General features: G+C 46.5%; 105 protein-coding genes and 1 pseudogene. 49 read left to right on the top strand and 57 right to left on the bottom strand.

Annotated features, from left to right (window positions below; genetic code table 11):
• Window positions 1–36: 36 nt before the first annotated feature.
• From Q1A08_RS04240 to Q1A08_RS04210, 7 genes are all read left to right on the top strand, one after another.
• A complete protein-coding gene (locus Q1A08_RS04240) occupies window positions 37–435 on the top strand; it encodes a BlaI/MecI/CopY family transcriptional regulator (RefSeq protein ID WP_299770153.1) in 399 nt (132 codons plus the stop codon).
• Window positions 435–1,787, top strand: coding sequence for a M56 family metallopeptidase (locus Q1A08_RS04235; RefSeq protein WP_299770151.1), 1,353 nt, complete (start codon window positions 435–437; stop codon window positions 1,785–1,787). Before Q1A08_RS04240 ends, Q1A08_RS04235 begins: the two co-directional genes overlap by 1 nt.
• Before the next feature lie 73 nt (window positions 1,788–1,860).
• Window positions 1,861–2,526: an energy transducer TonB gene (locus tag Q1A08_RS04230; protein ID WP_299770149.1), complete on the top strand. Its 666-nt coding sequence runs from the start codon at window positions 1,861–1,863 to the stop codon at window positions 2,524–2,526.
• A 154-nt stretch (window positions 2,527–2,680) separates the two neighbouring features.
• A complete protein-coding gene (locus Q1A08_RS04225) occupies window positions 2,681–4,423 on the top strand; it encodes a VWA domain-containing protein (protein WP_299770148.1) in 1,743 nt (580 codons plus the stop codon).
• A gap of 78 nt (window positions 4,424–4,501) precedes the next feature.
• On the top strand, window positions 4,502–5,056 hold the full coding sequence (locus tag Q1A08_RS04220) for a sigma-70 family RNA polymerase sigma factor (protein ID WP_363323495.1): 555 nt from the start codon (window positions 4,502–4,504) through the stop codon (window positions 5,054–5,056).
• Window positions 5,053–5,859 carry a hypothetical protein gene (locus Q1A08_RS04215; RefSeq protein ID WP_299770146.1) on the top strand — a complete coding sequence of 269 codons (807 nt, stop codon included), beginning with the start codon at window positions 5,053–5,055 and terminating at the stop codon, window positions 5,857–5,859. Before Q1A08_RS04220 ends, Q1A08_RS04215 begins: the two co-directional genes overlap by 4 nt.
• A 27-nt stretch (window positions 5,860–5,886) precedes the next feature.
• Entirely contained in the window at window positions 5,887–6,318 is a 432-nt protein-coding gene (locus Q1A08_RS04210) for a hypothetical protein (protein ID WP_299770144.1), read from the top strand.
• A 296-nt stretch (window positions 6,319–6,614) separates the two neighbouring features.
• Here the strand turns inward: Q1A08_RS04210 and Q1A08_RS04205 are convergent, their stop codons facing one another.
• From Q1A08_RS04205 to Q1A08_RS04175, 7 genes are all read right to left on the bottom strand, one after another.
• Window positions 6,615–9,764 carry an efflux RND transporter permease subunit gene (locus Q1A08_RS04205; protein WP_299770143.1) on the bottom strand — a complete coding sequence of 1,050 codons (3,150 nt, stop codon included), beginning with the start codon at window positions 9,762–9,764 and terminating at the stop codon, window positions 6,615–6,617.
• Window positions 9,764–11,287, bottom strand: a complete 1,524-nt coding sequence (locus Q1A08_RS04200) for an efflux RND transporter periplasmic adaptor subunit (protein ID WP_299770141.1) — start codon at window positions 11,285–11,287, stop codon at window positions 9,764–9,766. The genes Q1A08_RS04205 and Q1A08_RS04200 overlap by 1 nt, the downstream gene beginning before the upstream one ends.
• Window positions 11,288–11,404: 117 nt before the next feature.
• Window positions 11,405–11,773 (bottom strand): hypothetical protein, encoded by a 369-nt coding sequence (locus Q1A08_RS04195; protein ID WP_299770139.1) that lies wholly within the window; start codon window positions 11,771–11,773, stop codon window positions 11,405–11,407.
• Window positions 11,774–11,820: 47 nt separating this feature from the next.
• The gene (locus tag Q1A08_RS04190; RefSeq protein ID WP_299770137.1) at window positions 11,821–12,240 is read right to left on the bottom strand and encodes a Rieske 2Fe-2S domain-containing protein; all 420 of its coding nucleotides are present in this window, start codon (window positions 12,238–12,240) and stop codon (window positions 11,821–11,823) included.
• A 23-nt stretch (window positions 12,241–12,263) separates the two neighbouring features.
• Window positions 12,264–12,644: a cupin domain-containing protein gene (locus tag Q1A08_RS04185; RefSeq protein ID WP_299770135.1), complete on the bottom strand. Its 381-nt coding sequence runs from the start codon at window positions 12,642–12,644 to the stop codon at window positions 12,264–12,266.
• A 32-nt stretch (window positions 12,645–12,676) separates the two neighbouring features.
• Window positions 12,677–12,970, bottom strand: coding sequence for a hypothetical protein (locus tag Q1A08_RS04180; RefSeq protein ID WP_299770133.1), 294 nt, complete (start codon window positions 12,968–12,970; stop codon window positions 12,677–12,679).
• Window positions 12,971–12,995: 25 nt separating this feature from the next.
• Window positions 12,996–14,084, bottom strand: a complete 1,089-nt coding sequence (locus tag Q1A08_RS04175; RefSeq protein WP_299770130.1) for a serine hydrolase domain-containing protein — start codon at window positions 14,082–14,084, stop codon at window positions 12,996–12,998.
• A gap of 329 nt (window positions 14,085–14,413) precedes the next feature.
• On the opposite strand from Q1A08_RS04175, the gene Q1A08_RS04170 reads away from it, so the two are divergent.
• Complete coding sequence (locus Q1A08_RS04170; protein ID WP_299770128.1) at window positions 14,414–15,781, top strand: pitrilysin family protein; 1,368 nt, start codon at window positions 14,414–14,416, stop codon at window positions 15,779–15,781.
• Window positions 15,781–17,160 (top strand): pitrilysin family protein, encoded by a 1,380-nt coding sequence (locus Q1A08_RS04165; protein WP_299770127.1) that lies wholly within the window; start codon window positions 15,781–15,783, stop codon window positions 17,158–17,160. Before Q1A08_RS04170 ends, Q1A08_RS04165 begins: the two co-directional genes overlap by 1 nt.
• Before the next feature lie 47 nt (window positions 17,161–17,207).
• On the opposite strand, the gene Q1A08_RS04160 is transcribed toward Q1A08_RS04165, so the two are convergent.
• The 6 genes from Q1A08_RS04160 to Q1A08_RS04135 form a co-directional block, all read right to left on the bottom strand.
• Window positions 17,208–19,376, bottom strand: coding sequence for a hypothetical protein (locus tag Q1A08_RS04160; RefSeq protein WP_299770125.1), 2,169 nt, complete (start codon window positions 19,374–19,376; stop codon window positions 17,208–17,210).
• Between the two features lie 237 nt (window positions 19,377–19,613).
• On the bottom strand, window positions 19,614–21,782 hold the full coding sequence (locus Q1A08_RS04155; protein ID WP_299770123.1) for a hypothetical protein: 2,169 nt from the start codon (window positions 21,780–21,782) through the stop codon (window positions 19,614–19,616).
• Between the two features lie 30 nt (window positions 21,783–21,812).
• Window positions 21,813–22,277, bottom strand: a complete 465-nt coding sequence (locus Q1A08_RS04150) for a hypothetical protein (RefSeq protein WP_299770121.1) — start codon at window positions 22,275–22,277, stop codon at window positions 21,813–21,815.
• A gap of 7 nt (window positions 22,278–22,284) precedes the next feature.
• Entirely contained in the window at window positions 22,285–23,184 is a 900-nt protein-coding gene (locus Q1A08_RS04145; RefSeq protein WP_299770119.1) for a CsgG/HfaB family protein, read from the bottom strand.
• On the bottom strand, window positions 23,181–23,591 hold the full coding sequence (locus Q1A08_RS04140) for a curli assembly protein CsgF (RefSeq protein ID WP_299770117.1): 411 nt from the start codon (window positions 23,589–23,591) through the stop codon (window positions 23,181–23,183). The genes Q1A08_RS04145 and Q1A08_RS04140 overlap by 4 nt, the downstream gene beginning before the upstream one ends.
• A 2-nt stretch (window positions 23,592–23,593) precedes the next feature.
• A complete protein-coding gene (locus Q1A08_RS04135; protein WP_299770116.1) occupies window positions 23,594–24,031 on the bottom strand; it encodes a CsgE family curli-type amyloid fiber assembly protein in 438 nt (145 codons plus the stop codon).
• Between the two features lie 821 nt (window positions 24,032–24,852).
• Between Q1A08_RS04135 and tkt the strand changes: the two genes are divergently transcribed.
• From tkt to fba, 4 genes are all read left to right on the top strand, one after another.
• Window positions 24,853–26,856 carry a transketolase gene (gene tkt / locus Q1A08_RS04130; protein WP_299770114.1) on the top strand — a complete coding sequence of 668 codons (2,004 nt, stop codon included), beginning with the start codon at window positions 24,853–24,855 and terminating at the stop codon, window positions 26,854–26,856.
• Between the two features lie 63 nt (window positions 26,857–26,919).
• Window positions 26,920–27,942, top strand: a complete 1,023-nt coding sequence (gap, locus tag Q1A08_RS04125; RefSeq protein ID WP_299770112.1) for a type I glyceraldehyde-3-phosphate dehydrogenase — start codon at window positions 26,920–26,922, stop codon at window positions 27,940–27,942.
• Window positions 27,943–28,016: 74 nt separating this feature from the next.
• Complete coding sequence (locus tag Q1A08_RS04120) at window positions 28,017–29,180, top strand: phosphoglycerate kinase (RefSeq protein ID WP_299770110.1); 1,164 nt, start codon at window positions 28,017–28,019, stop codon at window positions 29,178–29,180.
• Window positions 29,181–29,263: 83 nt separating this feature from the next.
• Window positions 29,264–30,313, top strand: a complete 1,050-nt coding sequence (fba, locus tag Q1A08_RS04115; RefSeq protein WP_299770109.1) for a class II fructose-bisphosphate aldolase — start codon at window positions 29,264–29,266, stop codon at window positions 30,311–30,313.
• A 98-nt stretch (window positions 30,314–30,411) separates the two neighbouring features.
• Here fba and Q1A08_RS04110 read toward each other — a convergent pair whose 3' ends face one another.
• Both Q1A08_RS04110 and Q1A08_RS04105 read right to left on the bottom strand, forming a co-directional pair.
• Window positions 30,412–31,293 (bottom strand): M23 family metallopeptidase, encoded by an 882-nt coding sequence (locus tag Q1A08_RS04110; RefSeq protein ID WP_299770107.1) that lies wholly within the window; start codon window positions 31,291–31,293, stop codon window positions 30,412–30,414.
• A gap of 17 nt (window positions 31,294–31,310) precedes the next feature.
• Window positions 31,311–32,210 carry a LysR substrate-binding domain-containing protein gene (locus tag Q1A08_RS04105; protein ID WP_299770104.1) on the bottom strand — a complete coding sequence of 300 codons (900 nt, stop codon included), beginning with the start codon at window positions 32,208–32,210 and terminating at the stop codon, window positions 31,311–31,313.
• A 146-nt stretch (window positions 32,211–32,356) separates the two neighbouring features.
• On the opposite strand from Q1A08_RS04105, the gene Q1A08_RS04100 reads away from it, so the two are divergent.
• The 3 genes from Q1A08_RS04100 to Q1A08_RS04090 all read left to right on the top strand — a co-directional run bounded on the left by Q1A08_RS04100 (window position 32,357) and on the right by Q1A08_RS04090 (window position 35,399).
• Complete coding sequence (locus Q1A08_RS04100) at window positions 32,357–33,130, top strand: ferredoxin--NADP reductase (RefSeq protein ID WP_299770102.1); 774 nt, start codon at window positions 32,357–32,359, stop codon at window positions 33,128–33,130.
• A 727-nt stretch (window positions 33,131–33,857) separates the two neighbouring features.
• A complete protein-coding gene (locus tag Q1A08_RS04095; RefSeq protein ID WP_299770100.1) occupies window positions 33,858–34,979 on the top strand; it encodes a hypothetical protein in 1,122 nt (373 codons plus the stop codon).
• A 75-nt stretch (window positions 34,980–35,054) separates the two neighbouring features.
• Window positions 35,055–35,399 (top strand): hypothetical protein, encoded by a 345-nt coding sequence (locus tag Q1A08_RS04090; protein WP_299770098.1) that lies wholly within the window; start codon window positions 35,055–35,057, stop codon window positions 35,397–35,399.
• A 53-nt stretch (window positions 35,400–35,452) separates the two neighbouring features.
• On the opposite strand, the gene Q1A08_RS04085 is transcribed toward Q1A08_RS04090, so the two are convergent.
• The 6 genes from Q1A08_RS04085 to Q1A08_RS04060 form a co-directional block, all read right to left on the bottom strand.
• A complete protein-coding gene (locus tag Q1A08_RS04085; RefSeq protein WP_299770096.1) occupies window positions 35,453–35,749 on the bottom strand; it encodes a hypothetical protein in 297 nt (98 codons plus the stop codon).
• A 182-nt stretch (window positions 35,750–35,931) separates the two neighbouring features.
• Window positions 35,932–36,234 (bottom strand): hypothetical protein, encoded by a 303-nt coding sequence (locus Q1A08_RS04080; RefSeq protein WP_299770094.1) that lies wholly within the window; start codon window positions 36,232–36,234, stop codon window positions 35,932–35,934.
• Between the two features lie 27 nt (window positions 36,235–36,261).
• Window positions 36,262–36,615, bottom strand: a complete 354-nt coding sequence (locus Q1A08_RS04075) for a hypothetical protein (RefSeq protein ID WP_299770092.1) — start codon at window positions 36,613–36,615, stop codon at window positions 36,262–36,264.
• Window positions 36,616–36,653: 38 nt separating this feature from the next.
• Window positions 36,654–37,004: a hypothetical protein gene (locus Q1A08_RS04070; RefSeq protein ID WP_299770090.1), complete on the bottom strand. Its 351-nt coding sequence runs from the start codon at window positions 37,002–37,004 to the stop codon at window positions 36,654–36,656.
• A 271-nt stretch (window positions 37,005–37,275) separates the two neighbouring features.
• Window positions 37,276–37,791: a DUF4870 domain-containing protein gene (locus Q1A08_RS04065; protein ID WP_299770088.1), complete on the bottom strand. Its 516-nt coding sequence runs from the start codon at window positions 37,789–37,791 to the stop codon at window positions 37,276–37,278.
• A gap of 266 nt (window positions 37,792–38,057) precedes the next feature.
• Window positions 38,058–40,421 (bottom strand): Tex family protein, encoded by a 2,364-nt coding sequence (locus tag Q1A08_RS04060; protein ID WP_299770087.1) that lies wholly within the window; start codon window positions 40,419–40,421, stop codon window positions 38,058–38,060.
• A gap of 317 nt (window positions 40,422–40,738) precedes the next feature.
• Here Q1A08_RS04060 and Q1A08_RS04055 point away from each other — a divergent pair, with 317 nt between their 5' ends.
• From Q1A08_RS04055 to Q1A08_RS04040, 4 genes are all read left to right on the top strand, one after another.
• Window positions 40,739–41,965 carry an efflux RND transporter periplasmic adaptor subunit gene (locus Q1A08_RS04055; protein ID WP_299770085.1) on the top strand — a complete coding sequence of 409 codons (1,227 nt, stop codon included), beginning with the start codon at window positions 40,739–40,741 and terminating at the stop codon, window positions 41,963–41,965.
• Entirely contained in the window at window positions 41,965–45,081 is a 3,117-nt protein-coding gene (locus tag Q1A08_RS04050; protein WP_299770083.1) for an efflux RND transporter permease subunit, read from the top strand. Before Q1A08_RS04055 ends, Q1A08_RS04050 begins: the two co-directional genes overlap by 1 nt.
• 78 nt (window positions 45,082–45,159) lie before the next feature.
• The gene (locus Q1A08_RS04045; protein ID WP_299770080.1) at window positions 45,160–45,933 is read left to right on the top strand and encodes a ferric reductase-like transmembrane domain-containing protein; all 774 of its coding nucleotides are present in this window, start codon (window positions 45,160–45,162) and stop codon (window positions 45,931–45,933) included.
• Window positions 45,917–46,276 (top strand): cytochrome c3 family protein, encoded by a 360-nt coding sequence (locus Q1A08_RS04040; RefSeq protein ID WP_299770078.1) that lies wholly within the window; start codon window positions 45,917–45,919, stop codon window positions 46,274–46,276. Before Q1A08_RS04045 ends, Q1A08_RS04040 begins: the two co-directional genes overlap by 17 nt.
• 23 nt (window positions 46,277–46,299) lie before the next feature.
• On the opposite strand, the gene Q1A08_RS04035 is transcribed toward Q1A08_RS04040, so the two are convergent.
• Genes Q1A08_RS04035 through Q1A08_RS04020 form a run of 4 tightly spaced genes read right to left on the bottom strand, consistent with a single transcriptional unit; the run spans window position 46,300 to window position 48,604 of the window.
• Complete coding sequence (locus Q1A08_RS04035; RefSeq protein ID WP_299770076.1) at window positions 46,300–46,704, bottom strand: CBS domain-containing protein; 405 nt, start codon at window positions 46,702–46,704, stop codon at window positions 46,300–46,302.
• The gene (locus tag Q1A08_RS04030; RefSeq protein WP_299770075.1) at window positions 46,704–47,054 is read right to left on the bottom strand and encodes a P-II family nitrogen regulator; all 351 of its coding nucleotides are present in this window, start codon (window positions 47,052–47,054) and stop codon (window positions 46,704–46,706) included. The genes Q1A08_RS04035 and Q1A08_RS04030 overlap by 1 nt, the downstream gene beginning before the upstream one ends.
• Window positions 47,055–47,063: 9 nt before the next feature.
• Window positions 47,064–47,870, bottom strand: a complete 807-nt coding sequence (locus Q1A08_RS04025; RefSeq protein WP_299770072.1) for a DUF1538 domain-containing protein — start codon at window positions 47,868–47,870, stop codon at window positions 47,064–47,066.
• Entirely contained in the window at window positions 47,870–48,604 is a 735-nt protein-coding gene (locus tag Q1A08_RS04020) for a DUF1538 domain-containing protein (protein WP_299770070.1), read from the bottom strand. Before Q1A08_RS04020 ends, Q1A08_RS04025 begins: the two co-directional genes overlap by 1 nt.
• A gap of 332 nt (window positions 48,605–48,936) precedes the next feature.
• On the opposite strand from Q1A08_RS04020, the gene Q1A08_RS04015 reads away from it, so the two are divergent.
• The 3 genes from Q1A08_RS04015 (at window position 48,937) to Q1A08_RS04005 (ending at window position 52,803) form a co-directional block, all read left to right on the top strand.
• Window positions 48,937–49,191: a GlsB/YeaQ/YmgE family stress response membrane protein gene (locus tag Q1A08_RS04015; protein WP_299770068.1), complete on the top strand. Its 255-nt coding sequence runs from the start codon at window positions 48,937–48,939 to the stop codon at window positions 49,189–49,191.
• Window positions 49,192–49,328: 137 nt separating this feature from the next.
• Window positions 49,329–51,500 carry a PQQ-dependent dehydrogenase, methanol/ethanol family gene (locus Q1A08_RS04010; protein ID WP_299770065.1) on the top strand — a complete coding sequence of 724 codons (2,172 nt, stop codon included), beginning with the start codon at window positions 49,329–49,331 and terminating at the stop codon, window positions 51,498–51,500.
• A 193-nt stretch (window positions 51,501–51,693) separates the two neighbouring features.
• Entirely contained in the window at window positions 51,694–52,803 is a 1,110-nt protein-coding gene (locus Q1A08_RS04005) for a ferritin-like domain-containing protein (RefSeq protein WP_299770062.1), read from the top strand.
• 726 nt (window positions 52,804–53,529) lie between these two features.
• Here the strand turns inward: Q1A08_RS04005 and Q1A08_RS04000 are convergent.
• The 4 genes from Q1A08_RS04000 to Q1A08_RS03985 all read right to left on the bottom strand — a co-directional run bounded on the left by Q1A08_RS04000 (window position 53,530) and on the right by Q1A08_RS03985 (window position 57,281).
• On the bottom strand, window positions 53,530–53,961 hold the full coding sequence (locus Q1A08_RS04000; RefSeq protein WP_299770059.1) for a hypothetical protein: 432 nt from the start codon (window positions 53,959–53,961) through the stop codon (window positions 53,530–53,532).
• Between the two features lie 597 nt (window positions 53,962–54,558).
• The gene (locus Q1A08_RS03995; protein WP_299770056.1) at window positions 54,559–54,927 is read right to left on the bottom strand and encodes a hypothetical protein; all 369 of its coding nucleotides are present in this window, start codon (window positions 54,925–54,927) and stop codon (window positions 54,559–54,561) included.
• A 64-nt stretch (window positions 54,928–54,991) separates the two neighbouring features.
• Complete coding sequence (locus Q1A08_RS03990; protein WP_299770054.1) at window positions 54,992–56,659, bottom strand: class I adenylate-forming enzyme family protein; 1,668 nt, start codon at window positions 56,657–56,659, stop codon at window positions 54,992–54,994.
• Window positions 56,660–56,828: 169 nt separating this feature from the next.
• A complete protein-coding gene (locus Q1A08_RS03985) occupies window positions 56,829–57,281 on the bottom strand; it encodes an Lrp/AsnC family transcriptional regulator (RefSeq protein ID WP_299770051.1) in 453 nt (150 codons plus the stop codon).
• Between the two features lie 158 nt (window positions 57,282–57,439).
• Between Q1A08_RS03985 and Q1A08_RS03980 the strand changes: the two genes are divergently transcribed.
• Together Q1A08_RS03980 and Q1A08_RS03975 are read left to right on the top strand one after the other, a co-directional pair.
• Window positions 57,440–58,705 (top strand): cystathionine gamma-synthase family protein, encoded by a 1,266-nt coding sequence (locus Q1A08_RS03980; protein WP_299770048.1) that lies wholly within the window; start codon window positions 57,440–57,442, stop codon window positions 58,703–58,705.
• Window positions 58,706–58,824: 119 nt separating this feature from the next.
• Entirely contained in the window at window positions 58,825–60,444 is a 1,620-nt protein-coding gene (locus Q1A08_RS03975) for a methyl-accepting chemotaxis protein (protein ID WP_299770046.1), read from the top strand.
• Between the two features lie 18 nt (window positions 60,445–60,462).
• On the opposite strand, the gene Q1A08_RS03970 is transcribed toward Q1A08_RS03975, so the two are convergent.
• The 8 genes from Q1A08_RS03970 to Q1A08_RS03935 form a co-directional block, all read right to left on the bottom strand.
• Window positions 60,463–61,236, bottom strand: coding sequence for a transporter substrate-binding domain-containing protein (locus Q1A08_RS03970; RefSeq protein WP_299770044.1), 774 nt, complete (start codon window positions 61,234–61,236; stop codon window positions 60,463–60,465).
• Window positions 61,237–61,526: 290 nt separating this feature from the next.
• Window positions 61,527–62,732 (bottom strand): acetyl-CoA C-acyltransferase, encoded by a 1,206-nt coding sequence (locus tag Q1A08_RS03965; protein ID WP_299770041.1) that lies wholly within the window; start codon window positions 62,730–62,732, stop codon window positions 61,527–61,529.
• A gap of 1 nt (window position 62,733) precedes the next feature.
• The gene (locus tag Q1A08_RS03960) at window positions 62,734–63,645 is read right to left on the bottom strand and encodes a nitronate monooxygenase (RefSeq protein ID WP_299770040.1); all 912 of its coding nucleotides are present in this window, start codon (window positions 63,643–63,645) and stop codon (window positions 62,734–62,736) included.
• 37 nt (window positions 63,646–63,682) lie between these two features.
• Window positions 63,683–64,132, bottom strand: a complete 450-nt coding sequence (locus tag Q1A08_RS03955; protein WP_299770038.1) for a PaaI family thioesterase — start codon at window positions 64,130–64,132, stop codon at window positions 63,683–63,685.
• A gap of 13 nt (window positions 64,133–64,145) precedes the next feature.
• The gene (locus tag Q1A08_RS03950; RefSeq protein ID WP_299770036.1) at window positions 64,146–65,681 is read right to left on the bottom strand and encodes an AMP-binding protein; all 1,536 of its coding nucleotides are present in this window, start codon (window positions 65,679–65,681) and stop codon (window positions 64,146–64,148) included.
• Window positions 65,678–66,937, bottom strand: a complete 1,260-nt coding sequence (locus Q1A08_RS03945) for a thiolase family protein (protein WP_299770033.1) — start codon at window positions 66,935–66,937, stop codon at window positions 65,678–65,680. The genes Q1A08_RS03950 and Q1A08_RS03945 overlap by 4 nt, the downstream gene beginning before the upstream one ends.
• 67 nt (window positions 66,938–67,004) lie before the next feature.
• Complete coding sequence (gene paaN, locus Q1A08_RS03940) at window positions 67,005–68,681, bottom strand: phenylacetic acid degradation protein PaaN (protein WP_299770030.1); 1,677 nt, start codon at window positions 68,679–68,681, stop codon at window positions 67,005–67,007.
• Between the two features lie 162 nt (window positions 68,682–68,843).
• Window positions 68,844–69,245 carry a rhodanese-like domain-containing protein gene (locus Q1A08_RS03935; RefSeq protein ID WP_299770028.1) on the bottom strand — a complete coding sequence of 134 codons (402 nt, stop codon included), beginning with the start codon at window positions 69,243–69,245 and terminating at the stop codon, window positions 68,844–68,846.
• A gap of 111 nt (window positions 69,246–69,356) precedes the next feature.
• Between Q1A08_RS03935 and Q1A08_RS03930 the strand changes: the two genes are divergently transcribed.
• Both Q1A08_RS03930 and Q1A08_RS03925 read left to right on the top strand, forming a co-directional pair.
• Window positions 69,357–70,313: a helix-turn-helix domain-containing protein gene (locus tag Q1A08_RS03930; protein ID WP_299770025.1), complete on the top strand. Its 957-nt coding sequence runs from the start codon at window positions 69,357–69,359 to the stop codon at window positions 70,311–70,313.
• Between the two features lie 128 nt (window positions 70,314–70,441).
• On the top strand, window positions 70,442–71,374 hold the full coding sequence (locus tag Q1A08_RS03925; protein WP_299770022.1) for a helix-turn-helix domain-containing protein: 933 nt from the start codon (window positions 70,442–70,444) through the stop codon (window positions 71,372–71,374).
• 63 nt (window positions 71,375–71,437) lie between these two features.
• Here the strand turns inward: Q1A08_RS03925 and Q1A08_RS03920 are convergent, their stop codons facing one another.
• The 3 genes from Q1A08_RS03920 to Q1A08_RS03910 all read right to left on the bottom strand — a co-directional run bounded on the left by Q1A08_RS03920 (window position 71,438) and on the right by Q1A08_RS03910 (window position 76,723).
• Entirely contained in the window at window positions 71,438–72,556 is a 1,119-nt protein-coding gene (locus Q1A08_RS03920; protein WP_299770019.1) for a PepSY-associated TM helix domain-containing protein, read from the bottom strand.
• A 57-nt stretch (window positions 72,557–72,613) separates the two neighbouring features.
• Window positions 72,614–74,680 (bottom strand): TonB-dependent siderophore receptor, encoded by a 2,067-nt coding sequence (locus Q1A08_RS03915; protein ID WP_299770016.1) that lies wholly within the window; start codon window positions 74,678–74,680, stop codon window positions 72,614–72,616.
• 453 nt (window positions 74,681–75,133) lie between these two features.
• On the bottom strand, window positions 75,134–76,723 hold the full coding sequence (locus tag Q1A08_RS03910) for a cation:proton antiporter family protein (RefSeq protein ID WP_299770012.1): 1,590 nt from the start codon (window positions 76,721–76,723) through the stop codon (window positions 75,134–75,136).
• A gap of 289 nt (window positions 76,724–77,012) precedes the next feature.
• Here Q1A08_RS03910 and Q1A08_RS21480 point away from each other — a divergent pair, with 289 nt between their 5' ends.
• Both Q1A08_RS21480 and Q1A08_RS03895 read left to right on the top strand, forming a co-directional pair.
• A complete protein-coding gene (locus tag Q1A08_RS21480) occupies window positions 77,013–77,753 on the top strand; it encodes a glutathione peroxidase (RefSeq protein WP_363323483.1) in 741 nt (246 codons plus the stop codon).
• Window positions 77,754–77,913: 160 nt separating this feature from the next.
• Window positions 77,914–78,966 (top strand): DUF3137 domain-containing protein, encoded by a 1,053-nt coding sequence (locus Q1A08_RS03895; RefSeq protein ID WP_299770009.1) that lies wholly within the window; start codon window positions 77,914–77,916, stop codon window positions 78,964–78,966.
• Window positions 78,967–79,156: 190 nt separating this feature from the next.
• On the opposite strand, the gene Q1A08_RS03890 is transcribed toward Q1A08_RS03895, so the two are convergent.
• Window positions 79,157–81,043: a DUF885 domain-containing protein gene (locus Q1A08_RS03890; RefSeq protein ID WP_299770006.1), complete on the bottom strand. Its 1,887-nt coding sequence runs from the start codon at window positions 81,041–81,043 to the stop codon at window positions 79,157–79,159.
• A gap of 106 nt (window positions 81,044–81,149) precedes the next feature.
• Window positions 81,150–82,016, bottom strand: coding sequence for a 3'(2'),5'-bisphosphate nucleotidase CysQ (cysQ, locus tag Q1A08_RS03885; RefSeq protein WP_299770003.1), 867 nt, complete (start codon window positions 82,014–82,016; stop codon window positions 81,150–81,152).
• A 97-nt stretch (window positions 82,017–82,113) separates the two neighbouring features.
• On the opposite strand from cysQ, the gene yrfG reads away from it, so the two are divergent.
• The 14 genes from yrfG (at window position 82,114) to Q1A08_RS03815 (ending at window position 93,836) form a co-directional block, all read left to right on the top strand.
• Window positions 82,114–82,791 (top strand): GMP/IMP nucleotidase, encoded by a 678-nt coding sequence (yrfG, locus tag Q1A08_RS03880; protein ID WP_299770000.1) that lies wholly within the window; start codon window positions 82,114–82,116, stop codon window positions 82,789–82,791.
• A gap of 8 nt (window positions 82,792–82,799) precedes the next feature.
• The gene (locus Q1A08_RS03875; RefSeq protein ID WP_299769998.1) at window positions 82,800–83,186 is read left to right on the top strand and encodes a S4 domain-containing protein; all 387 of its coding nucleotides are present in this window, start codon (window positions 82,800–82,802) and stop codon (window positions 83,184–83,186) included.
• Between the two features lie 43 nt (window positions 83,187–83,229).
• Window positions 83,230–84,741 carry a serine protease gene (locus Q1A08_RS03870; protein WP_299769996.1) on the top strand — a complete coding sequence of 504 codons (1,512 nt, stop codon included), beginning with the start codon at window positions 83,230–83,232 and terminating at the stop codon, window positions 84,739–84,741.
• Between the two features lie 33 nt (window positions 84,742–84,774).
• Complete coding sequence (locus Q1A08_RS03865; RefSeq protein WP_299769993.1) at window positions 84,775–85,197, top strand: DUF4124 domain-containing protein; 423 nt, start codon at window positions 84,775–84,777, stop codon at window positions 85,195–85,197.
• A 74-nt stretch (window positions 85,198–85,271) separates the two neighbouring features.
• A complete protein-coding gene (gene hslO / locus Q1A08_RS03860) occupies window positions 85,272–86,171 on the top strand; it encodes an Hsp33 family molecular chaperone HslO (protein ID WP_299769991.1) in 900 nt (299 codons plus the stop codon).
• Window positions 86,172–86,484: 313 nt separating this feature from the next.
• The gene (locus tag Q1A08_RS03855) at window positions 86,485–88,044 is read left to right on the top strand and encodes a phosphoenolpyruvate carboxykinase (protein ID WP_299769988.1); all 1,560 of its coding nucleotides are present in this window, start codon (window positions 86,485–86,487) and stop codon (window positions 88,042–88,044) included.
• A 460-nt stretch (window positions 88,045–88,504) separates the two neighbouring features.
• Window positions 88,505–89,269, top strand: coding sequence for a hypothetical protein (locus tag Q1A08_RS03850; RefSeq protein ID WP_299769985.1), 765 nt, complete (start codon window positions 88,505–88,507; stop codon window positions 89,267–89,269).
• Window positions 89,270–89,272: 3 nt separating this feature from the next.
• Window positions 89,273–90,544, top strand: coding sequence for a hypothetical protein (locus Q1A08_RS03845; RefSeq protein WP_299769982.1), 1,272 nt, complete (start codon window positions 89,273–89,275; stop codon window positions 90,542–90,544).
• A 6-nt stretch (window positions 90,545–90,550) separates the two neighbouring features.
• Window positions 90,551–91,114, top strand: coding sequence for an ATP/GTP-binding protein (locus tag Q1A08_RS03840; protein ID WP_299769980.1), 564 nt, complete (start codon window positions 90,551–90,553; stop codon window positions 91,112–91,114).
• Window positions 91,107–91,739: a hypothetical protein gene (locus tag Q1A08_RS03835; RefSeq protein WP_299769978.1), complete on the top strand. Its 633-nt coding sequence runs from the start codon at window positions 91,107–91,109 to the stop codon at window positions 91,737–91,739. Before Q1A08_RS03840 ends, Q1A08_RS03835 begins: the two co-directional genes overlap by 8 nt.
• Before the next feature lie 28 nt (window positions 91,740–91,767).
• Window positions 91,768–92,130 carry a roadblock/LC7 domain-containing protein gene (locus Q1A08_RS03830; protein ID WP_299769975.1) on the top strand — a complete coding sequence of 121 codons (363 nt, stop codon included), beginning with the start codon at window positions 91,768–91,770 and terminating at the stop codon, window positions 92,128–92,130.
• 15 nt (window positions 92,131–92,145) lie between these two features.
• Window positions 92,146–92,637, top strand: a complete 492-nt coding sequence (locus tag Q1A08_RS03825; RefSeq protein WP_299769973.1) for a PAS domain-containing protein — start codon at window positions 92,146–92,148, stop codon at window positions 92,635–92,637.
• Window positions 92,634–93,383, top strand: coding sequence for a PhnD/SsuA/transferrin family substrate-binding protein (locus Q1A08_RS03820; RefSeq protein ID WP_299769970.1), 750 nt, complete (start codon window positions 92,634–92,636; stop codon window positions 93,381–93,383). Before Q1A08_RS03825 ends, Q1A08_RS03820 begins: the two co-directional genes overlap by 4 nt.
• 138 nt (window positions 93,384–93,521) lie before the next feature.
• Entirely contained in the window at window positions 93,522–93,836 is a 315-nt protein-coding gene (locus Q1A08_RS03815; protein ID WP_299769967.1) for a DUF2007 domain-containing protein, read from the top strand.
• A 7-nt stretch (window positions 93,837–93,843) separates the two neighbouring features.
• Here Q1A08_RS03815 and Q1A08_RS03810 read toward each other — a convergent pair whose 3' ends face one another.
• Window positions 93,844–94,620 carry a hypothetical protein gene (locus Q1A08_RS03810; protein ID WP_299769965.1) on the bottom strand — a complete coding sequence of 259 codons (777 nt, stop codon included), beginning with the start codon at window positions 94,618–94,620 and terminating at the stop codon, window positions 93,844–93,846.
• Window positions 94,621–94,921: 301 nt separating this feature from the next.
• Here Q1A08_RS03810 and Q1A08_RS03805 point away from each other — a divergent pair, with 301 nt between their 5' ends.
• Genes Q1A08_RS03805 through Q1A08_RS03795 form a run of 3 tightly spaced genes read left to right on the top strand, consistent with a single transcriptional unit; the run spans window position 94,922 to window position 99,019 of the window.
• Window positions 94,922–96,691: a DUF1800 family protein gene (locus Q1A08_RS03805; RefSeq protein ID WP_299769963.1), complete on the top strand. Its 1,770-nt coding sequence runs from the start codon at window positions 94,922–94,924 to the stop codon at window positions 96,689–96,691.
• Between the two features lies 1 nt (window position 96,692).
• Window positions 96,693–98,102 carry a DUF1501 domain-containing protein gene (locus Q1A08_RS03800; protein WP_299769961.1) on the top strand — a complete coding sequence of 470 codons (1,410 nt, stop codon included), beginning with the start codon at window positions 96,693–96,695 and terminating at the stop codon, window positions 98,100–98,102.
• Entirely contained in the window at window positions 98,099–99,019 is a 921-nt protein-coding gene (locus Q1A08_RS03795; protein ID WP_299769959.1) for an AraC family transcriptional regulator, read from the top strand. Before Q1A08_RS03800 ends, Q1A08_RS03795 begins: the two co-directional genes overlap by 4 nt.
• Before the next feature lie 120 nt (window positions 99,020–99,139).
• On the opposite strand, the gene Q1A08_RS03790 is transcribed toward Q1A08_RS03795, so the two are convergent.
• The gene (locus Q1A08_RS03790; RefSeq protein ID WP_299769957.1) at window positions 99,140–100,798 is read right to left on the bottom strand and encodes an acetolactate synthase large subunit; all 1,659 of its coding nucleotides are present in this window, start codon (window positions 100,796–100,798) and stop codon (window positions 99,140–99,142) included.
• A gap of 374 nt (window positions 100,799–101,172) precedes the next feature.
• Between Q1A08_RS03790 and Q1A08_RS03785 the strand changes: the two genes are divergently transcribed.
• The 3 genes from Q1A08_RS03785 to parC all read left to right on the top strand — a co-directional run bounded on the left by Q1A08_RS03785 (window position 101,173) and on the right by parC (window position 106,902).
• Window positions 101,173–103,833: a CehA/McbA family metallohydrolase gene (locus tag Q1A08_RS03785; RefSeq protein WP_299769955.1), complete on the top strand. Its 2,661-nt coding sequence runs from the start codon at window positions 101,173–101,175 to the stop codon at window positions 103,831–103,833.
• Window positions 103,834–103,837: 4 nt separating this feature from the next.
• Complete coding sequence (locus tag Q1A08_RS03780) at window positions 103,838–104,551, top strand: DUF3592 domain-containing protein (protein ID WP_299769953.1); 714 nt, start codon at window positions 103,838–103,840, stop codon at window positions 104,549–104,551.
• Window positions 104,552–104,649: 98 nt separating this feature from the next.
• Complete coding sequence (parC, locus tag Q1A08_RS03775) at window positions 104,650–106,902, top strand: DNA topoisomerase IV subunit A (RefSeq protein ID WP_299769951.1); 2,253 nt, start codon at window positions 104,650–104,652, stop codon at window positions 106,900–106,902.
• Window positions 106,903–107,049: 147 nt separating this feature from the next.
• On the opposite strand, the gene Q1A08_RS03770 is transcribed toward parC, so the two are convergent.
• The 13 genes and pseudogenes from Q1A08_RS03770 to Q1A08_RS03705 all read right to left on the bottom strand — a co-directional run bounded on the left by Q1A08_RS03770 (window position 107,050) and on the right by Q1A08_RS03705 (window position 115,200).
• Entirely contained in the window at window positions 107,050–107,526 is a 477-nt protein-coding gene (locus Q1A08_RS03770) for a hypothetical protein (protein WP_299769949.1), read from the bottom strand.
• A gap of 61 nt (window positions 107,527–107,587) precedes the next feature.
• A complete protein-coding gene (locus tag Q1A08_RS03765; RefSeq protein WP_299769947.1) occupies window positions 107,588–108,049 on the bottom strand; it encodes a GNAT family N-acetyltransferase in 462 nt (153 codons plus the stop codon).
• 552 nt (window positions 108,050–108,601) lie between these two features.
• The gene (locus Q1A08_RS03760) at window positions 108,602–108,943 is read right to left on the bottom strand and encodes a ribonuclease E inhibitor RraB (protein ID WP_299769944.1); all 342 of its coding nucleotides are present in this window, start codon (window positions 108,941–108,943) and stop codon (window positions 108,602–108,604) included.
• 38 nt (window positions 108,944–108,981) lie between these two features.
• On the bottom strand, window positions 108,982–109,482 hold the full coding sequence (locus Q1A08_RS03755; RefSeq protein ID WP_299769942.1) for a hypothetical protein: 501 nt from the start codon (window positions 109,480–109,482) through the stop codon (window positions 108,982–108,984).
• A gap of 87 nt (window positions 109,483–109,569) precedes the next feature.
• On the bottom strand, window positions 109,570–109,833 hold the full coding sequence (locus tag Q1A08_RS03750) for a hypothetical protein (RefSeq protein WP_299769939.1): 264 nt from the start codon (window positions 109,831–109,833) through the stop codon (window positions 109,570–109,572).
• 175 nt (window positions 109,834–110,008) lie between these two features.
• Window positions 110,009–110,563: a WG repeat-containing protein gene (locus tag Q1A08_RS03745; RefSeq protein WP_299769936.1), complete on the bottom strand. Its 555-nt coding sequence runs from the start codon at window positions 110,561–110,563 to the stop codon at window positions 110,009–110,011.
• Window positions 110,564–110,642: 79 nt separating this feature from the next.
• Window positions 110,643–111,083 (bottom strand): hypothetical protein, encoded by a 441-nt coding sequence (locus tag Q1A08_RS03740; protein WP_299769933.1) that lies wholly within the window; start codon window positions 111,081–111,083, stop codon window positions 110,643–110,645.
• Between the two features lie 124 nt (window positions 111,084–111,207).
• On the bottom strand, window positions 111,208–111,798 hold the full coding sequence (locus Q1A08_RS03735) for a suppressor of fused domain protein (protein ID WP_299769931.1): 591 nt from the start codon (window positions 111,796–111,798) through the stop codon (window positions 111,208–111,210).
• A gap of 71 nt (window positions 111,799–111,869) precedes the next feature.
• Window positions 111,870–112,664: a TIGR02391 family protein gene (locus Q1A08_RS03730; RefSeq protein WP_299769929.1), complete on the bottom strand. Its 795-nt coding sequence runs from the start codon at window positions 112,662–112,664 to the stop codon at window positions 111,870–111,872.
• 99 nt (window positions 112,665–112,763) lie between these two features.
• Complete coding sequence (locus tag Q1A08_RS03725) at window positions 112,764–113,204, bottom strand: hypothetical protein (protein ID WP_299769927.1); 441 nt, start codon at window positions 113,202–113,204, stop codon at window positions 112,764–112,766.
• A gap of 44 nt (window positions 113,205–113,248) precedes the next feature.
• The gene (locus Q1A08_RS03720; protein ID WP_299769926.1) at window positions 113,249–113,602 is read right to left on the bottom strand and encodes a hypothetical protein; all 354 of its coding nucleotides are present in this window, start codon (window positions 113,600–113,602) and stop codon (window positions 113,249–113,251) included.
• 423 nt (window positions 113,603–114,025) lie between these two features.
• Window positions 114,026–114,874 (bottom strand): annotated as a pseudogene (locus Q1A08_RS21475) (IS3 family transposase).
• A gap of 14 nt (window positions 114,875–114,888) precedes the next feature.
• On the bottom strand, window positions 114,889–115,200 hold the full coding sequence (locus Q1A08_RS03705; protein ID WP_299769923.1) for a transposase: 312 nt from the start codon (window positions 115,198–115,200) through the stop codon (window positions 114,889–114,891).
• Window positions 115,201–115,343 lie beyond the last annotated feature (143 nt).

Here is a 115,343-nt window from a genome sequence, read left to right as displayed (position 1 = left end):
TCGAGTCGTAATAACAGTGATTGGATATTTCTTGTCATGAGCAAAACAAGCCAAAAGCTCAGTCGTCGCGAGCGACAAATTCTAGATGTTTTATATGAGCGACAGCCCGCCTCGGCGAAAGAGGTACAGGCCGGTATTAGCGATGCCCCTAGTTATTCATCAGTCCGTGCTTTATTGGCGAGGATGGTCGAAAAGGGTTTAGTCAGCCATCAGCAAGACGGCGCGAAGTATTTGTATAGCGCAGTTACCGCCAAAGACGATGCAAGCCAGTCGGCGATGGGACGTCTAGTGCGCACCTTTTTTGGAGGCTCAGCTCTCAAGGCCGCCAGCGCATTAATTGGTAACGCCAAAGAAGAGCTAAATGAGCAGGAGTTGGAATCCTTGGAAAAGATGATTCGCCAAGCTCGCGAAAGAAAGCAGCAGGAGCCTAAGTAATGATAGCGGCCGCCCTAATGCTGGCGCTTAAAGCAGGGTTAATCTGCTTATTGTTATTGGGCTGCTATTTGGGCTTAGATAAGCATTCGGCGCGCCTGCGTTATCAGTGGTTAAGTATGGCGGCCGCCTTACTGTTTTTGTTTCCCTTTTTTGATTATGTCTTGAATAGCTTTTCAATTACTGTCGCTGTTCGGCCTAGTCACTTTCTATTGCAGAACCCAATGCATTTTATCCAGCAAGCTTGGGTGCAGTATCTTCTAATGGCGTATTGCTTTGTCGCAAGCTGGTTGCTGTTGTATTCCATTATGGGTTTGTTGCGCCTTGCTCAGATCGAAAAGCAAGCCAAGCAAGCTAACAAAGATCTAAATAGTCGTTTAGAGATGCTTGCTGCAAAGCTCAGTATTAAGAAAACTCCAGCTTTACGCATACATCATAGCGAATCAATTAGTCCGTGTACCTTTGGCTTTCTTCGTCCGATTGTATTACTGCCTGCCAATGCAGAGTCTTGGCCGAAAGCGCAGCTTGATTTGGTTTTGCTTCACGAGCTGGCGCATATCAAACACCGCGACTTTTTAAGGATTAATTCAGCACGTCTTTTATTGGCAATCTATTGGTTTCTACCGCCTCTGTGGTGGTTGCTTGCTGAACTGAAAAGTCTATCTGAGCAACTCGCTGATGACACGGTGCTCAATGCAGGTGCAAACGACGCCGACTATGCCGAAGTGCTTATGGAAGCCGGACGATTGCATAAGCAGGCCAGCGCAATGGCGGTAGCAGTAAACGGTAATGGCGAATACTACCAGCGGGTGATGACGGTACTTGATCGCTATGTCGATCGTGCGCCTCAAAAAAGCAATGCTAGTAGACCCTTGTTTTGGTTTTTGCTTTTGATGGGTTTATCAATGGCAGCGGTTGATCTGGAAATTCATGACAAGGGGTTTTTAAAAATACCAGTTAGCTTGGTAGATGTTCGAACTGTTTCCAAATTAGAAAATGAAAGAGCTAGATTTGATGAATCTTTAAAAGTGGTTGCTATGGCGACAAGTGCAAAGCCAGCATCGCAAATCCAGGTTAGTGGATTTGTCGATGGCGATATTCGAATACCTGCTGTTGAAGCTTTCGAGGGGGTTGATTTATCAATGAATATTAAAGCGGAATTTAATATTGATGAGTTTGGTAATGCTTACGGTGTGGTTGTTAGCCCCGTAGATTTAAGTAACAAGCTCAAACGTGAGATTGAGAAATCAATTCGTGGTAGTCAGTTTTCTGCTTATCAGCAGTCAGGAACTCCAGCCTATATAACCGGAGTCAGTCAAGAATTTAAAGTTTCTATTGATAGTAAAGATGATTAGCGAGCGCTAGCTAAATAGGCACCCTCGTTTTTTAAGTTTACAGCAATGAGCAAATGCTCGAGGAAGGTTTGATATGAATGCAATAATTAAGCAAGGCGCTGCAAATACTCATATAGGGCAGTCTTCTAGAAGTGCTGCCACAAAGTTATTGGCTTTTGCCGTGTCCGTGTTGTTTTCGGTGGCGGTGACCGCAGCGCTGATTTTATTAATGCACAGCTTAATTTATAAGGAGTACATAGAGCCTGAAACGCCGCCACAGACCATGCCGGCTAATATTTGGGCTGAAAAGCAGATTATCGAAACCCAAAAGGAATACGACAAACCTGAAAAGCAAGAAATTCAGGAGACTCCGCCGGTAGATAACCCAGAAATAAAGCTACCGAATGAAAACGATTTTACTGGCCTGCTGCCTGGGAAGTTCAATGTTGACCCAGGAAACGATGGCCCGATTGAGATCGGCCAAAGCGGTATGTTGGTGAAAAGAGTTGCTGCTGCACCTCGGTATCCAAATAGAGCCATTACCCGAGGTATAGAGGGCTTTGTTGATGTGCGCTTTGATGTAACCGCTATTGGCAATACTGAGAATATTCGGGTGCTCCAAGCCCAGCCCCAAGGTGTTTTCGAGAAGGCAGCTACCGCAGCGGTTGCCAAGTATAAATATCAGCCCGCGATACAAGACGGTGAACCCGTCGCTACGCCAAATGTGACCGAGCGCATTCGCTTTAGTATTGAGAAATAGTTGCCAAAGACATTCCCCGGGGAATGTCTGCCTTTTTCAGGGAAATCGTGCCAGGGATGGTATTTCACCATAAGCACTCTTTTTTTACCCCCCTTTAACCCCTTTTTTCTCATTGCTGCGTTATAGCTATAACACAACGTCAAGGAGCTTAGATATGAGCCCAACTATTCGAAAAGCATTGCCTGTCGCAATTCTCTTGGCTGGCCTTGTGGCTTGCCAAAACTCAACAGAGCAGAAGTCACAAAAGGACGCCACGCAATATACAGATCCAGTACCTGTGGTGCTAAGTAGCCCTCAGGAGCTAGAAGAAGTTACTGTATCCGCAGCGCGGGTTATGCCGGCTTATGCGGGAGCTGAGCGGAAAAGGGTGATGTACGATTCAATAATGCTCGCTAAGCCCATGCCAGAAATACCGCCGTCGATTTTTGAGCAGAACAGTGAAAATTATCGAGGGCCTGCTGACAATCCCATTCGCTTGGTATCAGAGCAGCCCTTATCTACATTTTCAGTTGATGTGGATACGGCCTCATACGCCAATATCCGCCGCATGATTCTACAAGATGGCAACTTGCCCCCGCTGGAGGCTGTGCGGGTAGAGGAAATGATCAATTATTTTCACTATGACTACCCAAAACCAAGCTCAGAAGATCAGCCCTTTAATATTGATACGGAGCTGAGCACTTCTCCTTGGAACAACGATAAATACCTAATGCGTATCGGGTTGCAGGCCTATGAGCCAGATATGCAGCAAAGACCTTCGGCCAACTTGGTTTTTTTAGTGGATGTATCTGGCAGTATGCAATCGAAGAATAAACTTCCATTGCTGAAAAAGTCCCTGCTGATGCTGTTAGACAACTTAGCAGCCCAAGATAAAGTATCTTTGGTGGTATATGCGGGAGCGGCTGGCCTGGTATTGCCGGCGACAGCGGCGAGCGAAAAAGCAAAGATTCGATCGGCAATTAACGGGCTGGAAGCCGGTGGCAGTACCCATGGCAGTGCAGGTATCAAATTGGCCTACGAGCAAGCCCAGCAAGCCTTTATTGAAGGTGGTATTAATCGGGTTTTAATTGCCAGCGATGGCGATATGAATGTTGGTGTTACCAATATTGATCAGCTGAAAACTCTAATTGAACGGAAACGGAAATCTGGTATTGCTTTAACGACACTGGGTTTTGGTACCGGTAACTATAACGATGCCTTAATGGAAGAGTTGGCCGATGTTGGAAATGGTAATGCGGCATATATTGATAGCTTAAAAGAAGCTTATAAGGTTCTCATTCATCAGATGAATGCGACGCTTCACACTATCGCGAGCGATGTCAAAATTCAGGTGGAATTTAATCCCGATCAGGTAAGTGAATATCGGTTGGTAGGTTATGAGAACCGCATATTGAATCGCGAAGATTTCAATAATGACAAGGTGGATGCCGGTGATATTGGTATGGGGCACCAGGTGACAGCTATCTACGAGCTAAGCCTTAAAGGAGAGGGTAGCCTACCTGAATTACGTTACGGCCAGGATGGTTATAAAGACGCATCACGAAGAGACTTAAGTAAAAAGCGCCCTAAAGCTGTGAGAAGCGACGAGCTTGCTTATATCAAGCTTCGCTATAAAGCGAAGCAAGGCGACGCTAGCCGCTTAATCGAAAAAATCGTAAACACAGATCAGCTTGCCATCCCCTTCAAGCAGGCCAGTGACGAGCATCGATTTGCCGTATCTGTTGCCGAATTAGGCCAACGTTTAAGAGGTGGAAAAAACCTTAGTGAAGGCAATATGCAGGAGCTGATAATGCAGCTGCGAAATAGCAAAGGTTCAGACAAATTCTCCTATCGTGGTGAGTTGATTAATATAGCCGAAATCGCAGCTAGTATTGATCAGCAAATTGCGCTTCAATAGATTGCTGTATTCTTGTGAATGGTAAGGCGTTTGTTTGAGGGCTAGAAAAACGAGGCCTTCTTTTAAGGAGATAAGACGCTGCTAAATCGCTTCAAATCGGATGAGGCCCTGCTGAAGAAGTTCAGCAAGGGCTCACATCCTTGTTTTGAGATACTTTACGGCCGTTATAAAAATGCCGTCTACCGTTATGTGCTAAAAAGTGTGCAGGATGCTGCTTGTGCCGAAGATATCAGCCACGAAGCATGGTTATCAGTTATTGATAAGGCTGGTACTTTTCGTCCAGATGAGAAAGTGCAGCAGCCCTTTAAGCAATGGCTCTATCGAATAGCACACAATAAGCTGATCGATTCTTGGCGCAAGCAAAAGAATTTTCAAGTATATGATGAAGAGCCGAAGTTAGAAGATGAACAATCAGCTAGTGAAGCACCGTTAGAGCAACAATATCTAATCATAGAAATTGAACGAAAACTGGCAGAGCTGCCGCCACTTCAGCAGCAGAGCTATGCCCTACAGATTGAAGGTTTTAGCCTTGCCGAAATTGCCAAAATCACCGGCAGCCCGGCGGAGACAGTTAAAAGTCGCATACGCTATAGCAAACAAAAAATTAAACAGTTAATAGAGGGTGAGTTATGAGTGACAAAAAACATACTCAGCCTAAGCATGTGCTCAATAAAGAGCAGAACGAACAGAAAGTGCAATCGCCAAAATCACTAGATGATAAAGTTCTGGCCTATGCCAAGCAAAAAGCTGAAGAGCATAAACTTGCAGCCAATAAAAACAAACTCGCTTTTGCCAAACCTTGGTTTGTTGGAGCGGGCAGCCTAGCAGTAATGCTTATTGCCGTATTACTTCTGCCAAACCTAGAAGAGCACGGCATGGATTCCTCGGCTATCGAGCTTGGCGTAGCTGAAGAAACAGCGAGCTTGCCAGTCACCAGAAGAGCCTTTGAGGCCGATATGGTCGCCTCTGAATTGGAAGAAGTTGTTGTTCAAGAGCCGCTTATTCAAGAAACGCTTGTTCAAGAACCTTTCATAGAAGAGGTGGTAGTAGAAGAAGTGATAGCAGATGAGGTGAGTGCTGGGGCTTACGCCGCCATGGACGAGCCGTCGTCAGCATTGAGAAAACCAACAGAAAGCACCATGCGAGCCAAGCGAACACCCAAGCTTATGGCCAAGCCCCAAGAACCACAGCAGGTGGCCGCTGATCATTTTGAGAAAGAAAGCAAACAACAGACTCTGCAGGAAATTGTCGTAACGGCATCAAGAGTTTCCGAGTCAGATAGACAGTTAGTTGAGAAGTATCAGAGTGAGCTGGAGTCCTTAGAAGAACTTTATGGAAAAGATAAGCTCAAAGCTCAAGAGCGGTATAAAAAACTAAGAGTCAAAGAGCCTCTATTACCAGAGCATATTGAGGATGCCTTTGATTTGCTGAGGTGATAATAAACTAGGGCCAAGGATTTAGGCATGGCAAAAAAACTGATCATATGCTTCGTGATTGCGGCACTTGCTTCTGCAAGCGCCTTCGTGGTTCATGTTATCACCGTAGAGTGGCTACCAAATTGGATTGGCTCGCAAATGGCAGACAAACAGGTAAGCCCTTCTTGGAATGTGCGCTATACCGCCATGATAACATCCATCGAATATGGCATAGCCTGCCTGTTTCTATACCATCTACTCAGAGAGAAAATAATAATTAAGGGCAAATGCATTGCCATACTAATCCTATTTGCTTTGCTAACCGCCTTGCATGGTGCTCTTCTACGTCAGCCTTTAATGGACTTTATCATCGGGAATCCGCTGCAGGTTGTACTTGTGCAAAATGGTTTTAAATATCTCGTATGGCTACTGATGTCGTTTGTTACAGTGCTTGCTTACGAGCGATTTCTTAAAGATTAACTACTTTGAAGGCTTTACATGCTACACGAATGTTGACTTGGAATAATGAGAGGCTCATTCAGTTAGGCACATTGTAGATTTTAGTTTATGCGCATGCTTATCTGGAACCGTAGAGCAGCATGACAAATCTCTCTGGAAGAGATTTGGGCTTGGCCGAAGGCTGAGCGCCTGGACGGCGCGAATCCACGCTGCGTAGTCGAGCGCCCTTGGATGGTTTAAGCATGTTCAAGATAAGCATGCGCATAGACTGAAATCGGCCAGATAATCAGCCCTAAAAAATAACTGCCTATATCAAGCTAGCCCCGAACAGCAAGCTGCTCATTAACACGCAGTACTTCCTTTCTATTCAGCAGCCCAAAAAGCACAGGTAAAACAATCAAAGTCAGAATCACCGCACTACTCATCCCACCAACCATCGGCGCCGCAATACGACTCATAATCTCCGAGCCAGTACCACTACCATAGAGAATAGGTAACAAACCGATAATAATCGTAGCCACCGTCATCATAACCGGACGAACCCTTAAACCCGCGCCCTGAATAAGCGCCTGCTGGTACTCATCCATAGTAATAGCCTTTTGGTTTTCGAAAGCCTTACTCATAAGCTCAGACAAAGCCTGCTTAAGATAAACCAACATAATCACCCCAATCTCAACGGCGACACCGGCCAAAGCGATAAAACCAACACCCACAGCCACAGAAAAGTTAAAGCCCTCGAAATACATCAACCACAGGCCACCAATCATTGCCATCGGCAAACTTAGGACAATTACTGCAACCTCACTAAATCGACGAAAACTCAAATAGAGCAACAGCATAATGATTGCCAGCGTTAGTGGTAAAACATAACTCAGTTTTTCCTTTGCGCGCTCCATATACTCATATTGGCCCGCCCAATTAATAGAGTAGCCTGGAGGCAACTCAAGTTGCTGCGCCAATACAGCTTGAGCGTTATCGACATAGCTACCAATATCAACACCATCGATATCGATAAAAGTCCAGCCATTGAGCCGAGCATTTTCACTTTTAATTCCGGGCGGGCCATCTTCAATAAACACACTTGCAACATCGCCCAGAGCAATCCGTTGGCCCGAAGGCGTCAGTACCGGCAAACGCGACAACTGCTCCGGCGAATTGCGATAGTCTTGGGGATAACGAAGATTTACCGGGTAACGCTCTTGCCCCTCTACAGTTTGAGTAACATTCATTCCTCCAATAGCAGTGGCAACTACTTGCTGAATATCAGCAATATTTAAACCGAAACGGCTAGCCTTCTCCCGAGATATGTCCACCTTAATATATCGGCCGCCAGCAACCCTCTCAGAGTAGACCGAAGCAGTTCCCTTCAACGGTGTGAGTATTTTTTCTAGATCTTGCCCAATTTTTTGAATGACCGATAAGTTTGGCCCCGCGACTTTGATGCCGACAGGCGTTTTAATACCAGTGGCTAACATATCAATGCGAGTTTTAATGGGCATTACCCAGGCATTACTCAGCCCTGGAAACTTCACCAACTGATCAAGCTCGGCCCTGAGAGACTCCGTACTGACGCCTGGACGCCACTGTTCCTTTGGTTTCAACTGAATAAACGTTTCAATCATAGTGAGCGGGGCTGGGTCCGTTGCCGATTCCGCTCGCCCAACTTTACCAAAGACACTTTCAACCTCCGGTACAGTACGAATCAGTTTATCGGTTTGTTGAAGTAGCTCACGAGCCTTGCCGATCGATATACCAGGGTAGGTCGTTGGCATATACATCAAATCGCCCTCATCTAAAGGAGGAATAAACTCACTGCCGATTTTGGTGGCGGGATAAAAACCTAAAACCGTGATGATCAACGCTATCAGAAGCGTCAACTTCGGAGCACCCATAACTACTTTCAATACAGGCAGATAGATGGCGGTGAGCAATCGGTTCAATGGGTTCTTACGCTCAGAAACAACTTTCCCTCGAATAAAGTAACCCATTAATACCGGTATCAAAGTAATCGCCAAGCCGGCGGCTGCCGCCATGGCGTAGGTTTTGGTGTAGGCAAGCGGCGCGAACATACGCCCTTCTTGTGCTTCCAAAATAAAAACCGGCATAAAAGACACCGTAATAATCAGCAAGCTGAAAAATAGGGCAGGGCCTACCTCGGTTGCCGCCTGAGCGACCACATGCCAACGGTTTCCATCGTTTAGCTCTTGTCGTTCCATATGCTTGTGCATATTTTCAATCATAACAATCGCACCATCGGTCATGGCGCCTATGGCGATCGCGATCCCTCCAAGAGACATAATGTTGGCATTGATACCTTGATAGTGCATGACGATAAAGGAAATCAAAATACCAAGTGGTAAACTGATAATTGCGACGATAGAGGAGCGCAGATGAAATAGAAATGCTGCACACACTAGAGCGACAATGATGAGTTCTTCACCCAGTTTGCTCCACAGATTATCAACGGCGCTTTGAATCAGTTTTGAGCGGTCGTACACAGGTACAATTTCTACTCCCTTAGGAAGAGAGCCTGCAAGGCTGTTTAACTTTTCTTTGACCGCATCAATGGTTCTTTGTGCATTTTCGCCGTAGCGCATAATGATAATGCCACCCGCTACTTCACCTTCGCCATTCAGCTCTGCAATACCGCGTCGCATTTGCGGACCGATATTAACTTGGGCGATATCACCCACAGTGAGAGGTGTGCCTTGATCATTTATTCCTAAAGGTATTGCTTCGATATCGGCAATTGATTGTATATAGCCGGTTGCCGCAACCATGTACTCAGCTTCGGCCATCTCTACTACCGAGGCCCCGGTTTCTTGATTGCCTCTTCTTAAGGCGGTGTGAATATGGTTGAGCGGAATATTGTAGGCGCGCAATTTATCCGGATCGACTTGCACCTGATATTGCTTAACCATGCCGCCAACAGCCGCGACTTCAGAAACACCGCTCACGGTTTGTAATTCGTACTTTAAGAACCAGTCTTGCAAACTGCGTAACTGGCTTAAATCGTGTTTGCCGGTAGTATCTTTTAACGCATAGATGTATACCCACCCGACACCACTAGCATCAGGACCAAGTTCGGGTACTGCGGTATCGGGCAAGCTGGCGGAAACTTGGCTGAGATATTCCAGTACCCGACTGCGGGCCCAGTATAGGTCAGTGTCATCGTCGAAAATAATGTACACATAGGAGTCGCCATAAAATGAGTAGCCTCTCACCGTTTGCGCTCCTGGTACAGAGAGCATTGCAGTAGTTAAGGGAAAAGTCACTTGATCTTGTACGACTTGGGGTGCTTGGCCGGGGTAGCTGGTTTTTATAATTACCTGTACGTCCGATAGGTCGGGGATGGCATCCACAGCGGTATTTTTCAGCGAATAAACACCCGCAGCGCTAAGCATCAGGCTTGCTAAAACCACAAATAAGCGATTGTGTATCGACCAGCGAATGATAGCTTCTATCATTACATATTCTCCTTCGCTGTATTTTGACTGGCTACTTGATTTGTTTCTTGGAGGGTTTCTTGATTCGATTCTAGATTGTGCTTAAGTTCAGTAATAACCAGATCGTCTCGAACTTCAAAGGTAAAGGTCACGGTTTGATTCGCAGAGAATTCCGATAAGTCGATGTCCTCTGCGGCCAAAAAGTTCATGCGTGCTGCATCTCGCCCCCATTTTTCGATGGCTTCACGACTAATATCTAAACTTCGATTTTTACTATCAATATGATGAATCAGTCCTTTTACGGTTGCTTGTTGGTATTCTGCCTCAGGCATGGGCCGCATTCGGAGAAAGTCCGAGGTCTTGCTGGATTCAGAGTCCAATAGGAAATGCGCCGAGCTGACAATGCTGTCGCCAGCGTTTATGCCGGAGAGGACTTCAATTTTATTTTGAAGCACACGACCCAATTTAACTTCCACGGATTTAAATTGACCACCCCCTAAAGCGAGCACAACTCGATCTTGTTTGCCGCTTCGTATTACCGATTCCTTGGGTACAATAATGGAGCTGTTCGCTTGCTCCGTGTAAATGCTAATTTGGGCAAACATATTGGGCTTTAAGCTTAGGTCTTGATTGTCAAACTTTAATCTAACTCTCAATGTACGGGTTTCGCTGTTTAAACTTGGGTAAACGTAATCGACAATGCCCTGCCACTGCTTGTCAGGTAGATAATCCAGATACATCGATACTTTTAAGCCGGCCTTGATTATCGCAGCATCTCGTTCAAAGACTTCAGCTTCAACCCAAACTTGGTCTAGTTGAGCAATGCTTAATAAGGTGTTCCCAGGGTTGACGTAAAAGCCTTCGCGGATTTTAAGTTCCGAAACCACCCCGTTTTGGGGTGCATAGAAGGTAATGGTTTGTTTTACTTGCCGATCTTTTTCTAACTGCTCAATAAACTCTCTTGATAAGTGCAAGGCCTTCATGCGATTACGTGCGGCTCGAATAAGAGAATTATTGTTACGCTTAAGTGCGAGTAGCAGTTCCTCTTGGGAGTTCACCAGTTCTGGAGAGTATAGGGTGTAAAGTGGCTGGCCTTTTCTTACAGGGTTACCTGCGGCTTTAATATAGAGCTTTTCTACCCAGCCATCTATGCGTGGATGAATATGAATCAAGCGATCTTCATCATATTGCACATAGCCCACAGTCGATATTTCTGAGCTTAGTGTTTCGCTAAGCGCTTGGGTCACTCTAACCCCTAGATTATTGATCACCTGGGGGGCTATCTTTATTGTTCCCGGTCCATGTAGGTCTGTAGCACTGGCCTCCTTATAAACCGGAATGAGGTCCATGCCCATTGGTGATTTGCCGGGCTGATCCCGGCGATAGTTATCATCCATAGGTGCAACCCAGTACAACGGTTTTTCGTCCTGAGTTTCCTGCTTGCCATTGCTCAAAGCAGTGCCGCCTTGAAAGTGCTTTACAGCAAAACCTAAGCCAGCGCCCATAAATAAAATAAACAGTGATCTAAATAAAGTCTTAGTCATAAGTGCCCCCAGATCAAACTGGGCAAGAGCTCTTTCGCTATATTGCTATGCATATAGAAGAGCGATGAATACAAAAGTTAAGAGTGCGGCGTAAACTTCGGGCGCACTAACCCTGTATTAGGCAAAAATAGGTGGGCGAACTAAGGGGGAATAGCTGTTATGGGGTTGATCAGAATTCGTAGCGAAGGCTAGCTTTTGCTTAGAGGCAGGCAGTAGCTGATTTGCCTCCGCAGAAATTTGAGCCATATTCGAACAAGCGCTTACAGGACATGGGCATTCCATTGAGCCTTCTTCACAGCATGGCATTTCTTCGTGGGAGAGCTTATCAGCAGTACTGTCTATGCTGTGCCCCATCATTGCATGATGGCTGCTTAGTTCTTGGTCCACTGGCATCTCACAAGCCATTTTGACATAGGCGAAGGTCTGCCCGGCGATAGCCAGCAGAGCTGCAAATGCAATAATGATATGTGTGAGCGATTTAAACATGACAATATTCTAAAGGCTTCTAGCGAACTTTGTACAGTATTGGCTGCTTAGTTGCTCACTGGCTCATTTAGTTCCACCCAGAGGTGCTCGCCTTTATCCAGTACTTGATAACTAGGTAGGTCTACAGTTGCTGGGCCTTTGTTTACCTTTCCTTGTTTGTCATAACGGGCGCCGTGGCAAGGGCATATATAGCCTTCGTCACTGGCTTGTGTCTCGCACTTTTGATGGCTGCATTGCATTAGATTAGCCCAATAGCGATCTTGGTCGAGTTGCATGATTGATATTGGAAAGCGTTCTGAGGGGTGTGCTATATAAAGCTGGCCATTCTTGAGCTTAGATTTTTCAACGATAAGTGAGGCCCCTCGTTGCACGGCACTTTGGGGTTTAATCGTGCGGCCACCACAGGCGGCAAGAGCGCCGCTGGCGCTGGCTACGCTGCTGGCTTTTAGAAATTCTCTACGTTTCATAGTCTCGTTTTTTGGAGGTTGGCTTAGATCCAGGGTTGATCTTCTGATGCTACGGTTTGTTCTGTGTTGTGCTCCCCGGTGTGAGCAGTTCCCGCGGGCTCGAACAGTAGGATTTCAGTTTCCTCCTCGGCGAGTGGGCAGTGCTCCACTCCTCGAGGGACAACAAATAGCTCGCCTGGGTTTAAAACGATTTCGCGGTCACGAAATTTTAAGGTAAGCCGGCCTTTGTGCACAAAGAATAATTCGTCTTCATTATCGTGTTTGTGCCAAATTAGTTCACCTTTGCCTTTGGCCAGCTTGACGAGCTGGCCATTACACTGAGCGATCACTTTGGGAGACCAATGATCATCGAAGAGCGCAAACTTCTCGTCTAGAGAAACGGATTTATCTGTCTCATTTGACATTAGCTTTACCTTTATATCGCTGAAACTTTAGCTTAGAAGCTGCTCTCATGGAGGCTAGCTTTGACCAGCTCTAATGCCTGTTTATCTGAAAACCCTTCCGCTTTCAAAGCCAAGAAGAGTTTGCGCATATACTTGGCTTTGTCCTTGATAAACTGATCATCATTTAAAATGGCGGCATTCGCTCTCATTTTAATATGCAGTTGTCTTTCTAGCTCGTGGGTTAAGGGGTCTTTCACAAAGGGGTTAGCGTTGGCTGAAGAGGGTACAGCGGCGATAAGCAGGCAGCTCAATAAAGAGGCCTGTTTTAGCTTGCTGATAATATTCATGGCTTCCATCCTTGTGTTTGTGAAATTAGGGTTGCTTGCTGTTCTGCATGGCCTTTAACATCTTGCGGGTGATGTCTACGGCACTGCCTTCGGCTTTCTTTATATTGCCTTCATTGACGGTAATAGCAATAGCGATATTTAACTCAGGGAGTAAAGTTAGTAGGCAATACCACATGGTGTTGCTGCCGTTGTGCCAGATAACCTTGCCCTCGGCTAGTGGATCATGTTCTTTTATAACCCAGCCCTTGGCATAATTGTTTAATTGGCTAGTGTGTAAGGCTTCAAAGCTATCTTTGCTAAGGTAACTTGAGTCTCCGCGCGCTCCTTGTAGGTGTAAATTGGCATAAGCGGCTAAATCTTCGAGGCTCATATGAACATTGCCCGAAGGCCCCATAACCTTGGGGTTGTCGGCGTCGGTGCCCACAGAGAATTTAAACCCAAATATAGACTTGTGGCCACGGGGTTGTTCGATTTCCTCTGCGGCGTCCTTAGGAGGCCCAAAGCCGGCTGAGTCTAGTGCCAGTGGCGTGAACAGTTCTTCTTGGATCAACGTTTCCCAGCTCTTTCCTGTGGCTTGCTCAGCCATCACTGCAGCGATGGTGTAGCCAACATTCGAATACTGAAATTGACTGCCTGCAGGATGTTCTGAGGCTTTACTTAATACTTCCTGCACCGCACTTAAGCGGGCTTTTTTGAGCTTATCACTGCCTTTCGGGTCATCACTGAACATCAACGACAGTGGAAAGTTGGCGGTAGCGCCGGAGCTATGGTGTAGAAGCTGCTCTAAGCTGGCAGCGGTCCAGTCTTGGTGTCGGCCGGAATCGGCGATAGGAATGATGTCCAGTTTTTGCTCCCAGCTTAAACTGCCTTTTTCGACTAGCCTGGCGATTGTGGTGGCTGTCATCGATTTGGTAACCGAACCTAAATGCCACTTGTCCTGTACCGTTAGTTCGCTATCGTCGCCTTTTTTGCGTAAACCTTGAGCGCTAATAGCGACGATATCCCCGTTTTGAATGAGCACGCCCCCCATTCCAATCAACTTCTCATTTTCGAGCGTTTTGTTGATTTCGGCATCGAGTAAAGCCTGTAGTTCGGCTTGGCTATTAGCGCTCATCAGGAATAGACTCCAAAGGCATAGTGTTAGGCCAACTTTTAACTGCTGTCTGAATCTCATACCGAATGCCCTTAATAAAGAGGGATTTAGACCGTCATTCGTCAAAGTTAAGTGTTGGCTTAGACGGTTAAATCATAATGTTTAGATCGCCGTTTTACTGCACAATAGTGTCAAAGCAGCTCATATGGAGTCAATACAGTGTTTATCCACTGTATTTGTCTGGAATATCGCTGTAGTTGCCCAGCACTAATTCAGCAATAAGCTAGTGCCTGAGCATACTGATAATAAATCTGTGTTTACCCGAATTTGAACACTACCGAGGAAGTAAAATGCAAAAACAACAATCATGGTCTCGCAAGCTGCGAATCGGACTATTGAGTGTCGGTATTGGCATGGGGCTGTCGATGAATTTGTCGGCCCAGACGACGGCTGAGGATGTCAAAACCTTTACCCTAAAAAACGGCATGGAATTTATGGTAGTGGAAGACGATTCCATTCCCAATGCCAATATGTATCTATTTTGGAAGGTAGGGTCGAGAAACGAAGTGCCAGGCATCACCGGCTTGTCGCACTTTTTTGAGCATATGATGTTTAACGGCGCTAAAAAATACGGCCCAAAGCAGTTTGATCGGGTTATGGAAGCAAGCGGCGGAGCAAATAATGCTTATACCACCGAAGATGTAACGGTTTACACCGATTGGTTTCCAGCTAGCGCTTTGGAAACTATTTTCGATCTAGAGTCTGACCGAATTGCTCACTTAAAAATTGATGAGAAAATGGTTGAAAGTGAGCGCGGTGTGGTAACTTCAGAGCGTAGCACCGGCCTAGAGAACTCCAATGTTCGTTTGATGATGATGGAGCTAAAGGGTATTGCCTTTAGAGCTCACCCCTATAGCTGGCCGGTTATTGGTCATCAATCCGACATTGATAACTGGAGTATCGAAGATCTGCGAGACTATCATCGACGCTACTATGCTCCCAATAATGGCTTGGTAGTGGTCGCAGGCGATGTTAACGCGAAAGAGGTAGAGCGCCTAGCTAAAAAGTATCTCGGAGATATCCCAGCGCAGCCAGAGCCTCGTAAAATTCACACGGTTGAACCTGAGCAAAAAGGCGAGCGCCGAGCCTATGTTCAAAAGGAATCTGTTTCAAGCCCCAACATCATGATGGGCTTTCATGTTCCCAACACTCGCCATACGGACTACTACGCTCTGGATATGGTCGAGAGTCTGCTCAGTGGTGATGATAGTGCACGCTTAACACGAGCTCTGGTCGATCAGAAACAATTGGCGACCAATGTATGGGCCTACTACCCGCAGAGCATCGACCCCAATATATTTTACATCTTTGCAACCGCAGCAGAGGGTGTGACGGTAGAAAAGCTGGAGCAGGGAATTATTGAAGAGATCAATAAGCTTCGTAATGAATTGGTTAGTGATAGAGAGCTGCAAAAGGTAAAAAACCAAGCACAAGTTGGTTTGTATCATACTTTAGCCACTATTAACGGTAAGGCCGATACGCTAGGTACCTATCAGATTTATTTCGGTGACTATAAAAAGATGTTCGATGCCTCAAAAGATATGGCAAAAGTGACGGCTGAGGATGTGAAAAAGGTAATGAATAACTATTTTCGAAAAGCTAACCGAAGCGTAGTGGTGCTAGATAAGCATGCTGACAGCACAGAAGGAGACAAATAATGAAGGCTATTATTCAATTCTCTTTATTGAGCTGTTTCTTGCTATGTTCCCAACTTTCATTAGCCGCTTTTACCTTACCGGCTTATGAAAAGTACACGATGGACAATGGCTTAGATGTCTACCTGATGCCACAGGACGAAGTGCCTTTAGTGGATGTGGTGCTTGCTGTAAAAGTGGGCTCGGTTTCAGATGGCGAGCAATACGGTTTGGCTGAATTTACTACCGAAGCTCTTAAGTTTGGTGCCGCTGGTAAAAGCAAAATTGAGCTAGAAGACGAGCTATCTTTCTACGGCGCCGACTTCGGTGGCAGTGCTGGCAAGGAAGTCACAATGTTAGGCATGTCTTATGCTAAAAAAGATGGTGATATTATATTGCCACTGATGGCAGATATGATCTTGCGCCCTGATTTTAATCAGCAAGAAATTGCAAAATACCAGAAGCGCTTGTCAGCACTTCTAAAGCAAAACCGAGAAAGCCCTAGGGCAATGATAGGTGATATCTTTAATCATCTTTATTATGGCGATCACCCCTATGCGAACCCTGCGTCAGGAAATGAAAGAACGATTGCAACAATCGATCGTAAGACCATAAAAAGCTTTTACGATAGTTATTTTCAACCTGATAACGCCGCTTTAATTGTAGTAGGTGATATCGATTCAAAGGCGATGAAGGCTAAGCTAGAAAAGCTATTTACAAACTGGCGTGGCACTGCTAAGTCTCAGGCTGAATTAGCGAAAGCCAAAGTTCCAACAAAAGCTCGAGTTTTGCTGGTTAACAAAGCAGATGCAAAAGAAACAACCTTCGCCATTGGTGGGCCTGGTATTGCTTTGGGTGATAGCGACGAGGTACCAGTCTCTGTTATTAATACGATTCTAGGGGCGCGTTTTACATCTTGGCTAAATGATGAATTGCGTGTTAACTCGGGCCTAACCTATGGTGCAAGAAGTCGCTTTGATAAAGAGTCAGAAACTGGAACCTTTAAGATTAGTACTTTCACCAAAACAGAGACGACCTTTGAGGCGGTGGATTTGGCTTTAAAAACCTACCAGCGTTTATGGGATAAAGGCATTGATAGCAAAACTTTGGCGTCTGCGAAAGCTTATGTTAAGGGCTTGTTTCCACCGCGCTTTGAAACGTCTTCGCAGTTGGCTGGCTTACTGGCTCGCATGTGGGCATTCGATTTGGGTGATGAGGTGATTAATGACTTTGAAGCGAAGGTTGCTGCTTTAGATGTTAAGTCAGCCAATAGATTGGCTAAATCGAAATTTCCAGAGTCGAATTTGCAGTTTGTTTTTATCGGTAAGGCTGATGAGATTCGTGAAAAAGCCAAGGCTTATGGAGAGCTAACTGAGGTGGAGATTAAGGATTTTTATCACTAAGCAAATCAAAAATACCGCCAAGATCCGTCTTGGCGGTGGGACAATGGTTATAAACCCTGTGTTACCGTGGCAGTATTTGCAAAACCTGCCTGGCTAATGTTAGCCGTATTAGCCGCATTGGCTTGGCTTAGGGTGGCAGTATGACTGCTACCTGTTTGTGTTAATGTAGCAATCCCATCGACACCAGTTTGGGTGGTTCTCACAAAGTGGTTATCACCGCTTACATCTAGCTCTAAATCATTGTTCTCGCCCGATTGCTGAAGCTCATAATCACCGAAGTTTAGTTCTGAAGAGGCGAGTTCAATGCTATTGCCGGTATCAAACTGGATGGCTAGAACAGTGTTACCGTTACCATTCACAGAACCGTTTAAGCTATGGTCAATTCCTCGTTGGCCTGAGCCAAACCCGTTGCTGTCACCGTTAATGGCCATAGTGGCTTGCAAGCCGCTGCCAGCTTGGAATGAAACCATGGTATTTGCATCGCCAGTTGTGCTGGTGGATGAATTGCTATTGCTGGTGCTGTCTTGTTCAGTTAAGGCAAAGTTCCCATTCCCATTGATAGCTATGCTTGAGGTGGTTGCAAATGTGCTGTTCTGCAGGCTGTTGGCTGTATTGCTATCACCATTGATGTCAACTGAAGCTGCAGCGCCTAAACCAACAAAAGTTTGTGTTACTAAAGCCTGATTGCTGTTGCCGACGATGCCTACGTTTGCGTCCGCTCCAAATAGTGCAAGTGTCTGGCTAGCGCCAACTGTATTGTCATTCCCTGTTGTATTTACGGTAATCGAGGCGTCAACAATACTGGAGTTCTGTGAAGCTGTAATTACATTGCCATCACCCGTAGTGCTATTGGCGATGCTCATATTCACGCCTGCATTTTCTTGTCGCGCGGTAACGGTATTCCCGTCGCCAGTAATTCCATTGACAATATTTGCATCGCTACCGGCGTTCTCTTGACTTAAGTTCACAGTGTTAGTGTTGCCAGTAACGCTATTCGCTAGGCCAGCTCCATTACCGACTAAGTTTTGACGACCGGTAAAACTGTTGCCATCGCCAACCATATTGTTACTCACTGAGAAGCCATCGGCGTTAGTTACAGCAATATCGGTGGTGTTGTCGTTTCCTGTAACGTTGTCAGAGATGGTACCGTTATCTGCAATGTTCGCATTTAATGTTGCGCTATTTCTGCGTCCGCGTTGACTTACATTGGAGGTAAGGGATATGTTGTTATCCAAGGTTACGGTCGCACTATTATCCCGCCCGCGCTGACGTACATTGTTTACCAAATCAATATTTTGGGTTTCCGTAACGTTGGCTGTATTTCGGCGACCGCGTTGGTTAATGCTCGATTGCGTAAACACAGCGTCAGTGCTTGAATAATTTGATTCATTCCTTCGGCCGCGTTGAGCAATGTTGACGGAAGAGTCGGCGGCATTGTCCATTTGCGCATCACTGGTGTTGGAGAAACCGCGCTGGGCCACATTCATGTTGGAACGGTCGCCGTTAGACTGACGGGTATCGGCAAACTGAGAGTTGCCTCGCTGTGAAACATTCACCTCGCTAAACTCCCCGCCAGACTGATTTACTGAGGCAAAGTGGTTGCGTCCGGTTTGGTTTGCATTGACATCATTCTCAAAGCCGCCAGTTTGGGTAACTTGCATATCACCATTGCTTAGGTTGTCCGAGCCCACGTTAACTCTGCTGTTCTGGTTGAGTATTTGATTAACAGTGATGTTGCTAGAATTGGTATTGCTTTGTGTGGAAGTAACGCTACTATCGGTATTGCTATCTTGAGTAACGAAAACATCAGTTCCGTTACTACTATTTTGAGTCATCCGGCTAGTCTGGTCGCTTCCCCCTAATTGCACACTTATGGCTCTAGAGGAGAAAGAAGAGTTCTGAGTGATCTCACTTATCGCGTTATTTGTTAATGCAGTTTGAAGGGCTCCGGCGGCAGATAGCACACTGTTTTCCTGAGTGACTGTTGCTTCCCCTGAAGATGAGCCATCTTGGCGTACTTGTGCAGCGTTTAAAACGGAGCCTACGCCCAGTTGTTGTATTGTTGCGTTGTTATCTGTTGAGCTAGCAGTCTGAACAATAACGGCCGTGTCCCCGATACCTTCTTGAGTGACATTGGCAGTGTTGCTTTGAGCATGAACAGTTTGGCCGATGCCGAGAGCAAGACCTATTGCGAGAGCTAAGTGACGCTTTTTCATGATGTGTTTCCTTACGATTGAAAAGGCATTGGTGATCTGAAATTACGTAACTTAGATCGCTTATGCCCAGTTTTGTTAACTTTATCGGCCAATACTTAAGTCATTTCTTTAACTCACTTTAAACTCGACACCTAGTGTGTAGCTGGCAGGTGCCTTCTTTCGATTAATAATCGAAATTCAAATGGCTGAAGTAATACAGTGTGCAGCCTTTAGATTCTGTTTATTGCTATATTTGTTCTATAGTCCCTGTGTTATTGTCGCTGAGTTACCAATACCAGACTGGTGAATATTGGCAGCGTTGGCTGCGCCGGACTGGTTAAGATTTATTTGGTTGGCGCTGCCAGATTGTGTGATTGTCGCTGTGCCATCCAATCCGGATTGTGTGGCGCGAATAAAATGATTGTCTCCGGCTACTGATAAACTTAGTTCATTTCCTCGGCCGGATTGGATAAACTCATAGTCGGCAGATAGGAGTTCTGAAGAAGCAAGTTCGATATTGTTTTCGGAGCCACTTTGTTGGTGCAAGATGTCATTCTCATCACCATTGATCGACCCGTTGATAGAATTGCTAAGCCCCGCTTGGTCAACATTCAATTCGTTGAGAGCGCCGTTAACAGTTAGTGTAGAGTTCAACTGCCGGCCGTTTTGAGTGGCATCAATTTGATTGTCGTCACCAATTACGTCAAAAGCCATATTTGAGCTGAAGCTGTTACTTTGGTTTATCTGGGCATTATTCCGATCACCGTTTACAGAAAGAAGCGCTGATACTTCAGAGCTATCGTTTTGCATAGTACCCAAAACATTACTGCTGCCAGAAATGTCTACGGAAGAAGAAACAGAGTTGTTGACGTTTTCTTGGATGACTCTGGCATTATTTAAGTTTCCAGTTAGGCTGATGCTGGCAGTAATGTTATCTCTGTTGCTGGTTTGCTTGGTGTATGCGACGTTGCCCATACCGTTGGTGCTTGTACTACTGCTTACGTTTCTGCGATTATCCCGCTGTAATGAAGTCGCTCGGTTAAAATTTCCGGTGCTTACATTTGAGATGCTTATGTTTCTGCGGTTATCACTTTGAAGGTTAGTGAAAAAGTTATCATCACCACTAATTATGCTACTAACTTCAGTGTTACGACCCGAGTTGTTCTGGTTGATAAACACATCATTTCGTCGGCCTTCAATGCGACTCGCTGTGGTGGCGTTATTAAAGACAGCTCTTTGAGTGCTGCTATGGCTATTGCCGTTGCCTATGATTTGACTGGAGGCTGAAAAATTTTGACTGTCGCTAACAATGAATACCGAGCCGTTACGTCTGCCCTGGGTATTCCCTTCAATTGAGCCATTATCAGACTCGAGAACACTGATGAAATCTCGATTTCGATTTCCATTCTGAGTTAGTGATGAGCTAACCTGGCCATTCTCTGTGAAGTTGGTAAGGCTGTCATTTGAGTTGCCTTGCTGATTAACTCTATTATCTAAGTTGTTATTATTGATTTCGTTAATATCTGATCGATTGTTGCTACCATTTTGTATAACTGTATTTTGACTTAGGTTGCTGGCTAAGGAGTCATACTCAGAGTAGTTTTCTTGTCCGCTTTGTGTGAGATTCAACTTCACTGAAGTTCCACTGACAAGCTCTGCACTGTTTCTTTGTGCAAATCCACTTTGATTTACAGCTATGGATGTTAACGAGCTGTCAGTTTGTACGCTTCTAGAAAAATGTGAGTCGCCCCTTTGAAGGATGTTGACCTTGCCTTCCCGGCTATTGTTTTGATTCACACTTGCGTTGTGATTTTGGCCAGTTTGAAACCCCTCTACTAGGGCGTTTTGGGACCCCAGCTGAACAACCGAAAATAAGCCGCTTTCCAGATTGTCAGAGTTCAGGTTTACCTCACTTTCGGAACTGAAGCTCTGTTCAATACTCATGCTGCTGTTGTTGCTATTGTTTTGGGTGATTGTCGCGCCGCCGCCAATATTATCGCTTTGCAAAATATTAGAAGTGCTCAGGCGTGAGCCATCTTGTTTGATTATATTGAAATGATTGCTAACCCTAGACTGCTTGGCAGTAGCTCTCGATTGGCTAGAGCTCTCTTGCATGATCGTGCTACTAGCCTGAATAGAGTCGAGAAGTTGTTGGCTGTCGGCACTAGAATTTTGACTGTTGAGCTGAGTAACTCCAGTACTGCTATCACGAGTGTTGTTCTGCCTTACTAGCGCGTTATTTGAATCGGCTAATTCTCCTTTTTGACTAATGCCAGCTCTATTTAGTCGTGAATTTACGATCTGATCTACCGCAGCCGAATTATTGAGGCCTTCTTGAAAAACTTTGGCGTTATTCTGCTGAGCGTTCGATGTGCTGCTTAGTCCTACAGCAATACCAATGGCGAGAGCTAAACTTTGTCTTTTCATTTGAGTGACCCTATTTTTAAGCGGTATTCCTTACCGTTGTGTAACTGTGACTGACATGTAATGACCAATTTGATTGATCTTTAAGTTCTTGTAATATCCATATTGCTTCAATTCCGCTTTATTTGAACTTCCGTTCTGGACCATACTCAACTTGTTTCGAGCACCTTGCTGCAGCAGGTTGATAGAGTTGTTGTCACCGTTCTGGATAACGGACGCTTCGTTACTGAAGCCAATCTGTACCAGCAAAATCTCGTTTTCCAAGCCGTCTTGGCTAATATCACTTTGGTTGGAGTCGCCTCGTTGACTCAGCCTGATGTTGCCTTGCGATCCTTTTTGTAAAATGTTGGCTCTTAGGTTTTGCCCAAGCTGGCTTCCGGTAACCTGAGAGAATTCCGATTCTTGGTCTAGATCGAAACTATTTTCAGCTAGCGTGTTTATCGGAATACAGATGGCTAGCACTAATAAGGCCTTGCATATCGCGTTGAGTGTTTTCATGGCTGACTCATTCCTGGCTGGCGATCACAAATGGGTTTAGGCTTTCTTCAGGGGTTTCCTGTAAGTAGCGACTTAGCACTGGGTGATCGCGTCCTTCATGGGTGGCGAGTTGCCAATGGTTATCTTCAATGCCTTGGGTAATCAGGTGGATAACGGCCGATTCCATCGCAGACATCAGGCATAACTGAGCTGGCTCGTTGCGGCTATAACCAGCTTCCATTTCCAATAGACGTTTGAACTCTACAAAGCGAAAAACATCGGCTGACACTTGCTTGGAGAAAATGGTTTTGCTGGTGGATACCGTATTTAGTATTTGGCCTGTTCTTATGTCCACGGCCCTTAAATGAACGGTAACCTGATCGCTGCGATATAGTTCCGAAGCACCGATGCCAAAATATCTTGCCCCTGAGCCTCCAGTTTTTAGATTAGTTTCATACGCAGTAATGGCACCCTCGATCAAAATATTTGCAGACAATAGGGACGGTAAATCCTGGTCGTTATTGCTGTGGGCTTGATTTTTCTTCAATGCAGCGCGAATAATTTTTCGTTCGGTCAGTAGGTTCTGTAAGCCCTCTCTCTCTAAAGTAAGGAACCAGCCGCTCTCATTAAGGATTTGCGTGAGCATAGAGGTGGCGCCCTGGCTGACGGCGGTTGAGAAAGTACTCGCTGGCGCAGCTCGATATTGGCCTGTCTGATCTTTTACGTTGTAGACAGCGGCAACAATTTTGCCTTTTGGCTGTGGTAGGTTGGTAAGGTCGTCGTAGCTAGCTGATCTAGGGGTCAGTTGGGGCGGCATAATACCTTCGCCGTGCAACTTATCAATGGTCGAGCTTGGGGTGCAAGCTGCTAGCAAGCCGCTTGCTAGCAATGCTGCTGAATAATGTTTAATTTTTTTTGATGTGATCACGAGTCTATCTCCAGTCCGTCCACAACAATTTCAGTTGTTTGATTGGTATTCTTATCCGTTATTTTTACGCTGATTTCACCTTCGCCGTTATCCACAATCAAGATCGAGAAATCATCAGTATCTAGGGTGCCGGTTTTTCCTGCTCCGATATCCGATAGTAGTTGGCTTAATAGGCGAGAGCGCAATGAATCGGTAAAGCGATCTAGCTCACTGCGGGTTTCGATTTCGATTTCCGGATCGGTTTTCTTGTTTTGCGCTTGGGCATTGTTCAATAAGATGCTGCCATTTAGTGGGTTGCCACCAAAAGAAGGGTTTTTGGGGACATAAATTAGCTCAGTAGCTAAGCTAAGCTTGCTGATAGATATCGCAGTCGCAAACAGGATAGTTTTTAAGACACACTTATTCATAGTTATATTTCATCCTTGTCAATATCAAAGTGGTCGCCTAACAGTTGTTGGAGCTCAAACTGCTCGGTGTATTGGCCCATGGTTAGATAGGCATGTTCAGCGACTGCTTTGAAGTCACGTTGTGCTGGTGATAGAAGTTGTCGGTAGACTTCTTTTTGTCCATTGTTTATCCAGATTAGGCTGCCCCAGCGAGCTGAGCTTCTTTCGTGCACCACAAAGTTCAGGTGTTTAATTTGTGGGTTTGACAAATGTTCTTCACTTAATGCTCTGAAAAACTTTTGACCAATATTGGTTTTTGTTTGATTTATTAATGTCCCGCCGATTTCTTCCTCAATTAGGAAGGAATCGTTTTGATCAGCTTTCTCTGCACTAACAAGATTGCTTGCCAAGGAAAGTGATGCTGCAGCAAACAATAAAACTAAAAATCGAAAAATCTTCATCGGCTTTCCTGCGCTCGACACTCTGATTTTGACGAAGCCATATATCCCGGAGGAGACGCCTGTGCCGACATTACGGCTTTGGCTATTGCTGAGGTGATATTGGCATTGTCCTTTGCTCTAGCTGTCTACGTTTTTCTTCTCGTAGTTGAAGTGTTCCCTTAGCGAAAAAGGTAATCGATATTGGTGCGCTGCACACCATGAAAATGTTTAAATTATTTTTTCAGCATTGGGATTTTAGAACTACTTTTTGGAAGCCATGGCGAAGTTATGGCGCTTGTTATCTAATGTTCTTGACAGTTATTTTTGCAGTAGTTTGTCACCAAAATTAGTAACAAAGCTCTTGCTTGCTACTATGAAGTGGTGCTTTTGGGGCTGTGTTTCTTCGGTATTGGTTTATGTTTTCATCGCTTCGATAAACGAAAACAATTTTTAGCAAGTGGTAAATTAGGCTTAAGTCTCCCTGGTTATTCAGCCTTTATTTATTTTAGAGTTCGCGACGTTTTTTGAACCACTTCACAAATAGTGGCGCCTCGATTACCTTCACACTGATACTTTCGGGTGGCGCCGACAAATTCGGGTTTTTAGGGCGCTTTGCAATAGTTCTTTGAGTGCTTAATAAAAGACAGTAGAAGAGTCCGGCATTGGCCGGTCTCTAAAAAGGCCCTAGTCGCGGCTTGTGGAGCCTTGGCCGCCCTTGAACAAGCTGAAATAAATCTTACCTAATGGCCTTTACCTACCCCCCAAGAAAAGGGAAAATAGCGCCCATTTTCCAGCCTATGGCTGATTACTTTTTGATCTATTAGCCCCCTCAGGAGCTCTTTATGCCTTCCCGCAACCAGCTAGCCAATGCGATTCGTGCTTTGAGTATGGATGCCGTTCAACAAGCCAATTCCGGCCACCCAGGTGCCCCTATGGGCATGGCGGATATCGCCGAAGTTCTGTGGAACGACTATTTAGTGCATAACCCAGCCGATCCTGAGTGGGCCAACCGCGACCGCTTTGTGCTGTCTAATGGTCATGGCTCCATGCTGATCTACTCTTTATTGCACCTTTCTGGCTATGAACTGCCCATCGAGGAGATAAAGAACTTCCGCCAATTGCATTCTAAAACTCCAGGCCACCCAGAATATGGCTATGCCCCAGGCATTGAAACCACTACCGGGCCACTGGGCCAGGGCATTACCAATGCTGTAGGTATGGCGGTTGCTGAGAAGATCTTGGCCGCGCAATTCAACCGTGATAGCCACAATATCGTCGATCACTACACCTATTGTTTCTTGGGTGATGGCTGTTTAATGGAAGGCATCTCCCATGAGGCTTGTTCTTTAGCGGGCACCTTGGGCCTAGGTAAGCTGATTGCCTTCTATGATGACAATGGTATTTCGATTGATGGTGAGGTTGAAGGTTGGTTTACCGACGATACCCCACAGCGCTTTGAGTCTTATGGCTGGCAGGTTATTCCAGCTGTAGATGGCCATGACAGCGCCGCTATTAAAGAAGCGATCGAGCAGGCCCGTGCTGAAGACGGCAAACCTACCTTGATCTGCTGTAAAACTGTGATCGGATTTGGCTCTCCTAATAAGCAGGGCAAAGAAGATTGTCACGGTGCCCCGCTAGGTGCAGAAGAGATTGCCTTGGTTCGTGAAACCCTAGGTTGGGAGCACGATGCCTTTGAAATTCCAGCGGATATCTATGCCCAGTGGGATGCGAACAAAGCTGGCGCCGAAGCACAAGGTGCTTGGGAAGCCCAGATGGCTGCCTATAAAGACGCGCACCCTGAGTTGGCCGCCGAATTTGAGCGTCGCGTAATCCGTGGTGATCTTCCAGAAGACTTCAGCGAAAAAGCTGATGCTTATATTAAAGAGTGCCAAGAAGCCGGTGAAAAAATTGCTTCACGTAAGGCTTCACAAAATAGCTTGAACGCCTTTGGCCCATTGTTGCCAGAATTGCTAGGCGGCTCCGCCGATTTGGCTGGCTCTAACTTGACCCTATGGGGCGGCTCTAAAGGCATTAGCGCCGATGATGCCAGCGGCAACTACCTGTTTTACGGTGTGCGCGAGTTCGGTATGAGCGCCATTATGAACGGTATTGCTCTGCACGGTGGCTTCGTAAATTACGGTGCTACCTTCTTGATGTTTATGGAGTACGCTCGCAATGCTGTGCGTATGTCGGCCTTGATGGGCCAGCAGAGCATCTTTGTATATACCCACGATTCTATTGGTTTGGGTGAAGATGGCCCTACTCACCAGCCGGTTGAGCAGATAGCTAGCTTGCGTTTAACCCCGAATCTACACACTTGGCGTCCAGCCGACTCTGTAGAGTCAGCTGTATCTTGGAAGAGCGCCATCGAGCGTCGCGATGGCCCAAGTGCATTGATCTTCTCTCGTCAGGGCTTGGCACCTCAGCCGCGCACTGAGCAGCAGTTGGCTGACGTTAGCCGCGGTGCTTATGTCTTAAAAGACAGCGGTGGTGAGCCAGAAGCGATTTTGATTGCTACCGGCTCTGAAGTTGAGTTGGCCGTTCAAGCGGCGGATAAGTTAACTGCTGCTGGCCGTAAAGTACGTGTGGTTTCCATGCCTTGTGCGGAAATCTTCAGTAAGCAAGATGCTGCCTATAAGCAATCAGTATTGCCAATCGAAGTGGCGGCGCGCGTTGCGGTAGAAGCGGCGCATGAAGATTACTGGTACAAGTTTGTAGGCCTTGAAGGCCGCGTTATTGGTATGAATACCTTTGGTGAATCTGCCCCGGGTAATGTCTTACTAGAGCATTTTGGTTTCACCGTTGATAATGTGGTGGCCAATGTTGAAGAGTTGCTAGAAGACTAAACCTTGCAAACTGGGCCTTAAAAACTAGGCCTATTAAACCAAGCTTGGACGAAGAGTGTGAGCGTGACCAATATTGCTATAAATGGCTACGGCCGAATCGGTCGCTGTGTGCTACGGGCTTTGCATGAGGCCCAGCAGCAGGGTCGATTTAGTAATTTACGTGTGTTGGCGATCAATGAATTAGCTGATTGCAACACTATCGCGCATCTCACTCAGTATGACTCGACTCACGGCCGCTTCCCAGCGGCTGTGTCCGTTAGTGAAGACCTGCTACAGATTAATGAGCAGAGTATTCGCGTTTTACATCAGCCTGATATTCGCCAATTGCCATGGAGCGATCTAGGTATAGATCTAGTCTTAGAGTGCACCGGTGCCTTTAATGATCGAGCTACCGCCGAGCAGCATATTGCCGCGGGCGCTGGCCATGTGCTGTTTTCTCAGCCGGCAACCGCTGAAGTCGACGCCACCATTGTTTACGGGGTGAATCATCAGCAGTTAACGGGCCGAGAGACCATTGTTTCTAACGCTTCCTGTACCACCAACTGTATTGTGCCGGTGATCCACACCTTGGATAAGGCCTTTGGTATCGATAGTGGTGTGATTACCACTATTCACTCTGCGATGAACGATCAGCCGGTGATTGATGCCTATCACCATACCGACCTTCGCAAGACTCGCAGTGCTATTCAATCTATGATTCCGGTTGATACTGGCTTAGCTAAAGGCATCGATCGCCTTTTACCTGCGCTGGCTGGGCGCTTTGAGGCCCAGGCCATGCGCGTACCTACAGTCAATGTCTCGGCGATGGATTTATCGGTGGTGATGAAAAGCGATGTCAGTACCGAAATGGTGAACCAAGCGTTGGCTGCAGCCGCACAAAGTGATTATCTCGGCGTATTGGGTTACACCGAAGAGTTATTAGCCTCCTGTGATTTTAACCATGACCCACGCTCCAGTATCGTCGATGCGACTCAAACGCGAGTGGCCGGTGAGCGTATGGTAAAGGTCTTAACTTGGTTTGATAATGAATGGGGCTATGCCAACCGCATGATAGATACTGCGGATTTTTGGGCTAAAAAGTTTTAGATAAATTACAGGGGGCAAGCTAAGTCATTGGCCCCACAGCAGAATTTCAAAATCTACAATGAGGACAACACACCATGGCCGTTAAACTGATGACCGAGATGGATCTCGCAGGTAAGCGCGTACTTATTCGTGAAGACCTAAATGTGCCAGTAAAAGATGGCAAGGTAACTTCCGATGCGCGTATTCGTGCTGCATTGCCGACGATTGAGCAGGCACTTAATGCTGGCGCTAAAGTCATTGTCATGAGCCACTTGGGCCGCCCAACTGAGGGTGAATTCGCCGAAGAGTTTTCTATGGCCCCTGTTGCTGATCATTTGGGTGGTCTGTTGGGCCGCCAAGTCAATGTTGTTAAGGATTGGCAGCAGGGCGTTGAAGTGGCCGGGGGCGAGTTGGTTCTTTTGGAAAATGTGCGCTTTAACAAAGGCGAGAAAAAAGACGAAGATGAGCTGGCTAAGGCCTACGCCTCTTTATGCGATGTGTTCGTCATGGATGCCTTCGGCACCGCACACCGCGCCCAAGCGTCTACTCATGGTGTGGCTAAATTCGCCCCAGAAGCCTGTGCTGGCCCATTATTAGCCGGCGAGTTAGATGCTCTAGGTAAAGCCTTGGATAAGCCAGCGCGCCCTATGGTGGCGATTGTGGGTGGTTCTAAAGTGAGCACCAAACTTACGGTATTGGAATCGCTATCTGATAAAGTAGATCAGTTGATTGTTGGTGGCGGTATCGCCAATACCTTCTTGGCCGCAAGTGGCAACAATGTGGGTAAGTCTTTGTGTGAAGACGATTTAATTCCTAATGCTAAGGCGTTGATGGAGAAATGCGATATTCCAGTGCCAACAGACGTTGTGGTAGGCCAGGAGTTTTCTGAAACAGCCGCGGCAGAGCTAAAAGCCTCCGGTGATGTGACCGATAGTGATATGATTTTCGATATCGGTCCGGACTCTTCGGCCCAATTGGCGAAGATCCTTGCTGACGCCAAAACCATTATTTGGAATGGCCCGGTTGGTGTGTTTGAATTTGATCAGTTTGGAGAAGGCACCAAAGCGTTATCAAAAGCGATCGCGCAAAGCGATGCCTTCTCGATTGCCGGTGGTGGCGATACTTTGGCGGCGGTTGATAAGTATGAGATTGCCGAGCAGGTATCTTACATTTCCACAGGCGGTGGCGCTTTCTTAGAATATGTAGAGGGCAAAACCTTACCGGCCGTTGCTATTTTAGAGCAGCGTGCTGCGCAGTAAGTTTTAAGTTTTTGAGTTTAAAGGTTTTAACATTACAAGGCCCCTAGGGATAGCGTGGGCCCAAATATTATAGGAAGAAGATTATGGCTTTAATAAGCATGCGCCAAATGTTGGATCACGCCGCCGAGTATGGTTATGGCGTTCCCGCTTTTAACGTGAACAACCTGGAACAAATGCGTGCCATCATGGAAGCGGCTGATCAAACTGATTCGCCGGTGATTGTGCAGGCCTCAGCCGGTGCACGTAAATACGCCGGTGCGCCTTTCTTGCGCCACTTAATTTTGGCCGCTATCGAAGAGTTTCCACATATTCCTGTGTGTATGCACCAGGATCACGGTACTTCTCCTGCGGTATGTCAGCGTTCTATCCAATTGGGCTTTAGCTCAGTAATGATGGATGGCTCCTTGGGCGAGGACGGCAAGACCCCAACCGATTATGAATACAATGTTGATGTAACTCGTCGCACTGTTGATATGGCTCACGCTTGTGGTGTCTCAGTAGAGGGCGAGCTGGGCTGTTTAGGTTCTTTAGAAACCGGTGAAGCCGGTGAAGAAGATGGCATTGGTGCGGTAGGTAAATTAAGCCACGATCAAATGCTAACCGACCCAGAAGAAGCTGCTGATTTTGTTGCTAAAACTAAGGTAGATGCTCTGGCGATTGCATGCGGTACTTCTCATGGTGCTTATAAGTTCACTCGTCCACCAACAGGTGATATTTTGGCGATCGACCGCATTAAGGCGATTCACCAAAGCATTCCAAATACTCATTTGGTAATGCACGGTTCTTCTTCTGTTCCTCAGGAGTGGCTGAAAGTAATCAATGAGTTTGGTGGTGAAATTCCAGAAACTTATGGTGTGCCTGTTGAGCAAATCTGCGAAGGTATTAAGCACGGTGTTCGTAAAGTAAATATCGACACTGATTTACGTTTGGCATCAACCGGTGCGGTACGACGCTTCTTGGCGCAAAATACCAGCGAATTTGATCCACGTAAATTCTTGGCGAAAACTGTAGATGCGATGAAAGACATTTGTATCGCACGTTACGAAGCTTTCGAAACAGCTGGTAATGCTAGCAAGATTAAGCCAATCAGCTTGGATGATATGTTTCAGCGCTATGAAAACGGTGAGATCTAATTGGACTAGGTTTTGCTACGCAAAGCCTAGGACGTAAAAAGCCGGAGCTAAAAGCTCCGGTTTTTTTTGCTTGCAGCGAGGCTCGGGCTTGTTCTGTGTTAGATTTTTTGACCAGCTCTAGGGTGGAGTACTTTTCCATCTCTATTCTTTAAGCGAAAGGGAAAAGATCGGACTCGATTGTTTTCCAGTCCACGAATTACAAAATGCAAATGTGGCCCAGTAGAATAACCGGATGAGCCTGAGCGTGCGATAATTTGTCCGGCTGTTACTTTATCGCCGGGTTTAACCTTGGCGCTACTTTGTAAGATGTGAGCATAAACTGCTGAGCTGCCATCTTTGTGATAGATGGTAATGTGATTGGCTTTATCTAGAAAATACCGTTTAGCGCCCCCCATATGATAATCATCCTTGGCAATAGCGACGATGCCGGAGCGAGCGGCAACAATATTGGTGCCAACCTCCATTGCGATGTCTAAGGCGAATCTATTTCCTCGGCCGGTATGGGAAAAGCGGCCATTAAAACCTTGGGATATCAATAGGCGCTTTTTGCTGTCAAAAGGCAGTTGATAGATATCCTGACTGTGCCGTATGTTGCCTTTTCCAATAGCCCAGCCTGTTTTAAGGTCTCCAAAAGAACGCTGCCCTTCTCTTAATAAATACTGCCCGGCTCCTTCGGCGCTGAATTGAATTGTTTTTTCACCTAGTTCTGAACTTCTATAGAAAAACTGCAATGGTGCATGGACAGGGTTATGTAGAAAAAGCTGGCGTTTACCATCTTTTCTAACTTCTTCTAGCCAGGGGTGGTGGCGTGACTGTCGAGGTGATTTTTTTAGAGTTATCAGCTCTGCACTATGTTTAGGCTTTTTATCGGTAAAAACCCAATTTCCATGCTTATCTTTATATTTATAAACACCATGAGCTGACACTAGAGTGCTCAGTATTAATCCAAAGCTAAAGAAAGTAATCGTGCGAAAACTCATAGGGTGCAAAATTCTATTTAGTTAGAAGTCTCAGCTTGGCATAGATTTAGCCAGTGTTCCAGTGAGTGACTAATGGCTTTATCGCGATGAAACACAAAATAAAATCGCCGGCGCCAATCACGATGAGGGGCGTGTAGTTGTATAAGGCTACCGCGGTTTAGCGCTTCATGCACGGCTAAGCGGGAGAGGCAGGCGACGCCCAAGTCCGCCTCGATAGCGCGCTTAATGGCTTCGGTATGTTCAAGCTCCATGGTGATATCAAGCTGTGGAAGCAAGCCATGAAGAGCATGTTCAAAAGCTTGGCGGGTGCCTGAGCCATGTTCTCTACTTATCCAGCGAAGTGATAAAAGCTGTTCATCATCTAATGCCTGTTCCTTCGCGAAAGGGTGTTTAGGATTGGCTACAATGAGTAACTCATCTTCTCGCCAAAATTGGCTGCGTAGCAATGGATGATTAAACTCTCCCTCGATCAAGCCAATATCCATCTCATAATTAAGCACCTGTTTGGCAATGTTGTCCGTGTTGGCAACATGTAGGTCTATTTTCGCTTCCTGGCCTCGCTGCTTTGCATCATTCATATATTGAGCCACCAGGGGTACGGCTAAGTAGTTACCGATGGTCAAGGTTGCCCCAATTCGCAGATCTCCGAGACCCGCTTGGCCTTTAAAACTACTTTCAAGCCGCTCGGCACTGCTGATCAGTTCCTGAGCTTGTGGCCGCAAGGCGATGCCGTTCTCGTTGAGCCGTAATCTCTTGCCGACACGATCAAACAGCTGAAGGCCAAATTGTTGCTCTAGTTCGCGCAGAGCGGAGCTGGCAGCAGACTGAGAAAGGTTCAGCTGTTTTGCGGCCAGGCTGATGTTTTGCAGCTGAGCGGTGCACAAGAAAACCTCTACCTGTCGCAAACTGAAGCGCATTTGGTGTATCTCTGTTGTTGGTTAGATGTGGCCAGACGGCCCTATATTTAAAAAATCGATAAGCAATAGAAAAATAACCCATTTTACGGTTAATGGATAGGTCTCTAGACTGTAGTCCATGAAATTAATGTCTTGGAGAATCCATTATGGCCAGTTTGATTCGTGAACGAGTCACCCGAGTGCACCACTGGAATGATAGCTTGTTTAGCTTCAATACCAGCCGCAGCCAAAGCTTGCGCTTCGAAAATGGCCATTTTGTGATGATGGGTATGGAAGTTGAGGGTAAGCCTTTGATGCGTGCCTATAGTATTGCCAGTGCAAACTACGATGAAGAATTAGAGTTTTTCAGCATTAAAGTGCCAGATGGCCCTCTGACTTCTCGTTTGCAGAATATTGAGGTCGGTGATGAGATTCTGCTTTCTACTAAGCCAACCGGCACTCTGGTTGCTGATCATTTGTTAGAAGGCAAGCACCTATACTTAATCAGTACCGGTACGGGCTTAGCGCCTTTTATGAGCATCATTAAAGATCCGGATGTTTATCAGCGCTTTGATAAAATTATTCTGACTCATGGTGTGCGCCATGTATCCGAGCTAGCGTATCAAGATGTGATAGAAAACGAGTTGCCTAATAATGAATTTTTCGGCGAGGAAGTGCGTGAAAAATTACTCTATTATCCAACCGTAACTCGCGAATCCTTCCGCAATAATGGTCGCCTTACAGATTTGATGCGTATGGGTAAATTATTTCATGATTTAGGTTTGCCTAAGCCTAATTTAGAAGATGATCGTTTTATGATTTGTGGCAGTCCTAGTATGTTAAAGGAAACCTGCGAAATTTTAGATGGCCATGGTTTTAAGGAGTCTCGTCATGGCCAGAAAGCGCATTATGTTATTGAGCGGGCATTTGTGGAGCAATAAGCTCCCAGTCAGAGTTTTGTAAATACTACTGCGAATTTTTCGAAAACAGTTTCACGCTAAAGCCCTGCAGGTTTCGATCTGTGGGGCTTTTTTTACCTACTGTTGCTAACAAAATTCCTATTTTTGTTAGAAACGTCGTCCGCTCTAGGCTGGCGCAGTTGTGTGAAACTGCTTGCCTAAAGCGGGCTCGCACAAGTGTTGACGCTAGGCGCCATCACTTGTGGCGCACTCCTGTGCGCTTTTTTACTTACTGTTGTTAACAAATTCCTATTTTGTTAGCAACGTCGCCCGCTCTAGGCTGGCGCAGTTGTGTGAAACTGCTTGCCTAAAGCGGGCTCGCACAAGTGTTGACGCTTAGGCGTCATCACTTGTGGACGCACTCCTGTGCGTTTTTTACCTACTGTTGCTTGGGGTGACTACTGACCAGAATCTAGCTTGGGGCAGTGCTTTTCCTCTCCAATGCTGCATCCATGCAGCCACCCGTTCCATGGATTCGCGCCGTCCAGGCGCTCAGCCTTCGGCCAAGCCCAAAACCTTTCCAAAAGGTTTTGTCAGGAGCCTAGTCGCTCCAAATCACTGCCCCAAGCTAGATTCTTGCCTTTGTGGTTTTCACGAGTAGAGACATCTAAGCTGAAGAGTGAGGTTATTTAGTTACGGATACTTTGTTATACCAATAGAAGTGTCATACACTGCAAAGCCTAAGGATTAGGCAATAACGAGAATAATAATGGTAATACAGCAAGCTTCTATCTTTCGTCTTTCTCTTTTACTAACAGTATTAGCTTTGGCGGCATGTTCTGAAACTCAGCCCTATATAACAGATTGTAACTCCGTTGGGGATCGCAAGGTGTTCTGTGGTTTTCAAAACCCAGAAGATTTGGAAGCCTTGGGGGATGGTCGAACCTTAGTAGTTAGTCAGATGGGAGCGGTGGGGGAGCATACGCCGGGCTCTTTGGCATTTTTTGATGTTAAAGCGAAACATTTAAAAATCTTTCCTGATTTCACCGAGGCTGATTCGGAGCATTGGGGGCAGCCAGACTGTAAACCACCGGGAGAGTTATTATCACCTCATGGTATCCACCTAAGTCAAGTAGACGAAAACACTCAGCGATTATTAGTGGTCAATCATGGTGGTCGAGAAGCTGTTGAATCTTTTTTAATTCGCCGTGCCAATGAAAATTATCAGATTAGTTGGCAGGGTTGTGTGGAGATGCCGGATAACAGCTATATTAATGATGTTGTCGCGGGCCCCGACGGTAGCTTTTTTAGTACCCATATGTTTGCCCGCGAAGGTTTCTCTTTGGGGGTGATTAATTGGCCGCAGTTGCAGGGCCTATTGGGTTTTAAAACAGGTTGGGTGTGGCATTGGAAGCCTGATAATGGTGGAAGTTTTACCAAGGTGGGTAATTTTCGTGGTGCCTATTTAAATGGCATTCAAGTAGATCCTGCATTCAACTATCTGTTTGTTAGTGGTTGGGCAGATAATCAAGTACATAAAGTGGATTGGCGCAGTGGTGAAGTATTGGCCAGTGTCGATGCCTCACATCCAGATAATATCCAGTGGTCGGGAGATGGCCGATTATTGGTAGCTTCACAAACCTTTGATTTGGCAGGTGCTCAGCAGTGCATGGAAACTCGTGTGGGTTCCTGCCCCGGCCCCTTTGAAATCCTTGCCCTTGATCCTGAAACGATGCAGACACAAGTTTTATTACAGCAAGCAGGTTCGCCAATGGGGGCAGGTACGGTTGCTCAGGTGATGGGAGACTTTATGTACATTGGTAGTTTTGCTGGCGATCGATTGTTGCGCACTCCATGGCCGCCGGCGGGGGAATCCCAGCAGAGCAATTAGCGTTTAGTCTAATAGCCCTCAATTGCAGCTGGCCACATAATATCCAAGTGAAGCTTAAAAATGAGCGGGTGATGTATGAAGAATCAATGGGTGGCTTACCTGGCTGGCGCAATATTGCTGTTTGGTGCGGGTTTCTGGGCCTCTATTTTGCCCTTGGACTATAAGGGTGTGGTACTACTAATGGGAGTGCCTAGTCTATTTGCAGGCTATTATTTTGCGCGCTTCCCAATGCCCTATATATGGGGTGCGCTACTTGGTATCGCTTTGTATATGGGCTTGGAATATGTAATTTACGGGCCGATTTATAAGGTGTCTGGGCCGATATATGGTGCAGCTTATATTTTGGCGATCGCCTGTTGTTTAACGGGGGTGTGGATACATAATTGGAAGCTAAGCCGCTCTAGCCAAGGTTTGGCATAAGCGGCCTATGTTTTGCTCGGCAGGCCCTCTTTAATTAAAAGAGGGCTTCGATCTTACTGGACCTTTGCAAGCTGACGCTTTTGTTCTTGAAGGTTATTGGCCTTTTTCGGGTAGTATTTGTTGCCACCTGCTTCGGCTAACTGTAGTTGGCGTTTCTTTTGTTTTTCCGCTTTTGCTGTCCAAACCTTCCACTCAGATTCCGTCATGCATTTGCGAGAAGGCTTCTGATGAATAGAGCTACTTGCCTTTTTGCAGATGGTTTCTTCACTTCCTTTTACTTCACCAGCAAAGCTTGTGGCACTCAGGCCTAGGGCTAAAATGGCAGTCGTCACTAAAGTCGTATTTTTCATAGTAGATCCTTTCTATTTATCGCTTTTGACATCTCAAAAATGGAAATGCTTATATCCGCAATCAATTCCTACAATTATTTATTTTGCTTAATGCGAAGAATTAAACCGTGATGGCCTAAGCATCTTTAGCAAAAAAGATTAGCAGAGACCCAGCTCGACATAGCTGGGACTTTATTTCGGTTTTACTTTTCTTTGCTGGCACCTAGGTAAACTTTGCCGAAAGTGGCATTTCCATTGAGGCCGCGAGTCGCTCCGGTGTTGGCAAGCTGCTTCTCAATTTTAGGGCCGTACTGAGCAATAAAGCTCAACCATTCTTGAGTATTTTTGCATTTCTTGCGGTATTTTCCGTAGATAGATTTACGTACAACTAGGCAGATTTTCTCTTCCTGAGATTCGCTTGCAGACGGCTTTGCTTCATTGGGAATCATGGCAAAGCTTGAGCCACCAATTGCCATTAAAAATACTGCTGTTAAAAAATGTTTCATAGGGAATTCCTTTTTCAGCTTTGATATTTATCGATTGAACGGCTCGGGAATAATCGGAGTTGCTCGGTCAAGATCAGTACCACCTTTTCGTGGGTTAGTTGCGCCGGCAAGCTGCCACTGCCTTTCTATCTTAGGGGCTACGACGGCAATCCAGGCATTCCATTCGGCAACTGTGCGGCACTTCTTACGAAATTTGCCATATAGGGAGTTGCGTACCTTGCGGCAGTATTTTTGACTAGAGTTGCTTTCAGGAAGTTGTAGGCTGTTTTTTGCGTTCGAAATAGCTTTGTCGGTTTCATTATCAGACAAGGCTGCAAGGGCACTTGCGCTGCCAATTGAAAGAATGACGGTAGAAGCTACAACTTTAATGTAATTATTCATAAACAGCCCCTAATAAATACATAGATGGTGAAATTGGATTAGCGTACGTTATCTGTCACATGCCAAGCTGATTGGGAATGCTGCCTGCCACCTTTTCGGGGGCTTGTTGCACCAGCTACCTGCCATTGCTTTTCAACTTTAGGGGCGACGACGGCTATCCAGGCGTCCCATTCGGCAACTGTGCGGCACTTCTTTCGAAACTTGCCATATAGAGAGTTGCGTACTTTACGGCAGTATTTTTCTGCGCTGTTGTTGGTTGGAAGTTGTAAGCTGTTTTTGGCATCGGAAATAGCTTTCTCGGATTCGCTGCCGGATAAGGCTGCAAGGGCGCTTGCGCTGGAAAATGAAAGAATGCTGGTGATAATTGCGACTTTTAGCTTAGTTTGCATAAACTGCTCCTTGTTTGCTTTGGGGTTTGAAAACTGTTTGTATTAGAGTCCATTCCAATTCCTTAAGTTATGTTTAGCCTATGCAATGATCATAATCCTGTCAAATAGTAAATGCTTCTAAGGTTAACAACTTTTAAAAGCTGGCGCTTAAATCTAGATTTAGAATCTCCCGAGGTTCTTGATGTTATTGTCCTGGGTGCTCATGAATAACGGGCACAAAAAAGGCGAGCTTATATGGCTCGCCTTTTTTTGGGGTGCAGCTAAGGGATTCTTAGCTGATTAAGCGCAGTGTAAACGGATACTCAAAGTATTCGCCGCTGCTGGCTTTAACGCCGCCGACTATGGACATTACAAACCAAAAGATACCCACAATAAAGGCGGTGACAATACCGATAAATATCACCATCAAAATAATGCTGACAAACATTGCGATGGCAATTGTGATTTGAAAGTTCAGCACTTCTTTGCCGTGGTAGTTTACGTACTCAGATTCGTCACGTTTGATCAGCCAAACAATCAAAGGGCCGATAACGCTGAAAAATGGAATGATAAAACCACTCATCGTTGCCAGGTGGCAGAACATTGCCCAGTTACGTTCTTCTTGGCTTGGAGCAGCAGGCTCATAGCTTTGTTTTGGCGCTTCTTGCTGTTGTTCGCTTTGGCTCTGGTTTTGGCTGCTTTGCTCATTAGTGCTTGATTCAGCCTTAGTGTTCTCAGCACTTTCGCTGCTTGCGGTGCTCTCGGTGGTTTCAATAACCTCACCCTGAACTTCTTTCTCTTCGGTCATGGTTTGCTCCAAGTCTCAATAGTATTGCATTTAGCCGTTCTGGATTCGCTATCGGTTGCCCCTGTTTAGCTTACCTTTTTGGCTTCTTGCTGGTTTAGACGAGGAAAGTAGCAAGCGTTCCTCGCTTATTGTTATATACGGCTTCCAGTGCGGTGAATTTATACCTTGTTTTGTGGCTTACGGCTAGTCGCCAGCCCTTGTTAATACTGGGCTGGCGAGCATGAAGGGGCGCTGAACTTAAGTTTTGTAAAGGCTTGGTTTAAGGCCTACTTTTTGCTCTTCATCGCCTGCTGTAGCAATGCGCCCATGGAGCCCATGCCGCCGCCTTGCTTCTGCTGGCCTCCACCTTTGCCGCCCCCAAAAGAGCGTTGCTGCTGGCTGCGGTCTGGGCGGCCGCCACCCTTGCCTCGACGCGGCTGTCCAGTTGGGCCAGACTCTTTCTCTCCTGGGGTGTCATCAAGACGCATTGATAGGCCAATACGCTTGCGAGGTACATCTACCTCCATCACCTTCACTTTTACGATGTCTCCGGCTTTAACCACCTCGCGAGGGTCTTTAACAAAGGTGTTGGATAGGGCGGAGATATGCACCAAACCATCCTGGTGGACGCCAACATCTACGAAGGCGCCAAAGTTGGTGACGTTGGTGACTGTGCCTTCCAGAATCATGCCGGGAACCAAGTCTTTGATCGCTTCTACGCCATCTTGGAACTGAGCTGTTTTAAACTCAGGGCGGGGGTCGCGGCCGGGTTTATCCAATTCGCTAATAATGTCGGTTACTGTGGGCAAACCAAATGCTTCGGAGGTGTAGTCGGCGGCTTTTAGGGCTCTTAGGAAGCCTGAGTCGCCCATTAGATTATGAATAGGGCGGTTGTTCTTCTCGGCAATCGCTTCGACCACTGAGTAGGATTCAGGGTGTACAGCGGAAGCGTCCAGTGGGTTATCACCACCAGCGACCCGCAAGAAGCCTGCAGCTTGCTCAAAGGTTTTGGCGCCAAAGCGACTAACTTTTTTCAGGTCTTCACGGCTCTGAAAGGCACCGTTCTGGTCGCGAAAATCGACGATATTGGTAGCAATGCTACTGTTAAGGCCAGAAACTGCGGCTAAAAGCTTGGCAGATGCAGTGTTCACTTCAACGCCGACGGCGTTTACACAGTCTTCCACAGCTGCATCTAGTGAGCGAGCCAATTGCGCTTGGGAAACATCATGCTGGTACTGGCCAACACCAATGGATTTGGGTTCGATCTTAACCAGCTCGGCCAAGGGGTCTTGCAGGCGACGAGCAATAGAGATCGCGCCACGAATGGTTACATCCAAATCTGGGAATTCTTTGGCGGCTACTTCCGATGCGGAATATACCGAGGCGCCAGCTTCGTTAACCATGACTTTTTGTGCTTTGATATCTTTGTGGGCTTTCAGTACATCACCAACAAACTTATCGGTCTCACGCGAAGCCGTGCCGTTACCGATCGCAATCAAGCCAACATCGTGCTTTTTACAAAGCGCTACAATTACCGCTTCTGCTTCACGGATTTTGTTCTGTGGTGGGGTTGGGAAGATAGCGCCATGGTCAACAACCTTACCGGTGGCATCGACTACCGCTACTTTTACTCCGGTACGCAGGCCAGGGTCCAAACCAATAGTTGCTTTTTGGCCAGCAGGGGCAGCCAGCAGTAGATCTTTAAGGTTGCTGGCGAATACTTTGATGGCCTCTTCTTCGGCGGCTTCGCGTATTTCACCTAGCAGATCGGTTTCTAGGTGAGTAAGTAACTTAACGCGCCAAGTCCAGCGTACAACTTCTGATAGCCATTTATCGGCCGCGCGGTCTTGGGGTTTTACTTCCCAGTGATCGGCAATCATGGCCTCACAAGGGTGCGCCGCTAAACGATCATCCGGGTCGCCTACGGTAATTGCTAGGCTTAAGATGCCTTCGTTGCGACCACGAAGCATAGCTAGTGCACGGTGTGAAGGTACACTGCCTAATGGCTCATCATGCTCAAAGTAGTCGGCAAACTTGGCACCTTCAGACTCTTTGCCATCCATGATGCGGGCACTAAGGTTGGCTTCATCTTTTAAGAATTGGCGCAGCTTGCCTAGTAGCTCGGCGTTTTCACTAAAGCGCTCCATCAGGATGTACTTGGCGCCATCCAAAGCAGCTTTGATATCAGTAATCTTTTGCCCTTCCTCGCTGTCACCATTAAGGTATTTTTGCGCTTCTTCTTCGGGGGCGAGGTTGGGGTTTTCCAGTAGGCTATCAGCTAATGGCTCAAGACCGGCTTCTTTGGCGATTTGGCCTTTGGTGCGGCGCTTAGGCTTATAGGGTAAGTACAAATCTTCCAGGCGATTCTTAGTGTCGGCGGCGTTGATCTCGGCTTCCAGCTCTGGAGTGAGCTTTTCTTGCTCATTAATGCTTTTTAGAATCGCCGAGCGCCGGTCTTCCAGCTCTCTTAGGTAGCGCAAGCGCTCTTCTAAGGTACGCAACTGACCATCATCTAGGCCACCTGTGACTTCCTTACGGTACCGGGAGATAAAGGGAACAGTGGCGCCCTCATCTAATAAATCTACAGCAGCCTCTACCTGGCGAGCGTTTACCGATAATTCCTCGGCAATACGGGCATTAATATTGATCATCGAATCTATGGTCTCTCTTATGTCTTCCTTCGCTTTGCGACAGCGTTTGCTTGCTGGTCGCAGCCCCTTGGGGACGGCGCATTATGCGGCATTCTGGGGGTGGGCAACAGCCTTGTTTTTAACGCGGGAATATGGCTGTTTATCGCATTTAGCTTGGCATTTACTGTGAAGCGTTATGGTAGCTATGTGAAGAAGGGTAAAATCCCGCCGCTAACGTTGGGGTGGGGTTACACTTTAACGTTAGCCCTATACTCGGTGTGGTTTCCGAGTGAGAATGACGATATAACGACAATATAAAGAGATGAGGACGACTTCTAGTGGCCGATACAGCTGTTCGCTCGCGCATGAGCAAATTCCTGCCCCTACTTATTTTGCTGATCGGAGGCGCTGTGGTGTTCGCCGTGGCAACCATGAAGCCCAAATCAAAGCCCCAGCCAAAAGAAGAGCCCAAACCTACTGAAGTAAGCGTTGTTGCCGCTCAGCCTGGTGAGCACCGCCTAAGTGTCCATAGCCAAGGTACAGTGGCTCCACGCCGTGAGATTAGCTTGGTCGCTGAGGTTTCAGGGCGTATCGTGAAAGTGAATCCTGCCTTTGTGGCGGGTGGTCAAATTTCTGCTGGTGAAACCTTAGTAGAAATTGATCCTCGCGATTATCGATTTGCGGTTGTACAAGCTAAGTCTCAAGTTGCAGAGGCCGAACAGCGCTTGGCTACAGAGCGCGGTCAAGCACGTCAAAAGAAGCGTGAGTGGCGTAACCTCGGCAACGATGAAGCAAACGATCTATTTTTACGTAAACCACAAATTGCCGCCGCCAAGGCTAGCCTTGATGCCGCCAAAGCCAATCTTGAGAAGGCTGAGCTGAATCTGCGTCGTACCAAAATTAGTGTGCCTTTTTCGGGCTTGGTGCGCAGCACCAGTGTGGACCTTGGCCAGTATGTTGGCCCGGGTACACAACTTGGTAAAGCTTTTGATACTTCGGTAGTTGAGGTTCGTTTGCCATTAACGGATGCGGAAGCAGGCTTGGTTGAATTGCCACTTGGCGTGGCCAGAGGTGAGCTTAGTGAGGGCGCCAAAGTAGAATTGTTCGGCACGGTTGCGGGTATTCCTCGTACTTGGCAGGCTCGTATCGCTCGTACCGATGCCAGTTTAGATACTCGTACGCGTTTATATTATGCAGTAGCCGAAGTAGAAGCGCCTTATTCGGCCGAGCAAGAAGCGCCATTAATGGTTGGTTTGTTTGTGGAAGCTCAAATTGCCGGCAAGTTACTGCAAAACGTTATCGAAATTCCTCGCAAGGCCTTATACAAACGTAACCTGATCTACACCGTTAATGATAAAGGTGAAGTTGTTAGTAAAACCATTAAGGTGCTCAAGGTTAGAAATGATAAAGCTTGGGTTACTGGTGAGGTAGATGTTGGCGATAACATTATTGCTGCGAATCAGCAGTACTTGGTGCCAGGCAAAAAAGTAGAAATTAAGAACGCCGATAGCAGTGAGGTGGCTAAAGAAAAGCCCGCAGAGAATAACGCGGAGGCCGATAGCTAATGAATCGACTCGTCCAGTGGTTTGTTGAAAACCCCATCGCTGCCAACCTGTTGATGGTGGCGATTATTATTGGTGGTATCTATAACTATAACCGCCTTGATCGTGAAGTCTTTCCTAATGCCTCACCAGAATCTCTCAGTGTCTCTGTGCCGTACCCTGGCGCGGGCCCTAAGGAAGTTGAAGAGCAGATTGTTAAGCGTATCGAGCAGGCAATCTTCGACTTGGAAGGCATCAAAAAAATTGAATCCAGTGCGCGCAATGGTCGCGGCTCGGTCACCATCGAAGTGCAAAATGAATACGATACTCAGGTTTTATTAAATGATGTTAAAACCCGTGTTGATTCTATTACTACCTTTCCTGCCGATGTCGAGCGCCCAGAAGTTCGCGAGAATAAAAGAAAGATTGAAGTTTTAAGTATCGGTATTTATGGCGAAGTTGACGATACGGCCTTAAAAGCGACAGGCGAATGGTTGCGAGATGAAATTTCTTTACTGCCAGCGGTGACCTTGGTTGACCTTGAGGCTGTGCGCCCAGAACAGATGGCGATTGAAATCTCTGAGCAGAAACTACGTCGTTATGGTCTGCGTTTTGAAGATGTGGTGAATGCGGTAAGGCGCTCTTCATTAAACTTAGGTGCAGGTTCAATTCGTTCAAAAAATGGTGACCTACAGGTTCAGACTCGAGCACAAGCTTACACAGTGGATGATTTTGAAAGCATTGTGATTCGCAGTAAAGAAGATGGCTCTGAGTTAACGATTGGTGAAGTGGCCGATGTTAAAGAAACTTTAGAAGAGTGGAATTTAATTGCCCGCTTGAATGGCCGCAAAGCTGTTTACCTTGAAGTTTATGCAACCGATAATCCAAATGTTGTTGAAACAGCTGAAGAAGTGCGTGAGTTTGTAGAAAATGTTCAGTCGCAACTTCCGCCTGGTGTGCACGCGGTTGTTTGGCGTGACTGGTCGACTCTTTTTGAAGGCCGGCTCAATCTGCTAATGAACAACTCCTTGTCGGGTTTAGTTTTGGTATTTGTTGTGCTGATGCTATTCCTGCGCCCTGCTTTAGCGGCTTGGGTTACTTTAGGAATTGCCGTAGCGTTTTTAGGTGCGCTTTGGTTCTTGCCAATGACGGGCGTGAGCCTGAATATGCTGTCCTTATTTGCTTTCCTATTAGTGCTGGGTATCGTGGTGGATGATGCCATTATTGTGGGGGAGAGCGTCTATTCTAGGCAGCAGGCCGGCATGATCGGAAATGCCTCGGCGGCTAGCGGCGCCAAAATGGTGAGTAAGCCGGTAATTTTGGCAGTGGTATCTACGATTATTTTCTTTGCACCGATGTTGTTTATTCCCGGTGCAATGGGCGAAATTTCTTTTGGTATTCCTGCTGTTGTTACCCTGTGCTTATTGTTTTCATTGGTTGAATCACTGCTGATTTTGCCATCGCATTTGGCCCATATGAAGCCAGAGAAAGAAAGTCGGATTGGCTTTATGCGCCGCTTTCAAGTTTGGCGTCAGGGAGTTGCCAAAGGATTGGAGCATGTAGCCGATCGCTACTATAAAACGAGCCTGCAAAAAATGTTGCAGCATAACGGAGCCACTGTTGCAGTCTTTATCGTTGCTTTCTTTTTATCGGTATCGGTATTTGTCGGTGGTTGGGTAGGCAAATCCTTTATGCCGGTAGTGGCCTCGGATTTTGTTCGCTTGCGGATGAAGATTCCAGAGGGTGCACCGTTTCGCACGATGGATTCCATTATTGAGCGTGTCGAGGGCGCGGTTCCAGAGCTTAAAAAAGATACCGAGTTGTTTGGTGAAGCTGGTGGCGATGCGGTTATCAAAGACATGCAAACCTGGGGATGGCGAAATAATATCGTTGTCTCGCTTTCCCTCGCAGATCACGGTGGTAATGTTTCAGCCGATGCGGTTGTAAAGCGCTGGCGTGAATTGGTCGGGCCGTTACCCGAGCTTGAAGAAATCACCTTAGATGCGACTATTAATGACGTCGGCGCCGATATTAGCTTATTGCTAACAGCGCCTAGTGATGATGAAGAAGTTCTTAATGATGTTACCGCAAAATTGGAAGAGGCATTGCTGTCTTATTCCGGTGTGTACGATGTGCGTAATAGCATTGAATCGGCCCGCAGCGATATTCAGCTAAGTTTAAAACCCTATGCCGAAACTCTCGGTCTTAGCTTAAGTGATGTTGCTCGCCAAGTACGACAAGGCTTCTATGGCGCTGAAGCCCAGCGTATCCCTAAAGGTAACGAAGATGTTCGAGTTATGGTGCGTTACCCCAAAGAAGAGCGTAATAATGTCGACCATTTAAGCGATGTCCGCATTCGTACTAGCGATCAACGCGAGATTCCACTCGAGGCGGTAGCCTTTGTGGACTATGTGCCGGGCTATTCTCATATTAAACGTGAAGATCGTAAACGCTCGGTTAAGGTTCGTGCCTATGTGAAAAAAGGTGTGGGTGTTCCTAGCGAGATCGTACAGGCGATTATGAAGGAGCATTATCCAGAGTGGCGCCAGCAATATCCTGGCTTGCGACTCGATCTTTCTGAGGGTATGAAGGAAGAGCAAGAATTTATGGTTTCAATATTGCTTAATTTCTTTATTGCTTCGCTGATTGTATTGGCCATTATGGCGGTCGCTTTTAAATCTTACTGGCAGCCGTTCTTAATTTTCACCGCCGTACCTTTTGGTTTTATGGGGGCCATCGTTGGGCATATGATTTTAGGGCGTGAAATCAGCATGATGTCCTTCCTCGGTTTCTTTGCCTGCTCGGGTGTTGTGGTCAATGATAACTTGGTACTGCTGGATAGAATTAATCAGTTAAGAGCTCAAGGTGAAAGCGTTTATGATTCGGTGGTACAGGCTGGGCGAGATCGCTTCCGAGCGATTATTCTCACCTCTGTGACGACCTTTGTTGGTTTAGTGCCGATTCTGTTTGAAACCAGCACCCAGGCACAGTTCTTAGTACCGATGGTGATTTCTTTGGCCTTTGGTGTATTGCTGGCCACAACGGTAACGTTGATATTGGTGCCAAGCTTGTTTATGTTAGCTGAAAGGGCCAAAGCGCGCTTTAGAAGCGAAGAGTCGCCACTGCCGCGTGCTACTTAAGTCAGCACTGACTTCATAGTGAGTTAGAAAAGACCCTCTGCTTGACAGGGGGTTTTATTTACAATAAAAATAGGTCGAATGACATATAAAAATAAAAAGCCTGAATCGGTAAAACATAAAACGCTGCCTCTATTGCTGTTTTTCTTGGGCGGCTTGTGCGTCTATTTGTTTATGCCGTACTTGTCTCTATTGTTTTTCAGGCCAATGCTTGCGGGTAGCTATTGGGATCTACTCAATGGAGTTGGATTTGTCGCCTTTGGGCTTTGTATTTATCTGTTTATTGAAAGGGCCAGGCCAAGAAGTTGGCCAAAACTAAAAGGCGATTTGTTTTATTGGTGGCATCGCTTGTTGGCCTTCGCGTTGCTGCTACTCAGCAGTATCCATGGCTTTGGCTTTTTAATATTGGAGCCTGTGACTTGGGAATATCTAAGCTTGCGCTCGCCCTGGTATATGCTTTGTGCATGGTTAGCTTGGTTGTTCTTTGTATATCTGTGTTTGGCATCTATACGCCCGCTAAAGCAGCGTTTACATGGTGGTTTCTTATCGTTTCGTTTTAGTCATGCCTTATTGTCGATCTTGGCTTTAGTCGCCTGCTTATATCATGTAGTGGCCGCAGGCTTTTATTTTGATCGCTACGCTGCCTGGGCCCTCTTTTCCTTGCTGTTTGTATTGGTTGTTTCCTACTACGCCTTAAATCGACTAGGGCCTAAGTTATCTTTCAGCAAGATCCTATTTGATAGTGATTCTAAAGCTCATAGCCAAGTGGGCACATCGGTAAAACCTACTTTATTTATCGGTTTAGTACTGCTTTGTGTGTTGTTTAGCGGGGGCTTGTATGTGGCGGCAAATTAGTTGGGCAGCTGGCTTGTTGTTAATTTTTGCAGCTCTGGCGAGTGCTTTTTTATCGGCCAGAAAAGAGTCTTTGCGTGAGGCGCCTCTGTTGGAGGTTTACTTTGCCCACAAAGATCACAATAAAGTTGGTTGTGCCAATTGCCATCATAATTATGTAGATGGTACAGGTAGGCAATACGGTTGCTATCAATGCCACAAGGAAGACGAAACCGTTAATCTGTTAGTAGAAGAACAATTTCACGGTTTATGCCGTGATTGCCATCGAGATTTGAAACATATGGGAAAAGAATCAGGGCCGGTACGTCAATGCGGGGCTTGTCATAAGCCCGATACTCAGCCCTGATGATTACGGCAGGCAATTGATTGCTAATCCAGTAATTCACATAAGCCGTTAAAAATGAGCTCATTGTAGCTAACGACACCAACGACTTCGCCCTTATCAACGACGGGCGCATTAGAGATGCCAAATCGATCAAACATTCTGGCAACATAGCGAACATCAAGATCGGCTTCTACAGGTATTACTGGTTTAGACATAATTTCGTAAACATTTACACGCTCAGGTGCTTTGTCCTTGGCAAGAACTTTCTTTACGACATCTGATAATAGAACAATACCTAGGGCATCATGCTCATCACGTTTCTGTACAATCAAAACATCACTTTGGTTGGCGCGCATTAAGGCGATGGCCTCTTTAACTGTCGCCTTGCCATCGATCTCCAGGTGATTACTGTGCATTACCTGACGAGCGTTAATTACTTTCTTTTCCATTACAACAGCTCCTCCACTTCTGAGGTCAGTTTTTCCACTTGGTGGGCAACGCCAACGGCATCTTCCACATCAATTTGAAAGGCAATTCCAGTTCCAGGGGCTGAATCGAATTCACCTATACGGTTAATTTCTTCCAAAATATGTCGGCTTAAATGCTCTTCGACTAAGAACAAAATAACATCGCGCTGGCTATTGATTGATAAGCCCAAAAAGGTTTTGCTTTGCTTTAAGCCTTCCCCGCGGGCATTGTTAATAACCGTAGCTCCGGTGGCGCCCGCTTGGCGTGCGGCATCCATTACATCATCGGTTTTATCGTCTTCTACGAAGACTACAATCATTTTAAAGTGCATAGTGAGCTCCTAGGTCGACGACTCGGCCGACTCTTCATCGGTCGATTTTGCGCGAGCACGATACTCGCTGATTTGCGCGTATGCCATGACCGAAATCATGGGAAACAGGCTGGCAAAAGCAATTAAACCAAAACCATCAATTAATGGGTTACGACCCGGCACCGTTTCGGATAAACCAAGGCCTAATGCTGCCACTAAAGGAACGGTAACGGTAGAGGTGGTAACACCTCCGGAATCATAAGCTAGAGGTACAATCATTTTGGGGGCAAAGCTGGTTTGAATGACCACCACAATATAGCCACTGATGATATACCAGTGAATGGGGTCGCCCACCACAATACGATAACAGCCGAGTGAAATACCAATCGCCACGCCCAGGGCAACGGCAAGGCGTAAACCCCAAATACCGATAGCGCCACCAGAAACTTCATTCGCTTTAATAGCAACGGCAATGAGTGAGGGTTCGGCAATGGTGGTACTAAAGCCAATCAAAAAGGCGAAGAGGTACACCCAGTAGTAATCGGTCCAATCTATTTGGCTGGCGGCATCTACTACAGCTTTACCGGCATGTATAAAATTCGGGTCGGTAAGCTGTTCGGCCATTAAGCGGCCCAGCGGGAATAAGCACCACTCTAAACCTAAGAGGAAGAGTGATAAGCCAACAAGAACCCATACAAAGCCAAAAAGTATTTGACCGAGATTGGCAGGCTTTTTACGAATAACTGCAAACTGAAAACCAAAGATAATTGCGGCAATGGGCAATACATCGGTAACGGTGCCCAGGGTGACATCCCAAATCTGCTGTAAAATTTCCATTAGATAAGCATCCCGTAGGCCATAACAAAAATCATAGGTGTTAAAGAGGCGAAGGCAATTAAACCAAAGCCATCGATCATTGGGTTACGCCCTTTAATAGAGGATGCTAGACCAACGCCGAGTGCAGTAACTAAAGGCACGGTAATGGTGGAGGTGGTAACGCCGCCAGAATCGTAAGCAATGCCGATGATTTCACGGGGGGCAAACATGGTCATAATAACCACGATGATATAGCCGCCAATGATAATCCACTGAATTGGCCAGCCTTTTAAAATACGCACCACACCAATCACAATCGCTAAGCCAACTGAAAAGGCGACGGTATAACGCAAGCCATTGGCGTATTCGCTTTTGGCTGCCAAGCTGTTTTCGATCATTTGACCGGTAGCGGCAACTTCAGCAGCTTCAGCCGCAACGGCAATGAGTGCAGGCTCGGCTACGGTAGTGCCAAAGCCCAAAGAAAAGGCGAACACTATTAACCAAAACAAGCTGCCTTTGCGAGCGAAGGCGTGCGCCATGGATTCCCCAATAGGGAAGAGGCCCTGCTCTAAGCCGTGAATAAAAAAGGTTAAACCCAGCACCACAAAAACGACCCCCATCATCAGTTGGCCGACATTGGGCAGGGGTTGCTGGAGTACAAAAAACTGGAAGAACAGAATGACTGCCACAATGGGCATCAAGTCTCGCAAACTGCCAACCATGGAGCGGCCAAGTTGTTGAAGAGTTCTTAGCACGAATGTTCCTTTAAATGCTATGGGCTAATAATTTATAGGTAAAATGATCATAGAAGTGGGGGGTATACCCGTAAAGGCAAAAAGACGCTTTTACCGTTCTAGATCAATTACTTAGCAAATAAATTTTCTTTTGCAATAACCCTAATCATTGTATGGTGTTTTTATTGCAGATTTGTTGCCTTTAATCCCCATGTTTTGTCATCTCAATCATTGTCTCTCCCTATTAAGTATGGGTTCAGCCTCTGAAGCTCATATTGAAGGCTCAGGCAGCGAGAGGTTTTGGGCGCAGCCTCAGTTTTAAAAACAATATTCGGTTTTAAAGGGGAACGACTATGGGTTGGATTGCTTGGATTGTTTTAGGCTTGGTGGCTGGTGCATTGGCGCGTTGGTTGATGCCTGGCGAAGATAAAATGGGTTGGATTCTTACCATTGTGTTGGGTATCGGTGGCGCTTTCGTAGGTGGCTTTATCGGTTCATTGGTAGGCTTAGGCTCAGTATCGGGCTTTAACATCGCGACTATCATCACCGCCACTATCGGTGCGTTTATTCTGCTATTTGCTTACAACAAGCTTATTCTTAAGAAGTAATATCAGATATGGGGCTAGAGTAATGACTCTAGCTCATTCTCAGTTTTTGTCGCGGATTGTCAAAAACTAGCCTACCTTTCCATCTCGCGCTGTTTGATACTCAATACAAACTAACAATAATATGTTTGGAGCGCGTGGTGAAATTAGCCCATATATCCTTGCGGCCGTTATCGGCAGCCGTCCTGTCTTTTGCATTAGTTGCCTGTAGCGGTGATAAGAATGCTCAAGAAAGCAATCAAACCGCCAAAGATGATTCCCCTGCAAAGGTAACAGTAGAGGCCGCTGAGCCCAGCACCGCCAATATCACGGCCGAGCGTATAATTGCTGCTGACTCAGAGCCAGGCAACTGGATGTCCCATGGTCGTACCTATGGTGAGCAGCGCTATAGCCCGCTAAATCAAGTCAGCAAGGATAATGTGAAGGATCTAGGCTTGGCTTGGTCCTTTGATGTTGAGCATCAGCAAGGTTTAGAGGCCAGCCCCATTGTGGTTGATGGTGTGATGTACACCAGTACAGCGTGGAGTGCGGTCTATGCGCTTGATGCTAAAACCGGTAAGCAATTGTGGCACTACGACCCTAAGGTGCCAAAAGAATATAATCGCTATCTATGTTGCTCGCCGGCGAACAGAGGTGTAGCCGTTTGGAAGGGCAAGGTTTATATCGGCACCATCGATGGCCATTTAACCGCACTTGATGCGGCTACAGGTAAAGTGGCCTGGAATGTGAAAACCGTCGATGGCGCACCCTATTCAATTACCGGTGCCCCGCGAATCGTAAAAGACAAAGTTATTATCGGTAACGGTGGCGCCGAAATGGGCGTGCGTGGCTACATCACCGCCTACGATACCGAGACCGGTGAGCAGCAGTGGCGCTTCTATACTGTGCCAGGCAATCCAGAAAAAGGCTTTGAAAGTGAAGCTATGGAAATGGCTGCAAAAACCTGGACAGGTGAATGGTGGAAGCTTGGTGGTGGTGGTACCGCCTGGGATTCTATGGCTTATGATCCAGAGCTAAACCTACTTTATGTAGGCGTTGGTAACGGTTCGCCATGGAACCGAAATATCCGCAGCCCTGAAGGCGGCGATAATCTATTTCTATCTTCCATCGTAGCGGTACGCCCAGAAACCGGTGAATATGTTTGGCACTACCAAACTACTCCAGCTGACAATTTCGATTACACCGCAACTCAGCATATGATTTTGGCCGATATTCAAATGGATGGTGTCACACGTAAAGTGATTATGCAGGCACCTAAAAACGGCTTCTTCTATATGTTAGATAGAACCAGTGGTGAATTTTTATCGGCCAAGCCTTATGTGCAAGTAACTTGGGCTAGCCATGTCGATCAGGAGACCGGTCGTCCTGTTGAAGATAAAAGTGTCACTGAGTTTACTGAGCGCACACAAATGGTGTGGCCAGCCCCTTACGGTGGTCACAATTGGCACCCGATGGCCTTTAACCCCAATACCGGTTTGGTTTACATCCCAGCAATTGAAATGCCGCACTTTTACAATGGCCGCGAGAAGCTGGATAAAGAGCGCATTTGGAACCTGGGCATGAACTGGGTTAAGCCGCCAGCGGAAGATAATGAAACCATCTTAATGAACAAAAAGCTTACCAGCGGTAAATTAATTGCTTGGGATCCCGCCAAGCAAAAACCGGCTTGGGAAGTGGTTTACCCAACCCCGGGTGTTGGTGGCATGTTAACTACAGCGGGCGATTTGGTTTTCCATGGTGTGCCTCAAGGCAAGCTAATGGCTTACAGTGCAAGTGAAGGTAAACAGCTTTGGGAAGCATATACCCAAACCGGTGTGGTAGCGCCGCCGATTACTTATGAAGTAGATGGCGAGCAGTATGTTGCGGTAATGGCCGGTTGGGGGGGGATGTTCAGCCTTACTGGCGGCACTGTCTTTGGTAAAGATGAAGGCCCGGGGCCGAATCGTGTTTTGGTTTATAAAATTGGCGGCACTGCAACATTGCCAGAGCAACCTAAGCTCGTGAAGCAAGCGCCGAAACCACCGGCACAAACTGGTACGCCTGAACAGATTGCCAATGGCGGTGCTTTATATGATGAGTTCTGCCAATTTTGTCATGGTTTGCACGCAGTAAGTGGCGGTGTAATTCCAGACTTACGTCACATGACCGACGCTAGCCACCAATCCTTTATGGGCATTGTTTATGGCGGTATGTTGAAAGATAAAGGCATGGCTGCCTTTAACGATCACCTAACAGTGCAAGAGGTGCAAGATATTCATCACTACCTCATTCAGCGCGCCATCGACAGTTACGGTGACGAACGCGTTTTCTAGTGCCTGCCAAAAAGCGGAGTCAGAACCCAATGGGTTCTGGCCCCAACCACCATTTATTTCACGCTAATAGACCGAAAGTCTCAATTTTCTCCTCCTGTCATTATTACCGCTAAAAATGTCCGGCTTTATCGACAGCTTAGGGCTAAACTGAGTATCAGAACTCCCTGTAATAATAATGAATAAGGAGACCGCGATGCCCGCTAAATTTGTTGATGAAACTCCCAGAAGCGTAGCTTTTTACAGTCGTGCTGCTGCTATCACTGTGGATGATGATATTCCCCTAACTGAGCAAGATGTTGATGATGTGGCGGAGATATTCCAGACGCCATTAACTGGCAGCTACAATTGGGATTACAAGCTCCAAGAAGGCCGCATTAAGCAGCTTTATGAGCTGGGCAAAAAACTAAATTGGAATGTTGAAACCGATTTAGATTGGAGCAAGCCGGTTACGTTATTGCCGGATGAAGTACGTGCCAAAGTGGGCGGCTTTGATGGTTTTAAGCCTTTTGATGATTTAAGCGCAGAAAAGAAAAAAGAATTTCTCGATCACTGTGATGCCTGGCGTTTGGCTCAGTTTCTTCACGGTGAGCAGGGTGCTTTGCTGGTTGCCTCCCAATTGGTGAGCTGTGCACCGACCTTTAATGCCAAATTATACGCTGGCTCACAAACCTTTGATGAAGCTCGCCACGTTGAAGTGTTCAACAAATTTATCCAAGAGAAGCTTGGGGTAATGTACCCCATCAACTACGCCCTAAAAGGTATCTTAGATAAAATTTTGACCGACGCTCGTTGGGATTTAAAATTTATTGGTATGCAGGTTGTTATCGAGGGGCTAGCTTTAGCGGCATTTACCTCAATGCACGATCGCCTGCCACAGGGTGGCTTGCTAAAAGATATTTTAAATTACGTTATTCGCGATGAAGCACGTCATGTTGCTTTTGGTATTCACTATCTCGAAGAGTTCGTAAAATCGCTTAGTGAAGAAGAAAGAGAAGAGCGCGCGCAATTTGCCTATGAAGCCTGTGTGGTATCGCGTGAGCGTTTAATCCCTACCGATGTCTTCGAGTACTATGGTTGGGATGTGGAAGAAGCTCGCCAAGTATTTTTAGCGGGCGAAGGCAATACCAACTTCCGCAACCATCTCTTCCAGCGCGTAATACCCAATCTTCGCCGTATAGGTCTACTTACCGATTCCGTACGCCCGAAGTTTGAAGCGCTGGGTGTGCTGGAATATGAAAATATGATCGACGACGGCGACATAGATTGGGCCGAAATGAGCCGTCCCCTAGATAAGCTTAACTAAAAGCAAATCCCGCATACACCGGGGTCAGAACCCAAGGGTTCTGACCCCACTCGAAGCCACTTACTAAAATACCTCGACAAACCCAAAAACAAACCCTTGCCCAAGCACAATCTAAAACCTAACCCTTTTGCCCCAAATCCCCCAAACCAAACCCAACAAAAACTCCCAATCTAAAACCAAAAACGATCAAAGGTTATCGATCGCAGTAGAAGCTAAGTTAATCTTCTAGAAAATACAGAATCATTCTTAGTCACAATGCCAACGATCAAAAGGCAATCGCCATGCAATCAAGAGTGCACTCGCTAACAAGCGCAACGATCACCGCTGTACTAGCCGCAACATGCTACCTAATCTGCCCATACTTGAACTTCGGTGGAGATCCAGAAATAAAAAGCCTGACGATATTTCTAGTAACGTTTACCACGGTGGGATACTTGGTAAATAGAGCATTCGAAAAAATATCGAGCATAAGAAAAGAACACTAATAAGTAATTCCGCCAAGCCGGGGTCAGAACCAATAGGTTCTGACCCCAATTCGAGGTCGAGATGTCAGTCTAAGTCACCGCTAGTAGTTGCAACTTGCCAGTGATGGTTTGGAGAGACTCAAAGTAAAATCAATGAAGGTCTACTCTCGATAATAACATCTGCTTTTGCACCTACCTGTCTTTGAAAAATATTTCTTTGCAAAGCTGTGATAGTATAGTTTTGTGTTTTTCTAGGCTTCTTTTATTCTTCAGATGTGAAGTCGATGTTGTTCTTAATGATATCGATGACAGATTTTGAGTCGTTTTCGAACAGAATTTTCGCCTCGGTTGTCATGGTTGGACAAGAATCAATATACTGCTGTACTTGTACGGCAACCATCTCTCCAGATTTCAAGTAGCGTAAATCTAGGCAAACGGAGCTCGTTCCAACTTCGTTATTTTCGTCATAAGCATACGGTAGGCTAGCAATGCCTTCGAAATTTAAGTCTTGCACGTGGCTTATTAATTCAGCTGCATCGCACTGGAAGTAACGATAGCTGTAAATCACCTTTTCTTGAGTGGTTTTCTTCACGATAGAGCCAAATAAGCCAAAGAGAAATCGTTTGTCTTCAAATTTGTCTGCGTGATCCTCGAGAAGTACATCTTCTATTTTTTTATAGGTAACGTCCTGCATATATCCTCCTGAATTATTAGTAAATTAAAACTAGAAGAGTGATTCAGGAATTGCAGTAACTGACGCGTTTATTGATTTTGAATATGTAAAGAACATTTTGAAATATCAATATATGCGTAGATATTATTTCCTATCCCTAATAGCGAGTTAAAACTATCGTGCAGAAGCGTATCGATAATGAAACGGCATAACAAGACGCTCGAATCGCTTCGGTATATATGTCTGAAAAGGAAACTATTGCCGGAAATATGTGTTGGGGGAATTGGCTCAGCCATATCATATTTGGTGGCTGTGTCAGTAGTTTAGAGAAAGTAAATTCCTTGCGCTTGTCCGAAACGTGAGAAGCACTAGCTTAGAGCTTGGCTTTCATTCGCGCTTTGTCATTTATCGATTGTTAGGGAAACGCTAATGAGCAATTTTTGATGGCGAGCCTAGATAAGCCGCTAGTCACTTCTTATTGTGGAGTGTAAAAAATTCGGAGAAAAACTTAGACCTTATTTGGTCTATGTAAGTGGAGCAAATGGCAGGCGTCACAAGGTGAAAGTTATACTGGGGTCAGAACCAACAGGTTCTGCCCCCACATCGAGGCTGAGAAAGTTACGCCTTCTTATAAGCCGCAAACAAAATCGCAATCAAAACAACTTCTGCACCCAGCGGGATAATTGCCGCTTCGCTATAACCTTCCACAACCAAGCCCGTAACACGACCAATAGCTGCACCTAACATGACAGTGGCCGCAGCGGCGAACCAGTGATTGCCTTTGTTAATTAGGCCTAGGCTGGTAAGCACCATGGTGATAAAAAATACACCGCCCATATCGGCGCGAATAGAGGCTAGGCCTAGATTGCCTTCGCCTTGTAGGCCGAGTTGTTGGGCCATCTCTACGGGGGAGATTAGGGTTTTTACCCAGATAAGGGCGCAAGTTAATACGATCAGTACAGAAAGTGTGCGTACTAGAATTTTCATGGTAATCCTTAGCTTTGTTAATTAGGCCCAGGCTTGCAGCCCTGGGCCTGATGAATCATGGCCGCTAGGATACCATTTCTGATAGCTTAAAGCGTAGTGCTTTACCCAATGGGTTGCGTGGAATGGCGTCTATCTGGATAAGCTTTTCAGGTAGCTTATACATGGCGATTTGGCGCTCTTTTAGGTATTCGCAGAGCGACTCTAGGCTTAGCTCTTCACCTTCTTTCAACACCACAAAGGCAGCTACTCGCTCACCCATGGTATCACAAGGGTAGCCAGCAGCGGCTGCCTCTTCTACCGCAGGGTGGGCGCCCAATAAGTTATCTAATTCAGCTGGAGCGATATTTACGCCGCCGCGAATAATCAAATCTTTGCAGCGGCCCACAAAGCGGTAAAACTCGGCATCGGCAATTTCAAACAAGTCGCCAGTTTTGTAGTAACCGTCTTCACTAAAGGCCTGTTGGGTTTTGTGGGGCTCTTTATAGTAGCCATCGAATACGCTAGGGCCTTTAATTTGCAGCTCGCCGCTGATGCCGGGCTCGCTGATAATTTCACCGGTTTCTGGGTTGGCCAGGCGAGTATCGATCAATTTATTGGCAATGGGAAAGAGCCGCGCGCGTTGTTCGGCTTGATTGGTTTCGTCTGGCCCGCAGACCATGCTGACGCCTTCATTGGAGCCAAAATGATTTACGATCTCGATATTGTGTTGTTCTTTAAAGCCTTCCACCATCCAGGCATCTAAAGGCGCTGAACCAGAGCCAATCGTGTGTACCTTAGCTAAGGTATTGGGCGGCAACATCTCAGGGTGCTTAATAATATTATTAAGCAACGGTGGTGGCGCTAGGGTGTAAGTAATATCTTCCTCGATCAATTGGCGCACAAAGACCGGCAAGTCCATCGGGTGGTGCAATACCATTTTGCCTGCGCTGTACAACCAGCTCATCATCAAGCCGCCGATAGAGGCCATATTAATAAACGGGAAGGGGTTTAACAGTGCCTCACCATCTTGCAGTTTATTGCCTTCGTAGGTAGCTAGGCCAATAGTGAGCCATTGATTGTGCGAGCGCGGAATTCCCTTGGGTTTTCCTTCTGTGCCAGAGGTCCAGCAAATGGTGACGATATCATCGGCACTTACTGGGTTGTTTTCTAGGTAACCCTGCCACATCGCCTCATCAAGTGCTTCTGCATAAAGAGTATCGAAACTTTGGCCGTGTTCAGCGCTGCCTTCCCCTACGGTTAAGTGCAGTGGCTTTTCATCCAGTTGTAAGTGGCAGTGTTCTACCGCTTGCCACATCGGCGTGCTTTGATCTTTGCCTTTAAAAGTATTTAAGCTGATGACGATTTTGGGCTGTAAGATCGGCAAGATGTCGGCCAGTTCATGCTTTTGATACTGCATGGGTACTGGGCTCACAATCGCACCTAAGCGTGAACAGGCCATATATAAGATGACCAGCTCGACAATATTGGGCAGCTGCACAAAAACGATATCGTCTTTTTTAAGGCCTGCATGCATTAGGCCATAGCTGGTGTGCTCGATTAGCTCTTGCAGTTCTTGATAGCTCAGAGAGCGAGCAGCTTGGCCGGTAAGATCATCTCGATTTAGCGGATCAACCAAGGCGATGGTGTCGGGCTTTTTGCTGGCGGTGGCGTAAAGCAGATCGTGCAGTTTGCGCTCACCAAAAAAACCTTGCTCGCGATACTGCTGACGCAAGGGCTGTGGGGTAGTAATCATCACTGGGCTCCTGGGCCTGCGCGCGGTTTATTGTTATGGCGGCAAGGCTCGTTTTCGCTACGTTTTAAGTATAGCGTTTATAGTTGGTTGCTTTATAAGACTTACATTATAATCCGATCACGCTAGTGCCTGTCTAGTGGTTTTATACCTTATTTTTAATAACCGTTTGCTAAAGCGGTAATCCAGCTTGCTGCTTAACATGACCGAAAGCAAAGCTAGATTCAATCGAGTCGATGCCGGGTACTTTAGAAAAGCGCTCGCGAATAAAACGCTCATAGTCTTTCAGATCGGCTGCCACAACACGCAGCAAATAATCCCGATTACCCGCGATGAGATAGCACTCCACAATTTCATCCAGATTGGCTACGGCGTCTTCAAAATGCTTGATGATGTGCTCTTCGGGCTTTTCCAGACGCACACTGACAAATACATTCATCGCTAGGCCGCAGGCCTCTTGGTTGACCTTGGCGCTATAGCCTTCAATAAAGCCATTGGTTTCTAATTTCCTTACTCGGCGTAGGCAAGGTGAAGGCGATAAATTCACCTTTTCTGAGAGCTCTTCATTGCTAATTCGGGCATTTCGCTGCAGTTCGCGTAATATCTGTCGATCTATGGCATCCATTGTTATCTGTCTCTAAGTGTTTCTTGTGCGCAATATTCTGCCATTATGATCGTCCTATGTGGCAAAAATCACAAGTTAATTGCGGGCGGGCTTTGCCATACTGGGCGTGATGATGAATTCAGTGCTAATACGACAGCCACTATAAAAAGAGATAGCCCATGAACGATTGCAAAGCTCGCCACCTAGGGACGAAGAAGCTAGCTCCTGAAACCCAAATGATGCACTACGGCTACCAGCCCAGCCTCTCGGAAGGCGCGGTAAAATGCCCGCAGTTTCAAACCTCTACCTTCGTATTTGATTCGGCCCAACACGGCAAAGATTTCTTTAACTACGCCTCAGGTCGTGAGCCATTGCCACCGGGTGAAGAGCCTGGTTTGATTTACACGCGCTTTAACAACCCGGTATTGGAGATTCTCGAAGGGCGGATTGCACTTTGGGATGAAGCTGAAGATTGCTTAGTAACGGCCAGTGGTATGGCGGCGATCTCTACCAGCTTGCTGGCCTTATCTAAGCCGGGTGATGTGGTGATTTATTCAGAGCCAGTTTACGGCGGCACCGATGCTTTGTTGGGCAGCATTTTGTCACAATATCAGGTGCGTGGTATTGGCTTTTGCTCCAGTGAAGGAGCTGCCGGCCTAGCTAAAGCCATGGAAGAGGCCCGTGCAATTGGCCCGGTTTCGGTAGTGTTTGTAGAGACTCCAGATAACCCGACGAATCAGATTATCGATATTCGCGCTTGCGCTGATTTGATCGCAGCCTATGGCCAAGCTGAGAAGCCTATTTTGATTGTCGATAACACAATGTACGGGCCGATCTTTCAGCAGCCCTTGCAGCATGGCGCCGATGTAAGTCTTTACTCACTTACTAAGTATATTGGCGGCCATTCCGATGTGGTTGGTGGTGCTTGTGCGGGTAATAGCGAGGTGATTTCTCGTATTCGCGGCTTTCGCAATATTATGGGTACAACCATGGACCCAAATACGGCCTGGCTGATTATGCGTTCCTTGGAGACCCTCAAAGTACGTATGCAGGCCTCTTCAGCTTCGGCTCGCCAAGTGGCTGAATATCTGCAGCAACATGAGCAGGTAGAGAGTGTTTTATACCCAGGCTTCTTAAAAGAAGGTGATCCGCAACATGAGATCTTCCAGCGCCAGTGTGAAGGCTGTGGCTCCACCTTTGCCTTTGCCATCAAAGGTGGAGAAAAAGAGGCCTTTACGGTACTGGATAAAATGCAAATTGCCATGCTAGCGGTGAGTTTGGGCGGTACCGAAACGTTGATCCAGCACCCGGCATCAATGACCCATTCTTGTGTGCCCCCAGAGCGTCGCGCGGAAATTGGCATTGGCGAAAACCTAATCCGTATTTCGGTAGGTTTGGAGAATCCAGAAGACATTATTGCTGACTTAGAGCAGGCTCTATCCTAATGACTAGACACCCATTCTAAAACCACAATTTAGAGTGGGTTTTCTTATAACATTAAGCTAATTATTTAGTATCAAAAGCCGATAGCACTATACGTATTCGAATCGACGTTGAGTGCATTATGTCAACCAAATCCCTATCTATCGCCAACAAGATCTACTGGGCCTTGGGCCTGATTGCGGCGGTACTGCTCACTGCCAATATTGTGGTTTTCTATTATGACGAGCGTGCCCTTGCTGAGGGCCTTGTTAAAGACAATATGGAATCCCTGGCCAGTAACTATTTTGACTCGGTCAATGCCATGATGCTGACGGGGACAATCGCCAACCGCAAAATCATCCAGGATAAGCTACTGCAGCAACAAGACATCGTAGAGGCCAGGGTGATCCGTAGTGATAAAACCCGCCAGCTTTATGGTGATGGCTTCTCTGATCAGCAGGCTGTGGATGACTATGAGCGTGCCGCCCTTAGAGGCATTGCGGGTTTTCGTATGATCGAAAGCGAAGATAAGCATGTGCTCGAATACATTATGCCGGTGAAGGCCGAGGAAAATTATCGGGGTACCAACTGCTTGGGTTGTCACCAGGCAAAAGAAGGCGATATTTTGGGTGCGGTAAAAATCAGCTACGACCTAAATCGTGTTGATGGTGAGATTCGTAAATCGGTGATGATTGGTGCGGGTGCTCAGTTGTTTCTGATTATTGTTTGTTTCGCCCTATTGAGTTTAACCCTCCACCGCTTGGTATTACGCCGCCTTAATCGATTGCAGGGCACCATTCGCAAGGTAGAAAGCGAGATGGATTTAAGCCAAGAGATTACCGTGCATCATAATGATGAGCTAGGTGCGGTCAGTAAAGCTTTGAATTCAATGATGGCCAAGTTTAAAGGCAGCTTTTTGGAAGTTTCCGAGGCCAGCGATCGTCTCGTTGATTCAGCCACTAGTCTAGATAAAATCTCTTCTTTAACCAAAGAGGCAGTGCTCAGTCAAAAACGCGGGACTGATTCTGTGGCCTCTGCCATCAATGAGTTGGATGCTTCGGCACACGCTGTACGCAGTAATACGCGAGATGCAGCCGAAAAATCCGAAGTGGCCAATAGCAGTGCTAGTGAAGGTTTGCAGCTGGCTGAAAAAACCCGCCAAGGAATTTTCCAGCTACGTGATGAGGTTGAAAGCAATGCCTCCAAAATTGAAGAGCTGGGCACTAAAACCCAAGAAGTTGGTGGCGTGTTGGATGTGATTACCGGCATTGCTGAGCAAACAAACCTGCTAGCTTTAAACGCCGCAATTGAGGCTGCCCGTGCTGGCCACCAAGGTCGTGGCTTTGCCGTGGTAGCTGATGAGGTTCGTCAACTTGCAACTCGTACTCGTGAGTCTATCGATCAAATTCAAGGCACCATCGAAGCTTTGCAGGGCGAAGCAAAATTAGCCGTAGAGTCCATGCATGATGTAAGGCAGCAAGCCAACGAAAAAGCCGATGATGTAGAGGCCGTTGCCAATTTGCTAAGTAGCATTACCGAGCAAATCAAAGTGCTAGATGGATTGAATGTTCAAATTGCTACAGCGGCGGAGCAGCAAAACCAAGCCGCTGATGAAATTAATAGCAATGTAGTAAATATTGCCGAAGTGGCAGAGCAATCTAGCGAAGATGCCGTGCGCGGAAAACAAATCAGCGAAAGCTTGCTAGAGTTGGCTTATAACTTAAACCAATTACTGCATCAGTTTAATTTAGGTAAGAAGTAAGCCATTCGAACGACTTTGTTAACTACCTTGATGATGGCGGTCTGCAAGAACACTTTCTTGTAATCCATAGGCCGCCTTCAAATCATCAATCAATGCTTTATTTTCCTTAAGAAAGATATTGAACCTTTCCAATAAGCCCTTGTGCTGAATGCTGGACAAGCGAAAGCCAACCACCGTCAGTGGCAGGGCTTCGTCCATTTGTAATTCTCCGGGATGGCCAATTTTATCCAAAATATGCTGTGTTACGCTGTATTCAATATCAGCGCCGTCTGCTCTGCCACGCAATACCATTTTAATGGCAATTTCGGCTGTGCTTGTTTCTATCAGTTGTAACTTTTTCTGTTGATGCAGCTTTTGCCATTTAGTGGGAACAAAACCTTGAGGAAAAGCAACCGAGCGAAAATTATCTAAGCCAACTTCTTGTCGTTGGCGGTGCACCATGGTGCCATAGACCGCCATAGTCAGCGCCCGACTAAAATTCATTCCATGCAGATGGCGCTCTTCGTTTTTGTGCCAGCGGGCGTTGTCGGGATAAACAAAGTCGACATTACCTTTACGCAGCTCTGACTGTAGACGTTTTAATGGCAGGGGGACATATTCAAGGCTTATATTGTTTTGCTCAGCGAAGGTTTCGAAAACAGCCCAGGCATAGCCCTTGTCTTTTCTACCTGTAAAATTGTACTGCGGAGAATAATCAAAATCTTGGGTGCCAATGCGATAGTGCTCTTTTGCACTTGTTGTTGCAGCTGCACTGAGAGTGAGAATACAAACAGCTAGGGTTCTAATCCGCATCGCTTTGGCCATTTACGGGTGATAAATGATTATTGCGCCACCACGGAAAAATCGCAAGCTAGTGGAGGGGCTGAAGTTCATCCGGAAATAATAATGATAAAGACTGAACCCAAGCCGAACAAATTTCAGACAGATTTGTCTATTTTAAAATTTTGCTTTTGTGTCACAAAAATCAAATGATTGAGACGAAAATAAGTGAACGCTACGCCAAAACAATTTAGTTGATTTTGTAAAATAAATTTATGGTCGTAGCGTTTTAATTTTAAACGTTAATCTTACTGTTTAGGTTTCTAGACGCGCTCAACTAGCATTGCCGTGCCAATGCCGATTGCACCACTTACGGCAACCAAGGCCAGCGTTTTATCCTGGCGTTCTAGCTCGTCTAAAGCCATGCCAACTAACATGGCGCCGGTTGCACCCATAGGATGACCAAGAGATAAGGCACCCCCATTCACATTGTATTGATCATCTTGTAAATCAAAGTGACGCTGACAATGAATGCTGGTTGCGGCAAATGATTCATTAAACTCCATTAGATCAATATCTTTTGCGGTCATATTGTGACTGGCTAGGAGCTTTTCAGCGGCGTCGATGCCGCCAGTTAACACTAAGCGAGGATCGCCACTGGCATTGGCGAAGCCTAAAACCCTACCGCGTGGTTCCAAGCCTAATGCATCGGCACTTTCTTTATTGCCGAGTAAGTTCAAGGAAGCACCATCAACCATGCCAGGTGAGTTACCTGCGTGGTGAATATGGTTGATCTCATCAAGTTCTTTGTACTGTGCAAGTAAGGCCTTATCAATTCCCATAGCACCCATTTTTGCAAATGAAGGCTGCAACTCGGCTAGTTTTTCTAGTGTGCCGCCAGCCCGCGGGGCATTATCGCTATCGATGGTGCCGTGTTCGGTTTCAATGGCAACAATAGAGCGCTTAAAGCGGCCTTCAGCAATAGCTGTGCAGGCGCGCTCTTGGCTTCGCAATGCAAAGCTGTCCGCTTCTTCACGACTAATTCCTTGCAGGCTAGCAATTAAATCAGCGCCAATGCCTAGGGGGAGATTATGAGCGGCTGTGGCGATTTGCGGGTCCATAAAGCCGGGGGCTTTATCGCTCATCATGGGCGTGCGTGACATCATTTCCACGCCGCCAGCCAATACCGCTTGGTCGACACCCATACTAATTTTACCCGCCGCAATCGCCATGGCATCAAGTGCCGAGGTGCAGTAGCGGTTTATAGTCATGGCGGGCAAATGAATCCAGCCTGCAGTGTTAGCAGCGAGCTTTGCCACATTGGCACCTTGTTCACCTGTTTGGGTGGCGCTACCTAAAATCATATCGCCAGAAGCTTTCTTGGCACCGGGTGCACGATTGCTAAGCTCGTTTAGCAGGGGCAGCATAATTTCAATCGAAGAAAGTCCCGATAAACCTGTACCTGCTTTGGCTTTCGTTCTTGGGCTGCGCAAGGTTTCATAAATATATACATTATCTAAGGCGTTCATTTTATTTTCCTCGAGCTTGTTGGTATTCGCTGATGAGTTTGGCGCTGAGTTCGGCGATACTCTGTACTGATTGGCTGGCACCAACCCCTTGGCCAGCTGCCCAAATATCTTTCCACTTTTTCGCATCAGCGCCGGCTTCAGCAAAATTAATACCGGCAGCGCTTGGCATATTGCGTGGGTCGTAGCCGGCTTGAATCAATGAAGGAATCATCCAATTGGCTTTTACGCCGGTAATCGCATCAGAAATCATAATGTCATCCGCACCGCAATCGACCACCATTTGTTTGTAGCCATCTTGCGCCATGCTTTCATCCGTTGGAATAAAACGCGTTCCTAGGTTAGCCATATCGGCGCCCATGATTTCCACAGCATGAATGTCGGCGCCACTAGAAAGGCCGCCACCGAGAATCAATAAGCCGTCCCAAAACTCTCGTACTTCACGCACAAACACAAAGGGAGAAAGATATCCGGTGTGGCCGCCAGCTCCTGCTGCAACTAGTACTAGGCCATCAACACCTGCGGCGACGGCTTTTTTAGCAAAGCTTGGCGATATAACATCGGCAACCACAATGCCGCCGTAAGCATGCACTTCTTCAATGACATGTGCCGGGCTACCTAAGGCAGTTACCACGATAGGTGGTTGATGCTTCTTAATCATTTCCAAGTCAGCATCGCGACGAGGGTAAGACGGGTGAACAACAATATTGACTGCCCAGGGGGTATCACCGAGTTCAGTTTTAATTTGTGTCATCCACTCATCAAGTATCTCTGTACTTCTGGCATTGGGGGTGGGGAAGCAGCCCAATAGGCCAGCTTTAGAAGCGGCAATAACCATTTCTGGCCCACTGATTAAAAACATCGGCGCACACATGGCGGGAAGTTTTAGTTTGTTTAGTAGCTCTTCACGATTCATAGTGTTTCTCTTAAAGCGTAGCTTTCGTTAATTGGTCTTAAATTTTCATGGCTGAGCCAATAGCTCGCGCGACCAGTTTTCCGGCTTGGTTGTGGATGGTACCGGCGGTCGCCAAGGTGCGGCGGCCGGCATTTTCAACTTCGGCTCTAACGGTGAGTACATCTTCAGCGCTCGTTACCGGGCGAATAAATTTGGTGGTGATATCTGTCATAGTGTGACGCTCGCCAACATCCAACAAAGTCATCACTGCGGCTCCCATCGCTGTATCCAATAAAGTGGCCATAATGCCGCCGTGTAAGGTGCCAATCAGATTTACATGGCGATCTTTCAAGGTGTACTCGTAAATGACGTAGCCTTCGCCGTATTCTTTGACGGTATAGCCTAGGTTTTCCGCCATGCCACCGCGGCTGGCCATGGCTTCAAACTTCTCGATCTTTTCTTTACCGCTTAAGTTTTCTAGCTGATTAAAATTAATTAAATCGCTCATATTTGGAACCTGCTTAAGTATCTGAACAAGTATCTGGATAGATCAGTGCTTTTACTTCACGCTTCACAACTTTACCAACCGGGTTGCGAGGTAGCTGCGCTAGGCGGTGGAAGCTTTTTGGCGTTTTAACGGCTCCAAGTTCCGCTTTGAGCTGCTGGCTCAGGTCGTCGTCACTTAGGGCGAAATTGTCGTCTACACAGATGGCGGCCTCTACGCGTTCGCCCCAGTAGTCATCAGCAACAGAAATAACGGCGGCTTCATTAATGCCTGGGATTTCACTCAGTATATTTTCTACTTCCGCCGGATAAACATTAAAGCCGCCACTGATAATAAGTTCTTTGGCGCGGCCCTGTAGAAACAGATAGCCTTTGTCGTCGATGTAACCAAGATCGCCAGTGTAAAGCCAGCTATCTTTGATAGTCTCTGCGGTTTTTTCGGCTTCTTCAAAATACCCGGCCATAACAATATCGCCGCGGCTGATAATCTCGCCCGTTTCCCCTGACGTTAAATGCTTTCCATCCTGATCGACCGTGGCGATTTCGCTGTATAAACAGGCTTTACCAACTGAGCTTTGCAGTTGTGCTTGGTTCATATCGCTGGCCGTCATCGCCGTGATGGTCATTGGTGCCTCGGTCTGGCCGTAAACGGTAGAAAGCTTGGGTCCAAAAAAATCGATTGCCTGGCCGATTCTTTCTGGCGGCATGGGCGCGGCACTATAGGTTAAATGGCGTAAGTTTGCGAAATCGCTTTTAGCCTCTTCGCCACAGTCCATAATTTTGTAAATCAATGTCGGCGGCATAAAACTGACTGTGGCGCCGCGTTCACGAAATGCCTGGCGAATCAAATCTGTATCTGGCTGTGGTAATAACACTTGCCCACCGCCAACCGCTAGCAAAGGCAAAATATAGTGAGAGCCGCCGTGAGTTAAAGGCGCTACAGCAAGATTGCCATCGCCATTGTTAAATTCAAACAGCGCTTGCATATTTTCAACCACCGCCGCCACATTGCGATGACTTTGCATAACGCCTTTGGGCTCGCCCGTGGTACCGCCAGTGAATTTAATACCAAAGATATCATCTTGCTTTGCGAGGGCAGGGCTGAATGCTTTACCGCGATAAGGCGCGCTGAGTTCTTGGCTACTGCCGGCACCCGATTGGCGCAAATATAATCGCTGTGCAGGGTAGTCGGCTAAGGTAGCTTCGCTTTGAGCATCAACCAAGACTAGGCGAGGTTGGCTTTTTTGCAGTAGCTGACGGTTTAGCTGCGCACCGTTTTTGGGGTTGATAGGTACCCAACAGTGCCCGGCCAATAGAATTGCCAAGAAACCTACAAGATGATCAATATGGTTTTGAGCACATAGCGCAACCCGGCTAGGTTCCGTGGCAAGCTCAGCTAAAGCAGCCGCCAAAGCTTCTGAGCGTAGTTGCAGTTCGCGATAATTGATCGTCTCTCTATCATCGCTGGCGGCAATGGCATCTGGGTTTAATTTAAAGCCGCGATAAACGTACTCTATCGGCAATGGTAGGGGCTGTGATTGTGCTGCGCTCATGACTGGCGCTCCAATACCGTGACAACGGTAGCGGCTTCTTCATTCTCATAAAAGCCACCACCGTTTTCGGCCACAGCAATTTTTGCACTTTCTACTTGGCGTTTATCCGCTTCCCCGCGTAACTGAGTGCATAGTTCATGCAGTTGCATAATGCCAGTAGCTCCTACCGGGTGGCCTTTTGAAACTAAGCCGCCCGATGGGTTCACGGGTGTTTTACCACCTAGCTTGCTGTCACCGTTTTGGGTGAAAGTGCCGCCCGCACCGATTTCACACAGGCCGAGGTTTTCAATCTGTTGAATTTCTGCGTAGGCGGTTGCATCGTGTACTTCAGCGACGTCGACATCTTGCCCATCAATACCAGCTTGTTCGTAAGCGCCCAGAGCGGCAATGCGGCCAATATGGTTGGCGAAGTCATCGGCAGCGCGATTTTTACCGCTGGCTAAATGGATGCCGCGTATCTTGATTGCGCGCTTGGGGTCGTAGCCTTTTTTCTGAAGTTTTTTTAATGCGCTGCTTGAGCACACTACCGCACAGGCTGCGCCATCGGATATTGGAGCACACATTGGTAAGGTAAATGGCCAGCTAATCAGGCGACCATTCAAAACTTCCTCGGTACTCATATCATTTTGATACTGCGCCAAAGGGTTCATGGTAGAGTGCCAATGATTTTTAGCAGCCGCCATGGCCAGTTGAGCTTGTGTCGTACCGAAGGTTTGCATATGCAGCCTGGCTTGGGCTGCATAGCTATCCATAAAAAAGCTACGTTGGCCGGTATCGACGTTCCGTAGCTCAGCGGGAATCATGTCTATCGCTGTTTGTTCAATGTTTTTGGTGAACTCTTCTAGGCGGTATATATCCGTGCCACCCATAAAAGCTTGAAACATGGCGTCACGTTTTTCAGGAAAAAACATTTTCTCAGCGCCAAGCACTAAAACTATTTCGGCCATTCCAGCGCGAATATGGGTGACCGCTTGATAAAGTGCAGAAGAGCCAGAGGCGCAGGCATTTTCCACATTGCAAATGGGAATAGATTCAAAGCCCAGCGGTCGCAAAGCAATTTGCCCACGAATGGTATTTTGCCCTTCTAACATTTGTTGGCGAGTGTTGGAAAACCAGGCGGCTTCGATATCATCAACGGTGGCACAAGCGTCGCTAAGCGCAAGTTTAACGGCTTCTGCACTCAAGTCTTTTACGCTGCGCCCGGGCATTTTGCCAAGCCCGGTCATGCCGATGCCCGCAATTACAATATCTTTCATAGTAGTGTCTTTTTTGAAAGCAGGAGCCTAGCAGACTGCTGGTGGCTCCTGTTATTAGCTGGGAAGTTTATCGGCGCATGACTTTGCTTTGTACGATACGGAAGCGGCTCGTTACAAATGCAAGATCAGCTAAGCAGGCATTACCCGCTGGGTTAAGGCCAGTTACATGAAAGTCACTATAGGCCGCAGCAAAGTTAATAGGCATGCCCATTAAATTACAGGCTACCGAAGCACCCGCTACATTGTAGGCATCTTGAGCTTTTTCTAAAAAGTCTTCATCGATACTGTAAACATGGGAGGTGATGGCGCCGCGCTCTTTGGCATCGCGGGTAGCAGCCGCTAAACAATCGTCGGCATTTTTACCTTTGATCATAAAGGAAATGGGACCGAACAGCTCCTCACGATACATATCGCTATCTTCATTGCTAACATCAATGATTAATGGCGTTGCGGTGCGAGCATTTGGGAAGCCTGGGTTTTCGTATGGGCCGGATTGACGCAAAATTTTACCGCGCTGCTCACCAAGTTCGCTTAGGCGATCAATGGTGGTGTAAATATTATCGTCCACCAAGGTGCCACATAAGAAGGCTGCATTTTTAGGGTTTTCCAAATGCGCCTCAACGGCATCGACAATCGCCTGGGAAACGTCGTCATAGCTAACTCGCTCGCCGTTTACCAAAATACCGTCTGCAGGAATATGAACATTTTGTACGCTGGTACACATTTGTGCTGAGGCTTGGCATAAGGAGTGTGCAATCGCCTTGGCCATCGCAGCAAGATCATCGGTAGATTCAACTACTACGGAATTACAACCAGCGGTTTCGGTGTAGACCAATTTGCCGTTACAGTTTTGCTCGATCCAGCTACCAAATTTCGGGCTGCCAGTGAAATCGATAATGGCGGTATCTGGATGCTCCAATAGCTCCATGGTTGCTGGCTCTTCGCGAGTATCGGCCACCATGGTAACGAGGTTTGGATCATAGCCTGCTTCGACAAGGATTTCGCGGCAACGGCTTACCATCAATGCGACAGGTAAAATGGCAGCTGGGTGTGGCTTCATAACAACTGGGTTGCCAGTGGCTAAGCTGGCGCATAATGCCGGGTAGCCATTCCATAATGGGAAGGTCGCGCAGCAAATAACCACGCCAACACCGCGCGGCATTAGGCGATAACGCTTGTCGAGTTTGGCAGCACCGTCGGCACCAAACTTGCGCTCCCAGTCGGCAGTTTCTGGAACATCTTTCATGGCTTTATAGGCATAGGCCAAGGCTTCCAGGCCGCGATCTAGTGCATTAGCGCCGGAACCCGCAAAGGCCATGATGTAGCTTTGCCCAGAGGTATGCATGGTGGAGTGAGCGTTCTCAAACAATTGCTCGCTACAGCGGTGCAGCATTTCCAAGCAAAGGCCCACACGTTCTTCAGTGCTGGTATTACGCCATTGGGCTTTCGCTTGATCGATATGTTGATATAACTCGGCAACATCGGCCTTTGGGTAAGTAATACCTAAAGCCTCTTTGGTATAGGGGCTCACTTCAGCGCCGGTCTGCCCTACGGTGGCAGGCTGCTCGAGTGGGTAGGGTTTGCCCAGCATGGCTTCGAAATTGGCCTTACCTGCTGCGGGGCGCTCGCTGCCGTGGATCTTGCTGCTTGGGCTTTCTTGATAGCCGGTCCAGGCGTAGCGCTTGGCGCAGGCGTCCATCGCTTTTTCCAGGGTGGCTTGGTGTTTCTCGAACCAGACTGACATGGCTTCTTCCTCGGCTAGTTGCTCAGAGATCATCATGCTCTTTTACTAGAGCTTGTTTTGTCAGTCCAATAATACAAGTTACATGGTCGTTGAGTAAAGTGCGGAGTAAAACTATGGCGCTGGAAAAGGCTAAATGGTGTTTCCAGCACCATTCTTATATTTCTATGAAACGCCCTCTACAAGGCTAAAGCCTTCGTCCAGCCAGCCACATACGCCACCGATCATCTTTTTAACCGGGCGCCCCAGCTTAGCCAGGCGAATGGCGGCTTTTTCGGTGGCGTTGCAGTGCGGGCCGGCGCAATACACCACAATAAGTTGCTCTTCAGGGAAGTTCTTTAGTGATTCAGCGTTAATTCTGGGATGGGGAAGGTTTTGTGATTCGGGCAAATGGCCCGCTTGAAAGGCTTCTTCGCCTCGCACATCAAGCAGGATAAAGTCCTTACGATTATTGCTTATTGCATGGTGAACATCCCAGCAGTCGGTTTCAAAAGCCAGTAGTGCTTCAAAGTGCGCAAGTGCATCGCTACTTGCAGCGGCAGGGGTTCGGGTGACGGCTGAAGACATATCGTTCTCCTTTTTGTGTTTAGGCTAGAGCTTGAATCTGGGGTTTATTTTAGAGTGCCTGCTGCTTAACGACTGCTGGCCTAAAAGTCATTATTCGTTAATAATCAGCCAATGTTGGATAAAAAGCCTATTTCCCGTCGTCTCGCCATTTTGCTGCCGACTCCAGTTTCTTTGTTTGAGCTGGGCTGCGCGGTTGAGCTGTTTTTATTGCCGCGCCCAGAGCTGGATAGCTGGTATCAAACAGAGTTGCTGGCCCTGCAGGCAGAGGCTATGCCGTCTCTCGGTGCTTTGCAGTTGCAGGCGCCGGTATTTGAAAGCCTAAGCCGGTTTGATGATGTACTAATCCCTTATTGGGGTATTGAGCAGCAGGCAGCTGAGCCCTTGATTGCAGAGTTACGTTCACTTTATAAGCGTGGTGGCCGGCTGTGGAGCTTTTGCTCTGGAGCGTTTCTTTTGGCGCAAACTGGCCTTCTGGAAGGGCGGGAAGTCACAACCCATTGGCGTTATCAGCAGCAGTTAATGGCTGACTTTCCGAGCTTAAATTATCGCGAAGATTGCCTGTATTGCTACGACGGGCAAATTGCCTGCTCGGCGGGCAGTGCGGCTGCCCTTGATCTTGGTTTGGAGATTATTCGCCAAGACTATGGCCATGAAGTGGCTAATTCGGTGGCTCGACGTTTGGTGAGTAGCCCGATAAGGCAGGGTGGGCAATCTCAGTTTGTGCATCGTCCGGTGAGTCGTCACCCTGATTTATTAGCCAGCAGCTTAGATTGGGCGTTAGAGCATCTGGCCGAGCCGATTAGCGTATCGGATTTGGCGCAGCAAAGTAAAATGTCGCGGCGCAGTTATGATCGCAAGTTTAGCCAGGCTATGGGCCAGAGCCCCAAGGCTTGGCTGCTGGCCCAGCGGTTAGAGCGGGCAAAGAGCCTTTTGGAAAGTGGGGGCTTGGGGATTGAGCCATTGGCTCAGCAGGCGGGTTTTGCTAACGGAACGAGCTTGCGTCACCACTTTCGTGGCCAATTTGGCCTATCACCCAGTGAATATCGTCGCCAGTTTCAAGGCAATTGATGAAATTCTTTACACTAGTGTTAAAATTTCAGCGTTTGTAATTCGCTTTGGACAGGACGTAAAAAGCGAAACATAAAGCCGCTGAGCGAAAAGCGTCTACGACCGGCTTAATTTTTAAGGAAACCTGCATGAGCGTCGCCAATTTAATTGTGATAAACCCCGTAGTAAAAAGCTTAGAGCTGCTGGGGGATCGCTGGACCATCTTGATTTTGCGCGATGCTTTTTTGGGGCGTCACCGCTTTGAAGAATTTCGCAGTCACACCGGCGCATCGCGTAGCACCTTGTCCAAGCGTTTGGAAAACCTTGTTGCCCAAGATGTGCTGTATAAAAAACCTTATCAAACTACCCCGTTGCGCCATGAATATCGCCTAACGAAAAAAGGCTTGGCCTTGTACCCCTGGGCATTATTAATTTGGCAGTGGGAGTCCCAATGGTGCAACGATCAGCATGAATTGCCACCGAAGCTGATTCATCGCCAGCCTGATGCACATGAGTTGCAGCCTCTGGTGGTATGCCGTCACTGTAAACAGGCGCTCCATATTACGGATGTTGAGCGTCGGGTTTTGGAAAATGCCGAAGAAAACGATTTGCAGGCCTTAAAAACCATTGGTAATCAACGTCGCTCACGCGGTGGACGCGGCGCTGAAGAAGATGCGAGCTTGGGCCATATCACTGACATTATAGGCGATCGCTGGGCCAGTCTGATTTTGGCTGCGGCCTTTATGGGCTTGCAGCGCTATGATGATTTTCGTCGCCAATTGGGTATTGCTACCAATATCTTGGCGGACCGCCTAAAGCGCTTAAGTGAAGCGGGCGTGTTTGATCGTATTGAATATCAAACCAAGCCACCGCGCAGTGAGTATCAATTAACGGAAAAAGGTAAAGCCTTGTACCCATTTACCATGATGATGCGACAGTGGTCGATCGATTGGCTGGGCGGTATGGAAGATGCGCCTTTCCAGTTGATCCACAAGCCCTGCGGCCATGAACTGGCCGTAGATGTGATATGTGGAAGCTGTTCTTCAGTGCCAGATCCAAAGGATGTTGGTTATCAAACTTAGTTTTTAAGTTAAAACCACGCTGTTTTTAGCAGTGTGGTTTTTTACCTTAAAGATTAAGCGGGCTTATCGTTTAATTCGAGCGGGCTTTCTGCGGCGCTTTAACCAAACGATAAAACCAGACAGCGCCAAAAGAAAGGGTGCAAGTCCAAAAAAACTCCACGCAATTTTACTAGCTAATCCGGCAAATGAGCCGAAGTGTAATTCTCTAAAACTGTCAAAAACCTGAGCCGTTACACTCGCTTTTCGGCCATCAAATGCCAAAACCAAATCTCCGTTTTCCGCTTTATAATTAACCGTAGATGAATAGTTGCTGGCGAATGGATTATTGCTTGCTTGAAAACCGAATACCGTAATGTCCACTTCGGGCTCAAATGGGTATAACAAATAGGTGGGGGTGAACTGATCTAGTTGCAGTTGGCTGTCTAACAAGATTTGTTGGAAATCAACGCTGTCACCATAAAGCTTTTCTTGTGGCTCGAAGTGGGGCTCATCTCCGTGCTCGAAGACCTCATGGTAATAAGCGATGGTGTTGAAGTAAATTCCGGTAACTCCAAGAATCAATAGCACCGGCGATGACCAGGTCCCGGCGAGGCGGTGAAGATCTCCACTGAAAACACGAATAGATCGACCGCGACGTAATAAGAAAAGCTGTTGCCAAAATTTACGGTGAATAATTAACCCGCTGATGCCTAGAAAAGTGAAAATTAGTGCGACGACTAAGCCGATGAAAGTTCCCCATTGAGAATCTTCATGGCCTATGCCGTTTAACAAAAAAGTGTAGTGTAAGCTGACCAGCCAGTCTGTAAGTTGACTTTCCATTACTGCAGGATTATCTAGAATTTTCCCTGAAAATGGATCTAAATGGACTTTGTACCAATCATGGCTACCCTTTTTTACTAGGAAAACGCGGTCGGCTTCTATGCCATCGTTAAAGATTTCCCAAGAACCAATGATGAAACCTGGAAAGGAATTCTCTACATGTGCCTGGAGCCTATTATGGTCGATTCGCTCCAAAATAGAGCTTTGTTGTGGGCTATAATTTAGGCTGGCCACTTGTGGCATTAGCCATTGATCGATCTCAGCTTTGAAAACAAGAATACTGCCGGTAATTGAGATGATGATAATGGGGAGCAATGCGGCCAGTGCCAAATAGCTGTGATACTTTAAAAGTTTTTTACGCATCTTGGCTTCTCACGAAAGCGCCCTGATAAATCAGGGCGCATTATTATTGTAGTGTTTTTAAAACTTGTAGTTTACAGAGGCCGAGATATTACGAGGCGAGCCGTAATAAGCTTGATCCCAGTACAAGCTGCTTAGGTATGTTTTATCTGTAGCGTTAGTCACGTTAAGCGAAAAGCTAATGTCCTGATTAAGTTTGTAGTGGGCAGCAAGATCAATAGTGCTGTACGCATCTTGTTTGACGAAGCCTAGTGGAGTTGTTGTGTCATCTTGATGTTTGATGACGGCGCCAATGCGCAAACCTTCTACGGCGGGAATGTCATAACTGGCTGATACTTTTAATAACTTTTCAGGAATAAATGGACGAGCATCTTGTCCTTCTTCTTCAATATCTACTACCGTATAGCCGGCACCGATATTCAAGCCATCAACAATCTCACCAGAGAATTCTATCTCATAACCTTCACTCTCGAGTGTGGCGCCCCGATATGTTGCTACATTTTGTGCATTGCGACCAATGAATACACCGAAGTTACTTTGCTCAGAACTAAAGCGAGCGATGGTTAAGGTTGCTCTTTCATCGTTGAAGGATTTTTTGAAACCAAACTCTGTAGACTCACCCAGTGTAGGACCAAGTGGTAGAAGATCTGTGTTTAGCCAAGTTTGCTGCTTAAACACTTCGGTATAACTGGCGTAGAACACCAACTCATCCAAAATGTTCCACGTCAAACCGTAATAGGGCACAGTTTCTTTGGCGTTGGCATTCGATTGGCCGCCATAACTTAAACCAGACTGTTCCAAGTCGGTGTTTCTGGCGCCCAATAGCAGCGAAAGGTTATCCATAACGTTGATACGTGCGGCTGCATAGAAAGCTTTCTGTTTTAAGTCAACATCGCCCACTTGGGTAGCAGGGTTATGCACAGTGAAATTCGGACGGGGAGTGTTACCTGCTGCCCAATCACTGCCCAGCACAACGATGCCGCCATCGGAGCTGATAGATTTTTGCTTAATGTTCGTATCAGAGTGACTATAACCAATAACGATTTGATGCTCTTGACCAAAAGCGTCGATATTACCTGTGAAGAATAGCTCTCCATTTTTTTGATCTTCATCGCGAAGATATCGACTAGGGCTGCCTGCAAGGCCTAGGCCAGTTGTTGGGTCTGGCTGACCAAAAACATAAAACAGCTCTGACTCTGTTTCGCTAGTGTTTTGTACAAATTGAGCGTCGAAGCTCCAGTTTTCGTTAAGCTCTTGGCTGTACTCAACAAAAAACTGCTTTTGAGTGTTTTCGGAAAAAGTCCAATCCGGAGCAGTACTGGTAGAGCGGTCATAGTGCACTTGCTGACCAAGAGCGTTAACTAAAGGTAGGGCGCCCCAAAGTACAGAATCCGAATCTGAGTTGTTATAGCTGTAACCTACATGCAACTGGCTGCTGTCGGTAACATCAAAACGTAATATACCGTAGCCCAAAGTGTTCTTAGCTTCGTGACGATCTAAATGTGATTCGCCTTGGTCGTAGGCAGCTACAACACGGCCGCTTACTCGATCGTTGATTGGAGAGGATACGTCGACTTCAGCACGGCGACCGCTCCAGCGACTTACGCTTAATGAGGTAGAGCCCTGGAATTCATCTGTTGGGCGTTTACGCACATAATTTACCGTGGCCGAAGGGTTGGCCAAACCAGTTACTAAACCAGCTGCGCCCTTAATCAATTCCACTTTTTCATAAAGTGCCGTGTCTTGCAGGCCGCTGGCATTACCCGAAATAAAAGGGATACCAACACCGTCGTACTGGAAGTTAACGACATCAAAGCCGCGGGCGGTGAAGTAGGTGCGGTCTGTTTCGACTTCTTCAACTGTGATACCTGGGGCGTAATTAAGTACATCTCTTAGACTATCCAAACCAAAATCTTTGATTTGAGCCGCCGATATTGAGGTGACTGTTTGGGGCGTTTCCATAACGGTCAGGTTCAGCTTGGTGGCCGCGTCAGTCTTGCCTGGCTCGCCATACACATAGACCTCCTCAATTGGAGATTCATTGTTTGACTCTGTTTGTGCCCAGCTAGGTGCAGTAGCAGCGACAGCTACGGCAGCAGCCAGTGCATGGCGTGCAAAATGTTTCATTACGTTTCCTTAATATAAGTGAGCATCTAAATGATAATGATTAGTATTAATATTGTATTTGTGTGGGTCTGATTTAGCAATGGTTATGGGGGCTCAGTATTCTTAGCTGTTGCTCGTGATTATCGAGCTGAAGGTTCGCATTAGGGGCTTGAGTTGCGAGTTTGAAGGTCAACTAGGTCGTCTAGATTGATGACTTGGCTTATTTCTGAGTGTCAGATTCTATATTTCAGGGCTTTGAAAGTCGCCTGTTCTTGGCGGTGGAGGTGGTGACTAATTTGCACGATGTGGTGCGTATTGTGACTGGCTTGTTTTTGAATTTTTTTAAAACGCCTCATCTACACTCAACTTCCGATTTAAGGAGGTTGTATGACCAATAGCCGAACTCTTAATCCGCTTGTGTAGGCTGCAACTCTTGCTGCAAGTGATTTCCTTGCGGCGAGGCTACTAGAGGGGCTATCTTGCTTGCCCGTCTTCAATCATTTCTAGGGTTTCAACGACGTGCTCGGCAAAGCCATGGCCGCCTTCATAGTAGAGGTTGTAGGTAACGCAGCCCATGCGCTTCAGTTGGCCGATTTCATCAGGGAAGCGGGCGATGACGGCAATTTGGCCGTTATAGCCTAGTCGCTTAATAAGTTGTACAACTTCGACATTCTCGCCGTGGTTGGCGAGGCTAACGAGAATGATGCGTATCTTCTTTAAATCTACTTGCTGCCAAAAGTCTTGGTCACTGGCGTCGGCACGTACTACTCGATAGCCTTCTCTTAACTGGCGTTGGGATTTTTTATCGGCTTCTTCAACACCGACTACTTTGCCAGGGTAGGCTTGGCGTAAATATCGATAGGCGCCAACGCCCACACGCCCCATGCCGAGTACCAAAACCTCGGTGTGGTCTAAGTCGTGATCACGCTCTTGGGGTAGGCGCTTTTTCAGTTCATAGCGCGCAAAAAGATGGCGATGACGGTTGTATATGGCATGGGCTCTGTCGTTAATAGGTGCTGCGATAAAAAAGGACAGCGCAACCGCGATCGCTAGAGTTACTACCCATTCCTGAGGCAAAACACCATTGCTTGCGGCCAGAGCGGCGACGATCAAGCCGAATTCGCTGTAATTAAATAAAGCCATGGACGATAGGAATGAGGTACGAGCTCGCAAGTGGGTGATGGTCATGAGCCAGTAATAAAGCAGTGGTTTAAACACGCTAACTATGGCTAGGCCAGCGGCAAAGATCAGCATTTCGATATTCGGCAATCCATTTAAGCCAATGCTCAAGAAGAAGCCCACCAAGAAAATATCTTTAAAGCTCATTAGTGCTTTGGATAGTTCGTTGGATTTAATGCCGCCAGCGAGTAAGACACCAAATATCAAAGCGCCCAAATCGCCTTTAACATTGCAAAGCTCGAACAGTTTTGCGCCGCCGAAGGCGATACCAATACCAAATAAAACCAATAACTCACCGTGGCCACTGCCGGACAATAGACGATGTAAGAATGGGCGAGCAGGAATTAAGAGGAATAAAAACAGTGCCGTCCAATCGGGAGATTTTCCAGTGCTTAAGGCTAGAAAAAATACCGCGGCCAAATCTTGAATAATTAAAATACCGATAGCTACAGTAGCGTGAATCGATGAGGTCTCACCGTGTTGTTCAAACACTTTTACGGCAAATACTGTACTGGAAAAAGATAAGGCAAAGGCGACCGTCCAAATGGCGGTACTATCGAGGCCGCTTAGCTTGCTGATCCAGGGAGCGAGCATCATAAACAGCGCACCAAAACTCACCGTAGTGATCAGCATATGGCTGGAGGCTACGGCCCATATTTGGGGTGCGGCTAGATCTTTAATATTGAGCTTAAGGCCAATGGTGAACAGCAAAAGTGTTACGCCAGCGTTGGCCATAGTATCGATAACTGTGCCAGATTCGGTATCCAAGCCAAAACCATGAATCATAAAGCCAGCTAGCAGGTAGCCCAGCATTGGCGGGAAGCCGATTCGCTTGAAGCTCAGGCCTGCGAAGAGCGCAATGATGATGATGATTGGATCCAGCATTTAGGTCTCGCTTAAATGACAATAGTTGATCTGGCCTGACTGTAGTTTAGCTTATTTTAGAGATAAGTCTCTGTTTTATAGATGTTTTAGGAATAACTTGCATGGCACGAATAACGGCTGAGACTTTTGATTGCGCTCTCTGTCGCTTAAATATTCGTTTGATAGCGATTAGCTATCAATGTGATTTTTATTGTTAATTTTATCTATCAATGTCTGTTGTCCTATACTAGTTTCACGTTCTGAGAGGCATCAACAGGGTGCTAACCGTTTTAAACTTGAGGATAAAGCTATGAGTGAAGTGCAATTGAACAGCCACGAAGGCCAGCGTGTTCCATCGGTTACCTTTCCTGTGCGAGAAGGTGATGCTTGGAAACAGATCAACAGCGATGAGCTATTTGCCGGTAAAACAGTAATTGTGTTTAGCCTGCCGGGTGCCTTTACCCCGACATGTTCATCTACTCATTTACCCCGCTACAACGAGTTGGCGGCGGTATTTAATAAGTTGGGTGTGGACGACATTATCTGCATGTCGGTCAATGATACTTTTGTAATGAACGCCTGGAAGGCTGATCAAGAGGCCGAAAATATTACTGTGATTCCAGATGGCAACGGCGACTTTACTCGAGGTATGGGTATGTTGGTTGGCAAGCAAGAGTTAGGCTTTGGTGATCGCTCTTGGCGTTACAGCATGCTGGTTAAAGATGGCGTGGTAGAAAAACAATTTATCGAGCCACAAGAGCCAGGCGACCCGTTCAAGGTTTCTGACGCTGATACTATGTTGCAGTATTTGTCCCCAGATTATCAATTGCCAGAATCCAGCACTGTCTTCACCAAGCCAGGATGCCCGCATTGCGTAGCGGCTAAGGCTTTATTAAATGAGCGTGGTTACAGTTATGAAGAAATCGTGCTAGGTAAAGATGCCAGTACCGTTGCCGTGCGTGCTATCACCGGTCGTGACACCGTGCCGCAAGTGTTTATCGGTGGCAAGCATATTGGTGGCAATGACGATTTGGTTAAGTTCTTCTCTTAAACGCAGTTAGCTCGGGGTCAGATCCCCATATTAAACCAGGAGGGCTTGCCCTCCTGGTTTAATATGGGGATCTGACCCCTAGTAAGTCTCCACTTTCTAACTCTTGATTTAGATAGCTAACTTGATAAAGTCTGCAGCCTTTTAAGAATTGGTGGAAGTGGTGCAGTCTCCCTATCAGGATAATAAATCTAAGGCCGAGCACGCTTGGCGATTAAATAGTTTTATCGATGTTCTTGCTGATGTCATTGTTTACGGGGTTTTCCGTAAAAAAAGGCCCAGCTTGCATTTTGATATCTCACAGTCAGATCTTCAGTCTCTGCTAGAGGCCTCGCAACAAGAAATGCAGGAACTCGAAACTCAGCGCGAGACCTGCCGTAAGCAGTATGTGTTTCGCAAGCGTGTATTGCTTATTGTGATACCTTTGCTTTTCCTTAGTCTTCCCTTTATTGGTTTGGGTGCAATAAGCTTGATGTTTATCGCATTTGTGTTGGGTGGCTGTTGGATGGTTTCTGCAAGCTTACCCTTTAGGCAGTATTTTGATCAGCAGTTTTTACCTGCGCTTTTAGATCGCCTTCCAAACTATGAATATATGCGTAATGGCTATATTCCTGTTACTGAGCTGAAGCCGAGCGGAATTATTCCAGATCATGTCGATAGCTTAACTCGTCAAGAGGATTACTTACATCGTTGGCATGATGATGTGTATTGCGAACTGGTAGAATGTGAGTTTAAAGAATATCGTCGGGACAAGAATGGCGTAAAAGAAAACTCGGTATTTAAAGGTGTCATTAGCCGTTTATCTATGCCAAATAGCATTCCTCATCGAATTGTTATGCAAGCAAACTGGGGAAAGCTTCTGTCATTACTTCAGAAAAAACCTATGGATAAATCTTTCAGCTATAAGTTAGATGAGCCTAGGTTGGCAAAGAAGTATGATTTTTATTGTGAAGATAAGGCTTACCTTGAAAGTACAATCAGTACGGCGTTCCAAGAAAAGTTGGCTGATTTTATAGATAAGCTCGATGTGGCTGCGCCGGAATTTGGTTTTTACGGCCAGTATGCTTTGCTTCTACTCCACCGCCCGCAAAACTTTCTGTCGGCTCCCGCTCTCAATGAGCCTTTGGATCAGCAGAAGTTGTTAACAGGGCTGCTGCAAGAAATTCAGATGATGAATGAATTTGAATCCCTAGCGCTCGAAGTTTGGCCAAAATAAGCCGAATACTAACCGGGGTCAGAACCCATGGGTTCTGACCCCTATATCGGAGCCAAGATAATAAATAAAATCGACTGGCTTAAGGGAAAGGCAAGGTGGTTTCGTTAGAGTAAACCAAATTAATTAAAAATCGTGCAGGCACCTGGGGTCAGAACCCATGGGTTCTGACCCCTTTCTAACCTTTAGCCGCTTACTTTTTAGAAGCTACCCAATCTTTAACTTTCATCTCAACAACCTGCATTGGCATTGCGCCACTTAGCAAAGCTACATCGTGAAATTCTTTAATGTCGAATTTCTCGCCTAGCTCAGCCTGAGCCATCTCACGTAACTCTAGGAACTTCAACATACCAAGCTTGTAACCAAGAGCCTGACCTGGCCATGCCATGTAGCGCTCAATTTCTGCGGTGGTCTCGGTTTCGCCCATGCCGGTATTGGCCATCATATATTCGATAGCTTCTTCGCGGCTCCACTTTTTAAAGTGCATGCCGGTATCAACTACCAAGCGAACGGCGCGGAAAATTTCAGCTTTTAAGCGGCCTAGGTCACCAAATGGATCATCTTTATATTCTCCCATTTCCCAAACTACACGTTCGGAGTACAAGGCCCAACCTTCAGAGTAGGCATTGTAGGCGGCAACACGGCGCAATAGCGGCAAGCTGTCTTGTGCTAGGTTCAAAGCAATTTGCCAGTGATGGCCTGGGTTGGCTTCATGATAGGTTAGGGTACGCAGATCAAACTTTGGCACCGCTTTCATATCACGTAAGTTGATCCAGTAAATCCCTGGAACGCTGCCATCTAATGTGGGTGCAGTATAGCGGCCACCCGCTTCGCCATCTTCAACAGCTTCTGGAATGCGGCGAACTTCTACATCATAAGGAGGCTCAGTAGCAAACTGCTCTGGCATGCGTTTGTTAATGTGCTCGATCATGCCGTTAAGATCGTTTAATAACTCTTGGCGACCTGCATCAGAGTCTTCATAAAGGAAGCGCGCTTCATCGGTTAGGCCGTTCATACGCTCACCAACAGAACCTTCGCTATAACCTTGAGCCTTTAAAATCTCATCCATCTCGGCGGTGATGCGAGCAACTTCCGCTAAGCCAACCTCATGTACTTCGGCTGGGCTCATGCTGGTATCGCCTAAACGCTGCACCATCGCTAGATAAAACTTATCGCCATTTGGTTGTGCCCAGATACCAGAGGCATCACGCGCTTTGCTTTCATATTTGCGCAGAGTTTCCGCAACTTTGCGATAGCCTGGGTAAACGTGCTTTTCTACATTGGCGGCGGCTTGTGCAAGTAGGGCTTGCTTGTCTTCTTCGGCAAAGCCTTCAATTTTATCTAGCTTGCTCTTAAGACTGGTCACCAAGGTGTGCTCAGCCGCAGGAATTGCGCTATAGCCATCAACAAAATTTAGCGTACTTTTAACCAAAGCTTTTGGCATTACCCAATCAGTTTCAGAATCGCTGATTAGCTTTTGATTGATATTGTCGATGTAGGCTTCAAAGGCTACTAGGCGTTGCAAATAAAGTTCAGCATCTTCTTTGCTTTTAATTTGTTGTGCGTTTTGCAATGTGGCGGGGCCATCAATCAAGGGGCCATTGATTTGGTTAACGATAAATGGAGTGTGGCCCATCCAGGTATCAATATAACCTTGCTCGAAACCTTCAACACCAGCGAAGTAGTTTAAAAGGTTTGCACCAACACGCTGGTTGTCTAGGTTTAGACCTTCATTGGCGACATCCAATGCGCTAATGGCTTTGGCGGCAGCGGCCATGGTAGAGCGAAGCGCATTTTCAGATTCCAAAGAGTAGTCTTCCATGCGGCTTAAGTAAGCACCGCCAGCCGTCTTTTCATCTAGACCGACTTGCGTCGCAAATTGTGGGCGAGCTTTAAACAATGCCGTAGTGGCTTCGTTCAGCTGGGTGCCTAGGTCCTTGGGGGCTGCGACTTCAGCAGCCGCTTGTTCTACTGTTGCGGCAGCTGGAGCAGCTGCTGGGGCTTTGGTTTCTTCTTTATTGCCACAGGCGCTAAGGGCAATAGCGGCTGTTAGGGCTAGGGCGATAGGGGTGCGTTTCATGCTTCTACTCGCTGTGGTTTGTGTGTTTTGTAGTAAATTAACGGACGAGCCTCGATGAGGCTCAATTACGGCGATATTATTCAGAGGTGCCTTAAGCTACTTGGATCTAGCAACTTGGATCTAATAACTCGGCCCAGTCCAAGCTTGGGTCCCCAACCACATAAAAGTTGGGGTTCAACAGGGATTCTTTATGGTTGTAGCGCAGATTGCTAAATTCTGGATTGAGCACCTTACCGCCAGCCGCTGAAACTACAGCGTGGGCCGCCGCCGTATCCCATTCGCAGGTCGGTGCTAGGCGTGGGTATAGCTGGGCCTTGCCTTCGGCGATCAAGCACAGTTTTAAAGAGCTACCCATAGATTCTAAATGGCACTGGCTAAAGCTGTTTTCCAATTGGTCTATCAATGCATCAATTTCAGCCGCTCCGTGTCGGCGGCTGCCCACAACAATTAAGTCCTGCTGCAAGGCCTGTGCTTGGGTGCTTATCGCTTCTTGTTCGGTAATTGTGCTGCCATCGTTGCTGTATTTAATGGCCTCGCTGCGACCTTCTAGCAGGTTGCCGATATAGCTTAGTTTTAAAACTGGGCTGTGAACTAGGCCGAAAATAGGCTTATTTTCGTGAATTAGGGCGATATTAACGGTGAACTCGTCATTTCTGTTGATAAATTCCTTGGTGCCGTCCAAAGGGTCAATCAGCCAGTAATATTCCCAAGATTGTCGTTCGGTAAAGCTCGGCATGGAAGATTCTTCCGATAAAACCGGTATTTCGGGGCTAAAACCCGCCAAAGCTGTGCAAATTACTTCGTGAGCCGCTAGATCGGCCTGAGTAACTGGGGAATTGTCGCCCTTGTGATTTATCTCTATTTCGCCCTGTTGGTAGTAAATTTCCAAAATTGCTTGTCCGGCTTCGAGGCCGATATCGACTAATCGCTGATTTAGGTCTGCTCGCTGCAAACTGGGGGGGAGGGAACTCATGGCCTTCCTTATTTTGTGTTAATCTTAGCCGCCTTGCGCCGCTGGGAATACCAGTCCTGCTGGCGCCTTGCCGCTGTGATATTGAGTAAAACAAATTATGACGTCTAATTCACCCCAAGCCCAAGTGGACTGGGAGCAGATCGATACCGTGCTATTGGATATGGATGGTACCTTGTTAGATCTGCATTTCGATAATTATTTCTGGCTGCAGCATTTGCCTCGACGCTATGTGGATACCCATGGTGTAACTATGGAGGCCGCTCAAGAAAAACTACATGGTATGTTTGAAACCTACCGTGGCAAGCTGGAATGGTATTGCTTAGAGCATTGGTCTGATGCGCTAGATCTTGATATTCGAGCTTTAAAAGAAGAGGTGCAAGAGCGTATTGCTATGCGTCCTTATGCCATTGAGTTTCTGCAGCGTTTACGTGCTTTAAATAAAAAGCTTGTGTTGATTACCAATGCCCACCCACAGAGCTTATCGCTCAAGCTGGATATTACTGCTATTGATCAATGGCTGGATGTGGTGATCTCATCCCATGAGTATCGCCAACCAAAAGAACAACAGGCCTTTTGGCATTGTTTGCAAGAGCAGGAACAATTTGACCCTGAACGTACTCTATTTATTGACGATACTGTGAGTATCCTAGAGTCGGCGGCGACCTATGGCATAAAACACTTGCTGTGTATTCATCAACCCGATAGCCAGCAAGAGCGTCGTATCGATGCTTACCCGGCCATCGATCACTTCGATGAAATTATGCCCAAGCTGTAGAGGATATTTTGGAAAAAGTACGAATAGATAAATGGCTTTGGGCAGCGCGATTTTTTAAAACCCGAAGCTTAGCTAAAACTGCGATCGAAGGTGGCAAGATTCATGCGGATGGGCAGCGGGTTAAAGCCAGCAAAGAAATTCTAGTTGGGCAAATTTTAACGATTCGTCAGGGCTGGGATGAAAAAGATGTAGAGATTTTGGCCCTATCAGATAAAAGGGGGCCAGCGCCCGTGGCTCAACAGTTATATCAAGAGACCGCCGAAAGTATTGCAAAGCGTGAAGCAGAAGCCGCTAAGCGTAAAGCCTTACGAGGTATAGATCTTAGCCCAGAAAACCGGCCAACGAAAAAGCAGCGCCGTCAAATTCATCGCTTTCGCGAACAAGATTATTCTTAGGGTAGCAAGCGAATTATTAAAATAGGTAAATTGGATGATACTTATGTTTTCTCGCCGTGTATTAATGGTGATCGTTTCTTTTTGTGTGCTGGGCCTTGCCGCCAATGCACAGGCTGTTGTCAGCAAAGATTCTCAAAAGGTAAAAAACGCGGTTATAAAAATTTATAGCACTTTAACACCCCCTGATTATTTTACGCCTTGGCGTCTACTCAACTCGCAGCAAAGTAGTGGCTCCGGTGCGGTTATTGCGGGTAAGCGAATTTTAACTAATGCTCACGTGATTGCTGATGCCAGTTATCTGCAGGTGCAAAAAAATGGCCAGCCAAAGAAGTATTTGGCTCGCGTCGATTTTGTATCTCACGCGGCTGATTTGGCAATACTTAAGGTAGAAGATGAAAGCTTTTTTGATGGCATTACGCCATTAAAAGTTGGCAAATTACCTGAACCTTTGGAAACAGTCTCGGTTTTTGGTTACCCCTTCGGCGGTAATACTCTCAGTATTACCCAAGGTGTTCTTTCTCGTGTTGAACACCAGTTTTATGCTCACGCTGGCGGCTATCTATTAGCTGGCCAAATCGATGCGGCGATTAACCCTGGTAACTCCGGTGGCCCGGTTATCGCTGGCGATAAAATTGTAGGGGTGGTAATGCAGGCTAATACCGGCGCCCGTGCTGAAAATCTAGGCTATTTCGTGCCGCCGTCGGTGATTCGTCATATTTTAAAAGATGCTGATGATTCGGAGCATAATGGTTTTGTAAATCTGGGTTTGCGCACCCAAAGTCTAGAAAGCCCAGCTCTGCGTGGTGCCCACAAACTAAAAGAAGATCAAAATGGTGCGTTGATTGTTAAAGTGTTTGAAGGCAGTGTTTCCGAAGGGAAGTTATTTCCAGGTGATGTAATTTTGGCCATTGATGGTTATGACGTGGCGGAAGATCGCTCCATCGAGTTTCGTAAAAATCAGCGCACTAACTTCAAGTACGCTTTAGACCAGCATCATGTTGGCGATACCATTAAGCTTAAAATTAGTCGTGATGGCAAAACTCAAACTATCAAACTTAGAGCGGCACCTTCGAGAAGAAACTATAGCTTAGTGTTGGCGGAGCGCTTTGGCGCGCAGCCTTCTTACTTTATTTATGGTGGCGTGGTATTTGTACCGCTGAATATGAATTTGATTAAGCGTTGGGGAAGCAGCTGGCACAGCAAGGCACCTATCGATTTCTTAAGTGCCCGGGGTCAGTGGCGTTCACCAGAAAAAACCGAACTGGTTGTGGCTCTTAAGGTTTTGCCGGCCGATGTTAATCTTGGTTTTCATGATTGGAAAAACTGGATTATCGAGTCAGTAAATGGCCAGCCCATTAAGGACTTTGCTAGCTTTGTGGAGCGGGTGCGTGGCAATCAGCAAGAATATTTAACCTTGGCGGATAGCGATGGTTATCAAATTGTTTTGAATAAGCAGGATTCTGAAGCTGGCTTGGATGATATCTTGGCTCGTTACCGAGTGCCGATGGCTTTTTCAATGGACCTTGAACCCAAAACGGCTACAGCAGAGCAATAGTTGCTCTGCTGGTTGAGTGTCTAGGAGCTGACGATGCTTCGATTTGTTATCGCTTTGTGTTTGTTGTTGCTTGCCCTTGATGGCCATGCACAGCTCTATAAGTGGGTCGATGCCGAGGGCAATGTTCATTACAGCGATAGCAAACCCAAAGGGCAGGCTGCAGAAGATATCAGTGCAAAACTGCCCAGCACCAATATCGATAGCAGTCATAAAAAATTGCAGGCGCTTGATGTCATTCGCCAACAACGCCTACAAGATCAGCAAAAAAAGCAGCAACAATTGCAGAGCCAAGCAAAGCAGCGTCAGCGGGCTTGCTCCCAAGCTCGCCGTAACCTTTCCCGTGTACGTGGGCGTTCTTACTTTCGCTATGGTGATGGCGGACAAAAAACCTCCGAGGCCGATCGTAAGAAGATGCAAGCGCAGGCCCAAGCGCGGGTAGATCGCCTGTGCAAATAGCCTGATTAGTAGCCCTTGATGCTGGAAATTTAGACCCCATAATAGGGCATTCTAGATTTTGAGATTACAGCGTCATGGCTAACAGCGACATTATTCAGCACTTTATCTTTGAAAATACCGACATCCGCGGTGAGATTATTACCTTGGAAGAGGCCTACCAGCAGGTGCGCGCTAATAATGCCGCGGCTGAAGAGGCGGTTCCAGAGGCCGTTTTGCGTTTGCTGGGCGAGTTCATGGCGGCTGTAGCGCTGCTTTCGGGCACCTTAAAGTTTGAAGGTTTACTAACCCTGCAGGCTCGTGGCGAAGGCACGATGCCGATGATTATGGCTGAAGCCAGCTATCAAAAGGGATTACGTGCAGCGGTTCAAGTAAATGATGCTGCTGCAATTGAGGCGCTGGAAGAAATCAGCCTGGCCCAGCTATTGGGCAATAATGGCTTACTGGCCATCTTGATTCAGCCCGATAAAGGTGAGCGCTACCAAGGCATTGTGCCCCTATCAAAGAGTAACCTTGCGGCCTGTTTAGAAGATTACTTTGCTCAATCGGAGCAGCTAGGTACGCGTTTTTGGCTGGCGGCCGATGAGCAGCGCGCGACCGGTTTGATGGTTCAGGAGCTTCCTCAGCAATTGGCCGATGCCCAAAGCAATGCCGAACACTGGCAAACGATTACGGCTTTGGCAGAAACAATCAAGGATGAGGAGATGCTTAGCTTAGATCAGCACACCATCCTTTACCGCCTATTTAATGAAGAAGAAGTGCGCTTATTTGACCCCCAAGAAGTGCGTTTTCAGTGTAGCTGCTCTGAAGAGCGTTGTGTAAGCACCATTATCTCTATCGGGCAAGCCGAAGCTGCTGAGATTCTCAGTGAGCAGGACTTAATCACCATGGATTGCCATTTCTGTGGCAAGAAGTATCAATTTGGCCCCCAGCAAGTAGACAAAATCTTTGCTGAACTGGGTAATCAGGCTCACTAGTTAGCGCTCGATTCCGGGCGGTATATTAGGGGTTTCTATGTATTGCTGGGCTTGCTGCAAGGGCAGGCCCTGCGGGCTTTTGGCGCAGAATGTTGTCAAAAAAAGCTTGTAAAAATACTACCTAAAAAAGTACCAGGATAAGATCGAATCTCAATAGGTTTTCTGGCATAATGGCGCCCCCAAATTTACCGAACCCTGAAATTTAGTATTTCAGGGCAGACAGATTTTTAATTAAAAATGTCTATACCTCTGGTGCTTCGGCGGTGTTTGCTGAGGTGCGGCGGTGCAGGCCCATAGCTGACAGGACACATCCATGACACAAATTGACGATTCTCCAACCGTCTACACAGATCTAAGCTCAGTAGAGCTGATTGAGCAGGCTTTGGCCCGCGGTGAAGGTAAGCTGGCTGCCAATGGCGCATTTACTGCCGAAACCGGTGAGCGCACTGGCCGTTCGCCAGCTGATCGCTATACCGTAGAAGAGCCTTCTACTGCTGAGAGCATCGATTGGGGCGCGGTAAACCGTCCTTTCGACTCTGACAAGTTCGACGCCCTATGGGATCGCGTTGAAGAGCATGTAGCCAGTGTTGATTCATTTGTATCTCACCTGCACGTGGCAGAAGATCCAGATCACTACCTAGCGGTTAAGGTGACTACTGAGACGGCATGGCACAATTTGTTCGGTCGCAATATGTTCATCCGCACCGACAACTATAACCCTAAGGGTAAAGAAGAGTGGCGTATCCTGCACGCGGCCAACTTCGCATGTGACCCAGAGCGCGATGGCACCAACTCTGAAGTTGCGGTAATCGTAAACTTCGCTCAGCGCAAAGTTCTTTTAGCTGGCGCCAAGTACGCTGGTGAAATGAAGAAGTCCATGTTCGCTGTACAAAACTTCTTGTTGCCAGAAAAAGACGTAATGCCAATGCACTGCTCGGCTAACGTTGGTAAAGATGGCGATACTTGTTTGTTCTTCGGCCTTTCTGGTACTGGTAAAACTACCCTTTCTGCTGACCCTGAGCGTTACTTGATTGGTGATGACGAGCACGGCTGGGCGAAAGGTGCAGTATTTAATATGGAAGGTGGTTGCTACGCTAAGACCATCGATCTAAGCCAGAAAAACGAGCCAGTTATTTGGGATGCTATCCGTTTCGGTGCCATCGTTGAAAACGTTGTTCATGATGACAAGCGCGTTGCTGACTACTGCGACACCAGCTTGACCGAAAATGGTCGTTGCTCATACCCACTTGAGCACGTTGAAATGCGTGTTGAAGAAAACCGTGCTGGTGAGCCAAAGAATGTTATCTTCCTAACTTGTGATGTTTCTGGTGTGATTCCTCCAGTTTCTATCTTGAGCAAAGAAGCGGCGGCCTACCACTTCCTATCTGGTTACACTGCTCGCGTAGGTTCTACTGAGCTAGGTGCAGAAGCCGGTATTCACCCAGCATTCTCTACCTGTTTTGGTGCTCCTTTTATGCCTCGCCCAGCTCGCGAATACGCTGAGCTATTAATGAAGCGCATCGAAGATTTCGATTCTAAAGTGTACTTGGTTAACACTGGTTGGACTGGTGGTGCAGGTGGTGCTAATGGCACTGGCTCTCGCTTCCCAATCCCTGTGACTCGTGCGGTTGTTGCCGCTATCCAGAACGGTTCTTTGGAAGGCGTTGCCACCGAGCACATGGACATCATGAACATGGAAATTCCAGTAGAAGTTCCTGGTGTTGATAAGTCTTACTTGAACCCTCGCGAAGCTTGGGCTGATAAAGACGCTTACGATACTTCGGCTAGCAAGCTTGCTGGTTTGTTCGCTGAGAACATTCAGAAGTTTGAAGTAAGCGCAGAGATTGAAGCGGCTGGCCCAAAAGCTAGCTAAACCCGCTTTAAATCTTGTTGTTTAAAAAGCCAAGCTCTTAGGAGCTTGGCTTTTTTGTTTTTGCGGCCCGGTAAAAGCCGGTCTGACTACCTCTAGCTATTAATTAGCCCTCCTGCCTCAGTTTGATTGCTTTCGCCTCCTTCAAGACTTTTCTAGCGCCTCGGCACACAAAGCCACAATTTGTCATTTTTGCTTATTAAGTGCTGAGTGAAGATGATAAAACCTATCAATAAGGATTAAAAACATGATCCTGATCAAAAAGAGTGATGCGTAATCTAACTAGAATCTACGGCCATTTTGATCAGAGGCTGTATCTGCGCTGAACTTGCTCAAATGGATTGAAAATCAAACAACAGGATGTGGGCCGGTTTATTGCTGGTTATAGGAGCTTAGAAGCTTTGGTGAGCTTTAGCTGATTATTCTCGTGACAAGCTGCTTAGCTTAAGTGGCAGAGAACCCTATGAATTTGCGTTACTCCACATCTCTATTAATCAGCAAGCGTGATCCGCAAGCGGAGCGAGAAAACTTGCCTTTGCTCGCTGAGCAAAATGATAGTGGCCTACATGAGCTTAGAAATCTAAGCGTAAATCGTGGGGCGCCTTCTTATACCACACCTGTTTTTCTAAGCCGATGCCTAAGGCAGCAGCGCCGGGCTCCGCAAAACTTACGTAGCCATGTGCAGCGTATCAATCTATGCATAGCAAATCGTGATGAGTCGGCATGCTATGGTGCTCTGCAAGATCTTTTTATCATATTAAATCGTCATGGTTTAGAGCTTCGCCAGCGCATGTTACAGCGTGCCAAGCCATTACTCGATAGCATCGATTATTTAGCTTTATCGGCCTGCCTAGACGATGTGGCAGCTATAGATAAGTTGCCATTTAGCGAATTCTCCTTGTTCGCCAAAGCCAGTTATGGCCACAGAGTTTTAATTCAACGTCGTGAGCAAAACAGCGAGGCCGATCCGATGTTGATTTATCGTGGTCATATGGAATGTGGTGAGCTAGAAGACGCGCAGCAAGTTTTACAGCGAGCTTGCTTGAATGGCACAAAAGATATCGAGCTGCACAAAGAATTGATCGAATTATTACAAGCACTGTCCGCAGAGGCAGAAATAGAGTCCCTAGCCAATAATATTATTGCTCTACAGCCAGAGCACGATGCTATCGCCTATCTATGGCGTCAGCAATTAAATCTACAAGCCACCGCCTCAAGGGTGGATTAAATTATGAGTGATAAGAAAATAGACAAGCCCTTAGCAATAGCCATTCATCACTGCTCTGATAGGCAGGCCAAACCCCTGCGCTACTTTTTTCAGTCGCGCACGATTGGGCAATATGAACTGACATCAAACGCTGATTCTGATCTTCATAAAGCCGATATTCATATTGTCGACATCGATAGTAGAGAAGGTATCGATTACGCTGAAGAACTGTTAGAGACGCAGCCAGAATTAAAAGTACTGTGTATAAGCTTTGAAAAGTCAGCCCCAGGGCAGGCTCTTTGTATAAAAAAACCTGTTCAAAAAGATGCTTTGTTGCGGGCCTTGAGTAAGGTCCAGCTTGCAAAGGCTAGAGGCCCTGTCGATGTGCAAAAAGTCGCTAGTCAAAGCAGTCAGGCCTCCGAGCCTGAGAAAAAAGATACTGAAGAGAATACGTCACGTTTTCATGCAGATTTGCAAGAAAGTGTAGTTTCTAAAAAAACAGAAGTTTATAAAAGCTCTGTTCCAGCCGCAGTATCTGCTGAAAAATCTCAGTCAAAATTTCAAAAAGTGGGTGAGGCAAAAAACACCGCGGGAGCGGCGCTAAGACTTAGAAAGAGCCAGAGCTTGCCTCGTCAGGTTAATGATGATTTAGGTGAGTTAGAGCAGGCCCGTTATCAAAGCGAAAACTACCTTCAAGGCATTATTAACACCGCCATTGACCGCTCCAGAGATGAAGGGCAGCCGGTTAAAGTTACTATCGCCAAAGAATCTTTTACGATTTGTGCGGTGAAAAGAAAGATCTGGCATAAGATTAAATACAATACTCTGCGTTCTATATCATCCAGTCCGATTTTAGAAACCAATACAGAGCTAAGCGCTTTAGGTCAAGCCAATGTCGCCGGCGTTGATTATCTTATCGAAGAATCCTTAGACGATTTTCTGTGGCGAAGCTCGGCCTGGGCATCGCGCGGACGTCTGCTCGATGATGTAAGCTTAAATCAAAATCTACGCCTGACTCGCTGGCCTAACCTGACGCGCGTTTTATTGTTTCCGCACGCTAGCAAAATTGCCGCAGTCTTGGCATCCAGGCCAATTAACCTATTGGAGCTGATTCAGGACTATAAGCTTCCAGCCTACTATGTGTTTAGTTTTTATAGTGCGGCTGCAAGTCTGGGCTATATCACCCGCTACGATGGGCCAAGATCAAATGTTGAGACAGCTAAAGAAGAGCGTGGAATATTTCTAAAGCTGCTCGATCGCCTACGACCTCAGTCATACAAAAGTGAGCAGATTTAAACGGATATGATCGATCATAAAATTATTATTACTGGGCCGGTAGCGGCTGGTAAGACCACGGCGATTAAAGCCATTAGCGATGTGATGCATGTCAGCACTGATGAAAGTGCCAGTGATATGACCAATAGCACTAAGAGCAGCACCACGGTAGCGATGGATTACGGTGTGATTAAGCTTGAGGGTGGACAGAAAATTCATCTATATGGCACGCCGGGCCAAGAGCGCTTCGACTTTATGTGGGATATTCTGGCTCGCGGAGGTATTGGCTTGGTGTTGTTGATCAACAATTCTGCAAAGCAGCCCCTGGCTGATTTAGATTTCTTTATCGCGAAGTTCAGAGACTTTATCGCCAAGACAGGTTTGGTCATTGGTGTGAGCAAATTAGACCAAAACGCTGAACCGAACTTGGATCAATACCATGAGCGCTACGCTGAATTGGCCAAGAAGCATGGTTTGAGTCCTGTGGTGCCTATATTCGAAACCGATGCGCGCCTAAAAGAGGATGTCGCTATGTTGCTAGAGGCGCTGCTATTTAGCCTGGACACAGAATTGAGTAAACAACATGTCTGAATTTGAGCTTCACGAAGGCCTTTATCCTAGAGTGACCAATAGTGGCGCATACTATGCAGTATCGAGCCCGGACGAAAACCCTTCGAGAATTTTACTGCGTGCATTACTAAAGAATTCGGCGCGAGAAACTATCGATGAGGCAAAGTTGTTGCAGTGGTGTCAGCAGGATAATCCGGAACAGTGTTTTGATCTGCTCTACCAGTCCCAGCAATTAGGCTGGTTAGAGGGCAGTGAAGAAGCCGGTGATATTGAGTTTCAAAATCTAGAACAGGCCTTAAATGAAATCCTTCCGAATCTCAGTAGCGAAGGCAAAGTTATTTTATCGAATAGCGAAGGTTTGTATATCGCCAGTGCTGGCTACGCCCATGAAACAGCCGCCGAGCTAGCGGCCTTAAGTGCGGATATCGCCAATTTGCATGAACGTCACCATGGCCTAATTAGCGGCAACCTTAATTTAGATCTAAGCAGCTGGGGGCTAATGGACAGCTTAGGCAGTAGTCGCCTAGGTTTTTGGCCGCTGTATATTGGCAGTGAGCGATTCGCGCTGTGTATTAGTGAGCACCCGCGTTTAAACCATCCTGATTTTGTTCGACTGCTGACTTTGCTCAGCATTCGCTACTCCTAATTTTTTTAATTTTTAAAGGTGATGTCTTATGCGTTCTGACATGATTGATTCCATTTTAAGCGACCTTAATGGTACTTCGGCCGATATTGAAGCATCCGGTATTGTTTCTACCGATGGTTTGATGATGGCCTCTAAACTAACTGCCGACATGGACGAAGATCGAGTAGGGGCAATGAGTGCTGCCATGCTTTCGCTAGGTGATCGTACCGCCAAAGAACTGGGCCGCGGTGATTTAGAGCAGGTTTTGGTTAAGGGTAATAACGGCTATGTTCTAATGATTGCGGCTGGCAGTGAGGCGGTGGTAACAGTTATTGCCAAGCCACATGCAAAGTTAGGCTTAATCTTCCTGGATGTGAAGCGTGCTGCCGACAGCATTGCACAACTTCTTTAATCAGAGGTCTTTGCTATGAATGATATGCAGCCAAATGATGTCGCGCCCAATTGCACAGAGCAGCGCATCCGTTTATATGATGGCAGTGAACGTCGAATTTTTCTTTGTGATGAAGAAGTGCCTTACCCAGATGGAAAGTTAATTGTTTCAAGTACGGACACCGAAGGTGTTATTACGCATTGCAACGATTCCTTTGTGGATATGTCGGGCTATAGCGAAGCCGAATTAATTGGTCAGCCTCATAGCATTTTACGCCACCCGGATATTCCCAAGGCCGCTTTTGCGGATATGTGGAACACCGTACAAGGTGGTGAGAAGTGGGCGGGCTATATTAAAAACTTGCGCAAAGATGGTCGCTACTATTGGGTCTATGCCACCGTAGTGCCTAATAAGCGTGCCGGAGTGATAAAAGGATTTACTTCTGTGCGTCGTAAGCCTTCACGCGATAGAGTAAACGAAGCGCAAGCCTTGTATGTGGAAATGAAAAAAGCTGAGGTGAATTCATGAAGCTAAAACTCACCGTAAGCCCAGATTTCCCGCCAGAGAAATTAGCTGGCTGGCATATCTTTAACACTTGGCTGCAACGTCAGACAGGGCTAGCTAGCCACTTCGATGTCTATGAAAGCTATGAAGAGTTGCACAGTGCTATCGATGCAGAAACTGTCGACCTGATCTATGCCAATGCTTATGACAGCGCCAATCTAGTGCGCGATAAAGGGTTTATTCCGCTAGCACGGCCGGCGCAGCAAGCTGATGAGGTAGTGATTGCCACTTCGATAGAAAATAGCGCTGAAAAAATTGAAGATCTGACCCCAGGCATTAATATCGCCACCACGGCTGATCCTGATGTTAGAACCATCGGCATGATTATGTTGGAGCCTGCCAATATCGATTCGGCGAATAGCCAGTTGCAGAGCTATGGTTCTTATCCTTTAGTCGCTAAGTCTTTGATGAAGAAAGATTCCCAGGCGGGCTTCTTCTTAGCTGATGCTTATGACAGGCTGAGTAAGTTGATTCAAAGTCAATTGCGCCCATTGGTACGCAGCCACATTCAATTGATTTCCCATAGTTTTTTGCTGAGCCCTCGCGCAATCGCTCACAAGGATACCCTGCAAGAGTTGCTTGAGAACATGGCTGAAAAAGAGAATGGCCCAAGAGTGCTTGACGATCTCGATAGCAAGGGGTGGCGTATTCCTGATCAGGAAGAAGTTGAATTTATGATCGACCTGATGAGCACGCTAGTCAGTGATTGAGGTTCTTAATAGTAGCGCTTAAGGCTCTTAATGGTGCCGCTTAAGGCTATGGTTGGATTGGCAGTGCAGGTATAGCCTGTTAATGTGTGTCTATGATTCGACCGCAGCCTTAGGCTGCTTCAATGGTGGGGCCTTATAATGAAACTACTTCACACCCAAGAAAACGGCTTTGTACTCAATAATATCCGCAACCTTGTCGAGGCTGAGGGTATCGAAACCGTCATGAAAAATGAGCACCTTGGCGCCGGTAGTGGTGAAGTGCCGCATTTTGAGACTTGGCCAGAACTTTGGGTTAAAAACCCAGATGACTACCCAAAAGCCAAAGCTATAGTGGATTCTATTCTCGCCCAGCAGTCGGCCGATGATGGGCAGACCTGGATCTGCCATGAATGCGGCGAGGAAAACGATGCCAGCTTTGAGCTGTGCTGGCAGTGTGGCCACGCCGCGCCTTAACTCACTACTACTGTTGGGGATAACAAAAGCTAAAGCTTTTGCTGTTATTGTTAACACCTTGCAGCATATAGAAATTATGAGTTGAGTCATCACATAATGCTCGCATACTTTTACTGGTCTCGACAGTTGTAGTATCTAGAGCCTTTAATTTGTTGTTATGGCCGAACCCAATAAATAGCCTATCTTGCCAATTCTTAAGGTCCTGAATTTCCACTTCAATATGCTCTTTTGCCACCAGGCTAACAGGCACGCCAAAGCTTTGTTGATGAAAGTCATATGACAGTCCTAATTTGCCATAGAGATCCACCTCACCGTATCCGCCAAATATTGCAAAAGTGGGCTGCTTCCAGTGCTTGTTAAGGGGGATATAAAAGGCTAAGCCGTATGAGTTAAAGCGGTCGCTACTAAAGTGGCTAGTAGTTGTTTTGGTGGACTCTTCGCTGGCACCTGCTGCGTAGAAAGAGAAAAGGACTTCGTCTCCAGGAATAAGACCGCCGCCTAAGCCGAGCTCAGATATATCGGTTTCACTAATGATTATTGCGTCCGTATTGCTCGTCAGTTCGCCATTGATTTGGCGCGTTTCAGCAAATTGCTGGGTAGATTCTATATCTCGATATTCGTATTTAGCGGCCTCTAGTTTTAGGGTGTCTGGCAAAAGACTTATATCCGAATCCATTTTCCATTGTAGGCTGAGGCCATAGTATTCCTCGCTAGCAACTGCCGAAGAGCTGCTTAACAGCTTACAAGATCCCAGTAGGACAATTAATAGATATCGATAATTCATGTTTACCTCTATATAAACTCTAGATGCTGAGAGTTTAGCTATTTAGCTGTCCGGTGGTTCTATAGTTGCTTATGAAATTCAGCCAATCCCTTGTGAATTTAAGACATTCCTTAGTGTTGACTGCTTTTTGATCAATGTTGCAATCTATCCGTCCCAAACTGAAGCCGAATGATCTTCCGTAATTCCAGACACGTGTAGCTTGTCGTTGCTGTTTACAGTGTTTCTACAACTTCTAGCCTTAGCAAGCTTGTCTTGTAAGAGCTATTAGAAAGAACACAATTTAGCCAGTGAGGTAAGCTTTATGGGCACAGTAAATCAAGCCAGCCGATTTATGATGCAGGCCAGCTTGGGGGGTAATAAGTCCTCGATTGAACAGCTCGCCAGCATGGGGCCAGAGGCCTGGTTGGAATGGCAGTTGGGCATTAAGGCCCCTAAGAAAGGCAAGTTTCAGCGCAGCACCAAAAAAATCTGGCGCTTCTTCCGCCGCGAGCTGCTTAATACCCACGGTAAGGCAGCCATCAATGGCGAAGGTAATAATCCGGCGTTGCCCTACAAATGGTATTTCCATATGGCATGGTGGCAAGACGCGCTCAGCGAGAATAAACACCTTTTGCGTCAGCGTGTTGCCCAAGCTCTAAGTGAAGTCTTGGTTATTTCCGATAACTCTTCACTTGAGCTCGATTCTATTGGTATGGCGAGCTTCTACGATCTGATTTACGACAATGCCTTTGGTAGCTATGCCGATCTTTTGTATCAGGTATCGATGCACCCTTGTATGGGCGTGTATCTCTCCCATATGAACAACCAGAAGGCGATTCCGGCGAAAAATATTCACCCCGATGAAAACTATGCTCGTGAAATCATGCAATTGTTTTCTATCGGCTTATTTATGTTGAACCAAGACGGTAGCCTGCAGCTGAATGAAAATGGCGAAAGTATTCCTAGCTATCACAATCGTGATATTCGAGAGCTAGCCAGGGTTTTTACTGGCTTGACGGCCAGTACTTATCAGCATGAGTGGACCACAAGCTATTGGTCGAAAGACTACAATGGCTATCCTGTAGGTTTTAATGATGGTGTAGAAACCACCTACAAAACTGTGCCATTTGTAAATATGCGTGAGCCCATGATTGGCCATGAGAGTCATCACGATAGAAAGCCCAAAGAGCTACTAGATGGCTTTATTAATCTGCCTGGTGGGCAAACCGTCGAGGAAGAAGTTCGCCAAGTTGTGGATCGATTAGTTGCCCATCCAAATACGGCTCCGTTTGTGGCTAAGCATCTGATTCAGCAAATGGTCACTTCTAATCCGTCGCCGGAATATATTGCTGCTGTTGCTGAGAAGTTTGGCCCACGCGGTGATTTGGCAGCCACGGTGCATGAAGTGTTGCGATACCCGCTATATAACGCTGTAAATGATACCGAGTATCCCGCACAGCGCGAAGAAGGCGGGCGTAAGTTACAGTCGCAAAAATTAAAGTCACCGCTAATGCGCATCACTCAAATTCTGCGTGCTTTTAATGCCCATAACCGCAGTGGTTATATGTGGTTGATTGGTGATGATATTCAAGAAGCCGTGCAGCAACACCCAGTATCGGCACCTACGGTTTTTAATTTCTACAAGCCCGACTTTGTTCCTCAGGGCATGCTAAAAGAGATTGGCGAAGTTGCACCTGAATTCGAAATTCATACTTCGGCCACTTCTATTGCCTATGTGAACTTGATGTATTACTGGTTCTTTGGCGAATACATGCCAGCGGTGAGCACACGCATCAATGAGAGCGATGGCATCCAGAATGCACCGGAGTTTAATACCGATGTGCTGAATGCTGACGCCTTTAATAAGCTAAGACTAGATTTTAGCGAGCAAATTCGACTCGCGAGAAACCCTCGTAATCACGATCAGCTCATCGATGATATGAGCCAGTTGCTTTTAGGTAAGACAAACCCTGAAATAAAACCAGCCATTAAAAGAGCTTTCCAAGCCTATCGTGACAATCCGAAGTGGGTAGTGCAAACGATTGTCTTTATGCTGACCATTTCACCAGAATTCACCGTGTTGGAGGTGTAAGATGTTAAAGAATCTAACGCGTCGCAAGTTTGTTCAGGGCAGTATGGCTGCCAGTTTGGCCGCGGCCAGTGCGCCAAGTTTCTCGCTGCCTAAGGTAAATACTCAAAATGTTCCGCCGTTAAATATTGATAAGCAAAAGCGTGCTCTCGTGTGCATCATGCTGGATGGCGGTAACGACAGTTTTAATATGCTGGTGCCACACTCAGCCAAACACTACAGTGAATATGCCAAAACCCGCGCAAATCTTGCATTAGCAAAAGATAGCTTGCTGCCCTTGCAAGGCTTTGCCGATAAAGAAGGACGAGAGTTTGCTTTGCATCCATCTATGCCTGAAGTGGCAGAGTTGTTTGGGCAAGAAAAATTATCGTTCGTGGCCAATATCGCACCTCTCATTGAGCCGGTGAACAAACAAGCTTTTTTAGATCGCAGCGCACGTGTGCCGCTAGGTTTGCTGTCCCACGCTGATCAATTTAAACACTGGCAGACTTCAAGGCCCGATCTGCGCGTGCAGCAAGGTTGGTTTGGTTATTTTGCAGATGCCTTACAGCTCGATAAAAAGGCCGATCAAATTCCAATGAATATCTCATTGGCGGGTTCCAATATTATGCAAAACGGCCAGCGTAGCACTCACTATTCCATTACGGGGTCTGGCAGTGTTGGTTTGGTTGTTAATGAAGAAGAAAGTGATCTAAACCGCGCCATCTTGCGCAGTTTTGAAACGGTATTGAATACTTCTTATGCTGGCGATCCTTTTAAGCAAAGCTACCTTTCGATTACTCGTGAGGCGCAGCTTCAGCATCGCAAATATCGCGATGCCGTAGAAAAGATTAGCCTACCTATTGAATTTAGCGATAACGATCTTTCTAAGCAGTTAGCGAAAGTCGCGCAAAGTATAGCGGCGGCTGAAGAGCTGGGCTTGCCTCAGCAGACTTACTTCTTGCGCTATATTGGCTGGGATCATCACGATGATTTGTTAAACAGCCTGGCTCGTATGTTGCGAGTGTTGAGTAAAGCTATGGGTGAATTCCAGCAGGCTATAGACTTGCTTGGCTTGTCAGAGAACGTTTTATGTTTTACCGGTTCTGACTTTGGCCGTACATTGACGTCAAACGGCAATGGTAGCGATCACGGCTGGGGTGGTCACTGTATGGTAATGGGTGATGCCGTTAAAGGCGGGCAGGTGCTGGGAGATTACCCCGCGCTATCCCTGGGTGACAAAAACCCGCTCGATGTAGGTGGCGGTGTGCTAATACCGACTTTGCCAACCGATGTACTGTTCGCCCAGCTATCCATGTGGTTTGGTGTGCAGGAAAGTGACGTTCCTAAGTTGTTTCCTAATTTGAAAAACTTTGCAGCGGATAGCGCGAACGGTGAAGATTGGCCGCGTCTAGACCTCTTAAATAATTCATGAATACATTAAGCGTTAAACCGCTGCAGCTTGGGGCTGAGAACCACCTATTGGGTGGCTTAAAGCCCCAGTGGCAAAGCCGTATGGCCACCGCAACTCGTTTGATTCGTGAAAACTTTAACGAGTCTATCGACTGGAACTGGCTAGCCCAGCAATGCGCGGTATCACCAAGTCATTTTCATTATGTGTTTAAAAATGCTTTTAATGAGGGGCCTGGCAGCTTTCAGCGAAGAATTCGATTGCAATACGCTCTCAGTCAATTGCAGCTCAGCGCTAAGAGCGTAACCGAAGTGGCTTTAGAGTCCGGCTTTTCCTCTTCGCAAGCTTTGGCAAAAGCTCTACGCCGAGTATTGGGCTTAAGTGCTTCCGATGTTAGGCAGTTGTGTAGCGAGCAGAGCGCGAATGTTTGGCATTCCTTGTTGCCAAAGCTTGGGCAGCCTCATCCAGATTTCCCTGAAAGCCTAGACAATTCCTTGTTGGATAGCATCAAGATCACTGTCGAGCAAAGGCCTGAGCGCCACTTCTATTTGCATGAAGCGAGTATTCAATCGGTATCTCAAATTTACACGGCCTGTAAAGAGTATCTGCCGATGAGTTGCGATAAAGTTTTTGTATTTTCGCCCTGGGATGCCTGCATAGATCCTAGCTCGGTACATTACTATTGGGGCTATGAAGCCGATAAAGATTTGGCGAACTACTGTGTACCTGAACGAAATTACTTGCAGGCAATGGTCGTGGTTGAATCAGAAGCTTGTTACCTAATGGTTTGGGAAGCGATTTATCGTTATCTATCGCTTAACGAGTTTGCAATAGATCAAGAAGCTTTTCTTTGTGATGAGATTGCTGTTCAGCAACCCGTGGAAGGCGGCATGTTAGTGACTATATGCTTGCCCGTAGTATTGGCTAATAAAGAAAGCTAGCCCATAAAGAAAGCTAAGCGATAAAGAAAGTTAGGCTGTGAATACTAAAAAGCCTGCCCATTAAAATGAGCAGGCCTTCTTGTTTTTATCAGCCCTTAGGCAGTGATTAAACTAATAAGCTTAAATTGAACAGGTCAACTCACCCAAACGCTCGGTAAGCTTTTTGTTTTCGCTGTAATCAATTGGGATTACGATTAAGCTTGGGCCATCGGTTTCAAAGGCGTTTTTAATGGCGCCTTGCAAATCGCGAGAGTTATCCACGCGCTGAGCATGCCAGCCAAAAGATTCTGCCAGTGGTACCCAGTGTGGGTTGCCGAAATCCAAATCGGTGTGTTTACCAAATTCGTTTTCTTGCTTCCACTTAATTAAGCCGTAGCCGCCATCGTCCCATACCATTACGGTAAGGTTGAGATTCAATCGGCGAGCGGTTTCCATTTCCTGCATATTCATCATAAAGCCGGCATCGCCCGAGATGGCTAAGATATTGCGATCTGGGTGCACGATGCTGGCAGCAATGGCGCCTGGTAAAGCAAAACCCATGGAGCAGAAGCCATTGGGAATTAAGCAGGTGTTGGGCTCGTTACACTGAAAATGACGAGCTATCCACATTTTATGGGCGCCCACATCACTAAGTGCAATATCATTAGGGCCCATTACCGCGCGTGCATCCCAAAGCGCTTTTTGTGGGCGAATCGAACCTTCGGTGTCATCGTCCTTATGCTTAGCAAGCTCTTCGCTCATATCGCGGCGCACTGCAGCTTGTTGGCTTAAATCGAAATCGAGCTTATCGCCGCCGTGGGCTTCAATGCGCTCGTTCAACATCCATAGGGCATGGGCCAAGTCACCCACTACTTCGGTTTCTGGATGATAGTGCTCGTCGATTTCTGCCGGCAGGAAGTCGATATGCAAAATGTTTTTGCTCTGATCGCCATTCCAAAGTTTTGGGTGGTATTCCACCATATCGTAACCCAAGGTGATCACCAGATCGGCCGCATCAACAGCGCAGGCTGGAATATCTTTGGCGCCAAGGCCAATGGTATATAGGCAGTAATCGGCATCCATATCCACACAGCCCTTGGCCATAAAGGTGCTTACTACACCAATGCCGGTCTTCTCACACAACAGGCGCAGCTGCTTGGAGGCGCGGGTACGAATGCAGCCATTACCCGCAATAATGATGGGGCGCTTGGCGTTTTTAATTTGCTCAAAGGCCTGATCCATAATCTTATCGGCAGGCACTGGGCGGCGAGCTTTGCGCACGGTTAACGGTGCTTTATCGACGGGCAGTTTGGCGATATCTTCAGGTAGCTCGATATGCACGGCGCCGGGCTTTTCGGTGCGGGCTAGACGTACCGCCTTGCGCACAATCTCAGGAATATTCTCTGGGTGCCATACGGTGGTGGCCCACTTGGTTACCGGCTCAAACATGCCCACTACATCCATCACCTGATGGGATTCTTTGTGTAGGCGGGTTGAGGCGCCCTGGCCGGTGAGTACTAGCATCGGTGCGCGGTCCATGTTGGAATCCGCCACGCCCGTAATTAGGTTGGTCGCGCCTGGGCCTAGGGTGCCCAAGCAGCCAGCTGGGTTACCGGTTAGTCGCCCGTAGATCTCTGCCATAAAGGCCGCGCCCTGTTCGTGCCGGGTTAGGATAAATTTGATCTTCTCGGATTTCTCCAAAGACATCATAAAATCGGCATTCTCCTCACCGGGAACACCAAAGATATACTCGATTCCTTCTTCTTCCAGGCATTGGACCATCAGATCTGATGCTTTCATGGCGCGATTCTCCTATTGGATTGAGCGGGTAGAGCTGGTTTCTTAAAAGTAAGTTATCTTGCTACCAGGGCTCAGCTTAAGACGATTTGTTTACTGTTCAAGCATAGACTATGTGAGCTGTTCTGCACATTTGCCAAAATTTATGACTGTTATAGCGCTGACCCTCATCTGCCCGTAATATTGGCGCCTGAAACTACTTATAAGGTCGTGCCCTATAAGGCAGCCTTGGCTATAGAGTTGCTGCGATCTAGCTGTCACAATAGGGGATTGGACCAAGATCAGCGAACTTAGGGAGTGTTAACAGGCCCTAGCCAAAGATCGCGAAATACTAATAAGAAGCACAACAAGCACACTACAAGAACAAGAGACAAAACATGAGATCACGACTGGGCAAATTACTGCCATTACTGTTAATAACACCTATGTGTTGGGGGGAGTATCAGGCGCAGCAGATCAGCGATGCCAAGCAAATACGTGTTTCGGGCGATATGGCCTGGGGCGGCTTGGGCGATTGGCAGTTAAGTAATGGCCAGGTCTGTGCGGTAGTTTCCAATGTCGATCACGAGGGCGAGCTGGCCGCAACAGGTGGCTACCTTACCGATTTCGGCTTTTGCGACAAAGCGGGCGAAGGCTTTGGCCAGCTGTATTTTGCGATTAATCTAAGTGGCACCAGCTCACCGGTCTTTCACACCATGAAAGCCGAGCAGGGCGACGGCTATGCTCGCGTACTGGGCTGGGCAAAACATGGCGGCTTTGAGCTTAAAGTCAGTTATGAGTTTAACGAGGCCAATGGCGATAAACTACAACTCACTACCGAGCTCACCCACAAGCAAGAAGTCGATGGCTCTGATGCTGCGGCCTTTGGTTTGGTGAATTTAAATCGCGGCAATAAAGTCTTTAGTACTTCTTTAAACGGCACCGGGCCATCACCGGGTTATCAGCATAAATCACTACCTAGCGGCCTGTTGGATGATTTAGACGGCCTATTGGGTGTTGATATGATTCTAAGCTTGCCAGATGCCGGCAAGAACCCCATGGTGTATGGCCAGTATATTAAGAACGCCTATTTGTTATCTGAAGATAATCAGAAAACCCCCATGCCGAGCTTTGTGGGTGTAACCGATTCTTACTCAGCGGCGTTGACTTTTACCGATACCTTTTTCTTCGATAATGAAGGCGCTTTTTTAGATCCGCTTAAATTATTAGAAACCCAAATTGCCGATTTGGATGTGGGCGAAACCTTAGTGGTAGAAAACGAAATCAGTTTGGCCTCGGGCCGTGATGCCGCTGCCATCCTTAATCAATATTGGACGAGCGAGCCCGCCATAAAAGTGCAGTTGCCAGGGCCCGGCTTATCGGTGTTTTTACAGCGCGCTGAAGATGGTGCTGTAATCAATCACGCCATGAGTGATAGCAATGGCATTGCTGAGGTGCATGCTCCTAAAGGCCAGTATTTATTGCGCGTACAGGAGCGTAATCGAGTGTTGGCCGAAAGCGCTATAAGCTTACCTAGTGATCAAAAAACTATTAAACCAGAATTGGCCGCCCGTGCAGATCTACAATTGCCCCAGGGCCAAACCATGCGCCTAAGCTTTTTTGCCGAAGATGGTCAGGCGATAGACTTTTCGCGTCAGGCTTTTGGTTTTGTCGCCAGCGGCAAGCATGAAGAAAAAGTTATCGATATTATGTTGGCGGGCACGGAATCCGATCCTAAAACGGTGAGCTTAGAGCCTGGCCGTTATCGAGTGATTGCCAGTCGTGGGCCGGAATACTCAGCCCATACTGCTAAACTGAATGTTGAAGCTGGCAAGGACAATAAGCTAACAATTCAAACACCTAGCCTAGAGGTGAGCACGCCTAATTATGTGCATGCAGATTTGCATACGCATGCTGCACCAAGCTTCGATAATAGCTACCCGCAAGAGCAGCGTATTCGCAGCTATGTCGCCCAAGGTGGTGAGGTATTGGTAGCTACCGAGCATGAAACCATTTACGACTATAGCCGTGATATTGCCGAGCTAGGTTTAACTGAGCGTTTAGCGACAGTGACCGGTACAGAAATTACCGGCTTAGTACAAAGCGAAACCGCACCTCATACCCTTGGCCATGCCAATGCCTTTCCATTAAAGCCTCAGCTAGGCCAGTATCGCACTGGCGCACCGGCTCATGAAAATAAGCGCTGGCGTGATGTAATCGCAGCGGTAAGAAAGAGTGATCCTAAAGCCGTCATGCAGCTTAATCACCCAAGGGTAATCTACAACCCTGAAGAAAAAGCCGAGCCAGGTAGCCAACGCTATAACGAAAGTTATTTATTGCACCTTTTAGATGGTCGTGGTCATGATCCAAGCCAGCCATTAACGGCCGAGCAAAATAGTAGTTTGATTGAAAAAGATCCTGAGACGGGTGTGCGCGATATCGACTTTGATGCCATCGAGCTTATTAATGGCACCGGCGCTGGGCTGCATTCTTACGAGCAGCTACGCAAAGATTGGTTTGCCTTCCTAAAGCAAGGTGTAAAGTTGGTAGGTACGGCCACCAGTGATTCCCATGGCCAAGCTTTTGGTGAGGTGGTGTTAGAGCCGCGCACGCTTATCTATATGCAGAACGATGATGTTAAAGCCTTTGATCAAGACGATTTTGTGGCGGGCATTAAAGGCGGCAATATTTACGGCACCACGGGCCCATTGATTGATATCGCCTTAAAGCAGGGCGATAAGCAGGCCTTAATGGGGCAAACCTTGGCTGCAAAAGAGGCAGTATTAAACCTAACCGTAAATGCCGCTCAGTGGATCGATGTGCACACCTTGCGGGTGTATATCAATGGTGAGCTCTATCAGCAAATGCCCATCGTTAAAGGGCAGGAAAATATGCTGCCATTAAGTTTTGATAAAGATAGCTTTGTTACAGTAGAAGTGGAAGGTGATCGAAAAGGCTTATTCGCTGATATTGTTCCGGTTATGCCGCCATTTGCATTTACTAACCCAATTTATGTAGATGCAGATAACGATGGTAAGTGGCAGGCTCCAGGGTTATAGAAGTATGTCTAATAAAACTAACTCGAAAGGGCTAGGCATAATCGGCGTTGTTTTTTCAATGATCGGCTTTTTAATGCTGATGGGGGCGGGCCTTTGGGCGCAAAAAACCTTTAGCTTTAAAGAGCGTGCCCAAGCGGTTGAAGGTGAAGTGGTAGAGATGGTGGCCAATCGTGGCTCTGATTCCACCACCTATGCGCCCAAGTACAGCTTTATGGCTGGTGGCCAGCGGTACAATGTCATTAGCAGCACCAGTTCCAATCCACCGGCTTATAGCGTTGGTGAAAAGGTGCAGGTATTGTTCGATCCGGCTAACCCTTTAGATGCCCGCATCGATAGCTTTATGGGTTTATGGTTTGGCCCGACCTTAATCTCGGTTATGGGCTCGATATTTTTTCTGGTGGGGGTGATCCCGCTGTTTCTAGTCTGGCGCCGCCGCAATAATGTCGAGCACTTAATGCGTCAAGGAATGCCGGTAATGGCCGAATACCAGCGCGTAGAATCCGCCGAGATTGATGATAATGGCAAAAGAGAGTTCTTTATCATCGCTCGTTGGCATGAGCGTGAAAGTAATCAGTTACATGTTTATCGCAGTGACGCCCTGGGTTTCGATCCAACAGAGTTCATAAGCCCCAAGCAGCTGATCACTGTATTGGTAAACAAGCAAAAGCCTGATGTCTATTTTATGGATACCAGCTTTTTACCCCAGCAGCGGGTATAAATTGATCAAAATTAACACGATTTTATAGGCTTATTTGCCGCCGCCCTCGGCATTTGATACAAAGCCCGTTTTACGCCAAGAAGACTGTAGGAAATGGCATGTCAGATTTAGTTGGAGTTCAAGATGCGGATGAACGCATCTCCCTAAAGGAATATACCGAGAAGGCCTACCTGGATTACTCCATGTACGTAATTCTCGATCGCGCCCTCCCCAATGTGGGTGACGGCTTAAAGCCGGTGCAGCGCCGAATTGTTTACGCCATGAGCGAGCTGGGCCTAAAAGCCAGCGCCAAGTACAAAAAATCAGCCCGTACCGTGGGTGATGTTATTGGTAAGTTTCACCCGCATGGTGATTCGGCCGCTTATGAAGCCATGGTGTTAATGGCCCAGCCATTTAGCTATCGCTATCCATTGGTTGATGGCCAGGGTAACTGGGGCTCACAAGATGACCCTAAATCCTTCGCTGCCATGCGATACACCGAATCGAAGCTAACCAAATATTCAGAAGTGCTGCTTAGTGAGCTAGGCCAAGGCACGGTTGATTGGGTGCCTAACTTCGACGGCAGTATGGACGAGCCGGCGGTTATGCCAGCTCAGGTACCTAATGTGCTACTAAACGGCACCACCGGTATCGCCGTAGGTATGGCAACCGATATTCCGCCGCACAATCTGCGCGAGGTAGTAGAGGCCACTATCCACAAGCTGGAAAACCCCAACGCTACCACCGCTGAGCTTTGCGAATTTGTGCAAGGCCCAGATATGCCTACCGAAGCGGAAATTATTACCCCAAAGGCCGATCTGCAAAAAATGTACGAAACCGGCCGTGGCAGCTTGCGCATGCGTGCCGTATGGGTGCAGCAAGATGGTGATATCGTAGTGACCGCACTGCCGCACCAAGTGAGTGGCGCCAAAGTGCTGGAGCAAATCGCCGCACAAATGCAGGCCAAAAAGCTACCCATGGTGGCAGATTTACGTGATGAATCCGATCACGAAAATCCAACCCGCTTAGTGATTGTGCCGCGCTCAAACCGCGTTGATATCGATGCCATGATGAGCCACCTTTTTGCCTCTACCGATTTAGAGCGCACCTATCGTGTAAACATGAACATGATTGGTATCGATGGTCGCCCAGGTGTTAAATCTCTCGAGACGATTTTGTCGGAGTGGTTGAGCTTTCGTACCGTAACCATTCGCCGCCGCCTACAGTATCGCTTATCTAAAGTGGAAGAGCGTTTGCTACGCTTGGCCGCTTTAATGATTGTTTTTTTAAATGTGGATGAAGTTATCCACATTATTCGCACCGAAGATGAGCCCAAGCCCATCTTAATGGAGCGCTTCAATTTAGTAGAAGCCCAAGCCGAATACATTCTAGATACCAAGTTACGCCAGTTGGCCCGCTTGGAAGAAATGAAAATTAAGGAAGAGCAAGAAGCGCTAGAGAAAGAGCGTGACGACCTTAATAAAACTCTAGACAGTGCCCGCCGCCTAAAAACTTTGGTGAAAAAAGAGCTGCAAGCGGCTGCCAAAGAATTCGGTGATGATCGTCGCTCGCCTATCGTGGTTCGCGATGAGGCAGCTGCCTTTAGCGAAACCGATCTACTAGGCAGCGATCCGGTAACTATCGTGATTTCAGAAAAAGGCTGGATACGCGCCGCCAAAGGCCATGATATCGATCCAGCTGCCTTGAACTACAAAGCTGGTGACAAATTTAAAGTGGCCTGCAAAGGTAAAACCAATCAAAACGTTATCTTGCTCGATAGTACGGGGCGAAGCTATGCACTGCAGGCCCACACCTTGCCATCGGCGCGAGGGCAGGGCGAGCCTATCTCTGGCCGCCTAAACCCGCCAAGCGGTGCTACTTTTGTTTCCACCATGACCGGTGATCCAAAGCAAAAAGTTTTGTTGGCATCCGATGCGGGCTATGGCTTTGTAGGCAATATGGGCGATTTGTTTACCAAAAACAAAGCCGGTAAAGCCGCACTTACGTTGCCAAAAGGTGGTCGTGTATTATCGGCTACGCCTATTCAAGCCAGCGATGACGAGCAGTTAATCGTCGCCATCAGTAACGAAGGTCGCATGCTGGTCTTCCCGCTAAGCGAGCTGCCAGAGCTAGCCCGTGGTAAAGGCAATAAAATTATGAACATCCCTTCGGCGCGTGTACAAGCCCGCGAAGAGTTTGTAATTTCAGTGCAGGTGATCAGCAAGGGTCAGCAACTAAAAATCTACTCAGGCAAGCGCCACTTAGGTATGAAGGTCGCTGATCTAGAGCATTACAAAGGCGAGCGCGGCCGCCGTGGTAATAAATTGCCAAGAGGTTTCCAAAAGGTGGATTCTGTTGAGGTGATTGAGTAATACATTGCTGCTCAGAGAGTGTAATGTAAAAAGGCGAGTCTTTTAGGCTCGCCTTTTTTATTTTTCAAACTACCCAAATTTAATTACACAAAGTTTAGTACCGTATACCTTCTTTAGATAAAGCATGTTTTTAAAGGTTTGCGTGCTTCAGTCGAGCTTAACCACAAGTGCCGCACGCTCGCGGGCTTTGCTCCAGAACAAATACGTTGGCTTACCATCCAGCTGGCCCAAAAAGCAAGACATTAGCTCAGCGGAAATATTGCGTGGAAGATGCATGGTTTTATAAGCCACCTTCGGTATAGGCACAGCTTTCCAAATGCCTTGTTTCAGCTGCTTTTCTACATCCTCATTCGTAAGCGCAGTTTCCATCCACATCCGATTGTATTGGCCGCTATAAGATTGCCATATCGTAATATCTTCCACCTTCGAATATAAGCCGTTGGGCTTTTGGTTAAACTCAGCGATTAATTTATCGGCTATCTCAAAGTACTTGTCAGATACCTCTTGGCTAGGATTGTGTACGGGTTCAGAGTGTTTTGGGTAAAGCTCGAAGCTCTCGGTGGCTAGGGCTGGGTTGAGTGTTAGGCTTAAGGTTAGAAATATAAGTAAGGAGGCGATACGCACGGTGATACCTAAAATGAAATCGAGCAGAGGCTTAAAATGAGTTTGTTCAACGATAACAGTTTTAAGGCACTAAAAGGTAGTAGGTGCTGAAATTTCGACCGAGTAATTGGCGGTGACTGACCTTTCTAGCCATTCTGACTAGAGATTTATAATTGCGCCTTGTTTCTAGAAGGTGAAATAAGACCTCTTTGTGGCCTAGTTCCTTAGCCCAGCTCATTATGGCTTTAAAAATACGGATGCCATAACCCCAGAATTTTTGAGAAATGACAATGGCAATCTCAAAGCCTTCGTCGTCTTCCTGTATTCCACACCATCCTGCTATTTTGCCTTCGATGGATATGACACGAACACGGCAGCCTTTAGCTGCATTTATCTCGATCTTGCCACTTATCCATTCATTGATATTTGAAGAATCGAAGTGCGGATGCTCTACAAGATGTTTTCGCAAAGACTCTTCGTTCAAAATGCTTATCAAATCTTCCGGGTTGCTGTCTTCGAATTTTAGGTACTTGATTGTGTTCATTGTATTTTCCACATGTTACAAGGGTTGTGTGTGGATGATGTGATAGCCTCTTGGCGTTTTATTTTGTCGCAAACAGTAACATATGATTTTTAATTATTGGCTAAACGCCCTAAAAAACTGATGCGTTAAGGAATAATACTGTAATAAGTACTATCAGTCCTAGAGCAAAACAGTTTATAGCGATAGCCTCGCTCCACGGTTTGGGCTTTGGGGGTAATAGTTTGCCTAGCTTAGCAGTGATAGGGTAGTTGTCTATCCATGATTTCTGCTGATATCCTGCCATTAAATTAAATAACGATAGGGTCATGCCTATGCTACATATTACTAGAGCTAGGTAGAGGCTCGATGCGGGCATGTTTTCTATGGTTTCTTTGGTCGAAATAAGAAACCAAGCGAATATTGAATAACTTACCACGCTGCCGACAAGTGATGCCGGTCGATACCTTTCAAGATTCTTCTGAATTTTTCGGTAGATGTTTGGTGTTGGCATATTTAATCACTGCAACTAGTGCGTTTTTTGGTGTGGACATATAACAGCCACTTTTTTGAAGCTTACTTGCAGACATAACAACTCCAGCCATCATTCTTACCATTCAACGGTGAGGCATATTTTTCCAATAACCTCTCGTACTCTAAAATGATCTCATATCTTGGTATCATCGATACTGTGGAGGCTATGAAATATGGGTAGTCTTCGGAATCATTATCGCAAAGCAACACCTTTTGACGATTGAAGAGAAGGTGCTCTCCAAACTTCATCGCTTCATCTTCAGTTTCAAATATCACTATGAATTCCAAATCCCTTTCTTTGGTTAGATCATCATCTTCAACGACCATGCGCCAAAGAGAGTCTCCACAGGCATCGTTTGGGAACTTAGAATAATCTCGTTTCATGTCTGTCCTAGCCGCGCTTGCTTGGTCTTGTTAGTGCTCTATTTGAATGCTTGTGCCCAAGCCTTTTCAAGTTTTCCATCTTGCGCCACACCTCGAAACTGAAGTTGTAGCTCTGGAAAAGGACTTGCACCCTTATAAGAACAACTAAGAGTTGCAAAGGTGTTAACATTTGAGTCTATATAGGTATGTCCATCAGAATCTAACTTTGGGTTAGGAATAACTTTTTTTAACCAAGCCAATGCCTTGGTTTGAGAATCGTCACAGGATTTGATGTCAAAAAAAGACTTTCTCGCCGTAACAATTGCGACCTCATAGCCGTCTCTGAGGATCGTCACTTCATATTCAGGGAATACCTCTTTTGTGACGCCAGAGTTAGGCACTCGAAACTGAATTGTAGGCCTGCCATTTTTATGAGTTTCGTGATTTTTAGCTTTAATTGGAAACACTGCACCAATCTTCACATTCAATATCCCTGGTGCGGAAGCTAAAGCTGCCGCCGAGAAAAACATCAAAAATATCGCAGTAACTAGCAATTTCATCTTTACTCCTAAGGATCTAGAACCTTCAAAACAGGACAATTTTTAGCGATGTGGAAAATTGTTCCGGGTGGTTGCGCTTGTAACTCTCTAGTACTTAATAGCAAATTGTTCGGCCCACTTATAAAGCTCTTCGTCTGACCACTTAGATTCAAATGATTCAGATATTTCAGACTTCATTTTACTGTACTTCTCTTCAGCCTCGATCTTGCTAGAGGCGAATGCAGTATGGAAAAATGCGCCATATATCCCGCACGTAATTTCGAACGGAATGCCCCAACGTTTCTGCTCGAGAGTTATTCTTGCTCCAGAAGAATGCTCCTCATCGTGTAGAACGGCTGAACGAGAAAACAACTTACCCCAAAATCCTTGTATTTTTTTGCAATCATTCCACACTTTTCTTTCCAGGTGTTAAGGCCTCAAACGCAAGCTGGTAACGTAGCACATTATTTTTTCATAGAATGGCGTAGCCATGCAAAAATTGTGCACTCAGTGGAGAGTCATTTTGTGTTTTGACCTGTTAGAAGGCTCACTCTGGAACCTCATGTTGTTTATAATTAACAGGCACAACCTCATTGCCCGCTTTGTCAATGTAGCCCCACAAACCGCTTACTACAGGTTTATGTCCGTCGCGATCTGCCTCTGCGATTTTGCAGCCAGAGCAAACTAATGCACGACCATTATAGAATGGCCAGCCCCAATCATACTTAGGTGGAGCAACCAATTTAAAGCTCTGGTCATAGTAGGCGATTTTTGAGTTAACTATAGATCGTACAAAACCCTCACGATAGGTGTCCGCACCGTTGTCATAAGCTATCACGGGGAGAAAATCGCCATTGTTTTTAATGTAGAAGTATTGTTCTGAAGTCCAAAATGGAGCAAAGCCAAAAGAGCCAAAAGAAATGCTGCTTAGATGATTTGGCTTAATTTTTAGATGGCCACCTCTATAAGTTGCGCAATCCTCATATGGTTGCCATTCGGGGTGTTGATTTTCTGGAGTAACTTTTGCGAAATAGGCGCATGTTTCCATTGCCTGTAAGGAAAAGGATAAGAGGAGTAATAATGTGAATATTGCTACCTTCATCTAAAGCCTTCTAACGCTCGAAGCAGAGTCCTAATTTGAAGCAAAGCGATAAATTAGTCCATCTACCTGCTTGTTAACATCACAACGTACTGTCTCGATGGTATTTCCAAAGCACATCAGCCTCAATTACTCTAGAAATAGTGCTTAAACTCATACCAAAAGAAAATCGAACATCCCTTTTTATTTTTCGAACCTCTTCAACGACTTCGTATCCGCAGCAAAGATAAGTTCGATCAACGCCCCCTTCGCCATTTACAACCATGTTGAATTTCGGCCATACTATATCACCATGTGATACACTGCTTCTTGCGACCATCTTTATTTCATCATCTTTTCTAATCTTAGAAACGAACTCAATCAACTCTTCTGATTTATTTCTATCTTGTGAATTATAAAGGCCGATTATCCAAGCTCCTTCACCTAGATTCATTGGCGAACCATCTTGGTAAATAATTTTGTGCTTTAGCCAAATATACCAACCCGGGTTTTTAAGCAGCTGGTAGTAGTCGCCTTCTTTCATAGAACTTCACTTTGTATGGTATTCTTAGCGCCCAGTACAACGGCAGGCAAAGCTGGCGCGTAATTGCGCAGCTATTGGAGCGCCAGGTTTGACAGTCCGTTGCTGCTTATTAAGCGCTGCCAATTTATTTGTGCCCAAGTAGATCAAAATCATTCTCATGCATATAGTCATGGTACGAATCAGGCCCACCATTTGATAAAGCTTCATTTTCGGTTTCAGTTAATGGGACTAAAAATAAAAACTTTATTATGTCGCCTTTCCACTCGGCGTCCTTGCATTGAGACTCGCTAAATGGTGGCCTAAACAGTATTTTTGTACAACCATTGAAAAATGGAACTCTCCCGGCATCTTTCAATCGATGCCACCAGTCCAGTGAAAGATTGTTTGAGAAAGGATACTCAGAGATGTTGGCTAGAAATTTTGCTCCCTGATGAATCTCTTTATCTGTAAGGTGACCTCTAACAGCGAACTGTACTTCTGTTCGTTCTCCTGAACTCATTTCCTTTTCTGACATGCCGAATGTAATGAATGTATTAACATCACATTCATCATCGGCAGGCCATACTCCGATATGAATTTTTTCTAGAGCAGCACCTGAGTCTGCTAGAGCTGGATCAAACCAGATTAAATGCTCAGGTTCTCCCCATTTATTTGAGAAATGCTGATAGAGTGCCTTCATTCTCTCTGAAGGTATTGATGCTGGGTTACGATCCATCTTATTTTCCATATCGCTTAACGCCGCGACACAAAAAGCAAAGCTTTTTGTGTCGCGGCTGGCGTGCCTTGTTATGCATCATTGGCTTCCTCAACTCTGCGCGCTAGCATGCTAGCAAAAACTAGGTACTGGGCCACTTTCATTTCATTAAGGTCGTGGTTCAATGTATGAGCCTTCGGGTTCCGAATGCCTTGATAGGCTCCCTTGAAGATTTGCATAAAACCCTTTTGATCATTTTTCCCCGATTCTGATTCGATCTCGGATAATATCAAGATAGGTTCGTTGATAGAGAATACTTGACCAATTAGACGATCGCCGTCTTCTGCTACGCCTGATCTATCACGAATTAGGTCAAATATTGCAGTAACCGAATTGAGAACAGCTTCCCGTAGATGACCATCTCTATACAGAGCCAAAGAACTTTGAACTATGAGTGGATGTAATAAGCCTTCAAAGCCGAATGCGGTTTCTGCGGCTTTGTCCTCAGTTGGTTTGTAAACCGACTCAAAATGGCCTGCCGTTATGTCTTGGCGTAACGAATCAATTCTATTGATAAAGGGCCTGATAAAAACTGTATTAACCATCTGGGACCTTGTGCCATAACCAGAGCCCGATGGATTACAATTGTTATCATGGTATTGATGTCTTAAAGACTCAACATCTTGCTCAGAGCCAGGAATGTTATTGAGTATCCAGTCTGTATGCCGTAACAGCCAAGAGTCGAATCGTAATTTACCACGCTGATAATCAAAGCGACTACTCATTCCGTTTATGAGGCCAAAATCAGAGGGTAGCTGCTCAAGTTGACTCTCGAACTGTGCAAGCTCTTCCAGGAGTCTATTTTGTTCTTCGTTCAATTTTGTCAATTTTATTCTCAGCTCTGATTATCGCTTCGATCTAGAGGAAGCATAACGCCGGCCACAGCGCCACTTTTGGCGGTTCGTTGCTGGCCCTTGTTCAGCGTGTCACTCAATTCCACGATTTTGACCAAGTATTTCTGTGCGAACCCAAACATTACCCTTGTCGAATTCATCTAACTCCAATGATCCACCTAAAGCTGGGTCTAGCTTTGGGTAAAAAATTTGCTCATCCTCTAATTCTCCCAAATTTTGAATGAGAATAGGAATGTCTTCAGGACTAATTGGATATAGGCAATATTCGTGGAACACTTCATCTTTTAAGATAACTTCCTCGAAATCTTTGATATTTCCAAATTCACCATATCCCTTGCAATTGTTTCCCGGCATGCTTGGGTAGAAAACCATAAACTCATCAGTTTCAGGAGACATTAGGAATATTGTTCCTGTAGCGGAATATCCTATTACTTTGGTGTAGTGCCACATGTGCTTTTCCCAGCACCCAAGAATATCTATGTCTAATGGTTCGTCTAATAGCCGATAGATCATTACATTTCCTTACGCTGAACGCCTGCCTGTGCTTGTTATGTGGTTCATGGGTTGTACACCTTACCAGCATGCCAGTCTAAAACAGAAAACCCCATATCAAGGGCTAAATTACCTACGACAGGAAGGGCTTCCTCAACTTTGGAATATGAAAACCCAATAACGGGCGCTTGTACCTTAAAATTATTTATAAGGGGGCCATCACACCAAACGCCATCGTCAACTTTTTCATCGCTAAGGCTACAAATACATGGAAAGATCTTTGTAGCTTCGTCGTGAAACTTTTGGAAAGTCTCTGTAACCACATGTGTGTCAATTTCAGTCATAGGGTTTACAAGCGCGACAGCCTCATCAAAACTATCCGACAACTTGAAATCTACTACTGCGATGTTGTAACTCACTACGACTCCTTTTTCACATAACGCTCAAATTTGCGGCGAACGCCAGTGAGTCCGAGCGCTCTAGCGCTGAACAACATTTTCTTGTTATGACGTTGACTTTGATATTTCACCAATTGCTTCTGAATCATGGTTAATTTGTCTCTGGATTATATCTAGTAAGTCTCGCCTCGATACTGAAACCCAACGATTGGCACCGAATGCAAAGGATGAAAATAATACCGAAGCAGTGAGAAGAGCGGTGGTTAAGCTGTGCTCGGGATCATACGCGTTCAATATTAGCAAAACCAATATCGAGATCACGCTAAGAGCTTGAAACAACCTATACAAGCGATCTTCCTTTTTGGCTTTCATGAATGTTTCTATGTCACTTTTATTCATATTCTTCCGTAGTTTGGTCCTACCCAATAAAAGTAGACACTCTAACTATGCAGCCAGCGCTGCTTTCTCTTCATACTCAACTGGACTCATATATCCAATTGAAGAATGTCTTCTTAAACGATTATAAAACACTTCAATATACTCAAAGATACCTGATTTAGCTTCGCTAATCGATGCATATTGCTCGGCGTAAATTAATTCTACCTTTAACCTACTAAAGAATGATTCCATTGGTGCATTATCCCAGCAGTTTCCCTTTCGGCTCATACTAGGTTTGCATCCCCAAGACTTCATAAGGTCTATATATTTTCTAGAGCGATACTGCACACCTCTATCTGAATGAATGACCAGGCCAGGCTTTACATCTCGCCTCTTAAAAGCCATCAGTAATGCCTCAGTTACTAGCTATTCCGTCATCGATGTATCAAGCGCCCAGCCTACAATAGCCCTCGAAAATAGATCCATGACCGTCGCCAAGTACAACCAACGATCTTTTACCCAGATGTACGTTATATCTGAAGTCCACTTTTCGTTTGGCCTATCAGAGCTAAAGTCTCGCCATAACAGGTTGTCCGATACGTTATTCATCGTAAGCGCGTGACTGCCATATCTAAACGATTTTCCGTTTCTAGCTTTTAAACCCTGCTCCTGAAGAATATCGGCCACTGTATTAGTGGAACATGGTGTCCCAAGCGACTTCAGCTCTTCGGCGATTCTCGGTGCTCCGTAGCGAGCTTTATATGTCGAATAGACATCGGCAACTTGTGCTTCCATATACTCTCTGCGCTGGGCTCGCTTACTCTTTGGTCGGTTGATCCACTTATAAAAACCAGAGCGCGACACTCCCAACACCTTGCTCATCAGGCATAAGGTATACTGCCCTCGATACTCCATCATCAAGGCGTACTTCACTCTTGGTGGTTCGCGAAGTACGCAGCTGCCTTTTTTACGAACTCAAGCTCCTTTTCTAAAGCAGCTTTCTCACGCCTTAGCTTTCTAATCTCTTCGCTTTCTTTCTTGGAGTAATCCACGCCATCCATAGAGTTAAATTGCTTATCCGATAAGCGATTAAATTGACGCCGCCAATTGTAGATTTGCTGAGGACTAACCCCCAGCTCTTTAGCGACGGATGCTGTGGTACTACCTTCCTTTTCTGTTCTCTTAACGGCTTCCCTTCTAAATTCCTCGGTATAAGCCTGAGCTCTCTTTTTACGTGCCATTTGAGCACCTCCATATAGGTTTTCTAACTATACAGGGTGTCTACTATTTTTGGGTAACTCGGAGTTATAACGCCCACATAAAAGGCGGAGCGTCAGCGACGTCCAGCGCAACGAAGTGGAGCGATTTTTGATGTGCTTGTTAT

It is taken from the genome of uncultured Pseudoteredinibacter sp. (assembly GCF_947500695.1).
Classification (GTDB): Bacteria; Pseudomonadota; Gammaproteobacteria; order Pseudomonadales; family Cellvibrionaceae; genus Pseudoteredinibacter.
The sequence above is the reverse complement of the archived record's forward strand: the minus strand, read 5'-3'. Positions and strand labels throughout refer to the sequence as shown.

Coding starts and splice junctions, on each gene's coding strand:
- Q1A08_RS04240 (WP_299770153.1), top strand. CDS start 37: ATGAGCAAAACAAGCCAAAAGCTCAGTCGTCGCGAGCGACAAATTCTA.
- Q1A08_RS04235 (WP_299770151.1), top strand. CDS start 435: ATGATAGCGGCCGCCCTAATGCTGGCGCTTAAAGCAGGGTTAATCTGC.
- Q1A08_RS04230 (WP_299770149.1), top strand. CDS start 1,861: ATGAATGCAATAATTAAGCAAGGCGCTGCAAATACTCATATAGGGCAG.
- Q1A08_RS04225 (WP_299770148.1), top strand. CDS start 2,681: ATGAGCCCAACTATTCGAAAAGCATTGCCTGTCGCAATTCTCTTGGCT.
- Q1A08_RS04215 (WP_299770146.1), top strand. CDS start 5,053: ATGAGTGACAAAAAACATACTCAGCCTAAGCATGTGCTCAATAAAGAG.
- Q1A08_RS04210 (WP_299770144.1), top strand. CDS start 5,887: ATGGCAAAAAAACTGATCATATGCTTCGTGATTGCGGCACTTGCTTCT.
- Q1A08_RS04205 (WP_299770143.1), bottom strand. CDS start 9,764: ATGATAGAAGCTATCATTCGCTGGTCGATACACAATCGCTTATTTGTG.
- Q1A08_RS04200 (WP_299770141.1), bottom strand. CDS start 11,287: ATGACTAAGACTTTATTTAGATCACTGTTTATTTTATTTATGGGCGCT.
- Q1A08_RS04195 (WP_299770139.1), bottom strand. CDS start 11,773: ATGTTTAAATCGCTCACACATATCATTATTGCATTTGCAGCTCTGCTG.
- Q1A08_RS04190 (WP_299770137.1), bottom strand. CDS start 12,240: ATGAAACGTAGAGAATTTCTAAAAGCCAGCAGCGTAGCCAGCGCCAGC.
- Q1A08_RS04185 (WP_299770135.1), bottom strand. CDS start 12,644: ATGTCAAATGAGACAGATAAATCCGTTTCTCTAGACGAGAAGTTTGCG.
- Q1A08_RS04180 (WP_299770133.1), bottom strand. CDS start 12,970: ATGAATATTATCAGCAAGCTAAAACAGGCCTCTTTATTGAGCTGCCTG.
- Q1A08_RS04175 (WP_299770130.1), bottom strand. CDS start 14,084: ATGAGCGCTAATAGCCAAGCCGAACTACAGGCTTTACTCGATGCCGAA.
- Q1A08_RS04170 (WP_299770128.1), top strand. CDS start 14,414: ATGCAAAAACAACAATCATGGTCTCGCAAGCTGCGAATCGGACTATTG.
- Q1A08_RS04165 (WP_299770127.1), top strand. CDS start 15,781: ATGAAGGCTATTATTCAATTCTCTTTATTGAGCTGTTTCTTGCTATGT.
- Q1A08_RS04160 (WP_299770125.1), bottom strand. CDS start 19,376: ATGAAAAAGCGTCACTTAGCTCTCGCAATAGGTCTTGCTCTCGGCATC.
- Q1A08_RS04155 (WP_299770123.1), bottom strand. CDS start 21,782: ATGAAAAGACAAAGTTTAGCTCTCGCCATTGGTATTGCTGTAGGACTA.
- Q1A08_RS04150 (WP_299770121.1), bottom strand. CDS start 22,277: ATGAAAACACTCAACGCGATATGCAAGGCCTTATTAGTGCTAGCCATC.
- Q1A08_RS04140 (WP_299770117.1), bottom strand. CDS start 23,591: ATGAATAAGTGTGTCTTAAAAACTATCCTGTTTGCGACTGCGATATCT.
- Q1A08_RS04135 (WP_299770116.1), bottom strand. CDS start 24,031: ATGAAGATTTTTCGATTTTTAGTTTTATTGTTTGCTGCAGCATCACTT.
- tkt (WP_299770114.1), top strand. CDS start 24,853: ATGCCTTCCCGCAACCAGCTAGCCAATGCGATTCGTGCTTTGAGTATG.
- Q1A08_RS04120 (WP_299770110.1), top strand. CDS start 28,017: ATGGCCGTTAAACTGATGACCGAGATGGATCTCGCAGGTAAGCGCGTA.
- fba (WP_299770109.1), top strand. CDS start 29,264: ATGGCTTTAATAAGCATGCGCCAAATGTTGGATCACGCCGCCGAGTAT.
- Q1A08_RS04110 (WP_299770107.1), bottom strand. CDS start 31,293: ATGAGTTTTCGCACGATTACTTTCTTTAGCTTTGGATTAATACTGAGC.
- Q1A08_RS04105 (WP_299770104.1), bottom strand. CDS start 32,210: ATGCGCTTCAGTTTGCGACAGGTAGAGGTTTTCTTGTGCACCGCTCAG.
- Q1A08_RS04100 (WP_299770102.1), top strand. CDS start 32,357: ATGGCCAGTTTGATTCGTGAACGAGTCACCCGAGTGCACCACTGGAAT.
- Q1A08_RS04095 (WP_299770100.1), top strand. CDS start 33,858: ATGGTAATACAGCAAGCTTCTATCTTTCGTCTTTCTCTTTTACTAACA.
- Q1A08_RS04090 (WP_299770098.1), top strand. CDS start 35,055: ATGAAGAATCAATGGGTGGCTTACCTGGCTGGCGCAATATTGCTGTTT.
- Q1A08_RS04085 (WP_299770096.1), bottom strand. CDS start 35,749: ATGAAAAATACGACTTTAGTGACGACTGCCATTTTAGCCCTAGGCCTG.
- Q1A08_RS04080 (WP_299770094.1), bottom strand. CDS start 36,234: ATGAAACATTTTTTAACAGCAGTATTTTTAATGGCAATTGGTGGCTCA.
- Q1A08_RS04075 (WP_299770092.1), bottom strand. CDS start 36,615: ATGAATAATTACATTAAAGTTGTAGCTTCTACCGTCATTCTTTCAATT.
- Q1A08_RS04070 (WP_299770090.1), bottom strand. CDS start 37,004: ATGCAAACTAAGCTAAAAGTCGCAATTATCACCAGCATTCTTTCATTT.
- Q1A08_RS04065 (WP_299770088.1), bottom strand. CDS start 37,791: ATGACCGAAGAGAAAGAAGTTCAGGGTGAGGTTATTGAAACCACCGAG.
- Q1A08_RS04060 (WP_299770087.1), bottom strand. CDS start 40,421: ATGATCAATATTAATGCCCGTATTGCCGAGGAATTATCGGTAAACGCT.
- Q1A08_RS04050 (WP_299770083.1), top strand. CDS start 41,965: ATGAATCGACTCGTCCAGTGGTTTGTTGAAAACCCCATCGCTGCCAAC.
- Q1A08_RS04045 (WP_299770080.1), top strand. CDS start 45,160: ATGACATATAAAAATAAAAAGCCTGAATCGGTAAAACATAAAACGCTG.
- Q1A08_RS04040 (WP_299770078.1), top strand. CDS start 45,917: ATGTGGCGGCAAATTAGTTGGGCAGCTGGCTTGTTGTTAATTTTTGCA.
- Q1A08_RS04035 (WP_299770076.1), bottom strand. CDS start 46,704: ATGGAAAAGAAAGTAATTAACGCTCGTCAGGTAATGCACAGTAATCAC.
- Q1A08_RS04030 (WP_299770075.1), bottom strand. CDS start 47,054: ATGCACTTTAAAATGATTGTAGTCTTCGTAGAAGACGATAAAACCGAT.
- Q1A08_RS04025 (WP_299770072.1), bottom strand. CDS start 47,870: ATGGAAATTTTACAGCAGATTTGGGATGTCACCCTGGGCACCGTTACC.
- Q1A08_RS04015 (WP_299770068.1), top strand. CDS start 48,937: ATGGGTTGGATTGCTTGGATTGTTTTAGGCTTGGTGGCTGGTGCATTG.
- Q1A08_RS04005 (WP_299770062.1), top strand. CDS start 51,694: ATGCCCGCTAAATTTGTTGATGAAACTCCCAGAAGCGTAGCTTTTTAC.
- Q1A08_RS04000 (WP_299770059.1), bottom strand. CDS start 53,961: ATGCAGGACGTTACCTATAAAAAAATAGAAGATGTACTTCTCGAGGAT.
- Q1A08_RS03995 (WP_299770056.1), bottom strand. CDS start 54,927: ATGAAAATTCTAGTACGCACACTTTCTGTACTGATCGTATTAACTTGC.
- Q1A08_RS03990 (WP_299770054.1), bottom strand. CDS start 56,659: ATGATTACTACCCCACAGCCCTTGCGTCAGCAGTATCGCGAGCAAGGT.
- Q1A08_RS03985 (WP_299770051.1), bottom strand. CDS start 57,281: ATGGATGCCATAGATCGACAGATATTACGCGAACTGCAGCGAAATGCC.
- Q1A08_RS03980 (WP_299770048.1), top strand. CDS start 57,440: ATGAACGATTGCAAAGCTCGCCACCTAGGGACGAAGAAGCTAGCTCCT.
- Q1A08_RS03975 (WP_299770046.1), top strand. CDS start 58,825: ATGTCAACCAAATCCCTATCTATCGCCAACAAGATCTACTGGGCCTTG.
- Q1A08_RS03970 (WP_299770044.1), bottom strand. CDS start 61,236: ATGCGGATTAGAACCCTAGCTGTTTGTATTCTCACTCTCAGTGCAGCT.
- Q1A08_RS03965 (WP_299770041.1), bottom strand. CDS start 62,732: ATGAACGCCTTAGATAATGTATATATTTATGAAACCTTGCGCAGCCCA.
- Q1A08_RS03960 (WP_299770040.1), bottom strand. CDS start 63,645: ATGAATCGTGAAGAGCTACTAAACAAACTAAAACTTCCCGCCATGTGT.
- Q1A08_RS03955 (WP_299770038.1), bottom strand. CDS start 64,132: ATGAGCGATTTAATTAATTTTAATCAGCTAGAAAACTTAAGCGGTAAA.
- Q1A08_RS03950 (WP_299770036.1), bottom strand. CDS start 65,681: ATGAGCGCAGCACAATCACAGCCCCTACCATTGCCGATAGAGTACGTT.
- Q1A08_RS03945 (WP_299770033.1), bottom strand. CDS start 66,937: ATGAAAGATATTGTAATTGCGGGCATCGGCATGACCGGGCTTGGCAAA.
- paaN (WP_299770030.1), bottom strand. CDS start 68,681: ATGTCAGTCTGGTTCGAGAAACACCAAGCCACCCTGGAAAAAGCGATG.
- Q1A08_RS03935 (WP_299770028.1), bottom strand. CDS start 69,245: ATGTCTTCAGCCGTCACCCGAACCCCTGCCGCTGCAAGTAGCGATGCA.
- Q1A08_RS03930 (WP_299770025.1), top strand. CDS start 69,357: ATGTTGGATAAAAAGCCTATTTCCCGTCGTCTCGCCATTTTGCTGCCG.
- Q1A08_RS03925 (WP_299770022.1), top strand. CDS start 70,442: ATGAGCGTCGCCAATTTAATTGTGATAAACCCCGTAGTAAAAAGCTTA.
- Q1A08_RS03920 (WP_299770019.1), bottom strand. CDS start 72,556: ATGCGTAAAAAACTTTTAAAGTATCACAGCTATTTGGCACTGGCCGCA.
- Q1A08_RS03915 (WP_299770016.1), bottom strand. CDS start 74,680: ATGAAACATTTTGCACGCCATGCACTGGCTGCTGCCGTAGCTGTCGCT.
- Q1A08_RS03910 (WP_299770012.1), bottom strand. CDS start 76,723: ATGCTGGATCCAATCATCATCATCATTGCGCTCTTCGCAGGCCTGAGC.
- Q1A08_RS21480 (WP_363323483.1), top strand. CDS start 77,013: ATGAGTGAAGTGCAATTGAACAGCCACGAAGGCCAGCGTGTTCCATCG.
- Q1A08_RS03890 (WP_299770006.1), bottom strand. CDS start 81,043: ATGAAACGCACCCCTATCGCCCTAGCCCTAACAGCCGCTATTGCCCTT.
- cysQ (WP_299770003.1), bottom strand. CDS start 82,016: ATGAGTTCCCTCCCCCCCAGTTTGCAGCGAGCAGACCTAAATCAGCGA.
- yrfG (WP_299770000.1), top strand. CDS start 82,114: ATGACGTCTAATTCACCCCAAGCCCAAGTGGACTGGGAGCAGATCGAT.
- Q1A08_RS03870 (WP_299769996.1), top strand. CDS start 83,230: ATGTTTTCTCGCCGTGTATTAATGGTGATCGTTTCTTTTTGTGTGCTG.
- Q1A08_RS03865 (WP_299769993.1), top strand. CDS start 84,775: ATGCTTCGATTTGTTATCGCTTTGTGTTTGTTGTTGCTTGCCCTTGAT.
- hslO (WP_299769991.1), top strand. CDS start 85,272: ATGGCTAACAGCGACATTATTCAGCACTTTATCTTTGAAAATACCGAC.
- Q1A08_RS03855 (WP_299769988.1), top strand. CDS start 86,485: ATGACACAAATTGACGATTCTCCAACCGTCTACACAGATCTAAGCTCA.
- Q1A08_RS03850 (WP_299769985.1), top strand. CDS start 88,505: ATGAATTTGCGTTACTCCACATCTCTATTAATCAGCAAGCGTGATCCG.
- Q1A08_RS03845 (WP_299769982.1), top strand. CDS start 89,273: ATGAGTGATAAGAAAATAGACAAGCCCTTAGCAATAGCCATTCATCAC.
- Q1A08_RS03840 (WP_299769980.1), top strand. CDS start 90,551: ATGATCGATCATAAAATTATTATTACTGGGCCGGTAGCGGCTGGTAAG.
- Q1A08_RS03835 (WP_299769978.1), top strand. CDS start 91,107: ATGTCTGAATTTGAGCTTCACGAAGGCCTTTATCCTAGAGTGACCAAT.
- Q1A08_RS03830 (WP_299769975.1), top strand. CDS start 91,768: ATGCGTTCTGACATGATTGATTCCATTTTAAGCGACCTTAATGGTACT.
- Q1A08_RS03825 (WP_299769973.1), top strand. CDS start 92,146: ATGAATGATATGCAGCCAAATGATGTCGCGCCCAATTGCACAGAGCAG.
- Q1A08_RS03820 (WP_299769970.1), top strand. CDS start 92,634: ATGAAGCTAAAACTCACCGTAAGCCCAGATTTCCCGCCAGAGAAATTA.
- Q1A08_RS03815 (WP_299769967.1), top strand. CDS start 93,522: ATGAAACTACTTCACACCCAAGAAAACGGCTTTGTACTCAATAATATC.
- Q1A08_RS03810 (WP_299769965.1), bottom strand. CDS start 94,620: ATGAATTATCGATATCTATTAATTGTCCTACTGGGATCTTGTAAGCTG.
- Q1A08_RS03805 (WP_299769963.1), top strand. CDS start 94,922: ATGGGCACAGTAAATCAAGCCAGCCGATTTATGATGCAGGCCAGCTTG.
- Q1A08_RS03800 (WP_299769961.1), top strand. CDS start 96,693: ATGTTAAAGAATCTAACGCGTCGCAAGTTTGTTCAGGGCAGTATGGCT.
- Q1A08_RS03795 (WP_299769959.1), top strand. CDS start 98,099: ATGAATACATTAAGCGTTAAACCGCTGCAGCTTGGGGCTGAGAACCAC.
- Q1A08_RS03790 (WP_299769957.1), bottom strand. CDS start 100,798: ATGAAAGCATCAGATCTGATGGTCCAATGCCTGGAAGAAGAAGGAATC.
- Q1A08_RS03785 (WP_299769955.1), top strand. CDS start 101,173: ATGAGATCACGACTGGGCAAATTACTGCCATTACTGTTAATAACACCT.
- Q1A08_RS03780 (WP_299769953.1), top strand. CDS start 103,838: ATGTCTAATAAAACTAACTCGAAAGGGCTAGGCATAATCGGCGTTGTT.
- parC (WP_299769951.1), top strand. CDS start 104,650: ATGTCAGATTTAGTTGGAGTTCAAGATGCGGATGAACGCATCTCCCTA.
- Q1A08_RS03765 (WP_299769947.1), bottom strand. CDS start 108,049: ATGAACACAATCAAGTACCTAAAATTCGAAGACAGCAACCCGGAAGAT.
- Q1A08_RS03760 (WP_299769944.1), bottom strand. CDS start 108,943: ATGAAACGAGATTATTCTAAGTTCCCAAACGATGCCTGTGGAGACTCT.
- Q1A08_RS03755 (WP_299769942.1), bottom strand. CDS start 109,482: ATGAAATTGCTAGTTACTGCGATATTTTTGATGTTTTTCTCGGCGGCA.
- Q1A08_RS03745 (WP_299769936.1), bottom strand. CDS start 110,563: ATGAAGGTAGCAATATTCACATTATTACTCCTCTTATCCTTTTCCTTA.
- Q1A08_RS03740 (WP_299769933.1), bottom strand. CDS start 111,083: ATGAAAGAAGGCGACTACTACCAGCTGCTTAAAAACCCGGGTTGGTAT.
- Q1A08_RS03735 (WP_299769931.1), bottom strand. CDS start 111,798: ATGGATCGTAACCCAGCATCAATACCTTCAGAGAGAATGAAGGCACTC.
- Q1A08_RS03725 (WP_299769927.1), bottom strand. CDS start 113,204: ATGATCTATCGGCTATTAGACGAACCATTAGACATAGATATTCTTGGG.
- Q1A08_RS03705 (WP_299769923.1), bottom strand. CDS start 115,200: ATGGCACGTAAAAAGAGAGCTCAGGCTTATACCGAGGAATTTAGAAGG.